Annotated in this window: 99 protein-coding genes and 3 pseudogenes (1 of these 102 only partly in view); 45 read left to right on the forward strand and 57 right to left on the reverse strand. The window is 64.3% G+C overall.

Annotated elements, in window-relative coordinates:
• Positions 1-282: 282 nt before the first annotated feature.
• Positions 283-761, forward strand: a pseudogene (locus HWY30_RS09760) (integrase core domain-containing protein); the annotation flags it as partial.
• Here HWY30_RS09760 and HWY30_RS09765 read toward each other — a convergent pair.
• Positions 750-1,760, reverse strand: coding sequence for a LysR family transcriptional regulator (locus tag HWY30_RS09765; RefSeq protein WP_090806194.1), 1,011 nt, complete (start codon positions 1,758-1,760; stop codon positions 750-752). The pseudogene HWY30_RS09760 and the gene HWY30_RS09765 overlap by 12 nt on opposite strands.
• Before the next feature lie 199 nt (positions 1,761-1,959).
• Between HWY30_RS09765 and HWY30_RS41540 the strand changes: the two are divergent.
• The 3 genes and pseudogenes from HWY30_RS41540 (at position 1,960) to HWY30_RS09780 (ending at position 5,618) form a co-directional block, all read left to right on the forward strand.
• A pseudogene (locus HWY30_RS41540) lies at positions 1,960-3,584 on the forward strand (FUSC family protein).
• Between the two features lie 138 nt (positions 3,585-3,722).
• Entirely contained in the window at positions 3,723-3,941 is a 219-nt protein-coding gene (locus HWY30_RS09775) for a hypothetical protein (RefSeq protein ID WP_090806192.1), read from the forward strand.
• Between the two features lie 177 nt (positions 3,942-4,118).
• On the forward strand, positions 4,119-5,618 hold the full coding sequence (locus tag HWY30_RS09780; RefSeq protein ID WP_176078878.1) for an acetyl-CoA hydrolase/transferase family protein: 1,500 nt from the start codon (positions 4,119-4,121) through the stop codon (positions 5,616-5,618).
• Positions 5,619-5,722: 104 nt separating this feature from the next.
• Here the strand turns inward: HWY30_RS09780 and HWY30_RS09785 are convergent, their stop codons facing one another.
• From HWY30_RS09785 to HWY30_RS09795, 3 genes are all read right to left on the reverse strand, one after another.
• On the reverse strand, positions 5,723-5,977 hold the full coding sequence (locus HWY30_RS09785; RefSeq protein ID WP_090806189.1) for a GlsB/YeaQ/YmgE family stress response membrane protein: 255 nt from the start codon (positions 5,975-5,977) through the stop codon (positions 5,723-5,725).
• A gap of 162 nt (positions 5,978-6,139) precedes the next feature.
• Positions 6,140-6,847: an MgtC/SapB family protein gene (locus HWY30_RS09790; protein ID WP_090806188.1), complete on the reverse strand. Its 708-nt coding sequence runs from the start codon at positions 6,845-6,847 to the stop codon at positions 6,140-6,142.
• 474 nt (positions 6,848-7,321) lie between these two features.
• The gene (locus HWY30_RS09795; RefSeq protein ID WP_090806186.1) at positions 7,322-8,485 is read right to left on the reverse strand and encodes a metallophosphoesterase; all 1,164 of its coding nucleotides are present in this window, start codon (positions 8,483-8,485) and stop codon (positions 7,322-7,324) included.
• 400 nt (positions 8,486-8,885) lie between these two features.
• Here HWY30_RS09795 and HWY30_RS09800 point away from each other — a divergent pair, with 400 nt between their 5' ends.
• The gene (locus tag HWY30_RS09800; protein ID WP_090806184.1) at positions 8,886-9,233 is read left to right on the forward strand and encodes a hypothetical protein; all 348 of its coding nucleotides are present in this window, start codon (positions 8,886-8,888) and stop codon (positions 9,231-9,233) included.
• A 58-nt stretch (positions 9,234-9,291) separates the two neighbouring features.
• On the opposite strand, the gene HWY30_RS09805 is transcribed toward HWY30_RS09800, so the two are convergent.
• Entirely contained in the window at positions 9,292-9,876 is a 585-nt protein-coding gene (locus tag HWY30_RS09805) for a malonic semialdehyde reductase (RefSeq protein ID WP_090806181.1), read from the reverse strand.
• Positions 9,877-10,016: 140 nt separating this feature from the next.
• Between HWY30_RS09805 and HWY30_RS09810 the strand changes: the two genes are divergently transcribed.
• The 7 genes from HWY30_RS09810 to HWY30_RS09840 all read left to right on the forward strand — a co-directional run bounded on the left by HWY30_RS09810 (position 10,017) and on the right by HWY30_RS09840 (position 19,979).
• Positions 10,017-10,619, forward strand: a complete 603-nt coding sequence (locus HWY30_RS09810; RefSeq protein WP_090806179.1) for an alpha-ketoglutarate-dependent dioxygenase AlkB family protein — start codon at positions 10,017-10,019, stop codon at positions 10,617-10,619.
• Between the two features lie 181 nt (positions 10,620-10,800).
• Entirely contained in the window at positions 10,801-11,787 is a 987-nt protein-coding gene (locus tag HWY30_RS09815) for an ABC transporter substrate-binding protein (protein ID WP_090806177.1), read from the forward strand.
• A 253-nt stretch (positions 11,788-12,040) separates the two neighbouring features.
• The gene (locus HWY30_RS09820) at positions 12,041-13,675 is read left to right on the forward strand and encodes a sugar ABC transporter ATP-binding protein (protein WP_090806174.1); all 1,635 of its coding nucleotides are present in this window, start codon (positions 12,041-12,043) and stop codon (positions 13,673-13,675) included.
• Positions 13,672-14,715 carry an ABC transporter permease gene (locus HWY30_RS09825; RefSeq protein ID WP_090806172.1) on the forward strand — a complete coding sequence of 348 codons (1,044 nt, stop codon included), beginning with the start codon at positions 13,672-13,674 and terminating at the stop codon, positions 14,713-14,715. The genes HWY30_RS09820 and HWY30_RS09825 overlap by 4 nt, the downstream gene beginning before the upstream one ends.
• Entirely contained in the window at positions 14,712-15,809 is a 1,098-nt protein-coding gene (gene yjfF / locus HWY30_RS09830) for a galactofuranose ABC transporter, permease protein YjfF (protein ID WP_018420772.1), read from the forward strand. Before HWY30_RS09825 ends, yjfF begins: the two co-directional genes overlap by 4 nt.
• A gap of 423 nt (positions 15,810-16,232) precedes the next feature.
• On the forward strand, positions 16,233-17,180 hold the full coding sequence (locus HWY30_RS09835; protein WP_090806170.1) for a polyphosphate kinase 2 family protein: 948 nt from the start codon (positions 16,233-16,235) through the stop codon (positions 17,178-17,180).
• A 45-nt stretch (positions 17,181-17,225) separates the two neighbouring features.
• Positions 17,226-19,979, forward strand: coding sequence for an HAD-IC family P-type ATPase (locus tag HWY30_RS09840; RefSeq protein WP_090806168.1), 2,754 nt, complete (start codon positions 17,226-17,228; stop codon positions 19,977-19,979).
• Positions 19,980-19,999: 20 nt separating this feature from the next.
• Here the strand turns inward: HWY30_RS09840 and HWY30_RS09845 are convergent, their stop codons facing one another.
• On the reverse strand, positions 20,000-20,809 hold the full coding sequence (locus tag HWY30_RS09845) for a class I SAM-dependent methyltransferase (protein ID WP_090806167.1): 810 nt from the start codon (positions 20,807-20,809) through the stop codon (positions 20,000-20,002).
• Positions 20,810-21,353: 544 nt separating this feature from the next.
• On the opposite strand from HWY30_RS09845, the gene HWY30_RS09850 reads away from it, so the two are divergent.
• From HWY30_RS09850 to HWY30_RS09860, 3 genes are all read left to right on the forward strand, one after another.
• Positions 21,354-21,779 (forward strand): CopG family transcriptional regulator, encoded by a 426-nt coding sequence (locus HWY30_RS09850; RefSeq protein ID WP_018420777.1) that lies wholly within the window; start codon positions 21,354-21,356, stop codon positions 21,777-21,779.
• Between the two features lie 45 nt (positions 21,780-21,824).
• The gene (locus HWY30_RS09855; protein ID WP_090806165.1) at positions 21,825-22,922 is read left to right on the forward strand and encodes an extracellular catalytic domain type 1 short-chain-length polyhydroxyalkanoate depolymerase; all 1,098 of its coding nucleotides are present in this window, start codon (positions 21,825-21,827) and stop codon (positions 22,920-22,922) included.
• Positions 22,923-23,481: 559 nt separating this feature from the next.
• Entirely contained in the window at positions 23,482-23,778 is a 297-nt protein-coding gene (locus tag HWY30_RS09860) for a cation:proton antiporter domain-containing protein (protein ID WP_244144859.1), read from the forward strand.
• A gap of 69 nt (positions 23,779-23,847) precedes the next feature.
• On the opposite strand, the gene HWY30_RS09865 is transcribed toward HWY30_RS09860, so the two are convergent.
• The 15 genes from HWY30_RS09865 to HWY30_RS09935 form a co-directional block, all read right to left on the reverse strand.
• Positions 23,848-24,459 carry a universal stress protein gene (locus tag HWY30_RS09865; protein ID WP_425199365.1) on the reverse strand — a complete coding sequence of 204 codons (612 nt, stop codon included), beginning with the start codon at positions 24,457-24,459 and terminating at the stop codon, positions 23,848-23,850.
• Between the two features lies 1 nt (position 24,460).
• Entirely contained in the window at positions 24,461-25,174 is a 714-nt protein-coding gene (kdpE, locus tag HWY30_RS09870; RefSeq protein WP_090806163.1) for a two-component system response regulator KdpE, read from the reverse strand.
• Positions 25,171-27,999 carry a sensor histidine kinase gene (locus tag HWY30_RS09875; protein ID WP_090806161.1) on the reverse strand — a complete coding sequence of 943 codons (2,829 nt, stop codon included), beginning with the start codon at positions 27,997-27,999 and terminating at the stop codon, positions 25,171-25,173. Before HWY30_RS09875 ends, kdpE begins: the two co-directional genes overlap by 4 nt.
• 76 nt (positions 28,000-28,075) lie before the next feature.
• Positions 28,076-28,660, reverse strand: coding sequence for a potassium-transporting ATPase subunit KdpC (gene kdpC / locus HWY30_RS09880; RefSeq protein WP_090806159.1), 585 nt, complete (start codon positions 28,658-28,660; stop codon positions 28,076-28,078).
• Between the two features lie 19 nt (positions 28,661-28,679).
• A complete protein-coding gene (gene kdpB, locus HWY30_RS09885; protein WP_090810086.1) occupies positions 28,680-30,764 on the reverse strand; it encodes a potassium-transporting ATPase subunit KdpB in 2,085 nt (694 codons plus the stop codon).
• Positions 30,765-30,849: 85 nt separating this feature from the next.
• Complete coding sequence (gene kdpA, locus HWY30_RS09890) at positions 30,850-32,658, reverse strand: potassium-transporting ATPase subunit KdpA (protein ID WP_090806157.1); 1,809 nt, start codon at positions 32,656-32,658, stop codon at positions 30,850-30,852.
• On the reverse strand, positions 32,655-32,750 hold the full coding sequence (kdpF, locus tag HWY30_RS09895) for a K(+)-transporting ATPase subunit F (protein ID WP_090806156.1): 96 nt from the start codon (positions 32,748-32,750) through the stop codon (positions 32,655-32,657). Before kdpF ends, kdpA begins: the two co-directional genes overlap by 4 nt.
• Before the next feature lie 431 nt (positions 32,751-33,181).
• Positions 33,182-34,114, reverse strand: a complete 933-nt coding sequence (gene mdcH / locus HWY30_RS09900; protein ID WP_090806154.1) for a malonate decarboxylase subunit epsilon — start codon at positions 34,112-34,114, stop codon at positions 33,182-33,184.
• Complete coding sequence (locus HWY30_RS09905) at positions 34,114-34,812, reverse strand: malonate decarboxylase holo-ACP synthase (RefSeq protein ID WP_090810085.1); 699 nt, start codon at positions 34,810-34,812, stop codon at positions 34,114-34,116. Before HWY30_RS09905 ends, mdcH begins: the two co-directional genes overlap by 1 nt.
• Positions 34,812-35,633 (reverse strand): biotin-independent malonate decarboxylase subunit gamma, encoded by an 822-nt coding sequence (gene mdcE, locus HWY30_RS09910; protein ID WP_090806153.1) that lies wholly within the window; start codon positions 35,631-35,633, stop codon positions 34,812-34,814. Before mdcE ends, HWY30_RS09905 begins: the two co-directional genes overlap by 1 nt.
• On the reverse strand, positions 35,630-36,514 hold the full coding sequence (locus HWY30_RS09915; RefSeq protein ID WP_090806151.1) for a biotin-independent malonate decarboxylase subunit beta: 885 nt from the start codon (positions 36,512-36,514) through the stop codon (positions 35,630-35,632). The genes mdcE and HWY30_RS09915 overlap by 4 nt, the downstream gene beginning before the upstream one ends.
• Complete coding sequence (locus HWY30_RS09920; RefSeq protein WP_090806149.1) at positions 36,511-36,834, reverse strand: malonate decarboxylase subunit delta; 324 nt, start codon at positions 36,832-36,834, stop codon at positions 36,511-36,513. Before HWY30_RS09920 ends, HWY30_RS09915 begins: the two co-directional genes overlap by 4 nt.
• Positions 36,835-36,839: 5 nt before the next feature.
• The gene (locus tag HWY30_RS09925; protein ID WP_090810081.1) at positions 36,840-37,802 is read right to left on the reverse strand and encodes a triphosphoribosyl-dephospho-CoA synthase; all 963 of its coding nucleotides are present in this window, start codon (positions 37,800-37,802) and stop codon (positions 36,840-36,842) included.
• A 2-nt stretch (positions 37,803-37,804) separates the two neighbouring features.
• Positions 37,805-39,475 carry a malonate decarboxylase subunit alpha gene (mdcA, locus tag HWY30_RS09930; RefSeq protein WP_090810083.1) on the reverse strand — a complete coding sequence of 557 codons (1,671 nt, stop codon included), beginning with the start codon at positions 39,473-39,475 and terminating at the stop codon, positions 37,805-37,807.
• A 20-nt stretch (positions 39,476-39,495) separates the two neighbouring features.
• On the reverse strand, positions 39,496-40,266 hold the full coding sequence (locus HWY30_RS09935; RefSeq protein ID WP_090806147.1) for a GntR family transcriptional regulator: 771 nt from the start codon (positions 40,264-40,266) through the stop codon (positions 39,496-39,498).
• Between the two features lie 204 nt (positions 40,267-40,470).
• Here HWY30_RS09935 and HWY30_RS09940 point away from each other — a divergent pair, with 204 nt between their 5' ends.
• Complete coding sequence (locus tag HWY30_RS09940) at positions 40,471-41,769, forward strand: MFS transporter (RefSeq protein WP_176078874.1); 1,299 nt, start codon at positions 40,471-40,473, stop codon at positions 41,767-41,769.
• A 21-nt stretch (positions 41,770-41,790) separates the two neighbouring features.
• On the opposite strand, the gene HWY30_RS09945 is transcribed toward HWY30_RS09940, so the two are convergent.
• On the reverse strand, positions 41,791-42,723 hold the full coding sequence (locus tag HWY30_RS09945) for a DMT family transporter (protein WP_090806143.1): 933 nt from the start codon (positions 42,721-42,723) through the stop codon (positions 41,791-41,793).
• A 102-nt stretch (positions 42,724-42,825) separates the two neighbouring features.
• On the opposite strand from HWY30_RS09945, the gene HWY30_RS09950 reads away from it, so the two are divergent.
• Positions 42,826-43,683 (forward strand): LysR family transcriptional regulator, encoded by an 858-nt coding sequence (locus HWY30_RS09950; protein ID WP_090806141.1) that lies wholly within the window; start codon positions 42,826-42,828, stop codon positions 43,681-43,683.
• Between the two features lie 23 nt (positions 43,684-43,706).
• Here HWY30_RS09950 and HWY30_RS09955 read toward each other — a convergent pair whose 3' ends face one another.
• The 6 genes from HWY30_RS09955 to HWY30_RS09980 all read right to left on the reverse strand — a co-directional run bounded on the left by HWY30_RS09955 (position 43,707) and on the right by HWY30_RS09980 (position 51,671).
• On the reverse strand, positions 43,707-44,762 hold the full coding sequence (locus tag HWY30_RS09955) for an ABC transporter ATP-binding protein (RefSeq protein WP_090806139.1): 1,056 nt from the start codon (positions 44,760-44,762) through the stop codon (positions 43,707-43,709).
• Positions 44,763-44,812: 50 nt separating this feature from the next.
• Positions 44,813-46,417, reverse strand: a complete 1,605-nt coding sequence (locus HWY30_RS09960; RefSeq protein WP_090806137.1) for an ABC transporter permease — start codon at positions 46,415-46,417, stop codon at positions 44,813-44,815.
• The gene (locus tag HWY30_RS09965; RefSeq protein WP_090810079.1) at positions 46,418-47,449 is read right to left on the reverse strand and encodes an iron ABC transporter substrate-binding protein; all 1,032 of its coding nucleotides are present in this window, start codon (positions 47,447-47,449) and stop codon (positions 46,418-46,420) included.
• A gap of 71 nt (positions 47,450-47,520) precedes the next feature.
• Positions 47,521-48,834 carry an iron uptake transporter deferrochelatase/peroxidase subunit gene (gene efeB, locus HWY30_RS09970; protein ID WP_090806135.1) on the reverse strand — a complete coding sequence of 438 codons (1,314 nt, stop codon included), beginning with the start codon at positions 48,832-48,834 and terminating at the stop codon, positions 47,521-47,523.
• Positions 48,835-48,871: 37 nt separating this feature from the next.
• Positions 48,872-49,966, reverse strand: a complete 1,095-nt coding sequence (locus HWY30_RS09975) for an NHL repeat-containing protein (RefSeq protein ID WP_221307775.1) — start codon at positions 49,964-49,966, stop codon at positions 48,872-48,874.
• Positions 49,967-50,147: 181 nt separating this feature from the next.
• A complete protein-coding gene (locus HWY30_RS09980; RefSeq protein WP_090806130.1) occupies positions 50,148-51,671 on the reverse strand; it encodes a carbohydrate porin in 1,524 nt (507 codons plus the stop codon).
• Between the two features lie 329 nt (positions 51,672-52,000).
• Between HWY30_RS09980 and HWY30_RS09985 the strand changes: the two genes are divergently transcribed.
• The 4 genes from HWY30_RS09985 (at position 52,001) to hutC (HWY30_RS10000) (ending at position 55,208) form a co-directional block, all read left to right on the forward strand.
• The gene (locus HWY30_RS09985; protein ID WP_090806128.1) at positions 52,001-52,678 is read left to right on the forward strand and encodes a hypothetical protein; all 678 of its coding nucleotides are present in this window, start codon (positions 52,001-52,003) and stop codon (positions 52,676-52,678) included.
• Between the two features lie 91 nt (positions 52,679-52,769).
• Positions 52,770-53,606 (forward strand): arylamine N-acetyltransferase family protein, encoded by an 837-nt coding sequence (locus HWY30_RS09990; RefSeq protein ID WP_090806126.1) that lies wholly within the window; start codon positions 52,770-52,772, stop codon positions 53,604-53,606.
• A 23-nt stretch (positions 53,607-53,629) separates the two neighbouring features.
• Positions 53,630-54,310, forward strand: a complete 681-nt coding sequence (locus HWY30_RS09995; protein ID WP_090810077.1) for a methyltransferase family protein — start codon at positions 53,630-53,632, stop codon at positions 54,308-54,310.
• Between the two features lie 112 nt (positions 54,311-54,422).
• Positions 54,423-55,208, forward strand: coding sequence for a histidine utilization repressor (gene hutC / locus HWY30_RS10000; protein ID WP_176078875.1), 786 nt, complete (start codon positions 54,423-54,425; stop codon positions 55,206-55,208).
• A gap of 20 nt (positions 55,209-55,228) precedes the next feature.
• Here hutC (HWY30_RS10000) and hutC (HWY30_RS10005) read toward each other — a convergent pair whose 3' ends face one another.
• The 5 genes from hutC (HWY30_RS10005) to HWY30_RS10025 form a co-directional block, all read right to left on the reverse strand.
• Entirely contained in the window at positions 55,229-56,041 is an 813-nt protein-coding gene (hutC, locus tag HWY30_RS10005) for a histidine utilization repressor (RefSeq protein WP_090806123.1), read from the reverse strand.
• Entirely contained in the window at positions 56,038-56,925 is an 888-nt protein-coding gene (locus HWY30_RS10010) for an amino acid ABC transporter ATP-binding protein (RefSeq protein WP_090806121.1), read from the reverse strand. The genes hutC (HWY30_RS10005) and HWY30_RS10010 overlap by 4 nt, the downstream gene beginning before the upstream one ends.
• Before the next feature lie 13 nt (positions 56,926-56,938).
• Complete coding sequence (locus tag HWY30_RS10015; RefSeq protein WP_090806119.1) at positions 56,939-57,601, reverse strand: amino acid ABC transporter permease; 663 nt, start codon at positions 57,599-57,601, stop codon at positions 56,939-56,941.
• 28 nt (positions 57,602-57,629) lie between these two features.
• The gene (locus tag HWY30_RS10020; RefSeq protein ID WP_018420800.1) at positions 57,630-58,280 is read right to left on the reverse strand and encodes an amino acid ABC transporter permease; all 651 of its coding nucleotides are present in this window, start codon (positions 58,278-58,280) and stop codon (positions 57,630-57,632) included.
• A gap of 88 nt (positions 58,281-58,368) precedes the next feature.
• The gene (locus tag HWY30_RS10025) at positions 58,369-59,196 is read right to left on the reverse strand and encodes a transporter substrate-binding domain-containing protein (protein WP_090806118.1); all 828 of its coding nucleotides are present in this window, start codon (positions 59,194-59,196) and stop codon (positions 58,369-58,371) included.
• Between the two features lie 238 nt (positions 59,197-59,434).
• Here HWY30_RS10025 and HWY30_RS10030 point away from each other — a divergent pair, with 238 nt between their 5' ends.
• Together HWY30_RS10030 and HWY30_RS10035 are read left to right on the forward strand one after the other, a co-directional pair.
• Entirely contained in the window at positions 59,435-60,409 is a 975-nt protein-coding gene (locus HWY30_RS10030) for an isopenicillin N synthase family dioxygenase (protein WP_090806117.1), read from the forward strand.
• 11 nt (positions 60,410-60,420) lie between these two features.
• Positions 60,421-61,869 (forward strand): FAD-binding oxidoreductase, encoded by a 1,449-nt coding sequence (locus HWY30_RS10035; RefSeq protein ID WP_176078876.1) that lies wholly within the window; start codon positions 60,421-60,423, stop codon positions 61,867-61,869.
• A 227-nt stretch (positions 61,870-62,096) separates the two neighbouring features.
• Here HWY30_RS10035 and HWY30_RS10040 read toward each other — a convergent pair whose 3' ends face one another.
• A complete protein-coding gene (locus tag HWY30_RS10040; protein WP_090806115.1) occupies positions 62,097-65,513 on the reverse strand; it encodes an alpha/beta fold hydrolase in 3,417 nt (1,138 codons plus the stop codon).
• A 228-nt stretch (positions 65,514-65,741) separates the two neighbouring features.
• Positions 65,742-66,533, reverse strand: a complete 792-nt coding sequence (locus HWY30_RS10045) for a hypothetical protein (RefSeq protein WP_090806113.1) — start codon at positions 66,531-66,533, stop codon at positions 65,742-65,744.
• Positions 66,534-66,936: 403 nt separating this feature from the next.
• Between HWY30_RS10045 and HWY30_RS10050 the strand changes: the two genes are divergently transcribed.
• The gene (locus tag HWY30_RS10050; protein ID WP_090806110.1) at positions 66,937-68,829 is read left to right on the forward strand and encodes a hybrid sensor histidine kinase/response regulator; all 1,893 of its coding nucleotides are present in this window, start codon (positions 66,937-66,939) and stop codon (positions 68,827-68,829) included.
• 46 nt (positions 68,830-68,875) lie between these two features.
• On the opposite strand, the gene HWY30_RS10055 is transcribed toward HWY30_RS10050, so the two are convergent.
• The 4 genes from HWY30_RS10055 to HWY30_RS10070 form a co-directional block, all read right to left on the reverse strand.
• On the reverse strand, positions 68,876-69,643 hold the full coding sequence (locus tag HWY30_RS10055) for a response regulator transcription factor (RefSeq protein ID WP_090806108.1): 768 nt from the start codon (positions 69,641-69,643) through the stop codon (positions 68,876-68,878).
• 256 nt (positions 69,644-69,899) lie between these two features.
• A complete protein-coding gene (locus HWY30_RS10060; protein ID WP_090806107.1) occupies positions 69,900-70,097 on the reverse strand; it encodes a hypothetical protein in 198 nt (65 codons plus the stop codon).
• Entirely contained in the window at positions 70,072-71,076 is a 1,005-nt protein-coding gene (gene cydB / locus HWY30_RS10065; protein ID WP_090806105.1) for a cytochrome d ubiquinol oxidase subunit II, read from the reverse strand. The genes HWY30_RS10060 and cydB overlap by 26 nt, the downstream gene beginning before the upstream one ends.
• A gap of 24 nt (positions 71,077-71,100) precedes the next feature.
• Complete coding sequence (locus tag HWY30_RS10070) at positions 71,101-72,525, reverse strand: cytochrome ubiquinol oxidase subunit I (protein ID WP_090806103.1); 1,425 nt, start codon at positions 72,523-72,525, stop codon at positions 71,101-71,103.
• 179 nt (positions 72,526-72,704) lie between these two features.
• On the opposite strand from HWY30_RS10070, the gene HWY30_RS41030 reads away from it, so the two are divergent.
• From HWY30_RS41030 to HWY30_RS10085, 4 genes are all read left to right on the forward strand, one after another.
• Positions 72,705-72,998 carry a hypothetical protein gene (locus HWY30_RS41030; protein ID WP_143037195.1) on the forward strand — a complete coding sequence of 98 codons (294 nt, stop codon included), beginning with the start codon at positions 72,705-72,707 and terminating at the stop codon, positions 72,996-72,998.
• A gap of 149 nt (positions 72,999-73,147) precedes the next feature.
• Positions 73,148-73,969, forward strand: coding sequence for an alpha/beta fold hydrolase (locus tag HWY30_RS10075; protein WP_018420811.1), 822 nt, complete (start codon positions 73,148-73,150; stop codon positions 73,967-73,969).
• Between the two features lie 357 nt (positions 73,970-74,326).
• Positions 74,327-75,121, forward strand: a complete 795-nt coding sequence (locus HWY30_RS10080; RefSeq protein ID WP_090810075.1) for an NAD-dependent epimerase/dehydratase family protein — start codon at positions 74,327-74,329, stop codon at positions 75,119-75,121.
• A gap of 45 nt (positions 75,122-75,166) precedes the next feature.
• Positions 75,167-76,465, forward strand: coding sequence for an MFS transporter (locus HWY30_RS10085; protein WP_090806101.1), 1,299 nt, complete (start codon positions 75,167-75,169; stop codon positions 76,463-76,465).
• 315 nt (positions 76,466-76,780) lie between these two features.
• On the opposite strand, the gene HWY30_RS10090 is transcribed toward HWY30_RS10085, so the two are convergent.
• The 4 genes from HWY30_RS10090 to garL all read right to left on the reverse strand — a co-directional run bounded on the left by HWY30_RS10090 (position 76,781) and on the right by garL (position 80,067).
• Complete coding sequence (locus tag HWY30_RS10090; RefSeq protein WP_090806099.1) at positions 76,781-77,167, reverse strand: DUF7079 family protein; 387 nt, start codon at positions 77,165-77,167, stop codon at positions 76,781-76,783.
• A 61-nt stretch (positions 77,168-77,228) separates the two neighbouring features.
• Complete coding sequence (locus HWY30_RS10095; protein ID WP_143037194.1) at positions 77,229-78,083, reverse strand: hypothetical protein; 855 nt, start codon at positions 78,081-78,083, stop codon at positions 77,229-77,231.
• 257 nt (positions 78,084-78,340) lie between these two features.
• Positions 78,341-79,270, reverse strand: a complete 930-nt coding sequence (locus HWY30_RS10100) for a 2-hydroxy-3-oxopropionate reductase (RefSeq protein WP_279613278.1) — start codon at positions 79,268-79,270, stop codon at positions 78,341-78,343.
• Positions 79,267-80,067: a 2-dehydro-3-deoxyglucarate aldolase gene (garL, locus tag HWY30_RS10105; RefSeq protein WP_090806095.1), complete on the reverse strand. Its 801-nt coding sequence runs from the start codon at positions 80,065-80,067 to the stop codon at positions 79,267-79,269. Before garL ends, HWY30_RS10100 begins: the two co-directional genes overlap by 4 nt.
• Positions 80,068-80,299: 232 nt before the next feature.
• Here garL and HWY30_RS10110 point away from each other — a divergent pair, with 232 nt between their 5' ends.
• The gene (locus HWY30_RS10110; RefSeq protein ID WP_090806093.1) at positions 80,300-81,883 is read left to right on the forward strand and encodes an aldehyde dehydrogenase (NADP(+)); all 1,584 of its coding nucleotides are present in this window, start codon (positions 80,300-80,302) and stop codon (positions 81,881-81,883) included.
• A gap of 138 nt (positions 81,884-82,021) precedes the next feature.
• On the opposite strand, the gene HWY30_RS10115 is transcribed toward HWY30_RS10110, so the two are convergent.
• The 3 genes from HWY30_RS10115 to kdgD all read right to left on the reverse strand — a co-directional run bounded on the left by HWY30_RS10115 (position 82,022) and on the right by kdgD (position 85,453).
• Positions 82,022-82,765 carry a FadR/GntR family transcriptional regulator gene (locus HWY30_RS10115; RefSeq protein ID WP_090806091.1) on the reverse strand — a complete coding sequence of 248 codons (744 nt, stop codon included), beginning with the start codon at positions 82,763-82,765 and terminating at the stop codon, positions 82,022-82,024.
• A gap of 221 nt (positions 82,766-82,986) precedes the next feature.
• The gene (locus HWY30_RS10120; RefSeq protein WP_090806089.1) at positions 82,987-84,345 is read right to left on the reverse strand and encodes an MFS transporter; all 1,359 of its coding nucleotides are present in this window, start codon (positions 84,343-84,345) and stop codon (positions 82,987-82,989) included.
• 190 nt (positions 84,346-84,535) lie between these two features.
• Positions 84,536-85,453, reverse strand: coding sequence for a 5-dehydro-4-deoxyglucarate dehydratase (gene kdgD, locus HWY30_RS10125; protein WP_090806087.1), 918 nt, complete (start codon positions 85,451-85,453; stop codon positions 84,536-84,538).
• A 255-nt stretch (positions 85,454-85,708) separates the two neighbouring features.
• Here kdgD and garD point away from each other — a divergent pair, with 255 nt between their 5' ends.
• The 8 genes from garD to HWY30_RS10165 all read left to right on the forward strand — a co-directional run bounded on the left by garD (position 85,709) and on the right by HWY30_RS10165 (position 94,928).
• Positions 85,709-87,298, forward strand: a complete 1,590-nt coding sequence (gene garD / locus HWY30_RS10130) for a galactarate dehydratase (protein WP_090806085.1) — start codon at positions 85,709-85,711, stop codon at positions 87,296-87,298.
• Between the two features lie 100 nt (positions 87,299-87,398).
• Entirely contained in the window at positions 87,399-88,253 is an 855-nt protein-coding gene (locus HWY30_RS10135; protein ID WP_090806082.1) for an NAD-dependent epimerase/dehydratase family protein, read from the forward strand.
• Positions 88,250-89,179 carry an SMP-30/gluconolactonase/LRE family protein gene (locus tag HWY30_RS10140; RefSeq protein WP_090806080.1) on the forward strand — a complete coding sequence of 310 codons (930 nt, stop codon included), beginning with the start codon at positions 88,250-88,252 and terminating at the stop codon, positions 89,177-89,179. Before HWY30_RS10135 ends, HWY30_RS10140 begins: the two co-directional genes overlap by 4 nt.
• A 611-nt stretch (positions 89,180-89,790) precedes the next feature.
• On the forward strand, positions 89,791-90,783 hold the full coding sequence (locus HWY30_RS10145; protein WP_090806078.1) for a TRAP transporter substrate-binding protein: 993 nt from the start codon (positions 89,791-89,793) through the stop codon (positions 90,781-90,783).
• A 177-nt stretch (positions 90,784-90,960) separates the two neighbouring features.
• Positions 90,961-91,470, forward strand: coding sequence for a TRAP transporter small permease (locus HWY30_RS10150; protein WP_090810071.1), 510 nt, complete (start codon positions 90,961-90,963; stop codon positions 91,468-91,470).
• A 13-nt stretch (positions 91,471-91,483) separates the two neighbouring features.
• The gene (locus HWY30_RS10155) at positions 91,484-92,836 is read left to right on the forward strand and encodes a TRAP transporter large permease (RefSeq protein WP_090806076.1); all 1,353 of its coding nucleotides are present in this window, start codon (positions 91,484-91,486) and stop codon (positions 92,834-92,836) included.
• 77 nt (positions 92,837-92,913) lie between these two features.
• Positions 92,914-94,125 carry a porin gene (locus tag HWY30_RS10160; RefSeq protein ID WP_090806074.1) on the forward strand — a complete coding sequence of 404 codons (1,212 nt, stop codon included), beginning with the start codon at positions 92,914-92,916 and terminating at the stop codon, positions 94,123-94,125.
• A 248-nt stretch (positions 94,126-94,373) separates the two neighbouring features.
• A complete protein-coding gene (locus HWY30_RS10165; RefSeq protein WP_090810069.1) occupies positions 94,374-94,928 on the forward strand; it encodes a putative glycolipid-binding domain-containing protein in 555 nt (184 codons plus the stop codon).
• Here HWY30_RS10165 and HWY30_RS10170 read toward each other — a convergent pair.
• The 3 genes and pseudogenes from HWY30_RS10170 to HWY30_RS10180 all read right to left on the reverse strand — a co-directional run bounded on the left by HWY30_RS10170 (position 94,925) and on the right by HWY30_RS10180 (position 97,001).
• Positions 94,925-95,512 carry a GNAT family N-acetyltransferase gene (locus HWY30_RS10170; protein ID WP_090806072.1) on the reverse strand — a complete coding sequence of 196 codons (588 nt, stop codon included), beginning with the start codon at positions 95,510-95,512 and terminating at the stop codon, positions 94,925-94,927. The two genes, HWY30_RS10165 and HWY30_RS10170, sit on opposite strands and share 4 nt — an antisense overlap.
• A 76-nt stretch (positions 95,513-95,588) precedes the next feature.
• Positions 95,589-95,957, reverse strand: a pseudogene (locus HWY30_RS10175) (hypothetical protein); the annotation flags it as partial.
• Between the two features lie 156 nt (positions 95,958-96,113).
• Positions 96,114-97,001 (reverse strand): DMT family transporter, encoded by an 888-nt coding sequence (locus HWY30_RS10180; RefSeq protein WP_090806070.1) that lies wholly within the window; start codon positions 96,999-97,001, stop codon positions 96,114-96,116.
• A 111-nt stretch (positions 97,002-97,112) separates the two neighbouring features.
• Between HWY30_RS10180 and HWY30_RS10185 the strand changes: the two genes are divergently transcribed.
• A complete protein-coding gene (locus HWY30_RS10185) occupies positions 97,113-98,552 on the forward strand; it encodes an aminotransferase-like domain-containing protein (RefSeq protein WP_090806069.1) in 1,440 nt (479 codons plus the stop codon).
• Positions 98,553-98,596: 44 nt separating this feature from the next.
• On the opposite strand, the gene HWY30_RS10190 is transcribed toward HWY30_RS10185, so the two are convergent.
• The 3 genes from HWY30_RS10190 to HWY30_RS10200 form a co-directional block, all read right to left on the reverse strand.
• The gene (locus tag HWY30_RS10190) at positions 98,597-99,670 is read right to left on the reverse strand and encodes a TAXI family TRAP transporter solute-binding subunit (RefSeq protein ID WP_090806067.1); all 1,074 of its coding nucleotides are present in this window, start codon (positions 99,668-99,670) and stop codon (positions 98,597-98,599) included.
• 256 nt (positions 99,671-99,926) lie between these two features.
• A complete protein-coding gene (locus HWY30_RS10195) occupies positions 99,927-101,117 on the reverse strand; it encodes a hypothetical protein (protein ID WP_090806065.1) in 1,191 nt (396 codons plus the stop codon).
• A 431-nt stretch (positions 101,118-101,548) separates the two neighbouring features.
• On the reverse strand, positions 101,549-103,060 hold the full coding sequence (locus tag HWY30_RS10200) for an MDR family MFS transporter (protein WP_090806063.1): 1,512 nt from the start codon (positions 103,058-103,060) through the stop codon (positions 101,549-101,551).
• A 75-nt stretch (positions 103,061-103,135) separates the two neighbouring features.
• On the opposite strand from HWY30_RS10200, the gene HWY30_RS10205 reads away from it, so the two are divergent.
• Entirely contained in the window at positions 103,136-103,948 is an 813-nt protein-coding gene (locus HWY30_RS10205; RefSeq protein WP_090806061.1) for a TetR/AcrR family transcriptional regulator, read from the forward strand.
• Between the two features lie 48 nt (positions 103,949-103,996).
• Here HWY30_RS10205 and HWY30_RS10210 read toward each other — a convergent pair whose 3' ends face one another.
• Both HWY30_RS10210 and HWY30_RS10215 read right to left on the reverse strand, forming a co-directional pair.
• On the reverse strand, positions 103,997-104,728 hold the full coding sequence (locus HWY30_RS10210; RefSeq protein ID WP_090806059.1) for a ribonuclease activity regulator RraA: 732 nt from the start codon (positions 104,726-104,728) through the stop codon (positions 103,997-103,999).
• A 103-nt stretch (positions 104,729-104,831) separates the two neighbouring features.
• Positions 104,832-105,137 carry a hypothetical protein gene (locus tag HWY30_RS10215; RefSeq protein ID WP_143037193.1) on the reverse strand — a complete coding sequence of 102 codons (306 nt, stop codon included), beginning with the start codon at positions 105,135-105,137 and terminating at the stop codon, positions 104,832-104,834.
• A gap of 106 nt (positions 105,138-105,243) precedes the next feature.
• Between HWY30_RS10215 and HWY30_RS10220 the strand changes: the two genes are divergently transcribed.
• On the forward strand, positions 105,244-105,768 hold the full coding sequence (locus HWY30_RS10220) for a response regulator (protein WP_090806057.1): 525 nt from the start codon (positions 105,244-105,246) through the stop codon (positions 105,766-105,768).
• 155 nt (positions 105,769-105,923) lie between these two features.
• On the opposite strand, the gene HWY30_RS10225 is transcribed toward HWY30_RS10220, so the two are convergent.
• A complete protein-coding gene (locus tag HWY30_RS10225) occupies positions 105,924-106,523 on the reverse strand; it encodes a Fur family transcriptional regulator (protein ID WP_090806056.1) in 600 nt (199 codons plus the stop codon).
• Positions 106,524-106,783: 260 nt separating this feature from the next.
• Between HWY30_RS10225 and HWY30_RS10230 the strand changes: the two genes are divergently transcribed.
• Positions 106,784-108,025, forward strand: a complete 1,242-nt coding sequence (locus HWY30_RS10230) for a TrkH family potassium uptake protein (RefSeq protein ID WP_244144860.1) — start codon at positions 106,784-106,786, stop codon at positions 108,023-108,025.
• Positions 108,015-108,710 carry a potassium channel family protein gene (locus tag HWY30_RS10235; RefSeq protein ID WP_244144861.1) on the forward strand — a complete coding sequence of 232 codons (696 nt, stop codon included), beginning with the start codon at positions 108,015-108,017 and terminating at the stop codon, positions 108,708-108,710. Before HWY30_RS10230 ends, HWY30_RS10235 begins: the two co-directional genes overlap by 11 nt.
• A 26-nt stretch (positions 108,711-108,736) precedes the next feature.
• On the opposite strand, the gene HWY30_RS10240 is transcribed toward HWY30_RS10235, so the two are convergent.
• Positions 108,737-109,363: a glutathione S-transferase family protein gene (locus HWY30_RS10240; RefSeq protein WP_090806050.1), complete on the reverse strand. Its 627-nt coding sequence runs from the start codon at positions 109,361-109,363 to the stop codon at positions 108,737-108,739.
• Between the two features lie 182 nt (positions 109,364-109,545).
• Here HWY30_RS10240 and HWY30_RS10245 point away from each other — a divergent pair, with 182 nt between their 5' ends.
• Positions 109,546-111,213 carry an ATP-binding domain-containing protein gene (locus HWY30_RS10245; RefSeq protein ID WP_090806048.1) on the forward strand — a complete coding sequence of 556 codons (1,668 nt, stop codon included), beginning with the start codon at positions 109,546-109,548 and terminating at the stop codon, positions 111,211-111,213.
• Positions 111,214-111,253: 40 nt separating this feature from the next.
• On the opposite strand, the gene HWY30_RS10250 is transcribed toward HWY30_RS10245, so the two are convergent.
• Positions 111,254-112,201 carry a phosphoribosyltransferase gene (locus HWY30_RS10250; RefSeq protein WP_090806046.1) on the reverse strand — a complete coding sequence of 316 codons (948 nt, stop codon included), beginning with the start codon at positions 112,199-112,201 and terminating at the stop codon, positions 111,254-111,256.
• Positions 112,202-112,471: 270 nt separating this feature from the next.
• Here HWY30_RS10250 and HWY30_RS10255 point away from each other — a divergent pair, with 270 nt between their 5' ends.
• On the forward strand, positions 112,472-113,041 hold the full coding sequence (locus tag HWY30_RS10255) for a putative pterin-binding protein (RefSeq protein ID WP_090806044.1): 570 nt from the start codon (positions 112,472-112,474) through the stop codon (positions 113,039-113,041).
• On the forward strand, positions 113,011-113,712 hold the 5' end (the start) of the coding sequence (locus tag HWY30_RS10260) for an ATP-binding response regulator (protein ID WP_090806042.1). The gene runs 1,146 nt beyond the window's last position; 702 of the gene's 1,848 nt are visible here — the first part of the coding sequence; it begins with the start codon at positions 113,011-113,013; its stop codon lies off the right edge, out of view. Before HWY30_RS10255 ends, HWY30_RS10260 begins: the two co-directional genes overlap by 31 nt.

Below are 113,712 nucleotides of genomic sequence, written 5' to 3' on the forward strand. Positions count from 1 at the left end.
CATCGACGAACTGTTGCCCTGGAACGTGGCCACGAAGCTGCCTCGGCAGTCTGGCCCATCGGCGTCTGCTGACACGTAACCCGATTCCCGATCATGCCTCACGCGGGCGCCGCGTTGCGGACGGCCGTCGCGAGGTGCTTACCCCGTACCCGGCGGAATTTCGGGCGCAAATGGTCGGGCTGCTGAAGGCCGGACGCAGGCGGGAGGAACTGGAAAAGGAGTTCGAGCCGACTGCACAGACCATCTACAACTGGGTGGCGCAGGCTGATCGCAACACAGATGTTCCGGTGCGACGATGGCACGCCGTTGCGCGTAACGTTCGCACTCGACTGCTGCGATCGGAGAGGCGATTGGCTGGGCGGCGGGGACCGGCGGGCATAGCGGTGATGTAGTGCGCAACGCGATGCTGGCCGCCGTCGCGCAGCAATTCGGCACCGGGCAGGTCGCGCCGTCCATCGAATGGTTGACGGACAACGGCTCGACTTATGTCGACCACCGCACTCGCAGCTTCGCTCGCGAATTGGCCCTGGAGCCATTGACAACGCCGGCACGTTCTCCGCAGAGCAATGGCATGGTCGAATCGTTCGTGAAGATCATGAAGCGACAATTACGTCGCCTGTATGGACGAGCCTGGCGCGCCAGCGGCGCTCTCGAGTCTGGCTGTTGCATTTGAACACTACAATGAGCGCCATCCGCACAAAGCCCTGGAATACCGCTCGCCGCATGAGTTCAGGCGTGCTGCCGCGACTTCATTGACCTAACGGTGTCCGCGTGTCCTGAGTTGCAGGGGCAACTCCAACCAGCTGCACTGGGTCATCTCCGCCCCCCGGTTGCCCGACCTCAGCAAGCAATGCTTCGTCGCGCGCAATCACCTTCGGCAGATGCAAGCGCAAGAATTCGACCCACGTGCGCGTCTTTGCATCGATGAATTTGCGCGACGGATAGAGCGCATAAACAGTCGTCTTTTGCAGCGTATATTCCGGCAACACGCGCACCAGCGTGCCATCGCGCAACCCGGAAATGGCCGCGTAGAGCGGCACCATGCCGATACCCATGCCTTCGCGGATCGCCACGATCAATGATTCGGCGATGTTCACATGCACGGGGCCGTCGACTTCCATCAACTCACTGCCGTTCGGGCCGTCGAGCGTCCATTCATGTGGCGGGAACGCCGGCGTATGCAGGATCAGACATTCGTGATGCGCAAGGTCAGCCGGTTCTTGCGGCGCGCCGTGCGCCCGCGCGTAGGCCGGCGATGCGCACAGGATGCTGAACGTCGTCCCCAGCGGAAACGATACGAGGTCCGAATTCGGCAGCGTCGATGCGCCGATCACGGCCACGTCGGCGCTGCCCTCGAACAGATCGGGCATGCGCTGCGATAGCGTCAACTCGACGGTCACATCAGGATAAAGCTCGCGGTAACGCGAAATGGCTGGCAGGACGTAGTGCTGGCCGATGCTCGCAAAGCTATGCATGCGCAGTGCGCCGGTTGGTCGCTCGTGTGCGCAACTGGCTTCTTCTTCCGCAACATCGACATCCGCGAGGATCTGCTGCGATCGTTTCAGATAGCGCTCGCCGGCGGTGGTCAGCGCAAGCCGACGCGTCGAGCGATTCAGCAGGCGCGTGCGCAGATGTGCTTCAAGCTCCGAGACCGCGCGAGACATCGCGCCGGTCGTTGAATTGAGCGATTGCGCAGCCGCGGTGAAGCTACCGGCTTCAACCACGCGCACAAACACTCGCATATTTTGTAGCGTGTCCATCAAACCTTCTGTTTCATGATCAAGGTCATATTTTCCGTCAGTCTCAGAACACTATTGTTGTCCGTTCTGGAACAGATGTTCTGCACCCATCGGCTTAATGTACACATCGCGGACTCCTACAATCGGCGCCTCGCCTGCCGGTGTCGGCCATTCTGTCCGGAGGCTCTCTCAGCGACCACGTAGGGTGCACTGTTTTCAGATGAAACCCGATCATGCGATCGAACCGTCGGCGGATTTCTTCGGTCCGCGCGGCGTCATGCGGCGACGCCTCAGCCGAGCCAAACTCAATCGCGCCGTGCGCGACTGGGCCAGCAGCGACGGTCTGAGCTGGCTGCATCTGCTGAAGACGGTCACCGCCGGTCTGCTGGCGCTGGGCATCGCGATGCTGCTCGATCTGCCGCAGCCGCGCATTGCGATGACCACTGTCTTTGTGTTGATGCAACCGTTCAGCGGCATGGTGCTCGCGAAGAGCTTCTACCGGATTCTCGGAACGGCAGTAGGGACCGTGGCCGCGCTCGTGCTCGGCGGGCTGTTCGTTCAGCAGCCCGAACTGTACATGCTCGGCATGATCGTGTGGGTGAGCGCCTGTATTGCTGCGGCGGTCAGGTATCGGCATTTCAGATGGTACGGTTTTGTGCTCGCGGGTTACACCGCCGCGCTGATCGGCATTCCAAACGTGACGACGCCTCAGGGACTGTTCCTCGCCGCACTCACGCGTGCCGCCGAAGTGGCGCTCGGCATCGTGTGTTCGAGCGCGGTCAGCGCGTTGCTGCTACCCCAGCGCTCGATCCTTGCGCTGCGACGTAACCTTCAGATCAGGTACGCGAATTTTACTGCGTATGCTGTCGACGTGCTCGCACGCGGGCTCGAGCGCAATCAGTTCGAACGACGTTTCGCGGATTTCGTCGACGAAATCGCTGGCTTCGAAGCAACCCGCACGTTCGTCGCATTCGAAGATCCGGCGATGCGCTCGCGCAGTGCGCATCTGGCGCGTCTGAATAGCGAATTCATGGCGACACAGCGCGGCTGGCGCGCAACCGTTTGAGCAACTGATTCAGCGCATGCAGACGCGCGCACGCATCCTCGATGGTTTCCCGCTGCTTTGCGCGCTACTCGCGCCGGTGCTCGCGCTCGGCGCATTCATCGCGCCGCGGCGCGGCTGGGCTTGGCATCGGCTTTTCGGTGTTCTTCTGTCTGCTGGCCGGGCCGGACAACGTCGTCAGCTACGTGCCCGATCTGCTGATCAACAACGGCATCGCGCTCACCGCGTCGATGCTGCTCGCAGCGGTTGTTTTCGCGGTGGTCTTTCCCGCCGATATGCGCTGGCTCATCGACCGGATCATGGGCGACCTGCGAGCGCAAACGGTGTCGGCATGCAAGGACGCGCTGCCGGGTCTGAACCAACGATTCCAGTCGGGCACGCATGATCTGACTTCGCAACTGCGCGTGCTGTTGACGCACCGTTCACGACGACGGCGCGACGCACTTCGCTGGATGCTCGCGACGATCGAAGTAGGTCACGCCGTCATCGATCTGCGCAACGAAGCCGCACGCGCCGATTATGCCGACCCCCTTCAGCCGCGTTGGCGCAGCGTGATCGAACACACGTGCGACGATCTTGCCCGGCTCTTCGAACGCCCAGGTCCACGTTCGCTCGAACGCGCACTCGTCGCCGTGCGCTCGGCCACCTGGCTCGCGCAAGACATGCTGCAGGCAGTGCACCCCGAGCGCACCCGGCATCACGATCTGCAACGTATCTTGAGCTGTCTGCACTTCATTCGCAGCGCGTTGCTCGACAAGGACGCGCCCTTCAATCGTCGCTGAGCAATGCTGCGTGGATCTTTCTGCCAGATGGAAAGATCCCTTCCGGGCGGCCCCGTTTATTCGCGTAGGTGGCGGTCATATAGTTTCGTCACTGCCTCGCAGTATTCGTCGCAGTAGTCGTAAGTCCTGGAGAACGAGATGAAAGTGTTGAAGATGGTCCTGATTGCCTGTTCTTTGTCCACCGCTGCCGCCGCGTATGCACAGACGGCGCCGGCCGCGCCGGAGCAGCAGGTTGCGCAAGCGGATGGCCAGCGCACCGATAAGGTTGCCCCGCGCAAGCATGTGGAAGCGCCGAAAGCGAAAGCTGATGAATGTGTCGGTCCGATGAGCTTCTGCAACATCTACTTCGGCAGCTAAGTCCGGCTGCCTCACGCGCAACACCTGTCGCGGATCCTATCGCGCGACCCAACACCTGCTCGCGACGCCGTCCGATCGAGACGCCGCGGCGGGTGCGGCAACCGCCTATTGAGCGAAGCACACCGCAGACGTGCACACCGGTAGACGGAGCTGGCGACTATGGAGAGACTCCCTTTCATGTACGAAGACCGAATTCGCTGCGCCGCGCTACGCGGAAAAATCACCACGGCCGCCGACGCGGCGCTTCTGATTCACGACGGCATGCGGGTTGGCGCAAGCGGCTTCACGCGCGCGGGCGACGCGAAGGCCGTGCCGGTCGCGCTCGCCGAGCGTGCGCGCCGGCTGGGCGAGCCGCTGCGCATCACGTTGATGACAGGCGCCTCGCTCGGTCATGACGTTGACCGCATGCTGACCGAAGCGCGGGTGCTCGCGCGCCGTCTGCCGTTTCAGGTAGACAAGACGCTGCGCGACGCCATCAATCGCGGCGAAGTGATGTTCGTCGATCAGCATCTGTCCGAGACCGTCGAGATGCTGCGCGCGAACCAGCTCGGCAAGCTCGATGTCGCGATCATCGAAGCCGCCGCGATCACGGAGAGCGGCGGTATCGTGCCGACGACGTCGGTCGGCAATTCGGCGAGCTTCGCGATTCTCGCGGACAAGGTCATCGTCGAGATCAATCTTGCGCAGCCGCTCGGGCTCGAAGGCTTGCACGACATCTGGATCCCGGGGCGCCGGCCGCATCGTGAGCCGCTGCCGATCGTGCGCGCGCAGGATCGCGTCGGCACACCCGCTATCGAGATTGCGCCCGAGAAAATCGCGGCGATCGTGATGACGGACATGGCCGACAGCCCGTCCACGGTCTTGCCCGCGGATCGGGAAACCGCGTTGATCGCCGGTTATTTGATCGAATTTTTCCAGCATGAAGTCACGCGTGGCCGCATGCCGAAGCAGTTGCCGCCGCTGCAGGCGGGCATCGGTACGATCGCCAACGCGGTGTTGGCAGGATTCGTCGATTCGCCTTTCGAGGTGTTCGAAATTTATTCGGAAGTCCTGCAGGATTCGACGTTCGATCTGATGGACGCTGGTAAGGTCGCGTTCGCGTCCGGTGCGTCGATCACGTTGTCGGCCGCGCGGCAGGCGCAGGTATTTGGCGATATCGAGCGCTATCGCGACCGGCTCGTGCTGCGTCCGCAGGAAGTCAGCAACCATCCCGAGGTGATTCGGCGGCTCGGTCTGATCGCGCTCAATACCGCGCTCGAATTCGATATCTACGGCAACGTCAATTCGACGCATGTCGGCGGCACGCATATGATGAACGGCATCGGCGGCTCGGGCGACTTTGCGCGCAATGCGTCGTGCGCGGTGTTCGCGAGCAAGTCGACCGCGAAGGACGGCCGCATTTCGAGCATCGTGCCGATGGTGCCGCATTGCGATCACAACGAACACGACGTCGACGTCGTCGTCACCGAGCAGGGTCTCGCCGATCTGCGCGGCCTCGCGCCGCGCGAACGCGCGACGCTGATCATCGAGCATTGCGTGCATCCGCGGTATCGCGAGCTGTTGCGCGACTACTACCGCGATGCGTCGCTCTGGGGAGGGCAGACGCCGCATTGCCTCGATCAGGCGTTTGCATGGCATACGCGGCTGCGCGATACGGGGTCGATGCTGCCGGCCTGATTCTGCGGCGGCCACAACCGCGGCGATAAAAGCAGAAGCAACAGGCCATAAAAAAGCGCCAGCGATTCGAACCCGCTGGCGCTTGATGACGTCGGATGCCGTACTCAGGACCCTCGTCGCACGAGCCGGATAATAAACAGCAGAATGACCGCTCCGATCAACGCGGTGACGATCGAGCTGATCCAGCCGCCGCCAAGCGAGATATGCAGCACGCCGGCGAGCCACCCGCCGATGAACGCGCCGATGATCCCGACGATGATGTCGACGATCAGGCCGAAGCCGCCGCCCCTGACCAGCACACCCGCGAGCCAGCCCGCGATCGCGCCGATGATGATCCATGCGATGATGCCGTGTTCCATATTCGAGACTCCCTGGTTGAGTGTGAACAAATCACGGTGACAGAGCTTAGTCGAAGGTTATGGGACCGTCCACGTTCACGACGCGGAATTAACATTCTCTGAATCTGCTGCCAGCTAAGTGTAGACGATGCGCGCGAACAAAGGAGACTTACGCGCCGCGCTTCACTCGGGCGTCGGCTCCGCTTCCCGCGCGGTCCAACTGACGCTGGACACGCTCTTTTCCATGCTCAGGCGGCTCGCCATCTGTTCGAGCTTCGATTGATCCTTCGGATGCATCGTCAGCGTCGCCGTCACGCGAATGCGCGCCGGTTCGTCCTCGACATCCTCGCTCGTGAGGCTCTGGAACGACAGCGGCGCCGAGTACATCGAGTTGGAAATCGCGGCGCGAATGTTGATCTCGTCGGCTTCGCGGCAGACGATCGTCAGCACGTACTCGCGCACGAGGTCGGCGTTTGAAACCGGCGTCGAGTTGATCATCCGGCTCACTTCACGCAGCGCGGTGTTGGCCAGCAGCACGACCGCGGTGCCCGCGAGCGCCGGTCCGTAATGTCCCGCGCCGCTCAACACGCCGACGGCCGCCGAGCACCACAGCGTCGCCGCGGTGTTGATCCCCTGGATCGAGCCTTTGTCGCGCATGATGACGCCGCCGCCAAGAAAGCCGACGCCGGACACCACATAGGCGGCAATCTGCGTGACGCCGCTGACGCCGTTGCCGGTCAGCACGCCGAGCGTGACGAACAGGCACGCGCCGCTCGCCACGAGCGTGATCGTGCGCAGGCCGGCAGTGCGCTGGCGCATCTGTCGTTCGAGGCCAATCGCGACGCCGCAAGCAAAAGCGGTCAGAAGCCGCAGGAAGAATTCGAGTGTCATCGTTCAGAAAGGTTGGCGTGCGCGCTGCCGCAGGGTGAAGCCTAGGCGTGGGAACGTCAGGTCGTCTAGCTCGTGCACGCTAAGCGCATGAGGGTGGAACGAAATACGCGCGCACACGCGTGCAGCGGCGGGAAGCGTGCGGCATCGGCATGGCATCGAGCCACGCTGTTTCACCGACAGTACGCGAATGACAATGAAATGAGAGCGACGTGCGCCATCGAGCCCGAGGGCAGGACGGCGACAGGGACACCTGACGCGGAAATCCTGCCGCTCAGGCGAGCGGGCAAATCGATACTCGGCTGGTACAGCTGCTACTGTCCAAGATCGTGATTCCGGTTAAAAGAATTGCGGGAATTTTAGAGGGCGGCGTAAAGTTCAGTCAAGCCGCGATCGGCGGAGAGTGCGCATGTGGGTTTGCTACAGCCGTATCGTAGACAGGCCGTGATTAATTGCTCCGGACTGCGAATGTTGAGTTCAATCCGGTTCGCCCGGCACGAGTCTCAAGCGCGTGATTTCCGAAGGCGCACCGAGTCGTTTCGGCGGACCCCAATAGCCCGTACCGCGACTCGTATAAACCCAGAGTCCGTTCAGGCGCGCGAGGCCTGCCGTGAACGGCTGTTGCAGGCGCACAAAGAAATTCCACGGAAAGAACTGACCGCCGTGCGTATGACCCGACAACTGCAGCGTAAAGCCGGCCGCCGCGGCCGCTTCGGCCGAACGCGGCTGATGCGCGAGCAGCACCCTGATCAGCACGTCGCCCGGCGCGCCGGCGAGCGCCGCGACCGGGTCGCTGCGATGCGCGGGGTCGTGATGACCCGCCGAGTAATCGGTGACGCCGGCGATGACGGCGCGCGCGCCGTCATGGTCGACGATCACGTGTTCGTTCAGCAGCACCCGCAAGCCGAGCCGGCGGAATTCGGCGATCCACGAGTTCGCTCCGGAGTAGTACTCGTGATTGCCGGTCACGAGAAACGCACCGTGCCGCGCGGCGAGCCGCGACAGCGGCTGCGTATGCCGGCTCAGCTGCGGCACGCTGCCGTCGACGACGTCGCCCGTCACCGCGATCAGATCCGGCTTGAGCCGGTTCACCGCGTCGACGATCGCATCGACATAGCGGCCCTTGATCGTCGGGCCGACGTGGATGTCACTGATCTGCACGATCGTGAAGCCGTCGAGCGCGGCGGGCAGATCGTCGATCGGCACGTCGATCGTGACGACGCGCGCGCGACGGCGCGCGTTGAACAGGCCGATCAGCGTCGACAGCAGCGCGAGCAGCGGCACCGCCGCCGCCGAGCCGGTGCGCCAATGCGCGATCGTGAGCGTGTTCGGCCAGATCGCGTCGATCGTCAGCAGCGACGCCAGCACGAGGTCGCGCGCGAACGTCAGTACCAGCAGCGACGAGAAGAAGCCCATCGCGAGCAGGCCCACCCACGCGAGCCGGTCGCCGAGCGGCTGGCGCTTGAAGCCGCGCGCCATCATGCCGACCGGGATCAGGAAGATCGACAGCACGAGCCACAGCGCGCACAGCCCGCGGCCGGCCGCGGTGATCGGCATGTCGGGAATCAGGCGCAAGCCGACGTAGATATGCAGCAGGATGCCAATCAGGATGATGCGGACAAGAAACGATGAACGTCGCATAAAGAGGATCAGGGTGGGAAGGAGGCCAAAGGGCCGGCATCAGCGACAGCGCGGCGGCGATCGGTTAACGAACGCGGCGAATCATTCTACCGACATGTTCGGTCCCTTGCCGTAGCCGCAAAATTCGTGCTCCCGCACCGCACGACACGCCGGCCCCGAAGCCGCCGGGACGCGCCACGAAAAGTGTTCGCCGGGGCAGGCGCATTCCGTGCTCAGCACATACTTACAGGGCCGCGCGCCACGCATTCAATGCCTATGCAAGCGAATTAAATGGGCTTTGAATTGTATTCATGCGTGGAGTATGCTTGAAACAAGCCAGCTTGTTGCCGGGGCAGCGTAGGGCGCTTCGGCCATGACTGGTTCTGTCGCCGGGAAAGATCGGGCGGGGGGGAGGCACATCATGAAGCTGCTCAAATCGGGCCACCTGTGGCATCACGCGCACGACGTGCATCATGTTCATCATGAGCATCATGTCGGGCACGAGGGCAGCCACGTGATGCTGCCGCTCGTCGGTATCTCGTTGATGGCGATTGCGCTTTACGTCGGCGTACGCAACATCGATTTCTCCGAACTCGGCAAAAGCGCGCTGTTCGACGTCGTGATGGTGTGCGTCGCGCTTGGCATCGCGGGCCTGTTCGGTGCGGTCGGCGCGTGGCTGCGCTCGAATGGCGACGAAGCCGAAGAGGGCTTCTGCTTCATCGGTGCGCTGATCGGCACGGTGGTCTTTTATATCGCGGTGCTGACCTGACGCGATCCGATCCAGCGCGTGGCGCGCACCCGCAGCGCCATCCATCATCAACGCCCCGTCACACTATGCGCGCCGCTTCGTCGAACGAAAAACGCGGGCTGCGTGCAAACAGCTTTGACGGATCGCCGTGGCCAAGATTGATCAGGAAGTTCGACTTCAGCGTCGTGCCCGCAAAAAACGCTTCGTCGACCTTGGCCTGATCGAAGCCCGACATCGGCCCAGTGTCGAGACCGAGCGCACGCGCCGCGAGAATCAGATACCCGCCTTGCAGCGTCGAATTGCGGAACGCCGTGTCCGCGATCAACCGCTCGTTGCCGACGAACCAGCTGCGCGCATCCGCATGGGGAAACAGTTTCGGCAGATACTCGTAGAAGGCCATGTCCATGGCGACGATCACCGTGACGGGCGCGGCCATCGTTTTCTCGAGATTGCCAGCCGACAACGCCGGGCGCAGTTTCTCCTTGCCCTCCGGCGTCCTGACGAACACGAAGCGGCCCGGACTCGAATTGGCCGAGGTCGGGCCGAGCAGTACGAGCTCCATCAGCTCGCGCAGCACGGCGTCGTCGATCGGCTTGTTCTGCCAGCCATTGTGCGTACGCGCGTCGCGAAAGAGCTGCGCGAGCGCCTGATCCGAAAGTGTCATGGAAGTGGTCCGTGCGAAAGAACAGAGGGCACGCGCAGAGCCGCGTCGAATGAAAGAGCAACGCGCGTGAATCAGCGGGTGAGCCGGTGTCGCCATAATAGTCAGGGTTTTGACTCGTCCGCTTGCATCCAGACATTCCGATGAGCACCGATTTATTCAACGACCTGCCGACGCCCGACGTCGACTGGTATCCAGACTGGCTCGCAGCGGCCGACGCCGAACGCCTGCTGGCCCGACTGATCGACGAAGTGCAATGGCGCCAGGACATGATGGGCACCCCCGCCGGCCGTGTTGCACTGCCGCGTCTGACCGCCTGGCAGGGCGAGCCGGACGCGGTGTACGTGTACTCGGGCATCCGCAACGTGCCGCAAGCATGGACGCCCGCCGTCGCCGAACTGAAGGCGGCCGTCGAGGCGACCAGCGGCGCGCGTTTTAACAGCGTGCTGCTGAATCGTTACCGCAGTGGCGCCGACAGCATGGGCTGGCACGCGGACCGCGAGCCCGAACTCGGCAAGCAACCGGTGATCGCGTCGGTGAGCCTCGGCGTCGCGCGCAGGTTCGATCTGCAGCACAACCGCAGCGGCGTCGTGCAATCGTTCTCGCTGAAGGGCGGCAGCCTGCTCGTGATGAAAGGCGACACCCAGGCGCAGTGGCGTCATCGGGTGCCGAAGGAGCCGCGCGTGAGCGGCGAGCGCATCAATCTGACGTTTCGCTGGGTCACTCCGAGAATGACGCCGACCTGAGGCAGCGAGCGGCAATGCTCTGATCGGCGCGCCATACCAAAACTGATATCGAGGGCGCGAATCATATGATTGGACGGTTAACGCCTCGCACAGTACGCTACATCACGATCCATGCGCCGTGAGGGCCACGAGGGCCGGGCAGACCGCTGGGTCGTCTACACAACAACGATTGGAGACTGTCATGGCGAATACACGACGTGCCGCGTGTCGCGCTCTGGGCGCGCTTGCGCTTTGCGCGAGTCTCGGAGCGCTGACGCTGGCCACGCCCGGCGCGCATGCCGAGGACAAGAAAATTACGCTCGGTTTTGCGCAGGTCGGTGCGGAAAGCGCATGGCGCACCGCGAATACCGAATCGGTGAAGTCGGCGGCGACGGAGGCCGGCATCAACCTCAAATTCTCCGACGCGCAGCAGAAGCAGGAAAACCAGATCAAGGCGATCCGCTCGTATATCGCGCAGAAGGTCGACGTGATCGCGTTCTCGCCGGTCGTCGAATCGGGCTGGGAACCGGTGCTGCTCGAAGCCAAGGCCGCGAAGATTCCGGTGATCCTGACCGACCGCAACATCGACGTGAAGGACACGTCGCTGTACGTGACGATGATCGGCTCGGACTTCCTCGAAGAAGGACGGCGCGGCGGCCACTGGCTCGCGGATCACTACAAGGACGATAAAGGTCCGGTCAACATCGCCGAGCTGCAAGGCACGGTCGGCTCCGCGCCGGCCAACGACCGCCACGCGGGTCTGATCGAAGTGATCAAGAGCGATCCGAAGTTCAAGATCATCGCGTCGCAAAGCGGCGACTTCACGCTCGCCGGCGGCAAGCAGGTGATGGAAGCGTTCATCAAGACCTACGGCAACAAGATCAACGTCGTCTATGCTCATAACGACGACATGGCGCTCGGCGCGATCCAGGCGATGGAAGAAGCCGGCATGCATCCGGGCAAGGACGTCGTGGTGGTTTCGTTCGACGCAACCAAGGGCGGCTTCCAGGCGATGGCCGCCGGCAAGATGAACGTCGACGTCGAGTGCAGCCCGCTGCTCGGACCGCAGCTGATGTCGGCGGTGAAAGACGTGGTGGCTGGCAAGCCGCTGCCGAAGCGCATCCTGACTCAGGAGACTGTCTTCCCGATGAGCGTGGCCGCGCAAACTCTGCCGTCGCGTAAGTACTGACGCGGCGCGCAACGTCGCCGCGGCAGCGCTCGCGCGAGCGCCGCGGCGTGTGCGGTGTTCAGGTGCCGGGGCCAACGGGCTCACGGCGCGAAGGAGATGTGCAGTACGGACACATCGAACAGGTTTCTCCAGTGGTGCCTGACCGCCCGGGCTGCTTTCTTCTGCAGCGGGCGGTCTCTTTTCAGGAGCATGCGCCCGCCGGAGCATGTCACTGGGGCCTGCCGAACCATGCATAGCCGATCGAGCGAGGTCCATGACCCATTCCGCTACCGAACCGAATCAGCCGGACCAGCCGCGGCGCGGCACGCCGCCGGGCGCGCCAAGCCAACAGAATGACATGAGCGCGCGCGAACCGATTCTGGCGACCTCCGGCGTCAGCAAGACATTTCCGGGCGTGAAGGCGTTGCAACACGTCGACTTCCGCCTGTTTCCCGGCGAGGTCCATACGCTGATGGGCCAGAACGGCGCCGGCAAATCCACCTTGATCAACGTGCTCACCGGCGTGCTCGCACCCGATGCCGGCACGATCCGCCTCGGCGGCGAGGTGGTCGCGTTCGCGTCGCCGCAGGAAGCCGAGGCGGCCGGCGTGCGCACGCTGTACCAGGAAGTGAACCTGTGCCCGAATCTGTCGGTGGCGGAGAACATCTTCGCGGGCCGGCAGCCGCGCCGCTTCGGCGCGATCGACTGGCCCGACATCAAGCGGCGCGCGCAGGAAGCGCTCGCGCGCCTCGACGTGTCGCTCGACGTCACGCGCTCGCTCGACGCCTATCCGATCGCCGTGCAGCAGATGGTCGCGATCGCGCGAGCGTTGTCCGTCGATGCGCGCGTGCTGATTCTCGACGAACCGACTTCGAGCCTCGACGACAGCGAAGTCGCGCAGCTATTCAAAATACTTCGACATCTCAAGCGATCGGGCATTGCGATCCTGTTCGTCACGCATTTCATCGAGCAGACTTATGCGATCTCCGATCGCATCACGGTGATGCGCAACGGCGAGCGCGAAGGCGAATATCTCGCGCGCGATCTGTCCGCGGATCAGCTGGTCGCGAAGATGGTCGGCCACGAGCGCATGAGCGCGCGTCTGCGCGAAGCGGCGCACGACGGACAGGCCGCCGACGATCAGGAGGTCGCGCAAGAGCACACGGAAGCAACGGCCACGCAGCCGTTCATCGAGCTGCGCGGCGTCGGCCGTCGCGGCACCTTGCAGCCGATCGATCTCGAGATGCAGGCCGGCAAGATTCTCGGCCTCGCGGGTCTGCTCGGCTCGGGCCGCACCGAAACCGCGCGGCTTCTGTTCGGCGCGGATCGCGCGGACAGCGGCACGATCCTCGTCGAAGGGCGCGCCGTGCGGCTGCGCACGCCGCACGACGCGGTGCGCCACGGCATCGGCTATTGCGCGGAAGACCGCAAGAAGGAAGGCATCGTCGCCGAACTGTCGATCCGCGAAAACATCATGCTCGCGTTGCAGGCGCGGCGCGGCTGGTGGCGCAAGATCAGCCGGCAACGCGCGCGCGAGCTCGCCGATATGTGGATCGAGCGGCTCGGCATCAAGGCGTCCGACGCCGAGCAGCCGATCGCGCTGCTGTCCGGCGGCAACCAGCAGAAGGCGCTGCTCGCGCGCTGGCTCGCAACCGATCCCAAACTGCTGATCCTCGACGAGCCGACCCGCGGCATCGACGTCGCCGCGAAGTTCGACATCATGGACCGGCTGCTCGCGCTGTGCGCGAACGGCCTGTCCATCCTGTTCATCTCGTCGGAGATCAGCGAGGTGCTGCGCGTGAGCCATCGCGTCGCGGTGCTGCGCGATCGCCGCAAGATCGCCGAGGTGGCCGGTAAGGCATCGAACGAGGACAACATCTACCGACTCATCGCAGGGAGCGGCGAATGAAGCTATCGAACTGGTTCGCGCGCGACGGGGTGGAGCGTCCGCTGCTGTGGCCATGCGTGACGCTCGTGTTGCTGGGCGGACTGAACCTGCTGGCCAATCCGCATTTTCTCGCGCTGCGCACGCTCGACGGCCACCTGTTCGGCGCGCCGATCGACATCCTGAATCGCGCGGCGCCGCTCGTGCTGGTCGCGATCGGCATGACGCTCGTGATTGCGACACGCGGCATCGATATTTCGGTCGGCGCGGTGGTCGCGATCGCGGGCGCCGCGGCCGCGACGATACTCGCGACCCAGGCCGTGCCGAGCGGTGCGCTGATCGCGCAGGCGCTGCTGGCCGCGCTCGTCGTCGGCATCCTGAGCGGCATGTGGAACGGGCTGCTCGTCGCGTTCGTCGGCATGCAGCCGATCATCGCGACGCTGATTCTGATGGTCGCGGGCCGTGGCATCGCGCAACTGCTGACCGCCGGGCAGATCATCCCGATCGGCGCGCCCGGCTATCTGTTCGTCGGTGGCGGCTACTGGCTCGGCGTGCCGTGCTCGGTATGGATCGCGACCGTAGCCGTGCTGGCGACGGCCGCCCTGGTGGAGGGCACGGCGCTCGGCCTGTTCATTCGCGCGATCGGCGTGAACCCGGTTGCGACGCGGCTCGTCGGCTTGCGCTCGAAGGCGATCGTGTTCGCGGTGTACGGCTTCTCGGGCTTGACCGCGGCGCTGGCCGGCATCCTGATCAGCTCGAACGTGCGTAGCGCGGACGGCAACAACGCGGGCTTGCTGCTCGAACTCGACGCGATTCTCGCCGTGACGCTCGGCGGCACGTCGCTGCTCGGCGGCCGCTTCAGTTTCGCGGGCACGGTGCTCGGCGCGCTGATCATCCAGACGCTCACGTACACCACGTATTCGATCGGCGTGCCGCCGGAAGCGACGCTCGTCGTGAAGGCGGCCGTCGTGCTCGCGGTCAGCGTAATCCAGTCGCCGGCGGCACGCGCGCTCGCGGTGTCGTTCGGCGCGTCGCTCGTCAAATCGCGCGGGGTGGCACGATGACGCGCGTTCTCGAAGCACTCGCCCGCGTGGTCGATCCGCGCACGCTGCCGATCGCGGTGACGGTCCTGCTGTTCTGCGCGCTGTTCGGCTTTGGTTCGGTGATGTACACCGGTTTCTTCGCGTGGCAGGTGTTGCTCGATCTGCTCGTCGACAACGCGTTCCTGCTGATCGTCGCGATCGGCATGACGTTCGTGATCGTGTCGGGCGGCATCGATCTGTCGGTGGGCTCGATCGTCGCGCTGACGACGATCGTCGAAGCCGTGCTGTCCGAGCACATGCATGTGTCGGTGTGGCTCATCATTCCGATCGTGCTGTTGATGGGCACGGTGTTCGGCGCGGTGCAGGGCGCGCTGATTCACTACTTCCGCCTGCAGGCGTTCATCGTGACGCTGGCGGGGATGTTCTTCGCGCGTGGCCTGTGCTTTCTGATCACGACGCAGTCGATCACGATCACCGATCCGACGTTCAAGGCGATCTCCGCGTTTCGTCTCAGCGTCGGCGTCGGTTCGGTATCGGCGAACGTGCTGATCGCGGCCGTGACGCTCGCGGCCGCGATCTATGTCGCCCATTTCACGCGCTTCGGACGCAACGTGTATGCGGTCGGCGGCAATCCGCGCTCGGCGCTGCTGATGGGCCTGCCGGTCGCGCGCACGCGGGTCGGCGTGTATGCGCTGAGCGGCTTCTGTTCGGCGCTCGGCGGCGCGGTGTTCACGTTCTACGTGCTGTCGGGCTATGGGCTGCAAGGGCAGGGCATGGAACTCGATGCGATTGCGGCCACGGTGATCGGCGGCACGCTGCTGACGGGCGGCGTCGGTTATGTGGTCGGCTCGCTGTTCGGCGTCGGCATTCTGGGCACGATCCAGACGCTGATTACGTTCGACGGCACGCTCAGTTCGTGGTGGACGCGCATCGTGATCGGCGCGCTGCTGTGCGCGTTCTGCTTGCTGCAGCGATTGATCGAGCGGCACGCAAAATCGGTGCGTCGGCCCGGCGGCACCAATGCGGTCACGACGACGGGGCATGGGCACGGGCGTGACGAGACGTCGACGACGGCGTCGTCGGATTCGCAGGTGTTGGGGCGGGCGCCGGGCTAGCGCGCGGTCTTCCAGTCGCTTCGAACCACGGCGGCGCGGCGCAAGCCGCGCCGCGTTCACGTTAGTCCGCGCGGCCGCTGCCGAGCGTCCAGCTCATGCCGTTCCCACCGGCATAGACCGCGAGCTCGGCGCATTCGCGGATTTGCGCGTCGCCGGCAGGTGCATGCCGCGCTTGAGCGCTGCAATCGTCAGCGCACTGAGCAGCAGACCCGCAATCACATCGGCGAGATAGTGACCGCCTTGCGTCGGCGTCGACAGGATCAGTGTGTTTCCCGTCGTTACGCGGGTGCGCAGCGTCGTTGCCGATGAGCACGTTTTCGTTTGCGTGACCTATTATCAGAAAGAGTTGTGAACAGTACGACTGCGGTTGCGATGCAATCCGCGAATCGTGCAACTGAATGCAGATGCCGTGGAGAAAGAGCGATGGTTCGCATGGAAATACTCGACGCGCTGCGGGCATACACCGATCCGTTCCGCGTCACGAGCGGCAAAGATTTCTTCCTGAAGGATTTCGATCCCGGCGAGACGGTGGGACTCAGAATGCATAAGGAAGAGGCGCAGCAACTACTCCAGCGCGGGTCGAAATGGCTCGCGATGGAGCAGGAGATCCTCTACGCGCAGGATTCCTGGTCCGTGCTGCTGGTGTTCCAGGCCATGGACGCCGCGGGAAAGGATGGGACGATCAAGCATGTGATGTCGCGCGTCAATCCGCAGGGCTGCGATGTCATCTCGTTCAAGCAGCCGTCGGATGAGGAGCTCTCCCACGACTTCCTTTGGCGCTATTCCAGGAAAGTGCCCGAGCGCGGGCACATCGGCATTTTCAACCGCTCGTACTATGAAGAGGTGCTGGTGGTGCGCGTGCATCAGCATCTGCTCCATGCGCAGAAGATCCCACCGGCACGGGTCGGCAACAACATATGGGACGAGCGGCTCGCCGACATCGCGCGCTTCGAGGACTATCTGACGCGCCAGGGCGTGGTCATTCTCAAGTTCTATCTGAACCTGTCGTACGGGGAGCAGAAGAGGCGATTCATGGATCGCCTCGACAATCCCGACAAGCACTGGAAGTTTTCCGCAGCCGACGTTCGCGAGCGTCGCTACTGGAACGACTATATGCACGCCTATGAAGAGGCGATCCGCGCGACGGCCTCCGAAGCGGCTCCGTGGTTCGTCGTGCCCGCCGACAACAAACCTTTCACGCGCCTCATCGTCGCGGCCGCGATCGTCGAGGCCGTCGAGAAGCTCGACCTCGAATATCCGAAAGCCACGCAAGAGCAGATGAAGGATCTCGCCGCCGCGAGGGAGGAGCTCGACGCTGAAGCGGTGGACGCGACGAGACCCGATCAACCCGGGGACGATCCAGACCATTGAGAGCGGCCCCCTGACCCGAAATCACTGGAACCGGGAGACACGAGGATGAGCTCAGTTGAGAGTGCGACGCCGTGGCATGCGATGCCGGCCGGTGATATCGAACGGCAGTTCAACGTCGATCCCGCGCAGGGCCTCGATGCAACGGAAGCGACCGGGCGGCTGTCCACCTATGGGCCGAACCGCCTCCCGCAGGGCAAGAAGAGGGGGCCGGTCGTACGCTTCCTGATGCAGCTCCACAACGTTCTGATCTACGTGCTGCTCGCGGCCGGTTTCGTCAAGTTGATGCTGGGCCTGTGGCTCGATGGCTCGGTCATTCTGGCCGTCGTCATCCTCAACTCGCTGCTCGGCTTCCTGCAGGAAGGACGCGCCGAGAAGGCGCTCGACTCGATTCGCAACATGCTGTCCGCGGAAGCGCGCGTGATGCGTGGCGGAGCGGTTCGCTTGATCCCCGCCGAGGAACTCGTGCCCGGTGACATCGTGCTACTGGAATCGGGCGACAAAATCCCGGCGGACATGCGTCTCGTCGACGCCAGGAACCTGCGCACGGAAGAAGCGGCTCTTACGGGGGAATCCCTCCCGGCCGAGAAGGGCACCGCGCCGGTACCCGCCAAAGCCACGGTCGGCGACCGCGAGAACATGGCGTTCTGCGGCACGATGGTCTTGTCGGGGCGGGCAACCGGCGTCGTGGTGACGACCGGGAGCCAGACGGAACTCGGCCGGATCAACCAGATGCTCGCCGAGGTTAGCGCGCTCGAGACGCCGCTGCTGCGCCAGATCAAGAAGTTCGGCTACGTCATCACGGCAGTGATCGCGGTTGTCAGCGTGCTGCTCTTCTCCTGGGGGCACTGGCTCGGACACATGACTTTCGTCGAGCTGTTCCAGGCCATCGTGGGGATTGCGGTATCGGTCATCCCGGAAGGCCTGCCGGCGCTCATCACCATCACGCTCGCCATCGGCGTACAGCGCATGGCCCAGCGCAACGCCATTATTCGCCGCCTGCCGGCGGTCGAAACACTGGGCGCCGTCTCGCGCATCTGCTCGGATAAAACGGGCACGCTGACCCTGATGGAGATGATGGTGACCTCCGTCGTAACGGCCGAAGCGGCCTATGCCGTTACGGGCGACGGCTACGCCAGCCAAGGAGAGGTCAGCGCCGATGGCAAGCCGCTCGGCGCCGCGCCGGACGTGCTCAAGCTGATGGGCCGCGTGTCGCTGTTGTGCAACGACGCCGAGCTCTTCGAGGAAGACGGCAAATGGAAAGTGGAGGGTGACCCGACCGAGGGCGCGCTCTATCCGTTCGCTTCCAAGCTGGGCATGGACCGTGCCGCCGAGACGGCCGCCGCGCCGAGGATCGACGCGATCCCCTTCGAGTCCGAGCACAAGTTCATGGCGACGCTGAACCGTTCGACGGACGGCGAGATGCTGCTGGTCAAAGGCGCGCCGGAGGTGATCCTCGACCACTGCGACCGGCAGCAGACGGCGCAAGGCCCGGCGCCCCTCGATCGCGAGTACTTCGCGAGGGAGGGCGACCGGCTCGCTGCGCAAGGTGAGCGCGTGCTCGGGCTCGCGTGGCTGTCGGACCCGGGCCTGCGTACGGGCGGCCTCGGGCCGCAGGACCTGCCGCGTACCCTCGTACTGCTCGGCCTCGTGGGCCTGATGGACCCGCCGCGCAAAGAGGCGATCGACGCCGTGCGCGAATGCCACGGCGGCGGCATTCGCGTGACGATGATTACGGGCGACCACAAGATCACGGCGGCGGCAATCGCAAGAATGCTGGGCATCGGCGACGGCAAGACCGCCGTGTCGGGCACCGAGATCGAGGCGATGAACGATGCGGCGCTGCAGGAATGCGTGCGCGGCGTCGACGTGTTCGCGCGCGCGAGTCCCGAGCACAAGCTGCGGCTCGTCAAGGCGATCCAGGCGAATCGGCAGATCGTCGCGATGACGGGCGACGGCGTCAACGATGCGCCGGCGCTCAAGAAAGCCGACATCGGTGTCGCGATGGGGATCAAGGGCACCGAGGTGACGAAGGAGGCGGCGGGCATGATCCTCGCCGACGACAATTTCGCGTCGATCTCCGCGGCGGTGAAGGAAGGGCGCACGGTCTACAACAACATCGAGAAAGCGATGCTGTTCATGCTGCCGACCAATGTCGCGCAAGGCGCGGTGATCGCGGTGGCGATCCTGTTCGCCTTCACGCTGCCGATCACGGCGCCGCAGATCCTGTGGGTCAACATGGTTACTTCCGTCGCGCTCGGCCTGACCATTTCGTTCGAGCCGCACGAGGCAGACGTGATGCGCCGCTCGCCACGCGCAATCGACCGGCCGATCGTCACGCGCTTCGGCATCTGGCGCATCTTGTTCGTCGGCGCGGCGCTCGTGATCTATACGCTGTCCACCTTCTTCTGGATGAAGTCGCAAGGGGCGTCGGATCAGATGGCGCGCACGGCCGCGGTCAACGCCATTACGCTGGGCCAGGTGTTCTATCTGCTCAACATCCGGTATCTGCTCGATTCGTCGCTGTCCGTGCGCGCCCATACAGGCAATCGCTATCTCTGGTACGGAATAGCCGGCGTCGTGGTCTTGCAGCTTCTGTTCACCTATACGTTCCCGTTCCATGCCGTTTTCCACACTGAGGCTCTGCCCTTGTTGGCGTGGGGGTGGCTCGTCGGTGGTGGCGTCCTGTTTTTCCTCGTGGTGGAGATCGAGAAGCTCGTTTTCCGGCTCACCCCTGCATTGAGAGGATTTGTGACGTCGCAACAGGAGGGCGCGGCCTTGCCCAATGATCCCGCGAGGTAGGCCGCCTTGGCGGCCGCCTGCTACATCTCATGCACGCGGCGGAGGATGAAAAACAGGTTAGCCGAGACTGCATTCACGATCGGTATCCGCTCGAAAGGCCGGTTCAGCTTCATGCCGATATTGGCCAGGGCGTTGAGCGCTCCGCCGCCCTTTATGCCTTTTGCGAAGGTGGGAAAGACCTGGTGATAGCCGCATTCTTCCAGTACGAATCCCGACCGGAGAAACAGGCGCTTCGCGTCGCTGAGACTGTACAGCCGATTATGGCCCGTGTACTTCTTCATGACTCTGCACGCGTTTTCGGTCACCGATAAGCGGTTAGGTAAAAATGTGATTATCAGCAAACCGTCGTTTTTCAGCACGCGCCATAGCTCATCGAGGCTCTTTTGCTCGCGGGCAACGTGCTCGAGTACACCGCTTCCGATCACCACATCGAATTGATTGTCTTCGTAGGGCAGCAGAAATTCATGATCGAGCGATGCGAAAGATAACCCGGCGTACTCATGGAATTCCGCGAATTGCCCATCCTTGCAGATGTCGCAGCCATATATATCGATGTCATGGTAGAGCGTGCGAAGCATGCACGAATCTGGCGCGTGCCGGCATCCCCAGTCGAGCACTTTCATGCCACGCTTGATATACGGTGCGTAAATTTCGAACGCGCGCACGTGGCGATCGAGGCTCGCGTTGTTGGCAATGACCGATTGCACATAGTCCCGGTATTCACCATCGCTACGATGTGCAATGTAGTCCTCGCAAAGCTTGGCATAAGTCGCCTTGACCTGCTGCAATTCATTGCTCGGGATCGTTTCAGTGTCGATGGGTTTATGCATATCTCCCTCATGGCGGTGCGAACGATACGACGAATTTCAGGCTCTACCGGGCCAGTATGCTGGTAATCCTTGGTCCATGTTGAGCTCTGCGCAATCCGTTTCCGCAGTACCGGCTTTCGCTGCCCGAGTGACATCGGGGTTGAGAGGTTCGCGGGATGTTGACTACTCCGATTTTGAGCGCTAATGGACTGCGCTTGGCGAGACCTGCGGCAGCAACTACCTCGATAAAGCCGCGATAGTGAACGGTTCAAGTTTTGAAGGATAGCAGTTGAATTTGTCAAAACTGGTCGGGGAACCTCTCCATTTCGCGCCTTATTCTGATGGTTTTGCGCCTTGACGCTCATCCGTTGTGTTCGAGCGAACATCAGTGCCAGCCTCCCGTTGCCCGGCCGTCTTATTCAGCGTTAACCGGCGATAGCGCTCTATCTAGCCCCACGACCAGCGATGCGGCGACCCAGAAGGCGTCTCGACCCCAAATTTTTATGTTGCGGCGCATCTAAAACCATCCTATAACCATCCACATGGATGGTGCAAGGATGGTGCGATGAAGAAACCCGCGGTATTGGACACCCCCCGCTCGAAAGGCGGCGACTCGGAAAAAATCACGATCAACCTCGGACCGGTCGACCTCGGGCAGATCGACCTGCTGGTTGAAGAAGGCTTCTATGCGAACCGGACCGACCTGATCCGAACGGCGATTCGCAACCAGCTCGCGCTACATGCGCGGGTCGTCCAGGAAACGGTTGCGCGTCGTTCGCTCGTGCTCGGGCTGCAGCATTTCTCCAGGCAGGATCTCGAGGCGATTCGAGCCGCGCGCGAGCGTCTCAACATTCAGGTCCTGGGATTGGCCAGCATTGCCGCCGATGTCTCCCCGGAACTCGCGCTCGCGACTATCGAAAGCGTCGTGGTGCTGGGAGCCTTTCATGCTTCGCCCGCAGTCAAGACGGCGCTTGCCGGCAGAATCCACTAGCCGCGCGAGGCCCACCCCCTCAACACCGGTAATCGGACAAATGTGATGAAACTCAACGAAGGCTTTCTGAACTCAATGCACGAAGCGATGACTTTGCTGCGTACCCGCGGCGTTGCCGAAGCGACAGAAGCGATACAACGCGCACTGCGAGGGGAAAGCGTCGGTGCAGTGAACGAAACTGCGTCGCGGGACAAGATGCCAGAGCCCGTTGTCTTCCCGTTTGCAAAGACAAAGGAAGCGACCGCGCACAAGGCGCGAGAAGACTGCCTTGACGTGGAGGAACGAGGACATTTCATCACGCTTGCGTATGCGAATGCCGCCGGTCGCCGTCAATATCGGCTGTATGTGCCGGCGGGTGGCGCCGGCGAGCCGCTGCCACTGATTGTGATGCTGCACGGCTGCACGCAGGACGCCGACGATTTCGCAGCAGGCACGCAGATGAACGCGCTTGCCGAGCGGCATGGATGTCTCGTAGCTTATCCGGTGCAACCGCAGCAGGCGAATCCGTCGAAGTGCTGGAACTGGTTCAAACCTGACGATCAGCATCGCGAGCGCGGCGAGCCGTCGCTGATCGCAGGCATCACGCGCGAAATCATCTCGGCCCACAACGTCGATCCTGCGCGCGTGTACGTCGCGGGGATGTCCGCGGGGGGCGCGATGGCGGCGATCATGATCGCCGAGTATCCCGAACTGTATGCCGCGGTCGGCGTGCATTCCGGTCTTCCGGCACGGTGCGCGCACAATTTACCCTCCGCGCTCGCGGCGATGAAAGGCGGCAAGCACCCCCGAAACGCACGGCGCGTGCAAGGCGATACAGACTTGTCACCGAGACGGCCCATGATCGTCTTTCATGGTGACGCGGATGCCACCGTTCACGTAGCGAATGCCACGCGGCTCGTGCAGAGGTTCGACGCACGGCCGGACGCCGGCAGCGAACGGCGTCGGGTCGACGCGGGCCGACGCGCCTGTACCGTCTCGCGGCTGGTTTCCGGCGACGGTATCGACGCCGAGTTGTGGACCATTCATGGCGCAGGGCACGCTTGGGCCGGCGGCAATGCACGAGGCAGTTATACGGACGCTACTGGTCCGGATGCGAGTGCCGAAATGCTGCGCTTCTTTCTTGATCATCCGCAACGACAATAGTGCAGGCCTCTCTTATGGTTACTATGATTGCGACGGAGTGGCGTCCGCTGTGCATGTAGAGCAAGTCCGCTTGCTCAACTGCATATAAAGGCTGCCCGATGAATCACTTCCGGTGAGAATCCTGGGCGGCAGGTCGGCGAAGCCGGATTTGCGCCGCAATCAACGTACGGCGGGTTGCCATTCAATTGGAGACATCCACGCGTGCTCGTCCATCGTCAACAACGGGTCGCGTGTCGCCGATCGCGGCCTTGCGAAGTTCGAGCGATGTGTGCCGATTGCATGAGGCAGTCATCGGCCATGAACGGCCGGTCGGCGAGGACGCCCGAAAGCGTTCAGTCAACTGCGCTTTCGACCCGCCGCCGACTGTTCGACAACGCAGATAGTTTGACCGTCCTCCGCATTCGGTGGGCGAGGGTCCGGGACGCTGAAATCGCTGGCATCGGGAGCGTGACTCGCCCTCACATTGCAGTTGCGTAGACCGATCGGTGGAGAACGGCAGCTACTTGTCCCGCAATGGCGCAACTGACGTCAATGAGCAGCGCGCAGGGAATACGACACCGTGTGGCTATCGATCGGGATCGCCATCATGGTCGTGATGCTGGGGCGTGCCGTGGCTGTGTCCCCGTGTTGCATGCTCTTCTCGCGCTCGTCGCTGCAGATCGAGGTGCGGCATCAACATATCCTGTTCTGGGGCGGGCTACGCGGTGCCTTGGCCTTGGCGCTCGCGATGGGATTGCCGCCCGGACTACCACGGCGCGAAGAAATCATTACTGTGTGTTTTGCCGTGGTTGCTTTTTCAATCTTCGTTCAGGGCGCCACGATGACGCCGCTACTAAGGCGATTGGGTGTCGTTTAAAGATGCGGGGCCTCAAAAGTTTCATGCACGCCTGCTTTTCATCCTCATCGTTGCGCTCACGCATGCAGTCTAGTGAACCATGGTTACCGGTCTGGTAGTCACGCGCCATAACCCGGCGAGCATGGTCAGTCTGCGAAAGAAACCGAAATGGCTGGCGTCGATCACGACGACATCCGGTTGAGTCTTTGCAGCATAGGCGGCAATGGCTCTTGCGCCGTGCCCGAACACCCGCTTCCATTTGTACGGAACGCCTGCATCCTCAAGGACTGAGCATGTCTGGATCAGCGCGTCGAGCATTATGTGCTTCTCATGGCGACGCAGTGCGCTGCGCGAGTGAAACGCTGCCGCACGCCCTTCGTCAATAGGCTCAAGCACTTCAAGCAGTTCGACTTCGGACACGCAGTGTTCCAGATACAGAAATGCGGCGTGTCGGGCAGCCTGTACGGCACCGCCGCTATCGACTACGGGGATCAGCAACCGTAACATTGAGCGCTCCGATTTCGGCCAGCAGACCGACTTTGACACTTCCATTTCAGCACAGAGCGTGTCAATGCGTTGCAAAACTATACGCAGGACATGTAAAAATCCCGTCAACGCGACGTCTCGAACGCGGTGCAAACATGACGGCAGCACTTCTGAGCGCAATTTCCCACTGAATCGGCGCTTCAGTGCGGATTGCATGCTACTGCCCCTGATAGTCGTTCGCTCCGACCAGTCTGTAGCCTACGCCAGTCTCCGTGATGATGTACTCTGGTTGCGCCGGATCACGTTCGAGTTTCTGGCGCAGGTGCCCCATGTAGACTCGCAAATAGTGGTCGTTATCAGCGTGCGTTTGGCCCCACACCTCCTGAAGTAGCTGTCGATGCGTCAGCACCCATCCTGCGCGTGACACAAGCGCCGACAGTAGCCGGTATTCGATCGGGGTAAGATGGACGATCTGGCTGTCGCGCGTTACCCTCCGTTCAGCAAGATCGATCGTGACAGCGCCGAAATGCACTTTGGTCGACCCCGTCCTGCCGCCGCAGGTTCGCCGCCGCAGGTGGGCGCGGATTCGCGCAGTCAGTTCCGGCAATCCGAACGGCTTGGTCAGGTAGTCATCGGCCCCGGCGTCGAGCGCCGCGACCTTATGCTCCTCCCGGGTTCGCGCCGTTAGCACGAGCACCGGCACAGTGGACCAGCTACGCAGTTCCCGAATCACGTCAATGCCGTCCATATCCGGCAAACCAAGATCGACGATGACGAGATCAGGCCGCCGTGTTGCGGCCTGCGCCAGCCCTTGCTCCCCTGTTTCGGCATCAAAGACCCTCATGCCATCCGCTTCCAGTGCCGTGTGAACGAAACGACGGATGTGCTTGTCGTCTTCAATCAGAACAACGGTGACCGTCGGCTCGCTCATGGTTTTGCCGGATCGACGGCCGGTGCCGGGAAGGCGCCCCCTGTTGACGCCGCCTGCTCTCCATCGTCGGGCCATAGCTCTGCGGGTGGCGCTTCGGCCGGCGGGGTCTCATCGGCGGGCAGCATGAACCAGAAGCGCGCGCCAATGATCTTACCCATTGTGCCGGTACGATTCTCGGCCCCGATCCTGCCGCCATGCGCCTCGACAATGGCACGGCAGATCGCGAGGCCAAGACCTATCCCGGCCTTCGCCGATTCTTTCTCGCCGCGCGTGAACTTGTCGAACACGCGCGTCTCCATGCCCGGCGGCAGGCCGGGCCCGCTATCGTCGACGCAGACCTTCACATATTTCCGGCCGCCATCATGGGCCGGCGTGGCATCGATCGTGAGCGGCGTCCCCGGTGGCGTGTACTTCGCCGCGTTCTCGAAGAGATTCACAAAGAGCCGCTCCATCAGCACCGCATCAAGCTGCAGCAGTGGCAGATCAGGCGGTACATGCACCCGGACCGGGCGCCCGGCGAGCGTACGCCGGCAAGCGCCGAGGGCCGCGCCGACGACCTCCTCGAGCATCGACCATTGCCGGTTCAGGCGCACGCCACCCGCTTCGAGGCGTGCCATGTCGAGCAGGTTCGTGACAAGACCATTCATCCTGAGCGCCTCCTCGTGGATTGCGTCGACGACTTCGCTGGTCGTTCTCGCAGGCACACCGCTTTTGTCCTGTTCGGCAAGCATCGACGCGAATCCGACGATTGCGGTCAGTGGCGTGCGCAGGTCGTGTGAGATCGCCGACAGCAGGGAGTTGCGCAGTCGTTCGGACTCCATGTTGATGAGCGCGTCCTGCGCGATTTCCACGTAGTGAACGCGTTCGAGCGCCAGCGCAATCTGGGCGGCGAACGCATCGAGCATCCGCTGCTGCTCTGGACTCGCCAGATCCGAAGTCTGCTCCGATATCATCGCGAGCACGCCGCGCGTACGCATCGGTGCCCTTAGCGGCAGGTACAGCGCGTCCGTGGCGGGCAGCGTATCCGTGCCACGTCCGGCAGGTTTTTGCTGGTCATACACCCATTGACCGATATCGAGGTCGAGCGCTTGTGCGTCCAGCATGACAGCAGGGTTAGGCTCTTCGACTTTCTGCCAGATCTTCTCTGCGCTGTCCGGCAGCAGGATCGCGACGCGCGCGTGAAACACTTCGCCGACGTGCCGCGTACCGATCTCGATGATCTGCCCGGTCGTCAGCGCCGCGCCCAGTTCACGTGACATGGCGTACATTGCACTGGTGCGCCGTTCGCGCATGGTCGCGATGTGCGCCTGACGGCGCAGGCTCGACGTCAGATGACTGATTGTCAAGGAAGTCAGCAGCATCACGAAGAAGGTCAGCACGTATTGCGTGTCCGAAACCGCGAATGTCATCTGCGGCGGTACGAAGAAGAAATCGAACGCCGCCACGCTGAGGAACGACAGCAGCACGCCCGGCCCGCGCCCGAGTCGCGCGGCCGCGAAGATCACGCCGAGCAGATACAGCATCACCAGGTTCGCCAGAGCGATATGGTGGAGAAAGGCTGACGCAACGACTGTGATTCCTCCGCAGATTGCCAGGGCGTAAAAATAGCTTTGCGGCTTCAAGCGCCCGCCGCCTCCGGGCGCCACAGCAAAGCTCGGAGCACCGGTTCGCATATTCCGGCCCTCACGCTCCGGGGCCGCGCTCATCAGCGTGACGTCGATGTCGCGCGCGTTCTGCACGAGCTGCTCGCCGACCGGCGGCACGATCAGCCGCTGCCAGCGTCCCCGCGCTGACGCGCCGGCAACCAACCTGGACACATTGCGCATGCGGGCGTAAGCAACGAGCGTTTGTGCGGCGTCAGTCCCGTCGAGCGTGGCAGTTTCGGCACCGAGTTCGGCGGCGAGCTTCAACGCATCGAGCGTTCGTTTGCGCAAGTCGTCCGGCATGCGCTGCAGTTTCGGCGTCTCGACATACACGGCTATCCAGTCGGCCTTGATGCTCGTGGCGAGTCGCGAAGCGGCGCGCACCAGCACTGGCGCTTCCGGCCCCGGTCCGACGCACACAATGAGCCGCTCGCGTGCCTGCCAGATACGCTCAATAGACTGGTCGGCGCGATACTCACGCATCTGCGCATCGACGCGATCCGCGGTACGGCGCAGCGCCAGTTCGCGCAGCGCAATCAGGTTGCCCTTGCGAAAGAAGTTACGCACGGCATGCTCGGCCTGCTGGGGCAGGTAGACCTTACCGTCTCGCATCCGGTCGAGCAGCTCTTCGGCGGGCAGGTCGACTAGTGTGACCTCGTCGGCGCCATCGAACACCCGCTCGGGGACAGTTTCCCAGACCCGGATACCCGTGATCTGACCGACAATATCATTGAGACTTTCGAGATGCTGGACGTTGACCGTCGTGTAGACGTCGATGCCCGCGTCGAGGAGTTCGTGGACGTCTTGCCAGCGCTTCAGGTGCCGCGCGCCCTGCACGTTCGAGTGCGCGAGCTCGTCGACGAGGATGAGCTTTGGCCTGCGGGCGAGCGCGGCGTCGATGTCGAACTCGGAGAGCTGGTGGCCGCGATATTCGTGGCGCGCGAGCGGCAGTATCTCGAGACCATCCAGCAGCGCGATGGTTTCCTTGCGGCCATGGGTCTCGATGATCCCGACAACCACATCGGCGCCTTCTTCCTGCTGCCGCCGGGCGGCCTGCAGCATCGCAAACGTCTTCCCCACGCCCGCTGACGCGCCAAAGAAGACCTTCAGGCGGCCACGCTGCTGTTTCTCTTTATCCCGCTGGATCCTATCCAGAAGTTCGTCTGGGTCGGGGCGGTCCATCGAGTGTCTCCCATAAACGGCCGGCGGCAGACGTCAGACCCGCCCACCTTCCCGCCAGACGCACGTTGGCAGCACATCATCCGTGCATGGGTTTGAGGTCGTCGAGCGCGAGGTTGAGCTTCAGCACATTGACGCGCGCTTCGCCAAAAATGCCGAACTGCCGCCCGGACGTAGAGCGGGCAACCAGCTCGGTGACCTGGTCGGTCGTCAGCCCGCGGGCCTTGGCAACGCGTGCGGTCTGATAGGCCGCCGCAGCGGGACTGATCTCGGGATCGAGACCGCTGGCTGAGGACGTCACAAGATCCACCGGTACCGGTTGTGACATGTCGGTGCCCGCTGCCTTCAAGGCATCGATGCGACCTTTGATTTCGTCAGCGAGTGCGGGGTTGGTCGGACCAAGGTTCGAGCCGCCCGAGTTTTGCGCGTTGTAAGGGTTCGGTGTGGTCGCCGACAGGCGTCCCCAGAAATAGTACGGTGCGTCGAACTGCTGGCCGATCAAGGCGGAGCCCACTGCCTTGCCGTTGTGCTCAATCAGGCTGCCGCTCGCCTGGTGTGGAAACGCCATATGTCCGATGGCCGTCACAGCAATCGGATAAATGCCCCCCGCGATCACGGTCAGTACGACGAACAGCACAAGTACGGGGCGAATCAGGTTTTTCATGATGTTTGCGCTCCTTGTGTCAAACCCAGCCAAACGCGGACATGATCATGTCGATCAGCTTGATGAACGGAAACGGGAGCAGAATTCCGCCGAGCCCATAGACCAGCAGGTTGCGGCGCAACAGTGCGGCAGCCCCCAGCGGTCGGTACTTCACGCCCTTGAGCGCAAGCGGGATCAGCGCTACGATGATCAGCGCATTGAAGATCACTGCCGACAGGATTGCGGAGGCCGGCGAACTCAGATGCATCACGTCGAGCACCCGCAACTGCGGATAGGTCGTCGCGAACGCCGCCGGGATGATCGCGAAATACTTCGCGACGTCGTTGGCAATCGAGAATGTCGTGAGCGACCCGCGCGTCATCAGCATCTGCTTGCCGATCTCGACAATCTCGATCAGTTTCGTCGGGTTGGAGTCGAGGTCGACCATGTTGCCGGCTTCCTTAGCCGCCTGCGTGCCCGTATTCATGGCCACCGCGACGTCGGCCTGCGCGAGTGCGGGGGCATCATTGGTGCCGTCGCCGGTCATCGCGACGAGGCGTCCTTCACCCTGATGCGTGCGGATGATCGTGAGCTTCGCCTCCGGCGTGGCTTCGGCGAGGAAATCGTCGACGCCCGCTTCGGCCGCGATCGCCGCGGCGGTCAGCCGGTTGTCGCCGGTGATCATGATGGTCTTGATGCCCATCTGGCGCAGTTCGGCGAAACGTTCCTTGATGCCGCCCTTGACGATGTCCTTCAGCTCGATCACACCCAGCACGCGCGCTACGTCGCCGTGTTTTTCCGCCACCACGAGCGGTGTGCTGCCACGTCGCGCGACATCCGTCACGGCGCTCTCGACCTCGGATGCAAACTGCCCGCCGTGCATTTCGACGTAGTGCTTGATCGCTTCTGCCGCGCCCTTGCGGATCTCGCGGCCCGGCGTCCCGGAGGAAGTCCCCTTGGGGGACAGGTCGACGCCGCTCATCCGCGACTGCGCGCTGAACGCGAGGAAGGTCGCGTGCAAGGAGCTCATATCGCGCTCGCGGATGTTGAAACGCTGCTTCGCGAGCACAGTGATGCTGCGGCCTTCCGGCGTCTCGTCGGCAAGCGACGACAGCTGTGCGCCGTCGGCGAGCGCTTCCTCCGTGACACCCGGTGCCGGTATGAAGGCCGAGGCCTGACGGTTGCCGAGCGTAATCGTGCCGGTCTTGTCGAGCAGCAGCACGTCTACGTCGCCGGCGGCTTCAACAGCACGGCCCGAGGTCGCGATCACGTTCGCCTGCATCATGCGGCTCATGCCCGCAACACCGATCGCCGACAGCAGGCCGCCGATCGTCGTTGGAATCAGGCACACGAGCAGGGCAACGAGCGCGGTGATCGTCACGACGTGGCCGGCTTTTGCCACTTCGACGGAGAACATCGAGAACGGCAGCAGCGTGGCGGTAGCGAACAGCAGAACCAGCGTCAGCGCGACCAACAGGATCGTCAGTGCAATTTCGTTCGGCGTCTTCTGACGCTTCGCGCCTTCGACCATCGCGATCATGCGGTCAAGGAACGCTTCACCCGGGTTCACACTGACGCGTACGACGATCCAGTCCGACAGCACGCGCGTGCCACCCGTCACCGATGAAAAGTCGCCGCCCGACTCGCGGATCACCGGTGCGGATTCGCCGGTGATCGCCGATTCGTCGACCGACGCCACCCCTTCGATCACTTCGCCGTCGGCCGGGATCACGTCACCTGTCTCGACCAGCACGACGTCGCCGCGGCGCAGATCGTTCGCGGCCATGATGCGGATCGGCGCTTTCGGATGCGGCTCCTGCAGTTTCTTTGCCACCACGTTATGTTTGGCGCTGCGCAGCGACGCGGCCTGGGCCTTCGAACGGCCTTCGGCCAGCGCTTCGGCAAAGTTCGCAAAGAGCACCGTGAACCACAGCCACAGCGCGATCGCGAGGATGAACCCCGCAGGCGCCTCGGCCTGGCCGGCGAGCGCAGCAAACCACAGGATCGTCGTCAGGAGGCTGCCGACGTAGACGCAGAACATCACCGGGTTGCGCAGCTGGGTTCGCGGCGTGAGTTTCCTGAAGGAGTCCACGATTGCCGGGCGAACCAGCGTCGGATCGAACATCGACCCGGCCGCGGTGCGCGCCTGACCGATATTGCCCGGCTGATGGACAGGCGGTTGGGTATGGGTAGTCATGCTGTCCTCGAAATCAGTGAGCCGAGATCATCATCAGGTGTTCGACGACCGGGCCGAGCGCGAGCGCGGGCACATAGGTCAACGCACCGACCAGTACCACGGTGCCGAGCAGCAGCACGACGAACAGCGGACCATGCGTGGGCAGCGTACCGGCGGTAACGGCAATGCGCTTCTTGCCCGCGAGCGAACCGGCGATGGCAAGCACCGGAACAATCGATCCAAAGCGCCCGAACCACATCGCGATCGCGAGCGTCACGTTGTAGAAGGGCGTATTGACCGACAGGCCGGCGAATGCGCTGCCGTTGTTGTTCGCGGCCGAGCTGTACGCATAGAGGATTTCAGAGAACCCGTGCGGACCGGGGTTGGCGATTCCAGCCACACCCGCTGCCGTCAGCACACCAACCGACGCGCCTAACAGTACGAGTAATGGCGTGAGCAGCACGGCAATCGACACCATCTTCATCTCGTACGACTCGATTTTCTTGCCGACGTACTCGGGCGTGCGGCCGATCATGAGCCCGGCGACGAATACCGCGAGCAACGCGAACACAAGCATCCCGTATAGCCCGGAGCCCACACCGCCGAAGATCACTTCGCCAAGTTCAATCAGCAGTAGCGGGACCATGCCACCGATCGGCGTGAGCGAATCGTGCATGTTATTGACCGCGCCGCATGAAGCCGACGTCGTCGCAACGGTGAAGATCCCCGACTGCGCGATGCCGAAGCGCGTCTCCTTGCCTTCCATGTTGCCGCCCGGCTGCAAGGCGGACGCGGTTTGATCCACATGCAGCGAGGCAAGCAGCGGATTGCCGCCCTGCTCGGAGGAAATCTCCACCCAGCAGGCGGCCGCGAAGGCGATCGTCATCGCGGCGAGGATGGCGTATCCCTGGCGCTGGTCGCCTACCATCCGGCCGAACACAAGGCACAACGCCGCAGGAATGACGAGCATCGCGATCATCTGCACGAAGTTCGCGAACGGCGTTGGGTTTTCATACGGGTGCGCGGAGTTGGCGTTAAAGAAGCCGCCCCCATTGGTGCCCAGCATCTTGATCGCTTCCTGCGATGCGGTGGGCCCCATGGCGATGGTCTGCCTGTCGGCCTTGTTGTCGACCATGACCGGATTGCCCTTCGCATCCTTCACCGGGTTGCCCTGGGCATCGGTCTTGGGCGTCTGGTAGGTCGTGACCTGCAGCGTGGCGACGTCCTTGTATGACTCGAAGTTCTGGATCGCACCCTGGCTGATGAATACGAGCGCGATGACCGTCGCGAGCGGCGCGAGGATGTAAAGCGTGATGCGCGTGAGGTCGACCCAGAAGTTGCCGATGGTTTTCGTCGTATGGCGTGCAAAGCCGCGGATCAGTGCTACGACGACGGCAATACCGGTGGCGGCCGAAAAAAAGTTCTGAACGGCTAACGCGGCCATCTGCGTCAGGTAGCTGACGGTCGACTCCGGCGTGTAATCCTGCCAGTTCGTATTGGTCACAAAGCTGATGGCCGTATTGAATGCAGCGTCGGCGGTCATCGGGCCGAAACCCTGCGGGTTTGCCGGCAGCCATTGCTGGAGGCGCAGGAATCCGTACACGGCCAGCGCGCCGAGCGCATTGAAAACGATCAAGGCGAGGGCATAGTGCGTCCATGCCATTTCGGCTTCGGGATTGACGCCAGCGAGCTTGTATAACACCGCCTCCAGCGGCCTTCCGATACGCCGCACGACGACGGACGAGCCGTCAAGCACGCTGGTCATGTAGCGGCCAAGCGGAATCGCGAGCGCTATCAGCACGACGATATAAAGTCCTGTCTGGAACAGGTTATTGGCGTTCATTCGAGGGCCTCCGCTCGCAGCAGGGCGTACACGAGGTAGACAAACAGTAAGAGCGTCGACACTGCGGCGAGCCACGTCATCCAGGAAGTCATGGACGGCCTCCGGGGGCGCGGCGGAGCTTGTCGCAGCCGACCGCAAGCGCTGTGACCAGCCCCCCGAATGCGGCGATGGCGATGAGGTAAACCAGATCCATGACGATGCCCTCCCATGACGGATCTTTCCAAGATCAAGCCTATGAAAGAGGGCGTAAACGCCGTGGTAAGACCACGTGCTGGGGTATAAAAAATATGTAAACGGGACCCGGTTCTCGCCTCGAAGGAACACCAGTCAAGGCGATCTGCGCGATGCGCGTCCTCCCCGGGTTCGGCGTCAGCCGTTTGCGCAGATCCGGACTGCGTCAGGCGCAGGCAGCTCTTTTCTCCGGGCGCGCCGAAGCAGCATGGACCAGACGCGACCTTTGTCTGTCTGAGGCTGCCGGAATGATTCTTCTGAGCAGAGTTCGCACACCGCAAAGCACACCCCGTCAGCCACGCTCCAACCGCCTGCGTACCGTCCCCACCAACCTGTCAAACGGCAATGTACTCGCAGCCAGCGCACTGACCTCAGAAAAATTCTCTCTCACGATATCTGTCAACACCTGCCCCGGCGGCGCCTCGACCAGCACCTGCGCGCCCATTTCCTGCATCACGGTCAGCGCATCGAACCAGCGCACGGTGTAACGCATATTGGTCGCAAGATCCTCGCGAATCGCATCGGCCGTATATAACGGGCGTCCGCCGCGATTGCCGATATAAACACCGCGCGGTCTTTCAACATGCAATGTGCGCGAGTACGCCAGCAGTTCGTCGCTCGCACGCGCGAGCAATTCGCAATGCGAGGGCACGCTGACCGCGAGCCGCGTGGCCTTGCGCGCGCCGGCCGCGAGCGCGCGTTCGATGAACCCGTCGAGCGCATCGTCCGCGCCGGCCATCACGATCTGGCGCGGTGCATTGACGTTGCCGATATACACGCGTTGCCGTTGCTCCGCGGCCTGCTGTGCAACGAGCGTTTCCGCCTGCTGCTCGCTCAAGCCGGAGACGGCCGCGAGACCATAGCCCGCCGGATAAGCGGTTTCCATCAGCTCGGCGCGTCGCTGCACCATCTTCAGCGCGTCGCGGAACGCCACCGCGCCACAACTGACCGCCGCCGCATACGCGCCGATCGACAGTCCCGCGCTGATCTCCGCCGCCAATCCTTCATCGGCGAGCGCGCGCATGATCGCGACGCCCGCGACGGTCAAGCCCAGTTGCACCGCGACCGTCGAATCGAAAGCGTCGGCTGAGTCGAGCGTCAGCACGTCGATGCCAAGTGTGTCGGAGGCTTCAGCGAGCGTGTCCTGTACCGCGCGATGCTGCGGCAGTCGATGCAGAAAGCCTTCGCTCTGCGCACCCTGGCCGGGGAACAGAAGCGCGAGCATCAGGCAATGCCATGGTGAGCAACCGCCGCCCACGGATCGGCGATCAAGCGGGGGCCGCTCGCATCGCGGGCAAGCACGCGCGCCTTGCCCGCGGCCCATTCCGCGAGCGCCACGCCACCCGCGGGTGTTTCGAGTTGCGCATCGATGCGGATACCGATATGCGCCGCGAGCGTTTGCAGTTGCTCCAGCAAAGCACTCGCGACATTCAGCGCCAGCGGTTGCGGCACGCGGATCAACAGATCGAGGTCGCTCGTTTCGTTGACAGTCGGCACGTGCGTCGCCAGTTCAAAGCCGGTGCTGCCAATAGGTCCCCAAGCGAATCCACCAAGCGGACCGCCCGAATCACGTTGCAACGAAAGCAGTGCAACGAACGAGGGCAATGCATCACGTCCAGCATCGGCTTGCGTTTGCGCGAGCGATTCCGGCGGCACGGCACCGACGATATCGTCCGCATGCACCCATGTGCCGTAGCGTTGCGCTCGCTTCGCACCGCGTACGCCGATCGCGACGAAACCATCAGCGGCGAGCGCGCGTCGGACGACCGCATACGGCGCGCGTTCGAACGCGTCGCGAACCCACGCCGGTTCGTCATCGGGCAAGTCCAGCCGCCGCAAGCGCAGCAGATCATGCGGCCGCCACCGCGCGTCGCACGACGTGGCGTGCACGGTGGAGAAGGGCGCAGCCGCACACACGCGCATCACACGGCATCCCATTGTTCGGCAAGACGCCGCCGCACCTCGATCGACGCCGCGCGAGTCTGCCGCGCCGCCGCCGATTCCAGCCGACGCGCGAGCGTACGATCCCCCTCGCGCGCGCTGCGAATCTGCTCGACCAGCACCGTGCGCACGCGCTCGATCTGTGCCGCGTCGGGCGCGTCCGCGTCGATGCCTTCGATCAACTGATCGAGCAGCCCCAGCTTCGCGAACGACGCCATCGAATACGACATCGGCACGATCGTGTCGCCGAGTTCGTCGAGTTCTTCGACCGTGCGGCGCGTGACGCGCGCGGCCGCTTCCTTGCCCATCGCGTGGACCATCGTGCCGGGCGCATCGAGCGCGACGATGCGGTTCGCCTGATAGCCGTGCGCGAGGAACGCGCCGGACATCGCCGGACCGACGATCAGCGCGATCACCGGATGGCCGGCGTCGCGCGCGCTCGCATAGGCGTCGACGGCGGCCGCGCAGGCGAGGTGGATGCCGAGCATTTCTTCGCGATAGCCGTACGCCTGGCTCTTCACGTCGACGATCGCGACGATCGGGCGGCGCGTGCCGGCGTCCACACCCGTATCCGCTTCGATCGCTTCACGCACCGCGCGCGCGAGTTGCCAGCCTTGTTCGAGCCCGACCACGTTGGTGGTCGCGCGCGGAAAACGGTTCGCGGGATCGGGCACGACCGTGATGAAGCGCGCGGTGTCGCCGCCGAGCGGCGCATCGCCGCTCCAGACGGGCGCCGCGCTCGACGGTTCACCGGCAAGTGCATTGAACCAGCGCGCGCCGCGCGTGAGTGTCGTGTCGTTCATGCCTGCTCCTTGTTCGACGCATCGCGCCCTTGCGGGTTGTACACATCACGCAGCGTCTCGGGCGTGACGCTGGCCGGATCGATCCGCGCGAGCCTCTGCAAGAACGTGTCGACCTGCTCGCTGCGATGCGTGGCCGGCACGCCTTGCGCGAACGCGGCGCGCACGGCGGAGCGCACGGCCTCGGCATCGTCGTCGACGAGTGTGTCGGCGAGCGCGCTCGCCACGCGCTGCTCGCCGCCGATCAGTTGCCATACGCGACGGCGATCGCTCGCATCGAGTTCTTCGATACCGGCTTCCTGCTCGATCACTTCAGGTCCGTTCATGCCGAGCCGTCCCTGCTTCGTCACGATCAGATACGAGCACAGCGCGGCCGCGAGCGACATGCCGCCAAAGCAGCCGACCATGCCCGCGATCACGCCGACCACCGGCACGCGCCGGCGCAGCGCGACGATCGCCGCCTGAATCTCGGCGATGACCGCAAGCCCAAGGTTCGCTTCCTGCAACCGCACGCCGCCGGTCTCGAACAGCACGACCGGGCGCACGAGCTTGCCACGCTCGCAGTCGCGTAGCGCCATCTCGAGCGCCGCGGCGATCTTGCTGCCCGACACTTCGCCGATGCTGCCGCCCTGGAACGCCGATTCGATCGCGGCGACCACGGCCGGTTCGCCGTCGATCGTGCCGCGCGCGATTACGCAACCGTCGTCGGCCTGGCAGACGATGCCCTGCAAGGGCAGCCACGGCGACCCGATGCGATCGAACGGTCCGAGCAGTTCGCGGAAGCTGCCCGCGTCGAGCAGCGAGCGGGCGCGCTCGCGCGCGGGCAGTTCGATGAAGCTTTCGCGCAGCAGCGGCGCGCTATGTACGCTGGCGCTCGTGCTCATACGCTGTCTCCTTCCTCGGCCGCTTCGACCGCTTCGGCGAGCCGCAACGCGACCACGCCCGGCGTCGCGCCGAAGTCGTTGATCTCGATGTGCGCGGCGCCGTCGTAGCGCGTGAAGAAGCGGTCGAGCACGCTCTTCCAGATGTGGCTATAGCCGTCGACACTGGTGCGCACCACCACGTGCGCGGCGAGCGCCGCACCGCCTGGATCGGCGGCGGCAGGCGACAGCAGCACTTCCAGATCGCCCGAGCCGACCACGCCGACGTGCGCGCGGTTCGTGACGGCGCGTTGCGCCGGATAGTCGAAGGTCAGATGTTCCATGAGGCTCAGCTCCGGCTGGCGTCGCGATGCGCCAGCATGTCGAGAAAGAGGGTGGCGGCGAGCAGATCGGCCGCGCCGCCCGGCGATGCGTTCAGCGACAGCAGTTCGCGTTCGAGCGCGTCGAGCGCGACGCGGCCCGCGGCTGTCGAACTGCCGCCCGCGTCGAGCACGCGCCGCGCGCCGCGCTGCCCCGCATGCAAGCCCGCGAGTCCCGCGCGATGCAGCAGGCAGGTATCGTCGAGCGTGCTCATGATCGCGAGCAGCGCATCGATGCGCGCGGCGTTTTCGTCGAGGCCGCGTGCGCGGGCCGCGTGCAATGCCGGCAGACCCACGTCGAGCGCGTGCGGAAAGCCGTCCTGCGCTTCGCGCCGCGCACCACCGACCTGATAGCGTCGACGCGCGCGTTCGCCGTGGCTATCGGACGAAGCGGCGAAGCGGTCCGGGAAGCAGGCGATCTGCGCGGCCAGCGTGCAGATGCGCGAGGTATCGACACGGTTGGGACCGCCAGGTCTGTGCGCACGCATGGAGGAACTCGAAGCCGTTTCGAGCGCCACGCCCGCAACCAGCAAGCCGATGATCCAGATCGCGCCGCGATGCGCATTGCTCCCTCCCGTCGCCTGCATCATCTCCTGTTCGCCCGCGCGGCCGATCTGCGCGAGCTCGGCGCGCAGCAGCGCCGAGGGTTCGCCGCGGCGGCGCGCCGTGCGCGCCAGCGCCGCGAAGGTCGGTTCGAGCGCGTGCGCGGAGCGCCGCATGATCGCGAGATCGAGGTCGCGATGCGCGCCGCTGCCGCGCCGGTCGACGAGCGCGGGCTTCGGCGTGAGCTCCGCCTCGTCGATCAGCGCGGTGATCGCGTCGCGCGCGAGTCGGGCGTCGGAAAACGGCGCGACCGGCGAGGTGCCGCACGCATCGCGCAGGACTGAAGCGAGCGGCGCGTCCAACCGTTCAAGAACAGCAGCGGACGCCATCGTCACCAGCTCCGGAAGCGCGCGGGCGGCGCGTACAGTCCGCCCGACCACGTGACCAGATCGTCGATGCTGCGCGCCGCGAGCAGCGAACGCTTCGCGTCGCCGCGCCGGATGCCGAGATCTTCCGGATACGCGACGATGCCGCGCCGGCGCAATTCCGCGGTTTTCTCGGGCTTCGCGCGCAGACCGATCGGCGTGACACCGGCCACCGCCGCGACCGCCGCGCGCCGCTCGTCGATGCCTTCGGCCTTGTGCAGATGCGCGATGCCTTCCTCGGTGACCACATGGCTCACGTCGTCGCCGTAGATCATCACCGGCGCGATCGGCATGCCGTTTTTCGCGCCGACCGCGACCGCGTCGAGTTCATCGACGAAGGTCGGCTCGCCGCCTTTCTTGTACGTTTCCGCGAGTTGCACGACGAGCTTCTGGCCACGCGACACCGCGCCGTCGCCCTTCAACAGCTTCAGCCACGCCTCGCTCGAATGACGCCGGCCGCGCGGATCGTGGCCCATGTTCGGCGCGCCGCCAAAACCGGCGAGCCGTCCGCGCGTGACCGTCGACGAATTCGCGTCCGCATCGATCTGCAGCGTCGAGCCGATGAACAGATCGACGCCGTATTGCCCGGCCAACTGACACAGCACGCGGTTCGAGCGCAGGCTGCCGTCGTTGCCGGTGAAGAACACATCGGGGCGAGCCTCGATATACGCCTCCATGCCGACCTCGCTGCCGAAGCAATGGATGCTGTCGACCCAACCCGATTCGATCGCGGGGATCATCGTCGGGTGCGGATTGAGTGTCCAGTTGCGGCAGATCCTGCCCTTGAGACCGAGCGATTCGCCGTAGGTGGGCAGCAGCAGTTCGATCGCCGCGGTATCGAAGCCGATGCCGTGATTCAGCGACGTGACGCCATACGGCTCGTAGATGCCGCGGATCACCATCATCGCGGTCAGCACCTGCAAGTCGCCGATATGACGCGGATCGCGCGTGAACAGCGGCTCGACCGCGAACGGCCGGTCCGCCTGCACGACCACGTCGACCCACGAGCCCGGAATGTCGACGCGCGGCAATTCGTCGACGATCTCGTTGACCTGCACGATCACGATGCCGTGACGGAACGCGGCGGCCTCGGCGATCGTCGGCGTGTCCTCGGTATTCGGGCCGGTGTACAGATTGCCGTGACGGTCGGCCTTGTCCGCGCACAGCAGTGCAACGTGCGGCGTCAGGTCGACGAACATGCGCGCATACAGCTCGACATACGTATAGATCGCGCCGATTTCGAGCTGGCCGTCTTCGAGCAGTTGCGCGACGCGCAGACTCTGCGGCCCCGCGAACGAGAAATCGACCTTGTGCGCGATGCCGCGCTCGAACAGCGTCAAGTGCTCAGGACGACTGATGCTCGAAATCAGCAGATGCAGGTCGTGCAGCTTGTGCGGATCGACCGTGGCGAGCGAGCGCGACAGGAAGTCGGCCTGCTTCTGGTTGTCGCCTTCGAGCGCGACGCGCTCGCCGGGCTGGATCAGCGTTTCGAGCGCATCGACGATGCGGTGCGTGGGCAGCACGCCGTCTTCGAGCCACGGCGCGATGGCCGCGAGGCGGCGATTCTTTTCGTCGCGCCGGGTCGTCCACGAGCGGGTAGTGGACCGCGATGCGGCGGCTTCGGCGGGGTGTTTCATCGGCTCGGTCATCGGTTCGATCAGCTCCCGGTGGTGACGCGCGGGCGTCGGCCGCGCGGCTTCGGTTGATGCGCAAGCGCTTCTTCGCGCGCGCGTTCGGTCAGGAAACGATGCAGAAGCTCGCCGGTGCCGAGCAGATGCGCGACCACCAGCGACTGCGCGGTCGCGATATCGCGGCGCTCGACGGCATCGAGCAGCGCGGCGTGCTCACTGTCGGACTCACCCTTGTACGACGGCAAGCCGAACTTCAGGCGCAGATAGCGTTCGCCGCGCCGGTGCAGCAAGCCGATCATGTCCTCGAGCTGCGGCCGGCCGGCGGGCGCGTAGAGACACATATGGAACGCGGCATTGCGCGTGACGTATAGCGACGGATCCTCTTCGCGCTCGGCGGCGCGGCACAAGTCCGCGGCTTCGCGCAGCGTCGCGGCGGTGTGATGCGGAATCGCAAGGCCGAGCGCGAGACTTTCGAGCGCCGAGCGGATCTCGTAGATCTCGCGCGCTTCGTTGGCGGACAGCGGCGCGACGCTCGCGCCTTTATGGACCGCCGCGCGTGCCCAGCCCTCGCTTTCGAGCTGGCGCAGCGCCTCCCGCACGGGAATCGCACTGACCAGGAAATGCCGGGCAATCGCGTCCTGGCGCAGCGGAGCGCCAGGCGCGAGCGTGCCGTCGACGATCGCCGCGCGCAGCGCCTCAGCAATCATGTGCGAGGTGCTTTCGCGCGGCGCGGCGGCCGGAAGAAACGAACCGGACATAGCCGCCTCCAGGGGAAAACCTTCAGTTGCGTCGGTCATGATATCAAATATTATATATGAAAAGACGCGCATTTCAGCGTGGGCAAACCCGGAAGTCTTGAACCACATCCAGGCAGGTGCTCGCGCCGTCCTCTGAATGAGTTGTACGAGGACATCGCCGATCAATCAACGTCGTCGAGCCATCTCCAAGCGCGCCCGTCCCTTTCTTCGTTACGTTCAACTATCGTAGGCCGGAGGAGCATGATGAATACAGTGACCGACCGACGAGCGGTCGCGCGTCAGCGCACACCGCTCAATCGTTCGCAGATCGCAGGGTTCTGGGGAGCGTGGGCCGGCTGGACGCTCGACGGCATGGACTCGTTCATTTACGCGCTGGTGCTCACGCCCGCGCTGACCGAGCTGTTGCCGCGTTCGGGCTTCGCGGCGACGCCGTCGAATGTCGGCCTCGCGGGATCGATCCTGTTCGCGCTGTTTCTGGTCGGTTGGGGACTGTCGTTCATCTGGGGACCGCTCGCCGATCGCTTCGGCCGCACCAAGGTGCTCGCCGCCACCATCTTCACGTTCGCGATTTTCACCGGGCTCGCCGCGACCTCGACCAATGTGTGGCAGCTCGGTATTTTTCGCTTCATCGCGGGCGTCGGGATCGGCGGGGAATGGGCGCTGGCGGGCACCTACGTTGCCGAGGCCTGGCCGGAGGATCGTCGCAAAATGGGCGCCGGTTATCTGCAGACCGGCTACTACGCGGGCTTCTTTCTCGCGGCTGCGCTCAATTACACGGTCGGCGTGCATTTCGGCTGGCGCGCGATGTTCCTGACCGGCGCGGTACCGGTCGTCGTTGCGATTCTGATTCTGCTGCGCGTGAAGGAGCCGGAGAAGTGGCAGAAAGCCGACGCAAAGACGGTGCGCGTGAAGCCGTTGCGCGAGATCATGGGGCCGGCTTACCGGCGTCGCACATGGGTCGCGTGCATTCTGCTGACGATCGCGATCATCGGGCTGTGGGCGGGCGCCGTCTACGAGCCGTCCGCGGTGATCCAACTGGCGGCGCGCGCCGGCATGTCCAAGGGCGATTCGATTCGCACCGCGTCGCTCGCGACCGGCTTGCTGTCGATCGGCACGATCCTCGGTTGTCTCGCGCTGCCGCCTCTGGCCGAGCGCATCGGCCGCAAGATGACGCTCGCGGTGTACTTCGCGGGGATGGCGGTGTCGATCGCGGCGAGCTTCGGTTGGGCGTTCTATCTGCCGAACGGGCTCGCGCCGTTCATCGCGTGGCTGTTCGTGCTGGGCTTTTTCGGCGGCAACTTCGCGTTGTTCAGCCTGTGGCTGCCCGAGCAGTTCGAAACCCGTGTACGCGCGACGGCGTTTGCGTTCTGCACGTCGTTTGGACGCTTCGTCGGCGCCGGCGTCAACTTTCTGCTCGGCGCGGCGGTGCTGCATATGCAGACGCTCGGCGTGCCGATCGCGTTGACCGCGCTCGTGTTCGTGCTCGGCCTGTTCGTGATTCCGTTCGCGCCGGAGACGAAGGGCGAGACGCTGCCGCAGTAAGAACCGGGCGGGCGGCGCGCTTTACTTCGCGTGACTGCGTGCCCGCCCACCCGGATGGAGCAGCGTCAGCAACGGCCAGCCCAGATTGACGCCGAGACTCGCGGCGACGATCAGCGCCATGCCCGCCAGTTGCGAGAGCGATAGCGCACGGCCATACACGAGCGCATCCACGACGATCGCGGTCAGCGGATAAACGAACAACAGCACCGCGATCACTGGCGTGCTGAGCCTGGGCAGCGCGCCGTAAATCAGCACATACGACAATCCCGTGTGCAGTACGCCCATGCCGATCAGCCAGAACCACTGCATCGGACCGATATGCGTGAGCGTCAAAGGCGCGATGAGCGGCGCGATCAGCGGCAGACAGATCACGCCGACCGCGCATTGCGTGAGCGTCAGCAGATGCGGGCGCATTTCGCCGAGGCTCTTCGCGATCAGCGTGACGCTCGCATACAGCAGCGAGCCGAGCAGCGCTTCGCTCAAGCCGATCAGATAGCTGCTGTGGCCTTGCAGGTTTCCGGCCGCGATCACGCCCGACGCGAGCACGAGCCCGACGAACGCCGTCGCGATCCAGCCGAGCCGGTCCGCGCCGAGCCGCTCGTTAAAGAGCGCCGCGCCGATCAGCACGACCCAGAACGGCTGCACATGAAACACGACGGTCGCGACCGCGATGCTGGTGCGATGAATCGCATCGAAAAAGCCGACCCATTGCGTGACCATCAGCACGCCGGAAATCAGCGCGAGCGCGACCGTGCGGCGCGTGAACTGCGCGCGCGTGAAAAAGCCCTTCCACGCGCAATAGGCGGCGAGCGAGAGAAAGCCGAACAGGCAGCGGAAGAACACGAGCGTCAGCGCATCGAGCCGCGCCTCCTCGACGAAAACGCCGATCGTGCCCATCAGCAGGCCGCCGCTCGCCAGCGTGATCGCGCCTTGTTGACGTGAGGTGAGGGACATGCGCAACGACTCCGAAACATGATGCCTGCGAGTATTGCGCCGCTTGCGACCTGTTCACAAACGAATTAAATTGAGCAATTCCATAAGCCAGGTTGATAAATCGTGAACCCTGAATTCGACGTCGATCTGTTGCGCAGCTTCGTCGCGGTCGTGGAGGCGGGCAGCTTCACGAAGGCGGCGGCGAGCGTGCATCGCTCGCAGGCGGCGGTCAGCATGCAGATCAAGCGGCTCGAAACGATGCTCGGCACGACGCTGTTCGCACGCAACACGCGCAACCTGTCGCTGACGCGGCCCGGCAGTACGCTGCTCGAATACGCGCGGCGCGCGCTTGCGTTGCAGGAGGAGGCGTGGTCGGCGATCGTGCGGCCCGAGGTGACCGGGCGGGTGGTGCTCGGCGCGCCGGACGACTATGTGTCGTCGCTGCTATCGCCGGTGTTGCGGCGTTTCGCGACGCTGTATCCGCGCGTCGAGATCGAGATCGTCTGCGCGCAGAGCACGGCACTCGCGCCGATGCTCGCGGACAACAAGATCGACCTCGCATTCGTCACGCGCGACCGCAGGATGCGCGGCGAGTTCGTGCGCAGCGAACCGATGGTGTGGGTGGGGGCGTCGGTCGATACGCCGGTGCTGAAGGCCTCGCCGTTGCCGGTAGGGTTGTACGAGCCGGGCTGCGTCGCGCGCCAGCACACGCTGGCTGCGCTGGATGGCGCGCGCATCCGTTATCGCGCGGCGTTCAGCAGCGCGAGTCTGATGGGGCTCGTCGCGACCGTGGATGCCGGTTTGTCGGTGATTGCGCTGACGCGGTGCAGCGTGCCGCCGCGGCTCGCGATACTCGGCGACGCGCAAGGCCTGCCGAGAATCGCGCCGCTCGAAATCGTGGTCGCGCGCAGCGCGAAATCGGATCGGCCGACCTGCGATTATCTGGCGCAGCAGATGGTGCAGGATCTGTCGCTGCGGTAGCCGAGCGTGCCAGCCTTAGCCGTTCAGGCACGCGAATAGGCGGTCACTTCACCCTCGACCGCGAGCCGCACGCGCTCACCCGGACGCGGGCACAGATAACCGGGCACGCGCGCGCGCACCATCGCCCGCGTCGCGGACTGCAATTGCAGCGCGACGCTTGCGTCCTGCCCCTGGAAGATCACGTCAGTGACGAGCGCGTCGTGCTCGGCGCCTGTGCGCGCGGTTTCATCGGCGCGCAGCAGGCGGATCTGCTCGGGACGCACCATCACGTCGACCGCACCGTGGCCGACGGGCGCGACCAGTGCGAGTTCGCCGAGCTCGCAACTCGCGCGATCCTGTTGCGCGATGCCCGGCAACAAGACCGCCTCGCCAATGAACGACGCAAGCTCGCGCGTCACCGGCCGGCGGTATAGCACTTCGGGCGTCGCGGTCTGGATCAGCCTCCCATTCCACAGCACCGCGACCTCATGCCCGAGCGACAACGCCTCGGACTGATCGTGCGTGACCAGCACGGCAGTCGCGCCGGCCGCGGCCAGCGCACTTGCGACCGCCAGGCGCGTTTCGACGCGCAGCGCGGCGTCGAGCGAGGAGAACGGCTCGTCGAGCATGATCAGCGTCGGCGCGGGTGCGAGCGCACGGGCGAGCGCGACACGTTGCTGTTGACCGCCCGACAGTTGCTGCGGCGCGCGTTCGCCAAAATACGCGGGCAGGCCGACCAACTCCAGCAACTCAGCGACGCGATGGCGCGCGCGGCGCTGCGTGCGTGGCAGACCGAACACGATGTTGTCCGCGACCGACAGATGCGGAAACAGCGCGCCTTCCTGCGGCACGTAGCCGATGCGGCGTTGCTCCGACGGTACGTGCAGGTTGTCGCCGACGACGCGCCGGCCATCGATCTCGACGCTGCCGCCGTCCGCGCGCTCGAAGCCGCACAACAGGCGCAGCAGTGTGGTCTTGCCGCTGCCCGAGGGCCCAAGCAGCGCGAGCAGCGTGCCGCGCTCGACCGAGAGATCGAGGCCGTGCAGCACCGGGTGACCGTCGAACGATTTCTGCAGTCCGCGGATACGAAGTTCGCTCATGAAAATCCGAAGTAGTCGAACAAAAGCAGCGATGAAAAAGCCGGCGCGTGTCAGCCGCGCTCGCCGAGCAGCGCCGAGCGGCCGAGCAGCGCGAACAGCAGCCCCGACGCGCACAGCGAGATGCCGGTCAGCAGCGCCGCATACGGCGCGGCAGCGGCGAACGCCATCGTCGACGTGTCGGCCCACACCTGGGTCGCCAGCGTTTGCGTGTCGAGCGGCGACAGCAGCAGCGTCGCGTTCAGTTCGGTGACGACCGAGATGAACACCATCGCCGCGGCAGCGCCGAGCCCGGGGCCCGCGAGCGGCAGCACGACGCGCACGAGCGTCTGCGTCCAGTCAAGGCCGAGCGCGCGCGCGGTTTCCTCGAGGCGCGGCTGCGCCTGCATGAATGCCGCGCGCACGCTGACGAGCGCGACCGGCATGAACAGGATCGCGTAGGCGACGATCAGCAGCGTCGCGCTTTGATAGAGCGGCTGCAGCGCATGCACGGCGAGCGAGACGATCGCGAGCGCAATCACGAGCCCCGGCACGCCCTGCGCGAGAAACACGGTGCGCTCGAACAGCGTCGCGAAACGCGTCGGATAACGCACCAGCAGAAACGCGAGCGGCACCACGAGCAACGTGGTCAGCGCGGCGGCCGCGAGGCCGAAACCCAGCGACGAACACGTCGCGTTCCACAGCAGTTCGGGCGATACGTCGGCCGGCGTCACGGCGGCCGCGCCCGGCTGCGTGAGCCAGAAGCCGATCATGCCGAGCGGTACGCCGAGCGTCGCAAGCGTCAGCAGCGCAAAGCCCGCGACGACGAGCCAGCGCCACCCGCCGAGCTCGTAGCGCAACACCGCGCGGCGCGTGCCGCGATCGACGCGCTCATAGCGCGCTGCACCGCGCACGCGAAACTCGAACGCAAGCACGACGAGGCAGATCACGATCAGCAGACACGCGAGCAGCGATGCACCGCCGCCGTCGAAGCTGGTGCGATATTCCGCGTAGATCTGCGTGGTGAACGTATGAAAGCGCAGCAGCGTGAACGCGCCGAATTCCGATAGCACGCCGAGCGCGACGAGCAGCATGCCGCCCAGCAGCGCCGGCCGCAGTTGCGGCAGCACGACGCGCGCGAAACTCGTCCAGCGGTTGCAGCCGAGTGCGCGCGCGCTTTCTTCGAGTGCCGGGTCCATGCCGCGCAGCGCGGCGGCGACCGGCAGATAGACGAGCGGAAAATACGCGCAGGTCAAGACCAGCAACGCGCCGTTGAAGTCCTGCAAGTCCTCGCTCAAGGACACCCACGCATAGCTCGAAATGAAGGCCGGCATCGCGAGCGGCGCGGCGCACAGCACGGCCCACGCGCGCCGTCCGGGAAGATGCGTGCGCTCGACGAACCACGCGGCGGCCGTGCCGATCACCGCGCAAACGAGGGTAGTCGTGACGGTGATCAACACCGTATTGACGAGCAGCTCGCCGACGAGGGGCCGCCAGATCAGATCGAGCGCGTCGCCGATGCCGAAGCTCGCCGCGCGCCAGAACGTAAACGCAATCGGCAGCAGCACCAGCGAAGCGCTGAGTGCTGCCGCCGCAAAAAGGCTGCGCGGCGCGCGCGTCCGGCCGCGCGCCGGGGCTGGGGGGACAGCCGGCGGACCGGCTGACAGTGCTTCGCTCATTTACAGCAGGCCTGCCTGACGTAGCAGCTTGCCGGCCTGGCTATCGTCGCCGAGCTGCTGGATCGTCAGCGTGGGCGGAGTCAGTTCGGCAAACGGCTTGAGGATCGGGTCCGGCGCGACACCCGCGTGCAGCGGATATTCGAACATCACGTGGCTGTTGGCCATCAGCTGCTGTGCGCGTTCGCTGACCAGATAGGCGAGAAACTTCTGCGCGCCGTCCGCGTTGTGCGCGGACTTCAGCACGCCCGCGCCCGATACGTTGACGAGCGCACCGGCGTCGCCGTGGCCGAAGTGATAGATCGCGCTGCGGGTTTTCGCATCGCCGATTTCCGCATGCAGACGCGCCCAGTAGTAGTTGTTGATCAGACCGGCCGCGACCCCGCCGCGATTGACCGCGGCGACCACGCCTTCGTCATCGTCGAAGATCTGCGAGTTGGCTTTGAGACCCTTCAGCCACGCGAGCGTCTGCTCTTCACCCTTCAGGGCCAGCACCGCGCTAACGAGAGGCAGGAAGTCGGCGTCGCTCGGCGCGATGCCGACCTTGCCTTTCCATTCAGGCTTCGCGAGGTCGAGCACCGATTGCGGCAGTTGCGATGGCTGCAGCTTCGTCGTGTTGTATGCGAGCACGCTCTCGCGCGCGGTCACGGCGACCCATACACCGCTTGGCGAATTGAAACGTGCCGGCACCGCGCGGAGCGTTGCTTCGTCGACCTTCGCGAGCAGACCCTTTTCCTCGAGCAGCATCAGCTCCGGCGAGTTCTCCGTGAAGTACACGTCGGCGGGCGAGGCCGCGCCTTCCGCGACGATCTGCGCGGCGAGCGCCGGGCCTTCGCCGTTGCGCACTTTCACCGAGATGCCCGACTGCTTTTCGAAGTCCTTCGCGAGCAGATTGACGACCTGCTCGTGCTGCGCGTTGTACAGCGTGATCGACGCCGAGTGAGCCGCCGACGGCATCGTCGCGAGCGCGGTGAGCGACAGCGCGGCCATGCTGCCGAGCGCGCGCAGACGGGTGGCAAACCAGGAATGAGCCATGTTGCAGAAGTCCGTTTTGATTGTGTTGAGTGAGCCAGGCGCTGCACGCCCGGCGTGCTTCATTTGCTGCATCACGTCTCGAACAGCCCCGCGCCGACATACGAACCCGGCTTCGCGCCCGGCGGCACGACGAAAATCGCGCTGCCGACGTGAGTCGTGAACTGGTTCATCATGTCGAACTTCGCGAGCCGGTCGTTGATCGGGATGAAGCCGGTGCGCGGGTCGCTCTGGTGCGCGATGAAAATCAGCCCCGCGTCGTACTCGGTTTCCTGGCGCCACGGCGGCCAGCGCTCGATATAGAAGTTCGTGCCTTCGTTGTACGAATACGAGCGGCGCAGAATCTGCACGCCGTTGTTGCTCGCCGGATTCGACAGACGCACGTGCGAGTTCTCGGGGATCACCGGGTTGCCGTCCTTGTCCTCGGCCTTCAGATCCACCGCGTCGAATTCATGCTTGCTGCCGATCGGCGCGCCGCTGTACTTATGGCGGCCGAACACCTGTTCCTGGAAACCGAGCTCGGTGTTGTCCCAGTGTTCGAGCGTGATGCGGATGCGGCGCACGACCGTGTAGGTGCCGCCTTCCATCCACGGCGCGTCGTCGGTGGCGCGAGCCCACACGAACTGGTTCATCAGCTCAGGCTTCGCGGTCGACGGATTGTTGGTGCCGTCCTTGAAGCCCATCAGGTTGCGCGGCGTCTGAGCGCGCGGACCGGACAGAAAACCGGCCTGGCCCCAGCGCATCGCGGCGACGCCGTAGGCACGGCGCGTCAGTTGGCGTACCGCGTGAAACGCAACCTGCGCGTCGTTCGCGCACGCCTGGATGAACAGGTCGCCGCCGGTCTTCTCCTTGATCAGTTGATCGCCGTTGAAGCGCGGCAAATCGACGAGCGCGGCGGGGCGGCGCGACGCGAGCCCGTAGCGGTCCTTGCCGTCCTTCGTGAAGAGGCCGGGGCCGAAGCCGAACGTGACGGTCAGACCGTTCGGGCCGAGGCCCAGCACGTCGCCGGAATCGGGGGCGGCCCGGTCGCCGCCGTCGTCGCCGGCGGGCAGCGCGAAGGCCGTGCCGCCTTGCGTCAGGCGCGCGGCTGCTTCGGTCCACGTGCGCAGCAGGGCGATCACTTCGTCGCGCTTGTCGGTGGTCAGATCGAGCGCGGCGACGTAGGTGTGGCTCTGCTGCGGCGTGACGATGCCGCCTTGATGCGGACCGTAGAACGGCTCGGCCGCGAACTGCGGATCGGCGTTCTGGGCGCTATGCGCGGGCGCCTTCGCGAGCGCGGGCGGCGAGGTCGCGAGGCCCGCGCCGAGACTCGCGCCGGCGGCGACCGCCGCGCCCCCCGCCTTCAGGAAGCCGCGTCGTGACGGCCGTGGGGGGTGATCGTTTGTCATGGTCAGTTCACCTTCTTGAAACCTGCGTGGGTGCCGCCTACTTCGCGAGCACCAGTGTGTTCACGTCGTCTTCGACGTAGTAGAAGCCGTCGCCTTCCGGCGTCATCGCGATACCGAACAGGTCGCCGTTGCCGGGGGGCGATTGCGCCTTGTCGGTATCGATCCAGCGTGCGTACAGCTGCTTGCCGGTCGCCGGATCGATCTCGACGACCTGGCCGTTCAACGCGTTGGTCACCAGCAGGTGGCCATTGGGCGCGGTGACCATCGCGAGCGGACGATGCAGCAGGCCGTCGGCGGTCAACTGGCGGCCGACGCCCGCGCTGCTGTCGCGCGTGAGCGGATCGTCGATCTCGGTGATGCGGTTGCCGATCGCGTCGGACACGTACAGCAGTTTCTGATCGGCCGACAGCGCGAGGCCGGTCGGCCCGACGAGGAACACGCCCTTGTCGGCCTGCGCGCCGAAGCCGCTGCCGATCACGGTTTCCTGCTTCACGACGGGCGGCTTGCCTGCCGGCACGTCGAGGTCGAGGCGCAGCACGGTGGCCTGCTTGAACACGGGCGGATTGCCTTGCGCGTCGCCGACGCCGAAGCCCGCGTTGCTGACGAACAGCGTTGCGCTCGTGCCGTTGTCGACGACCGCCATGTTGCCCCACGGATCGTTGATGTTCGGCGTCGAGATCGTCGACGCGATCTTGCCTTGCGGGTCGATCACGATCAGGCAGCCAGCGCCCTTGGTGCCGGTCGTGCCGTCGTTGCTCGGCGTGCTGCCGACGATCACCCAGCCCGACTTCAGCATCGTCATCGCGGTCGACAGGCCGATGCCGCCCGGGCATTCCTTCAGATCGCGCGGCACGGTCGCGAACACCGTCATCTGTCTGGTGTCCGGGTGATAGTTGATGATCGTGCTGCCGGTGCCCTGCAGGTTCGTCGAGTTGTTGAAGTTGCCGACCAGCACGTCGCCTTTCTTCACGGTGCCCGCGCTGACCGGCGCGACCACGAGCGCGTACGGATTCTGGTCGCCGTTATCCGGCACGGTGTTGATCAGCGTCGTGTGATGCTTGATCGTTTCAAGGAAGCCTTGCGGCTCAGCCTGCGCGCTGGCGGCCATCGTGAGAGCGGCGGCGCCGGCCATCGCGGCGAGCAGGGCTCGCGCGGCGCGCGCCGCAAGCTTGCGCGTGAGTTGATTCACGATTGGGCCTCCGTGCGGGTGCACAAAGCGGGAGTGGCGGTGACGATAGAAAGCATGGGAAGTGCTGGTCCGGTTGCGTGGGGTGGCATGTGCTTGCGAGGATGAAAGCGCGCGGCGGGCGGCGTCAGAAGTTGATATTGGTCCGCATACCGACGACGAAGGTGTTGCGCAGCGGCTGCGTCGGGTCGTTCGGGTTCTGGCCCGCACCGGCGTTGAACGTGTATTGCGCGTCGGCCTGCAACTGCCACCACGGATTGACCTGGTACTGGTAGGTCGCCTCGAGCGTGGTTTCGCTGGTGCGCACGCCGTAGGGGCTGCCGTTGAATGCCAGGAAGTCCTTGTCGAGTCCGTTCACGTGACTGCCGACCTTGATGTAGGTCAGCGCGAGACCGGCGCTGTCGTTGTCACGGCCCTTGAACGGCGCCTTCAGCACGACGCCGAGGTTGGCCGCGACTTGCACGAGGTTGCGGTCGCCCGGCGCGCCCATCACGCGCGCGAACACGCCGAGACTGCGTGGTTCGTCGGAGTCGGGGCGCCACACCATCTGATCGGCGACCGCATAGAAGCTGTAGTTGCCGCTGTGATTCGCGGGAATGCCGGTCGACGCCGGATTCGCGAGCGACAGCCCCATGTTGTCGTAGCGCTGATCGGCGAACTTGTTGGTGTTGTACCAGACGCCGAGCTTGTAGGTGCCCGGCAGACCGCCGCCGCCCATGCCGACCATTTCGCCTTCGGCCGGCTGGTTGATCGAGTACTGCAACTCGCCGATCCACAACGCGCCGTTATGCAGGTTGAAGTTCGTGCCGCTCATGTTGTCCGGGTCGTTGCCGAGCGGGTCGCCCGAATACACGCCGGCAAGCGCGGTCAACGAAGGGGTGATCTGGCCGCGCACGCGCACGCCGAGACCCGCGAGCGGATAGGCGGGACCGCCCGACGGCATGTCGTACGAGGGCAGCGCGGGCCAGCCGAACATCGTGTTGAGGAACAGGGCCGCATACGTGCTCGTGATGAATTCCTGGTCGAGACTCTGCTGACCGATCTTCACGTCCACGCGTTTGTTCAGGAACGACTGCTGATACCAGAGCTCCCACAGACGCGTCGCGTCGTCGGCCTCGATGCCGCTCGCGGTATTCAACGTGCCGAGCTTGTTCGCGCTCAGGTTCGCGCCGTGAATTTGCAGTGCGCTGACGTTGAAGAGGCCGCCCGGCAGGCCGAACGCCTTTTGCGTATCCATCTGCAAGGTCGCGGTGGTCAGGCCGTCGTAGTCGACGCCGCGCGCGAGACCGCCGCGCAGATTGGCCAGCACTTCGCTGGTTTCGGTCAGCGTGAAGGTCATGCCGTACTTGCCGAGCCACGGACGCAGGCCGCCCATGTCGCCGAGCAATTGCTGGCGGTTCCAGAGGCCCGTCCACTGGTCGGTTTGCGTCGCCTGAATGTTCAGGTCGGCCTCGGGCGCTTCCGGGTTCGCATCGGGATTGGCTTCGGCCAGCGCCGCATGGCCGGTCAACGAGGCACACGCGAAGGCCGTGCACAGTGCGACGCGCCGCATCGAAGGCAAACGCGTACGATGAGTTGCGCCGGGACCTGCGCAAGCGTCGCAAACCGGACGCGCATTGGCACGCGATCCATTGAGTTGGGCGAACTTCATCGAAATCCTTATGAGTGTTGTTTCGATCGATGTGATCAATCTGCGACTGCCTGGCGCGACATCGCGTGTTGTCCCAGGCTGCCAAAGCGGCTGATGGCGTGATCGTACGCAGGCGTATTGCGGCAGTCAACACAAATGAGAACGATTCGCAACAATATTACTGGCATGTAATTCCCGGATTTACGGACTGCGTCTAAACTTTATGAGGACGTAAACAGATATTCATTGGCGCGTAATGAAAATGTATTGATGTAGTCAGGCCGAACGTGCGAAACGGCGAGGTGTCGAAGCGCACGAGTCACCCCGAAAGTCAAAGTAAGGAGGTAGAGATGGGCAAGCGCATTCTTCTGGTTTCGTTGCTGGTGAGTGGTGGTCTGTTGCTGGGCGGCGCAGCGCACGCGCAGTTGAATCTGAAGCAGTTCGGCATCGGCGGGGGCGGCGATAGCGCGGCGGGCGCCGGGGCGTCGTCGGGCGGCGTGTCGCAGTTGCTGCAGAGTTACGTGGGCGCGAACCAGCAGGTGCTGAGCGGACAGTCGAGCCTCGCGTCGGCGATGGGCATGACGAGTGCCGCCGGCCAGGCGCAGCAGGCGGCGGGGCTGCTCAGCGGCGGCACGCCGTCGGTCAGTCAGTTGACGCAGGTCGGCAGCACCCAGCAGTCGCTGTCGCAGAAGCTGACCGATGCGTTCGCGAATCATGCAAGTGGCGGCGCGTCTGCGACGCCGGTCAACAAGGAAGCGTTCACGCAGGGTCTGTCGTCGCTCGGCAAGGGTGTGAGCCAGTATTCGAGCTTGCAGTCGGGGCTCGGCAGCCTCGGTCAGATGAGTCCGTCGTCGCTGCTGCAATCGGGCCTCAACCCGCAGACCGCGCAAAGCGCTTCGTATATCGCGCAATCGGCGCCGGGGCAGTTGCAGTCGCTGATGTCGACGCTGAGCTCGGCCGTGCAGTTCGCATCGAGCCACGGCATCACGGTGCCGTCGATCGCGACGTCGGCGTTGAAGGGCTTGTAGGCGCGTTTTCGCTTCGTCCCGCGCGCGGTCGAGTCAGCGCCGAAAGCCGCTATGACCGCGTCGAACCCGCAACCCAACCGGAATTCCGCCGATGTCCCACACCATCAATCTGGAAAGCTACTTCGCCCGGATCGGCTATCAGGGCCCGCGCGCCGCCACGCTCGACGTGCTGCGGGCGATTCACCGGCTCCATCCCGCCGCGATCCCGTTCGAGAACCTGAACCCGTTGACGCGCCGGCCCGTCAGGCTCGAGCTCGAAGCCGTCGAACGCAAGCTCGTGACCGAAAAGCGCGGTGGCTACTGCTTCGAGCAGAACATTCTGTTCGCGAACGTGCTGATGCAACTCGGCTTCCGGGTCACGCCGATGCTTGCGCGCGTCGTGTGGGGCCGCGACCCCGGCACGATCTCGCCGCGCACGCATATGGTGCTGCGCGTCGATATCGACGGCGACGCATGGATCGCCGACGTCGGCTTCGGCGCCGTGACGCTGACCGCGCCGCTGCGGCTGACCGCCGGCCTCGCGCAGCCGATTCCGCTCGGCACGTTCCGTCTCGCCGACGCGGGGCGCGACACCGTCTATCTCGAGGTGCTGGCGCCGGACGAGAGCTGGACCCGCGTTTATCACGTCGATCTGCGCGCAGTCGAGTGGATCGACTACGAAACCTCGAACTGGTACACGTCGACGTCACCGGATTCGAAGTTCGTTCATAACCTGCTGGCGTGCCGCGTGTTGCCCGAACTGCACCTCGCGCTATTCAACGATCAGTTCAACGAGCGCGACGCACGAGGGCGGATCGTCAACGAACGGCGCCTCGCGAGCGCCGCCGAACTCGCCGACTGTCTGCGTGAGCGTTTCGGCTTGAATCTGGAGGACATCGATATCGCCGACGTGTTCGAGCGCGTGCGCACGCGCGATGAGGCCGCATGAGCCGACCGCTCGAGGGAGCCGCGATGGTCGCACGTCTGATCCTGCAATCGCTGGCGTGGCTGGTTTTCATGGGCGTGCTGCTGTTCGGCGCGGCCGGCACGCTCGCGTGGCCGGCAGCGTGGTGGTATCTGTTCGAGCTGGCGGTATTGAGTCTGTGGCTCGGCTTGTGGCTCGCGCGTCATGATCCCGCGCTGCTCGCGGAGCGGCTCGCGCCGTTCGTGCAGGCGCAGCAGAGCCGCTGGGATCGTGTGTTCATGGCCGCGATCGGGGCCGCGTGGTGCGGCTGGCTGATCCTGATGGGTTTCGACGCGATGCGGTTTCGCTGGTCCGCGCCGCTGCCGTCGTGGCTCATGGGCCTCGGCGCGTTGTGCGTGTTCCTGTGCATCTTCACGTGCCGGTTCGTGTTTCGCGCGAACAGCTATGCCGCACCGGTGGTCAAGATTCAGTCGAGTCGCGGGCACAAGGTCGCCGACACCGGGCCCTACGCGTACGTCCGTCATCCGATGTACGCGGCCGCGCTGGTGTTCTTCGTCGGCACGCCGCTGATGCTCGGCTCGTGGTGGGGGCTCGTGGCGCTGCCCGTGATGGGGTACGGGATGGGCTGGCGCGCGGTGCGCGAGGAGCGGCTGCTCGCCGGGCAGCTCGACGGCTACACCCAATACATGGCTCGTGTGCGTTACCGTTTCGTGCCGTTTATCTGGTAGCGCGTTCCAGCCGTCTCCCCACCGTCGAACCGGGTAAGATTGGACCCGGCCGTCGGAGAACCGGCCACGGTGTACCTCATGTACCACCGGCGAACCACCGATGAGGTTTGGAGTGAAAACAACGACACAGGCGCGTATAGCGCCCGCCGCACAGGCCGAGCAGAAACAGCATTCCGCCGAACGCGATCGCGATCGCGACACGCCGGTCAAGGCGATGCCGGCCTACGAGCAGATCAAACGCTACGTGCTTCAGCGCATCAGCGAAGGCGCATGGAAGCCGGGCGGGCTGATCCCTTCCGAAACGGAACTGGTCAAGGAGTTCGGCGTCGCGCGCATGACGGTGTCGCGCGCGCTGCGCGAGCTGACCGCCGAGCGCGTGCTCACGCGCGTGCAAGGCTCGGGCACCTTCGTCGCGCCGCAGCGGTATGAATCGACGGTGCTGGAGATCCGCAATATCGCCGATGAAATCGCCGCGCGCGGTCATCGTCATTCGGCGCGCGTGCTGACGCTCGAACCGAGCGACGACGCCGACGCGCTCGAAGCGCTCGGTCTCGCGAACGGTCCCGCGTTTCATTCGTGCATCGTGCACAGCGAGGAGGGCGAGCCGATCCAGTACGAGGACCGCTTCGTCAATCCGAAGGTGTTCCCTGAATATCTACAGCAGGACTTCTCGGTCGAAACGCCGAATCACTACATGGTGCGGCTCGCGCCCGTGCAGCGCGCCGAGTTTCGCATCTACGCGCAAAAGCCCGACGCCCATGTGCGGCGTCATCTGATGATGGATATCGGCGAGCCGTGTCTGCTGCTGTGCCGGCGCACGTGGGTCGGCGAGAACGTCGCGACGTCGGTGCGGCTATGGCATCCGGCGTCGCGTTTTCATCTGGCGGGGACCGTCTAGTACGGTTTCTGAAGCGCGCGTTATCCCTGGCGCTGCGAGGTCTTCGGCGAAAAGCGGCAGCCGAGCCGGTAGCGCGAACCCGGATGCACGAAACGCGCGAACGTCACGGCGACGCCGCCCGTCCATGTGCGGCGCGTCAGCGTCAGGCACGGTTCTTCGGCGTGAATTTCGAGCAGCTCTGCTTCGGCAGGCGTCGGCAGCGCCGCGTCGACCACGTGTTCGAGATCGTGCATCGGCACGACCGTCAGCAGATACTCGGACGGCTTCAGCGCCGAGAAATCGTGCTGCAGAAAATCCGGCGCGATGGCCGGATTCACGTAGCGATCTTCGAGCTGCACCGGCAGACCGTTCTCGCGATGCACGCAGATCACGTGAAACACCGAAGCGCCCGGCGCCAGCCCCAAGGCGTTCGACACCGTGACCGACGCGGTCTCGCGCTGCAACAGCACCATATCGCAGCGATAAGCGTGGCCGCGCGAGCGGATCTCGTCGCCGATATGGGCGATCATCAATAGCGTGGACTGCGGTTTGTTCGGCGCGACGAAAGTACCGACGCCCGATAGGCGCGTGACGAGCCCCGCGTCGGCGAGTTCGCGCAGCGCGCGGTTGACCGTCATGCGCGAGACGCCGAGCGTCGCGACGAGGTCGAGCTCCGAAGGCAGACGGTCGCCCGCCTGGCGTTCGCCCGAGCCGATGATCTGGCGAACGTGCTGTTTGACCTGCTCGTAGCGCGCGGCCGGCGCTTCGTCGCTGCCGCGCGCGATTTTGGCCGCGGCGCTGGCCACGCTGGCGGACGATTTGCCATGAGGCTTGTTGCGAACGGTGGCGCTCATAGGGGCGGGGTGTCGTCGGGGCCGCGCGTCCAGAACGCATTGCGGTCGAAGTAGTTTTGCAGAAACTGCCGCAGACGCGGCTGCGCGGCATCGTGAAACACGTCGCGCGGTTTGCCCTGCACGGCGATGCGGCCTTGATCGATGAACACGACCTTGTCGGCGACCTGCGCGGCAAAGCCCATTTCGTGCGTGACCACGGCCATCGTCATGCCGTCGCGCGCGAGCTGCTTCATCACCTGCAGCACCTCGCCGACCAGCTCCGGATCGAGCGCCGAGGTCGGTTCGTCGAACAGCATGATGTGCGGCTCCATCGCGAGTGCGCGCGCAATCGCGACGCGTTGCTGTTGACCGCCCGACAGTTTCGCCGGATACGCGTCGCCCTTGTGCGAGAGGCCGACCGTCTCCAGCATCGCGCTCGCGCGGCGGCGCGCTTCGCCGTGCGACAGGCGCCGCACGCGCAGCAGCGCTTCCATCACGTTGCCGAGCGCGGTCATGTGCGGCCACAGGTTGAACTGCTGGAACACCATGCCGACGTTGCGGCGCACGCGGTTGATCTCGCCCTGCGAGGCGCGCACGCGTTTGCCGTTGCGCTCGGCATAGCCGAGCAGTTCGCCTTCGATGCGCACGTCGCCGTGATCGTAGGTTTCGAGCGCGGCGAGGCAGCGCAGCAGCGTGCTCTTGCCCGAGCCCGACGGCCCGATGACGCAGACCACTTCCGAGCGCGCGATCTCGAGATCGACGCCACGCAGCACCTCGACATCGCCGAAGCGTTTGCGCAGATCGCGCACCTCGATCAGCGGCGCGACATTCGATGCGTTCGCCGTTGCGCTGGCGGACGGCGCGGAAGATTGCGCGGGGGAGGACATGTCGGCGATGGCGTTCATAGGTGTTCCGGAATCATGCCATGAAGCGTGCGAGGCGGGCTTCGGCCCACATGCCCGCGCGCGAGGTCAGCTCGACTAGAGCGAGATAGCACACGCACAGCACCAGCAGGGTTTCGACGAAAGCGAAGGTGGCCGAGCCGATGCCGGTCAGCACGAACGTCAGTTCGGGCACCGTGACGATCGACAGCACTGCCGTTTCCTTGCTCAACACGATGATCAGATTGGTCAGCGCGGGCACGATCAGCACCAGCATCTGCGGCGCCTGGATGCGTACGATGGCCTGCCAGCGCGTCAGTCCGAGACACGCCGCCGCTTCGAGATGGCCTTTGGGCACCGACTGGAAGCCGGAGCGGAACGCCTCGGCGAAATACGCGCTGCCGTAGAGACCGAGGCCGACGATGCCGGCCGTCATCGGTTCGAGCGTGAGGCCGATGGACGGGCCAGCGTAGTACAGCAGAAACAGCTGCACGAGAAACGGCGTGCCGCGCAGCAGCTCGATGTAGACACGCAACATGGCGCGCAGCCAGCGTCCGCAGAACAGTTGCAGCACCGCGATCAGGAAGCCGATCACGAGCCCGATCGCGACGCCCGCGACCCAGCTGGCGAGCGTCGTCGCGAGGCCGGCGGCGATCGGCTGCAGGTTGTGCGTGATGACGGTCGGGTCGAACGTTTGCATGGCGAGGTTCGCTTAAACGTGAGTCGATTCAGGCGTGCTGCAAACGGTGTTCGGCCGCATGCGCGACCAGCGCGAGCGAACCGCAGATCACGAAGTAGATGAGCCCGGCCGCGACATAAGCTTCGAGCGGCCGGTAAGTGCTCGCGGCGATGTTCTGCGCGGTGCGCGTCAACTCGGCGACGCCGACCACCGAGATCAGCGAAGAAGCCTTGATCAGCAGCACCATTTCGTTGACGAGCGACGGCAGCGTCAAACGGAATGCTTGCGGCACCAGAATGCGCCGCAGCGTATCGAGCGGGGAAAGCCCGAGCATGCGCGCGGCTTCGAGATGTCCGGGCGGAATGCTCAGAAAACCGCCGCGCAGAATTTCGGCGATATACGACGCGGAGCACAGCGACACCGTGCTGATCGCGGCGACGATCGGCGACACGTTGATGCCGGCGAACGGCAACAGGTAGTACACGAGCAGCAGCTGCACGAGCATCGGCACGCCGCGAAAGAAGAACACGTAGGCGCCGCCCGCGAGGCGCGCGGCGCGATGCTGCGACAGCCGCGCGGTGCACACGCCGATGCCGACGAAGAATCCGATCACGAGCCCCGTCAGCGAAATGCCGACGGTGGCGAGCGCCGCATGCAGCAGCAGCGGCAGGCCCTGAACGAAGACGGTCGTGTTGAACATGGGTCGCGGCCGATGGAAGGGGAAGGGCGACGCGCGCCGCGCTACGGCGAAACGATTGCACGTCGCGGGACGCCCACGTTGAAGACGCTCAGTAGTTCGGCGTGGGCATCGTGGACGGCATCTCCATCGCGACACCGAACCACTTTTTCTGCAACGCGGCGAGGCGGCCATCCTTCTGCATCTTCACGAGCGCTGCGTTGAACGCGTCGGCGAGCGGTTTGCTGTCGGCGTCCTTACGCAATGCATACGCGAAGTACACCTTCGCGCCGAACGGCGGCTGCACGACCGCGAACATCTCGGGGCGCTGCTTCGCGACATACGCGATGTTGGTCATCGAGTTCGCTGCCGCGGCGATGCGGCCCGCCGCGAGGTCCGCGTAAGCCTGATTGTTGTCGACGTACTCGCGGATTTCAGGCTGCTTCGGCAGCGTGGCCGCGTAGCTCTTCAGCTGGTCCAGCTGCGCGGTGCCTTTGCCGGCGCCGACCGTCTTGCCCGCGATATCCGACGATTGCTTGATCGACGCATCGTTCGCGCGCTTGAGCAGCGCGTCGGTCGCATCGGCGACGGGCAGCGTGTACGTGTAGCGTTCCATGCGCGCCTTCGTGACCGTCAGCGGGCCACCGACCATATCGAATTTGCCCGCTTCGAGACCGGGCAGCACGCTCGGCCACGGCAGATCGATGAAGCGCACCTTCACGCCGATTTCCTTGCCGATCTGCGCGAACAGCTCCTTGTTGAAGCCGGCTTGCTGACCGTTCTCGAGAAAGTCGAATGGCGCGAACTGCATTTCGGTGCCGACCACCAGTTCGCCGGCTTTCTTCACTTTGGCGAGCTGGTCTTCGGCGTGCGCGGCGACGCTTGCCGCGCACAGCGCCAGCATGACCAGACGACATTTCCAGCCTGCAAGGATACGCATGGGATTCTCCGGGGGCGAATTGGTGTTGGGTCGCCGGCGTGTCGAAGTCTTCGTTAGGACCCGCCGCGCCGGCGGCGCGATGCGGGCCTCGCTGGGCAGTATATACCGCGTTTCCGGCGAAAAATAAATGCTCGCTTGAGTAGAGAAAAGCCCTGATATCGAGGCGTGCGAAGCAACTTGCGGCGCTGCTTTTGGCGGTATATACCACTGCAATACCGATCCTCGAAGGAGCCGCGCGATGGCCGTGACCCGCATTCCGATCATCGATGTCGCCGGCGTGCGCGCGGGCGATCAGCAGGCGCTCCGACGCGTCGCGAAGGAAATTCATGAAGCCTGTACGACGATCGGTTTTTTCTACATCGTCAATCACCGCGTGCCGCAAGCGAAGATCGATGCCGCCGCGCAGGCCGCGCGCACTTTCTTCGCGTTTCCGGTCGACACGAAACGACGCGCGGCGGTCAATCATCGGCATCGCGGCTTCAATGCGCTTGGCGACGCGACGATGTATCAGGCGAAGCGGCCCGATTACAAGGAGTTCTTCAGCATCGGCCTCGAACTGCCGGAAGACGATCCCGACGTGCTGGCGGGCCAGGCACTACGCGGGCCGAACAATTGGCCGGACTTCATGCCCGGGTTGCGGCCGGTGCTGTATGACTATTACGAGGCGGTCGGCGCGTGCGGGGCCGATCTGCTGCGCGCGGTCGCGGTGAGTCTCGGCATCGAAGAAAATTTCTTCGCGCCGCGCTACACGAAGCGCATGCAGCGCACGCAAATGGTCTACTATCCGCCGCAGCCGCCACAGTCGGACGAAGATCAGTTCGGCGTCGCGCCGCACACCGACTACGGCTGCATCACATTGCTGTGGCAGGATCAGGTGGGCGGCCTGCAGGTGCGCGAAATCGCCAACGATACGTGGGTCGAGGCGCCGCCCGTCGAAGGCAGCTTCGTCGTGAACGTCGGCGATCTGCTCGCACGCTGGACCAACGACCGCTTCCGCTCGACGCTGCATCGCGTGATCAATGCATCGGGGCGCGAGCGCTATTCGATCGCGACGTTCTACGATCCGACCTACGGCGCGCTCGTCGATCCGCGTGAGCTCGGCGCGAGCGACGCGCAAAGCAAATATCAGCCGGTCGCCGCGGGCGACTATATCCTCGGCCGCATCAACGATTCGATGGGCTACCGCAAGAAACTCGCCGCTACCGCACAGTAAGGACCTCCTGCATGACAGAACCGAGCATCACCGACGACAAGACGACCCAGACCGCAACCCCAACCGCAACCGCAACCGCACCGCTCGCGACGACGCTCGAGGCCTTGCGCGCCGCGCTCGGCGTCGACGCGGTGCGCGTCGGCGAACAGATCGGCGAACGCGCGCTGACGGACTGGACGCGCCACGAGCCGACGCGTCCGGCGGCGCTGCTGATGCCGCGCACGACCGACGAAGTATCGCGTGCGCTCGCGATCTGCCACGCCGCGCATCAGCCGGTGGTACCGCAAGGCGGTATGACCGGACTCGCGGGCGGCGCGATCGCGCGCGCCAACGATATCGCGTTGTCGCTGGAACGCCTGAGCGGCGTCGAAGAGCTCGACGCGGCGTCGGCCACACTGACCGTACGTGCCGGCACCACGTTACAGGCCGCGCAGGAAGCCGCCGAAGCAGCGGGCTTCGAACTCGCGCTCGACCTCGGCGCGCGCGGCTCATGCCAGATCGGCGGCAATCTCGCGACCAACGCGGGCGGCAATCGCGTGATCCAGTCCGGCACCGCGCGCGACCAGGTGCTCGGGCTCGAAGTGGTACTCGCCAATGGCGACGTGCTCAGTTCGCTCGGCAAGATGGTCAAGAACAACACCGGCTATGACCTGAAGCACTGGTTCATCGGTTCGGAGGGCACGCTCGGCGTGATCACGCGCGCGGTGCTGCGGCTGCATCCGCGACGTGCGGCGCGCCATACGGCGCTCGTCGCGCTCGACGATTACGATGCCGCGGTGAGCCTGTTGCGCCGTCTCGCGACGCGCTTCGGCAACGACATCGGCGCGTTCGAGATCATGTGGCCGGACTTCTACGATTTCGGCGTGAAGCTGACCGGCGCTCGCTCGCCGTTCGACGCCGCGCATCCGCTCTATGCGCTGATCGAACACGCGGGCTTCGATGCCGACGACGCTGGGGAACGTTTCGCCCAGGCGCTGACCGATGCGCTGCAAGCGGGCGCGCTGCGCGACGCGGTGATCGCGCAATCGGTCGCCGATGCGCGCGCGCTATGGGCGATCCGCGAGTGCACCGCGGAGTTTCCGCTCAAGCTCGATCCGATCAACTTCGACGTGAGTCTGCCGATCGGCGAGATCGGCACGTTCGTCGACCGTTGCCGCGCGGCGCTCGATCAGCGCTGGCCCGGCAACCGATCGTATTTTTTCGGGCATATCGGCGATTCGAATCTGCATCTGACCGTGGATGGCCATTCGATTCCGGGCGTCGATCATCACGCGGTCTATGCGTTCGTCTACGAGATGCTGAGGCCGTTGCGCGGGTCGGTATCGGCGGAGCATGGCATCGGTTCGCTGAAGCGCGAGTTCCTGCCGATTTCGCGCTCACCGGCCGAGCTTGCCGCGATGGTCGCGATCAAGCGTGCGCTCGATCCGCACGGCATTTTGAATCCGGGCAAGCTGTTCTGAGTTTCGATGAGAAGCAAATCAACGACTTCTCCCTCCCGTGCAAGTCCGCCATATTTTCACGATCAGCACATAAAGAACGATCGCCACAATCAGATCTATGGCCGTCATTGCGGCGATGTAAAGCAGTTCATAATCGGCCACTTCGACACGCCGGCTTCTATCAAAATCTCTTGTTTTATGCCTGGCTTTATTGTCCGAATGCGTGGCGCATCGGCAATGCAGCCGTGTCAATGCGCGTTCAGATAGCCGACGATCAACGGATAAACATCGACCGCCGCGTTCTTGCCGAAGATGCAGTCGATATGCCCATACCCTGGAATCAGATGCCGCTCGTACGGCTGCTCGGGGAAGCGCTCGCGCAGCAGGTCGTAAGTGCGCGCGGTGCTGACCGGCAGATAGGTTTCGTTCTTCTCGCCGTGAATGAAGCCGATCGGCAAACGCATGCCCTCGAGTCCTTTCATGCCGTCCGCGCCGGTCAGATACACGTCGTCGCCGCGCGCATCGACGACCTGGCCCGCGCGCACCATCGTGGCCAGATGCTGGAACACGGCCATGTCGTGAATGCCGAACAGTTCCTGCAGGTTCGCATGCAGCGCCTCGTTCAGCTTGTCGTGCTCGTAGAGCAGGCCATACAGGAACGTCGCGCGATGACAGATCGGATTGCCGCAGCCCTCGCCGTGATCGAGCGGATAGAGACGCAGCGCTTCGTCGAACAGGTTCGCGGGCCACGAATCTTCCTGCGTATAGGCGGTGAGGTCGCGTATGCGCAGATGCTGCATCAGGTCGGGAATATGCAAGCCGGCCTTGATCCGTTGCAACGTGCCCGGCACCGGATGCGCGGACACCTGCGAAATCACCGCCGAGCGCACGCCGTCGAGTCCATGGAGAAGCGACATGCTGAGCGCGAGGCCGCCCAGGCAGTGGCCGAGTACCTGAATGTTCGGCGCGCCGGTCACTTCGCGAATCTTCGCGACGGCGGCGGGAATGTCTTCGCGCGCGACTTTGTCGACGTTGGTCGGCACGAGCACGCTCGGCAGTTCGATGCTGACGCGCAGATCGACGAGCCACACGTCGTAGCCCGACGCGTACAGATATTCGACGAGGTTGGTCGGTATCAGGTCGGTCGAGAAGATGCGGCTCGATACGCCCGAGCCGTGGATCAGCAGGATCGGCTTCGCGGCTTTGCCCGCGGCCGGATCGCAGTAGCGCGTGAGCTTGAGCCGCGTGCGGTCGGGTGTGTCGAAGTACGTGACCTGCGGCGCCGGCGCGCGCAGCGTGCGTTTCGCGCGCGGCGGTATGTATGGATCGTAGAACTGCAGCGGCGCGGCCACGCCGCCGTATTCGGTGAACAGCACGCCCGCGAAGAACTTGCCGAACTTCAGCGTCCATTCGAGGCGCGTCTTCAGGTCGGGCGCGTGGGTGACTTCGAGCGTGCGCTGCTGCTTCAGGAAGTTTTCGGGCGTGATGATCAGCGTCGCGGTGCCGACGACGGGCGCATCGTCCTGCGCCGCGGCGCGGATCTCCGCATACAGCGTGTTGGTCTGCTCCCACAGGTTGATCGGCGACGTGCGCGTGATGATCTTCTTGCCGGTCAGATACCAGGCGTTGCCTTCGACCGCGTCGAGCGTCATCCGGTAGTTCATGTTGCGTTCGTCGACGTCGGATGCGTCGACGACGAACAGGTTGAACGTGCCGTCGCTGATCGTCAGCGGTTGGGCGGACAGGGCGGGGCAGGTCAGTGTGCCGGCGGTGCGCGCGAGGTGATTCGGGTTGCTCAGCATGTCGGCGAGATCGTCGGACTCGACCGTCAGCGTGAATTCGATCGGGCTCTTCGCGGCTTCGCCCGCCACGCTGGGCGTGTAGGTGCCGACCATCGTCTCGGTGAAGCGCAGGCCGATCTTCTGTGCGGGCGGCGCGGCGGCGGTGCCCTTCGAGATGTAGTCGATCGACCAGTCGTGCGCTTTGGCCAGCAGCGCGCAATTGCGCTCTGCGAGCGCGGAGATGGTCAGGAGCGGATTGACGCCGAGCGACATCGGCATCACCGCGCCGTCCATCACGTAGAGGCCGTCGTGCACCGCGACGCCGACCGTGCCGCTGAACACGCGGCCCAGATGATCGACCACGCCATGTGCGGCGTCCTCGCCCATGCCGCAGCCGCCGAGCGGATGCACGGTGACGGTGCGCCGGCCGGCGATCTTCGTCGAAATCGGGTTGCGCAGATATTTGCCGCCGAGCGGCTTGGTCGCCTCGATCAGCACGTTCTCGATGCTCTGGAAGATCGGCTGGCGTCCCGCGTTTTTCCATTCGATGCGCGCACGGCCTTTGTCGCCGACCGTGATGCGGCCGCTTTCGTCGTCGTGCGCCATCACGAGGTAGCTTTGCGTGTGATTCATCGCACCGTGGTACGGGCCGCGGATCAGGCTTTCGAGCGCACGCGCGTCATAACGCATGCGCTGGAGCAGCGACGGGGCCCCAGCCGCATCCACGCCTTCGAGCGGCGCGAGCGCGCCGAGCATGCCGACGAGCGCCTCGCCGACCGCACCGGCCAGCGAGCCTTCCTCGATCACATAGCCGTCCTTGACGTTTTTCTCGTCGGCGCGATTGTCGATCAGGCCGGTGATGGTCGGCCCGACCGGCGGAATCTGCCCCGGCTTGTGCTCGCCCCAGCCGACGCCGTTGATCGTGTCGCTGGTGTTGTATGCGAAGGCGAGCACGTCGCCGTTGCCGGTGAAATGCTGGCCGAGCATCTCCGACGTGCTCAAGCCCGCGTCGCGCGAGCGCAGCAGCAGCGCGGTCGAGCCGATCGTGCCCGCCGCGACGATGACGATATCGGCCAGCACGAACAGATCGGGCGCGTCGTAGCTTTCGCGGCCGAGCTTCACGAGCTGGAAGTTGACCTTCCATTGCTGCGTGTCGGGATCGCGCAGCACCGAATGCACGGCCGTGCCGGTGAAAATCTGCGCGCCGTGGGCGACCGCGTCGGGCAGATAGTTCATGTGGGTCGAATTCTTCGCGTCGTAGTTGCAACCGGAGTTGCAATCGCCGCAACCGACGCAGCGCTGCTGCTCGACGCCCGCCGCGTTCGGACCGTCCTTGAACGTGACCGTGATCGGCGGACGGCTGAAGCGGTCGGCCATGCCGAGCGCCTGCGCCGATTTTTCGAGCGCCTGCAGCTTCGGCAGCGGCGGGAAGTCGTCGGGCACCGGCGACGGGGACAGCATTTTCCAGGCGAGCGCATAGCCGTCATCGCGTCCGGCTTGGTCGGCGCGCAGCGCGGCCGGCCAGCGCGGGTCGTCCCACAGGCGCGGATCGGCTTCCAGCGCTACGTTCGCATTGATCAGAGACGTCCCGCCGAGCCCACAGCCCACCACCGCGTTGACGTCTTCGTTCACGTGCACTTCGATCAGCGCGAGCGGCGAACCGATCTGCGCCTCGGCCGTGTTGTACTGGATCTGCTCGACGCCCTGCACGGGCGTGCGCGGATACTCGCCGGCCATGAATTCGCGGCCGCGCTCGAGCACGCACACGCGACGGCCCGCGCGCGCCATGCGGCTCGCGGCGATCGCGCCGCCGTAGCCCGAGCCGATCACGACCACCTCGTAATGCCGTTGCAGCGCCGTCGGCGCGCTCGATAAGCGGTTCATCAGGACCACCTCGTCTGGAATCGGATGCGGGGAACGGAAGCTCGACTTCGGAACAAAGACGGCGTGCTGCGGGAGCTTTTTTATCGTAGGCGGAATATCGGCGCAAAAAAAGCGCGCCGTGGAGGGCGCGCCGAAGTCGTAGCGTGCGAGGTTCAGGGCGGCACGACCGGCCGTACGGGCATGCGCACTTATCGCGCTTCTTATGTGGCCTGTTGGTTATCCGAACTATTACGCGGCCACTTCATGGAATTCGCTATCGCTCGATTCCGCCGCGAGCAGATTCAGCGCAACCAGAATCGCCGCGCGATTGTCGATGTCGATCTCGATGCCGAGCGCGTCGGTGAGCCAGCGGCCGAGCTTGGTGTTGGAAAATTCCTCGGCGCCGGCCGTCTTTTTCATGGTGACGCCGAGTTTGACGGCGCGATAGTGATAAGAGGGCACCCGATGCCGAGCCGCGACCGCCGAAAGCCCGCCTTTGCATTCGGAGCACCAGCCGAGGCTGCCGGCCAGCACGATCCGCTCGGGTTCGTCGAGCCCTTCGATGAACTCGCGTGCCGCGCGCCGCACGCGCTGTTCGTCGAGGCCGTATTGCAGCAGCACGCTTTCCACCGGGTCTTCGAGCGCGTGCGCGTGCAGATCGATTTCCTGCGCGACGCCCTCGGTCTCCATCGACACATTGCGCTGATGGCACGCGCTGCGCAGGCAGTCGATCAGATAGCGGCGGAAATACGCGCATACCGCGTAGCTGTTGGACGGTGCGCTGTCGGCGCGCGCGTTCGTTTCGGTGTGGCCGGGCGCGAGGCGCAACACCTTCGCGTAGATGAACTGAGCGACCAGTTCTTCCTTGTCCTCGCCGAGCGCCTGCAATTCGAGCGGGTGGTAGGTCCGCAACGCGCGCTTGACCAGTTCGACCATCGACACCATTTCGTCCGCTGAGAGCCGGGTGCGCCTGCGCCATAGATCGGGGAGGATCGCGTCGTCGAGTTGGCGGGCGAACTCGTAGCTCGGGACTGCGCCCATGGAAAACCTCCGTCGGTTGGCAGGGAGCGCGGCGAGCCGCGGCGCGTGGGCCGCGAGTCGAGGGAAGGTGGCTGAAATGCCGCGCTGAAACGTGAATGCAGTATGGTTCGCGGCGAGGCCGTCGCCTATATGGATTAAGTGTTAGCCGATGGGTAAACTGCCGGGTAAACCTTCTGATGGATTGCTGACGATTCGTCTGAAGAGCGCGCATTCGCCGTAGAATAGACCGCGCGGGCGGCGCGTTCGGTCGCCCGATTCGACCCGCGGTTGCCACGAAGTGCCGGAGCGCCGCCGCTTCGTCAGTGTTTCGTCTCAACGAAGTTGCCATGCCCGCGCGATAAAGCTGCGTGGGATCGGCGTAAGCGCTAAAGCGCTCACGCCGATCGACAGAGGAGACCGCCCCATGCGGGCCGACCCGATCCAGCGTGCCATCGACGAAGACCTCGTGCGCGTGCTCTACGCGCAGGATCCGATCGCGTTCTTTTCGCACTGGTTTTCGATCGCGGTGCTGGTGGCGATCTACTGGCCGCATGTGCCGGCCCCGCCGCTGTTTATCGCGTGCTTCGTTTTTTATGCGCTCGCCAATTGCGCGGGCCTGGCGCTGTGGATTTGCAATCGCCGTTATCCGCAGCTCGTCTCGCCGCGCGACTGGATCTATCTGCACGCGCTGCGCGGCGTGCTCCTCTATAGCGGGCCGGGCTTCGCGGTGTGGTTCGCGTTCCAGAGTCCGCAAACCGATCTGCCGTTATTGCATACCGTACTGCTGGTGACGCTCGCGGCCGGCGTGTTCATGTCGAATGGATTCGATCTCCTCAATTTTTCGACCTCGATTCCGTTTCTGCTGCTGCCGTCGATCGTGCTGCATTTCGGCTCGCATACGTTCGATCGCACGATTCTCGCGATCGTGCTCGCGTTCTTCTTCTGCGCGATCAACGTCTACGCGATGAGCTATCGCAAGCTGTTTCGCCAGGTCGTGCAGGCGCGTGTCGATCAGCAATACCTCGCGGAATCGCTGGCCGCGCAAAAGCGCGTCGCCGAAGAAGCGAGTCTCGCGAAGACGCGCTTTTTCGCGGCGGCAAGCCACGATCTGCGTCAGCCGCTGCATGCGATCGGCCTGCTTGCGGCATCTCTGAACGATCCGGCGGCGACGCCCGCGCAGCACGCGAAGACGGCCGGGCACATCGTCTATAACGTCGAGGCGCTCAATCAGCTGTTCAACCAGGTGCTCGATCTCGCGCGGCTCGAAAGCGGCGTGACCCAGGTGATCCGGTTGCACTTCCGGCTCTCCGAGCTGTTCGACCGGGTCGGTAGCCAGTATCGTCCGCAGGCCGCGGCGAAGGGGCTCGCGCTGCGCATCGCGCCTACGACGATGGTCGTCTACGACGATCCGGTGCTGCTCGAACGCGTGTTGAGCAATCTGCTGTCGAACGCGGTGCGTTATACGGAGCAAGGCGCGATCTGGCTCGGCTTGCGGCGCGCGGGGCGACAGAAGGGCGGCTATATCGAGGTCCGCGATTCGGGCGTCGGCATTGCGCCGCAAGAGCACGAGCGGATTTTCGAGGAGTTTTACCAGGTCGAGAATCCGCAGCGCGACGCGCGTCAGGGGCATGGGCTCGGGCTGCCGACCGTCAGGCGGCTCGTCGGCCTGCTCGGCGGCGAGTTGCAACTGCGCTCGGCGCCGGGGCGCGGCTCGGTGTTCCGCTTTGCGGTGCAGGCGGGTGACGCGAGCGGCATCGTCGCGAGTCTGAACGATTCGGTCGCGGGCGGCCCGGCGGCGCAGGGGCGGCGCGTGCTGTGCATCGACGACGAGCCGTCGATACTCGAAGGCCTCGCGAGTCTGCTCGAGCGCTGGGGCTGCGACGTGCGCGGCGCGCGCGACGAAGCCGGCGCGCTCGCCGCGCTCGCGGACGGCTTCGTGCCCGACGCGGTGCTGTGCGACTACCAGCTCGCCAATCACCGCACCGGCGCGCAGGCGCTGAGCGCGATACGGGGCGTGCTTGCGCGGGAGGGGCACGGCAATGTGGTGACGCTGCTGATCACCGGCGATATGGCGTCGGCGGAGCTGACGGCGCTCGCGTTGCAGGGGATTCCGGTGCTGCACAAGCCGGTGACGCCGGCGCGCTTGCGGCGCACGCTGGAAATGCTGTGGCAGCAGGCGGAGCTCGATCAGGGGCGGCCGGCGGGTGCGGTGGTGTTGGGGGGCGGAGCGGCGGACGACCCAGCGCCGTCGCCCGCCGCGGCCGGCTCGCCGCAAGCCGAAGCGGGCTCAGGCGCGCAAAGCGAAACGCAGCCTTAGAGGCTGGAAACCAAGACGGGTTGGGCTTGCGGCGCAGCACAAAGCGCTACAACGTCTTCCCGGCCTCCAGCCATCCATTGATTACGGCGATCGCCGTCGACCGGTTATGCACACCAAGCGCCCGAAAGATCACCGACAGATGCACCTTCACCGTGCCTTCGGCGACGCCGAGATCGCGCGCGATCATCTTGTTGGTCCAGCCGCGATGCACGAGCCGCATGATGTCCTGCTGACGTGGTGACAGGTTCTCCAGCAGATGCTGCTGATGCGGCTGCAGCGACGGTACGTGCGTGACCGGTTCGAGCTGCGGGACGGTGCCGGGGCCCGGCCCGCGGACGGCTTGCGCGGCGGCGCCCTGGGCCGGCACACGTGCCGATCCATCCGCATCGGTGCCCGCCCGCGTCTCGCGCGAGCCGAGCAGACTCAGCGCCTCCATCGGCACATAGGCACCGCCGGACAGCACCAGTTCGATCGCCTTCAGCATCACGCTGGCGGGCTGGCGCTTGGGGACGAAGCCGAGCGCGCCGGCCGCGAGCACCGCGCGCATCTCGTCGGGCGATTCCTCCGCGGACAGCACCACGACCGGCAGCGCCGGATTCGCCTTCAGCAGCGTTTCGAGCGACCTCGCGCCGCTCATGCCCGGCATATGCAGATCGACGATCGCCAGATCGTGATTCGCGTCGGGGCGCGCGGCGGTCGCAAGGGTTTCCCAACTGTCGGCTTCGTCGAACTGGGCGTCGGGATCGAAGCCGCGCAGCATGCCTTTGACGCCTTGCCGGATCAGTTCATGGTCGTCGGCTACAAGAAACTTCATGATGTCTCCGCGAGTCGAGCCTGTCCGTTGAGGGCTGCCGCCGTTGCACATGCCGCAGTTGCAGGCTGCGCAGTTGCGCTGCGACGCGCGTGGCCGGCTGCCGGCATCGTTCGATGCGCTTCGTGATGTTAAGGCAGGTCTCCCGCGCATAGGTTCCGGCTTGCTACGTAGACGAGCCGCGCGCCCCGTTTTTGAAGCGCTGACGCGCACGATCCGGAAGGTTATGCCCGCCGGATCGACACGGGTTCGCGCGCCGCTATCTGACCGCGAACAGCGTCGCATTCATGAGAAGCCTGAAGGCGAAGCCGAGCGACATCGCCGCGGTCACGCCGAAACACCATAGCGCGATGAACCAGAGCCAGCCCGGCAGTTTGCGGCTGGGCGTCGCGGCAGTGGCGGTGGGAGCCGACGCACTGGCACCCCGCGTTTCAGTGATAGTGATGTTGGTCGCCATGGCGCACCTTGCCTCGAAAGACCCAGTAACCCATCGTCGTATAGGCGACGATGATCGGCAGGATCACCGCCGCGCCGGCCAGCGTGAACGTCTGGCTCGAGCGTGGCGCGGCGGCTTCCCATAGCGTGATGCTCGACGGAATCGCATACGGCCACAGACTCACGAGCAGCCCGAGATAGCCGAGCAGCACGAGCGCCAGCGCGAGCACGAACGGCGTGTTGTGATGGCGCGCGCGCACCGCGCGATGCATGAAAAACGCGCAGATCGCGACGAGGAACGGCACCGGCAGCAGACGGTAGAAGATCCCGTCATGGAACCAGCGTTGCGCGATGCCCGCATCCATCAGCGGTGTCCACAGGCTCACGAGCGCGATGAAGCCGAGCAGCACCAGCGTCAGCGGCCAGACCACGCGATGCAGCCGTCGCTGCAGATCGCCCTCGGTCTTCGCGACGAGCCAGCAGCAGCCGAGCAGCGCGTAGGTCGCGACGAGTCCGAGGCCCGTCAGCAGGCTGAACGGCGTGAGCCAGCCGAACGCGTCGCCGGCATAGGCGCCATCGGCGACCGGAATGCCTTGCAGGAACGCGCCGAGCACGATGCCCTGGAAGAACGCCGCGCCCGCCGAGCCGCCGATGAACGCGAGATCCCACAGATGCTTCGTGCGACGCGACTTCGCGCGGATCTCGAACGACACGCCGCGAAAGATCAGGCACACGAGCATGAACACGAGCGGCAGATAGAGCGCCGACAGCACGGTCGCGTAGACGACCGGAAACACCGCGAACAGCGCGGCGCCGCCGAGCACGAGCCAGGTTTCGTTGCCGTCCCACACCGGCGCGACCGTGTTCATCATCAGGTCGCGTTCCTTTTCGTCGGGGAAGAACGGAAAGACGATGCCGATGCCGAGGTCGAAGCCGTCCAGCACCACGTACATGAAAACGCCCAGCGCGATGATCGCGGCCCATACGACGGTTACGTCCATTTTTTCTTTCTCTCGAAGCGTAGGTTAGACGGCGTCGATCATCTGATCGGCGGCGGACAGCGGGCGGCGCGCGGTCTGCGCGGGCGTCGGCCGCGGCAGGCCGTGGGACATGTCGTTCGCCTTGCCGCCAGGCAGCGCGGGACCGGAGCGCATCAGCTTCAGCATGTAGTAGATGCCGGTGCCGAACACGAGGAAGTAGACGGCCACGAACGTCATCAGCGACAGACCGACCTGCTGCGTGGTCAGCGGCGACACCGCCTGCGACGTGCGCATCACGCCGTACACGACCCACGGTTGACGGCCCGCTTCGGTGGTGACCCAGCCGGCCAGCAGCGTGATGAAGCCGCTCGGCCCCATCGCGACGCACAGCCGCTGGAACCACTTCGCTTCGAACAGGCGCCCGCGCCGGCGCAACACCCAGGCCGCGATCGACATCGCGATCATCAGCACGCCGAGGCCGGCCATGATGCGGAAGCTCCAGAACACGACGGTCGAATCCGGCCGGTCCTGCGGCGGAAATTCCTTCAGACCGCGGATTTCGCCGTCCCAGCTATGCGTGAGGATCAGGCTGCCGAGGTGCGGCACCGACACCGCGTAGCGCGTGGTCTCCGCCTTCATGTCGGGGATGCCGAACAGGTTCAGCGCGGTGCCGCCTTTTTCGGTATCCCACAAGCCTTCGATCGCCGCGATCTTCGCCGGCTGATACTTGCGCGTATTGAGGCCGTGCTGATCGCCGACGAACGCCTGGATCGGCGTGAGGATCAACAGCAGCCACAGCGCCATCGAGAACATCTTCTTGACGGCGGGATCGCGCCGGCCGCGCAGCAGATGCCACGCGCCGACCGCCGCGACCACCAGCCCCGCGACGATGAACGCCGCGAGCGCCATATGCGCGAGCCGGTAGGGGAACGACGGATTGAAGATGATCTTGAACCAGTCGAGCGGCACGACATGACCGTCGACGACCTCGAAGCCCTGCGGCGTCTGCATCCAGCTATTGGACGCGAGAATCCAGAAGGTCGAGATCAGCGTGCCGATCGCGACCATCAGCGTTGCGCCGAAGTGCGCCCGCGGACTCACGCGCTGCCAGCCGAACAGCATGATGCCGAGGAAGCCCGCTTCGAGAAAGAATGCGGTCATCACCTCGTACATCAGCAGCGGACCGGTGATCGGCCCGGCGAAACTCGAGAAGCCCGACCAGTTGGTGCCGAACTGATAGCTCATCACGACGCCGGAGACGACGCCCATGCCGAAGGCCACCGCGAAGATCTTCGACCAGAACAGACAAAGATCTTTGTAGTAGGCCTTGCCGGTTTTCAGCCAACGCCATTCGAGAACGGCGATGAAACTGGCGAGACCGATGCTGAGCGCGGGGAAAACGATGTGAAAAGAAACGGTGAACGCGAACTGAATGCGCGCGAGATCGAATGCCGATAGTGCGGAGTTCATGATCCTGTTGTGCGTGATGGCCGCGTGAGCAGACTTACGCGCGTCGACCGATGTCGGTGCGCACTGCGCTGGGCAGATGGCGCAAGAGTAGGGGATCGAAACAAAAAGTGTTGCGATGCGATGTGCGTCAAAAAACCGCCTTGTTTTATGCGAAATACGCTTATCGATGAGGCAAGCCGTTGTTGAATATCAAGTTTCTTTTGGCGGTTGATACGTGGCCGTGTGTGCCTCGTCGCGTGAGCTGCGTCAATCGACCGCGCTGCAGCAATGCGTTTCGCGCAGCCTTGCGCGGCAAGGTCGCAGGCGGTGTCTGTCGCCAGCCGACAATCGATCCATCCAAACCGACTTCGTCGGTGGGCGTGCTGGTCAGGCGATTTTTTTACTTCTACGATGCACGCTGCCGCGTGGCCGTTTCAGCTTTTTCTCTTCAGTATTCGTTGCGCATTATCCGTTCGCCATTCGTTTGGCGTTGATGTTATTTCGCGGCGGAATTTCTCAATAGTCATGACTCATAGCCGCATTCGCACGGCGTTCTGTCATGCGTCGCGCGCATGCTTCGTGAGCAGCTTGCGCTTCATCCACCTGCCGGCGACGGCAGACTTCATCGACAAGGAGTCAGCAGATGAGCACGATCAGGACGAAAGACGGTACCTCGATTTTCTACAAGGACTGGGGCCATGGCCGCCCGGTCGTGTTTTCGCACGGCTGGCCGCTGACCGCCGATGCGTGGGATGCGCAGATGCTGTTTCTCGGCAGCAAGGGCTTTCGCGTGATCGCGCACGACCGGCGCGGTCACGGCCGCTCGGAGCAGCCGTGGGACGGCAACGAGATGGACACCTACGCCGACGATCTCGCCGCGCTGATCGAACATCTCGATCTGCAGGACGCGACGCTGGTCGGCCATTCGACAGGCGGTGGCGAAGTTGCGCATTACATCGGCCGGCATGGCACGGGGCGCGTCGCGAAGGCTGTGCTGATCGGCGCGGTGCCGCCGCTGATGCTGAAGACCGCCGATAATCCGCTCGGCCTGCCGATCGACGTGTTCGACGGCATCCGCAAGGGCGTCGCGGACGATCGCTCGCAGTTCTTCAAGGATCTGGCCGTGCCGTTCTACGGCTACAACCGGGAGGGCGCGAAGGTGTCGCAGGGCGTGATCGATTCATTCTGGCGCCAGGGCATGGCCGGTTCGATCAAGGGGCTATATGACTGCATCGAGCAGTTCTCCGAAGTCGACTACACCGAAGATCTGAAGAAGATCGACGTGCCGACCCTGGTGCTGCACGGCGACGACGACCAGATCGTGCCGATCGACGCAGCCGGCCGACGCACCGCGGAGATCGTCAAGAACGCAACGCTGAAGGTTTATCCGGGCGGCCAGCACGGCATGTGCACGGTGGAGGCCGACAAGGTCAATGCCGATCTGCTCGAATTCATCGGCGCCTGAGCGAACGTAACGATGTGATCTGTTGAGGGCGCGGGCGGCATACGGACTCCGCTCGCGTCGGACGCCACGCGCCCGCTGGCGTCGGGTAAATCCACTCCTGGAACAAAAATTCACTTAGGTTATACGATGTCGCACGAATGCGATGTTCCTATGCCTTTGTTTTTTAAAGAGGTACGAAACTGCCGCGCAATAATTTAAGGGTAAATGCGGAGTTGAAATCCGCTTGTGCATCGTTGATAGTACGTTATCGTACAACTTGAGTGTGTTATGCGACGCGCGCAGCGCGATTCGCCGGCCGCTCAGATCCTCTGTCTGTTCTCTGAAGACCTCGCGCGCGGCGCAGTAAAAGGAACCCCTATGAAGAAGATTGCCCTGAGTGGCGCCGGCGGTCAGCTCGGCTCCGTGGTACGTGCTGAATTCGTCGCGCGTGGCGTGCCGTTGCGCTCGGCCGCGGGCTCCAAAGTCCTGACGCCGCTCGTCGACGGCGAAGACGTGATGAACGGCGACCTGCGCGATCCGGCGGTGGTCGACCGTCTGCTGAACGGCGTGGACGTGCTGATCCATTTCGCCGGCACGAGCGTCGAGCGTCCGCTGCCCGAGATCATCGAGAACAACCTGCGCGGCCTCGTCGAAGTCTACGAAGGCGCGCGCCGCAACGGCGTGAAGCGCATCGTGTTCGCGAGCTCGAACCACGCGATCGGCATGTATCCGGTTACCGAGCATCTGAGCCTCGACTGCGAACTGCGCCCGGACGGCTTCTACGGCCTGTCGAAGGTGTGGGGCGAAGCGCTCGCGCGCATGTACTGGGACAAGCACGGCATCGAAAGCGTGTGCGTGCGGATCGGCAGCTGCCTCGAGCGTCCGACCGAGCAGCGCCATCTGAGCACCTGGTTCGGCCACAAGGACCTGATGCATTTCCTCGAGCGCTGCATCGAAGCGGAAGACGTCGGCTTCCTGACCATCTGGGGCGTGTCGGCCAATACGCGCAGCTGGTGGGACAACAGCGGCGCCGCGCGTCTTGGCTACGAGCCGAAGCAGAACGCCGAGGACTACGCGCAAGACATCCTGTCGCGCCCGAATCCGCTCGATGAGCTGTGCCAGCGCTACCAGGGCGGTAGCTTCGTCGGCATCGACCATTCGCGCAAGGCTTGAGTCCCGTTCGGCTTGACGGGCAATGCATCACGAGGAGTAGCAGCAATGAAGATCAAGGGTATTCGCTGGTGGATGGTCGCGCTGGTCGCGGCCGGCCTGATCATCAACTATCTGGCGCGTAACACGTTGTCGGTTGCGGCTCCGACGATGATGAAGGAGCTGAACATCACGACCGAGCAGTATTCGCACGTGGTCGTGGCGTGGCAGCTCTGCTATGCGTTCATGCAGCCGGTCGCCGGTTTCGTGCTCGACACGATCGGCACCAAGGTCGGCTTCGCGGTGTTCGCGCTGGCGTGGTCGGTGGCTTGCGCGGCGGCGGCATGGGCGACGGGCTGGCGCAGCCTCGCAGTGTTCCGCGGTATCCTGGGTCTCGCCGAATCGGCCGGGATTCCGGCTGGCGTGAAGGCGACCAGCGAGTGGTTCCCGGCGAAAGAGCGTTCGGTTGCGATCGGCTGGTTCAACATTGGCTCGTCGATTGGCGCGGTGCTTGCGCCGCCGCTCGTCGTGTGGGCACTGTTTCACGGCCGCTGGCAACTCGCGTTCGTGATCGTCGGCGTGGCGGGTATCGTATGGAGCGTGCTGTGGATGACCATCTACAAGCATCCGCGCAACCAGAAGCTGCTGGCCAACGCGGAGCGCGAGTACATTCTGAGCGGCCAGGAAGCGAAGCATCACGATGACATCAACGCGCCGAAGCGCAACTGGCGCGCGATGCTGGCGAGCCGCGATTTCTGGGCGATCGGTATTCCGCGAATTCTGTCCGAGCCGGCCTGGCAAACGTTCAACGCGTGGATTCCGTTGTACATGATGACCGAGCGTCACATGAACCTGAAGGAAGTCGCGATGTTCGCGTGGATGCCGTTCCTCGCCGCCGACATCGGCTGCGTGCTCGGCGGTTATCTGAGCCCGCTGTTCCACAAGTACGCGAAGGTGTCGCTGTTCACGTCGCGCAAGATGGTGTTCGTGGTCGGTGCGCTGTTCATGATCGGGCCGGCGTGTGTCGGTCTCGTCGAGAGCCCGTACATGGCGGTGGCGCTGCTGTGCGTCGGCGGCTTCGCGCACCAGACGTTGTCGGGCGCACTGTACGCGATCACCTCGGACATGTTCGGCAAGCACGAGGTCGCGACCGCGACGGGCATGGGCGGCATGGCTGGATATCTGGGCGCCGCGGCGTTCACCGCGCTGTTCGGTGTGCTCGTCACGCAGATCGGCTATAGCCCGCTGTTCGTCGTGCTGGCGGTGTTCGATCTGATCGCCGCGGTCGTGGTCTGCCTGATGGCCAGGAGTTCGGAAAAGATGCCGGAGCCGAAGTGGGCGTCGGCCGGTGCGGTGACGGCGAAGTAATGTGAAGTGCGGTTGGCTTTAGTGGGCCGATGTGGTGAAAGAAGCGGCGCCCATGAGTGGGCGCCGTTTTTTTATTTGCGGGTTTGAGGCGGTCGACTGGATGCTGGTGTTGTGGCGCGAGCATCGCGACAAACTACTCGCTGAGAAGCCTCTTTAATTCGTCAAGAAATGAAGCCGTCGTGTAGCCCATAATTCCGGACCAAAATCCTGCCCATTGTTGTAGTTGCTTGCATTCGAAACGGGTCGTGTTTGCAATCGGCGTGTTCTCCTGGCAGGCTCGGATCGACAGCCCTTCTTGTCCGCTCTTTGACCCAGTTAGCTCGCGGAGACTGAGATCAGCGTTGCTTTGACCTTTTCCCAATCCCTAGCAACGGGCTCCATCGTCCATTGTCGCCATCTGCGCCGCAAGATGACCGGCAGGCGCGGGCGGTTGGATTGTTTCTCAAGGTGACTCAGGACGATGTCCCGCACCGCCTCAGGGCTCCACCCGCTCCATTCGCCGGCCACGAGGAAATTTGGCAGGAACGCCGGCGCCACCTCGTCGCGCAGGATGTCTTCCAACTCCTGCAGCCCAAAACCTGAACACCGCAGTCTTTCCGCGACGTACCGGCAGGCAATCTCATCGAATTCCGCATCAAGGAAGAGTTCGGAGAGCGCAACCCACACCGGAAGGCGGCGTTCGACTTCATCGGGCTTCAACATGGGCGTCTGCAGTGAACGTGCTTGAGCATCGAATTGCTAATGTGCTTGAGTGACTGCCAGCTTATCGGCGCATCGTCGTCTGATAGACAGTACCGAATACGATGTCACTGCCGAAGGCGAAAAGTATGCCCCCGATGAGCGCCACCGCGCCCACGCAGACAGGTGCCGTTGCTGTACACACGCCGGTGGCAACCGCACCGGTACTGACGGCCCATCCACCCCATGCACCGGCTGCTGCTATTGTGCCTTGGCGGGCAATCTCGCGCGGCTTGTTCTCTGCCTTGTAGACTTCATAGACCCCGACGGCGACGGACACCAGAAGGAGGCGGCGACCCACCGTGCCAAGCTTTCGGGCGAGCGTACTGGCCGAAGTCCGGTCGGTGCCGGCACTTTGGACGATGCGCAGCCAGACAGCAGATTGCTCGGTCTCGGATAAGGCTGAAACCGGACGTTTGAAGAGTGCCTGCGCGTTCTTTTCGGCCAAACTGGCCAGCGAGGGGCTGGTCCTCTTGAGGTTCGTCACATATGCCCTGATCGTCGGACTCGTGCGCATACGAGTCAATTCGAGGATTTGCTGACGCATGGCATGAGCTTGTTCTGCCGCTTCGGCAACACTGAGGCCCCCGCTTCTGACCCGCTGCTGGAAATTGCCACTCATGGCTTGAATATCACGCAGGTATTGCGCTCGAACACGTTCGTCTCTGATGCATGTGGCGGCAAATTGGCTGGCGGTTCCCTGTAGCGCCGCCAGGGCTTCGTCAAGGGGCTGTGGTTGTGTTGAAATCATCGTTGTCTCCCACAAGAACCCCGCCAAAATAACGTCGACCACAGGGACAGGAAATGGGCGATGGATGATTCTTGTGTCCAATTGATCCGATGAGGTGCGAGTTTTTGACTGCATATCGCTCGTGGTCATGCGCTAGCCACTGGCTAACGCACGGCAGCAGACGGCAATCCGAGGAGACACGGGGCCGGGAGTCCATCGCTAAACACGATAAAGGGGTCGCGTTAGGCGGCGAAAGGCTCTACGGCCCGGAAGAGGGAGAAGGGGGAGAAGGCATCACGCGCAAACTACGTACGATGCCCAAGAATGCAAAGTGCAATCGAGCCGGCCATCAGTCACTTGAAGACCGACGGACAACCCGATCGCAACTATTTCGAACCTACGTCAAATCACGCGCTCTTCTGACCGATCTCGTGATTCGCGAGCACTTCGAGCGCGCGCACCATCGCCGAGTGGTCCCACGCCTTGCCGCCGTGCGCGACGCACGCGTTGAACAGCGCCTGGCAGGTGGCGGTGTTCGGCAGCGACACGCCGAGCGCCTGCGCGGTCGACAGCGCGAGGTTCAGGTCCTTCTGGTGCAGTTCGATGCGGAAGCCCGGATCGAACGTGCGCCTGGTCATGCGCTCGCCGTGCACTTCGAGAATGCGCGACGATGCGAAGCCGCCCATCAGCGCCTCGCGCACGCGCGCCGCATCGACACCCGCCTTCGACGCGAGCAGCAGCGCTTCGCCGACCGCCTCGATGGTCGCCGCGACGATCACCTGGTTGGCGACCTTGCACACCTGGCCCGCGCCGACCGAGCCGATCAGCGTGACGTTCTTGCCCATCATGTCGAACAGGGGCTTCACGCTGTCGAACGTGGCCTGTTCGCCCCCGACCATGATGGTCAGCGAGCCGGCCTTCGCGCCGACTTCGCCACCGGACACCGGCGCGTCGAGATAATCGGCACCGGATTCGCGCACGCGCGCCGCGAAATCGCGGGTCGCCATCGGCGAGATCGAGCTCATGTCGACGACCGTCTGGCCGGCGCGCAGCGCGCTCGCGAGGCCGTTCTCGCCGAACAGCACGCGTTCGACGTCCGGCGTGTCAGGCACCATGATGAAGATCACGTCCGCGTTGGCGGCGACCGCGGCGGGGTTGTCGCATGCGAGGGCGCCGGCCTGCGTGAGCTCGGCGGGCACGCCGCTACGCGTAAAGGCGGCGAGCGACACGCCGTTTTTCAGAAGGTTGGCGGCCATGGGCTTGCCCATGATGCCGAGTCCGATAAAGCCTGCTTTTTGCATGGAATGCTCCGAAGATGTCGTGGCGGCCGCGTTCAAGCCTCGCCCGCCGGTTTCTGCATGAAGTGTTTCTGTGCCGCCTGCGCGGCGCCCTTGAGCAACCCGAGATCCGCGCAGACCGCGACGACGCGCGCGCCCATCGACAGATACCGTTCCGCGTCGGCCTGCAGCGGCGCGAGAATGCCGCTCGACTTGCCGGCCGCCTGCGCGCACGCGAACACATGCGCGATCGCCTGCTGCACGTCCGGATGGCTCGCATTGCCGAGGTGGCCATACGACGCCGCGAGGTCGGACGGACCGATGAAGACCGCGTCGATGCCGTCCACCGCGAGGATGCCGTCGATATTCTGGACCGCCTTGCGGCTTTCGATCTGCGCGATCACGCAGACGTTGTCGTTGGCGATCGCGAAGTAGTCGGACACGGTGCCGTAGCGATTGCCGCGATGGCCGACCGATACGCCGCGAATGCCCTGCGGCGGATAGCGTGTCGACGCGACCGCGCGGGCGGCGTCGTCGGCGCTGTCGACGAAGGGCACGAGGAAGTTCGAGAAGCCGCTGTCGAGAAAACGTTTGATCACGACGCTGTCGTTGGCCGGTGGTCGGACGACCGGTGCGCTGCCGCTGTCCTTGAGCGCCATCAACTGCGGGATCAGCGTGAGCACGTCGTTGGGCGCGTGTTCGGCGTCCAGCAGCATCCAGTCGAAGCCGACCGTGCCCAGCAGTTCAGTGGCGATCGGGCTGGCGAGCGACGCCCAGCAGCCGATCTGGGTTTTTCCCTCGCGCACCGCGCGCCGGAAGCGGTTGGGCAAGGATTCGTAAGGCGTGACGGCGGGCATGCGGTGTCTCCTCGAACTGCGATGGATCGGGAAAAGCTGCGACAATGCTAAACCGCGAAATGCGAGTTATAAGTCGTCGTATGACTGGCTACAGATTAGCACCGCACGGCCCGGTTGTAATGGGCGAGTATACCCGTATGCGCCTGTCAGACAAGCGTTTCGGGTTGCATAGGGACCCCGCGATGTTGTAGGATGACCTATATCTTTAGCCTTCATTAAAGGAAAGTCAAAAATGCCTATTACCGGCGAAATGCTGATCGGTCGCAAAGCCGTGCGCGGCGAAGAAAAACCGCTGCGCGCGTTCAATCCTGCCACGGGTTCCGAGATTGCCGAGCCGGTGTTCGGCAGCGGCACCGTCGAGAACGTCGAGCAGGCCTGCGCGCTCGCGCAACAGGCGTTCGACGCCTACCGTCAACTGCCGCTCGCAGTGCGCGCCGAGTTCCTGGACCGTATCGCTGACGGCATCACCGCGCTCGGCGACGAGCTGATCGAGCGCGCGCAGGCTGAATCGGGACTGCCGAAGGCGCGTCTGGAAGGCGAGCGCGGCCGCACCACCGGCCAGTTGAAGCTGTTCGCGCAGACCGTGCGCGCGGGCCAGTGGCTCAACGCTACGCTCGATTCGCCGCTGCCGGAGCGCAAGCCGCTGCCGCGCTCGGATCTGCGCATGCAGAAGATCGCGCTCGGTCCGGTCGCGGTGTTCGGCGCGAGCAACTTCCCGCTCGCGTTCTCGGTAGCGGGTGGCGACACCGCCGCGGCGCTGGCTGCTGGCTGCCCGGTCGTCGTGAAGGCGCATCGCGCTCACCTCGGCACGTCGGAGCTGGTCGGTCGCGTGATCCAGCGCGTCGCGCAGGAAATGGATCTGCCCGAAGGCGTGTTCTCGATGATCGTCGGCGCGGGTAACTCGGTCGGCGAGGCACTGGTTGCGCACCCGGCCATCAAGGCGGTCGGCTTCACCGGTTCGCGCGCGGGCGGCACTTCGCTGATGCGCGTCGCGGCGGCACGTCCGGAGCCGATCCCGGTGTACGCGGAAATGAGCAGCATCAACCCGGTGTTCCTGCTGCCCAGCGCTCTTGCGGCACGCGGCGACGGCATCGCGCGCGGTTTCGTCGACTCGCTCGTGCTCGGCGCGGGCCAGTTCTGCACCAATCCGGGCCTCGCCATCGCGATCGACAGCGACGCGCTGAAGGGCTTCGTCGCGACGGCATCGGAAGCGCTCGCGGCGAAGCCGGCGCAGACCATGCTGACCTCGGGCATTCACGCCGCGTATGAGGACGGCGAAGGCAAGCTGGCCGCGACGAAGGGCGTCGAAGTCGTGGCACGCGGCGTCGCCGCGACCGGCCCGACCCAGGCTTGCGCGGCGCTGTTCGTGACCGACGCGCAGACGTTCCTCGCGAACCCGGCGCTCGAAGACGAAGTATTCGGCCCGGTGTCGACGATCATCCGCTGCAAGGACGAGCAGGAAATGCTGAAGGTCGCCGAACACTTCGCGGGCCAGCTGACCGCGACGCTGCAGATGGACAGCGCCGACGTGGCGGCTGCCAAGAAGCTGGTGCCGATTCTCGAGCGCAAGGCCGGCCGGATTCTGGTCAACGGCTTCCCGACCGGTGTCGAAGTGTGCCACGCGATGGTCCACGGCGGCCCGTTCCCGGCAACGTCGGATGGTCGAGCGACCTCGGTCGGCACCACGTCGATCGACCGCTTCCTACGCCCGGTTTGCTACCAGGACTTCCCGGCCGAGCTGCTGCCGGAAACGCTGGCTGACGGCAATCCGCTCGAACTGTGGCGTCGTCGCGATGGGGAACTCACGCGCGGTTAATCGCGTGACGCCGTCCTGAACGGATGCGCGCCCGGGCCGGCCGGGCGCGGATCGAAGTGAGGGGCGGACGCAATCGCAAGATAAAAAAATGGCCGGGAGATTCCCGGCCATTTTTTTCGCCCGCGAGCTTCGTGAGAATCAGCTGTTCGCTTCGCTCACTTCATTCGCGCGACGCAGCCGCTCGCGGCTATTCGACAGATGCATGCGCATCGCCGCGCGTGCGCCTTCGGCGTCGTGCCGGCTGATCGCCTCGAGGATGCTTTCATGCTCGAGGTTCACGAGCGACAGATACGCATCAGGATCGGCGCGCGCGATGCCGGCCGAGTCGAGCCGGTTGCGCGGAATCAGCGCGCTGCCCATTTGCGACAGGATGTCGACGAAATAGCGGTTGCCGGTTGCGCGTGCGACCGAGATGTGGAACTGCAGGTCGGCCTGCACGCTGTCGAGCCCGTTGTGGCGCGTGGCCTCGATCGCGTCGAGCGCGGTGCGCATGCGCGCGAGGTCGTCCGGTTTCGCGCGTTGCGCGGCGAGACCGGCGCATTCGGTTTCGAGGCTGATGCGCAGCTCCAGAATGCACAGCACGTCGCGCAGCGTGGTGGCGGGCACCATGTCGATGCCGAGCTTTTCGCGTTGCGGCTCGAGCACGAAGCTGCCGATACCGTGCCGCGTCTCGATGACCTTGCCTGCCTGCAGGCGCGAGATCGCCTCGCGAATCACCGTGCGGCTCACGCTGAGTGTGCTCATCAGCTGCGATTCGGTGGGGAGTTTGTCGCCCGGCTTCAGCAAGTTGGCCGCGATCTGCTCGGTGACGTAGTTGACGACGAACTCGGCAAGATTGCGAGCGCGTCGTGGCGGTGCCGCGGATGCTAGTGGTGTAGCCATCGAAAACGCTCCTTGTTTGAAAGATCGCTGGGAATCGTGCATTTTTATTATATCGTTGTCTGACGACTGATTATAGAAGGCCGGATCGTTTCCGGCGCAAATGTCACGCATATCGGCGCAGGCCCGAAGTTCGGCGCCTCGGCGCGGATAGATCGCGCGAGGCGCCGGGTCGGTCGGCCGGAAGTACGATAACCGCGACGATAACCAAGCCTATAACGGGCTCACGCCGGGCGCAACTCGACCCGCCGGATGTCCTTGACGATCACCAGATAGCTGATCACGGTCAGCAGCGCGTTCGCGCCGACGAACACCAGCGCGCCATTGAACGAGCCCGTGCGCGCGACGAGATAACCGATCACGATCGGCGTCACGATGCCGGCGATGTTGCCGAACATGTTGAAGATCCCGCCGGACAAGCCGAGCGCTTCCTTCGGCGACGTATCGGCGACGACCGCCCAGCCGAGCGCGCCGATGCCCTTGCCGAAGAACGCGAGCGACATCAGCGCGACGACGACCCAGTCGGTCGACACGTAGTTGCAGCCGATGATGCACGTCGACAGCAGCATGCCGCCGACGATCGGCACCTTTCGCGCGACGGTCAGCGAACAGCCGCGGCGGATCATTCCGTCCGACAGCACGCCGCCGAGCACCCCGCCGAGAAAGCCGCAGATCGCCGGCAGCGAGGCCACGAGGCCCGCATGCAGGATCGTCATGCCGCGCGCCTGCACGAGGTAGATCGGAAACCACGTCAGGAAGAAGTAGGTCAGCACGTTGATGCAGTACTGCGCGAGATAGACGCCGAGCAGCATGCGGTTGCTGAGCAACTGACGCACGAGCGTCCAGCCGCCGGCTTTCGAAACATCGTCCGGGTGCGTCTTGCGCGCACCGCTGACGAGGCCGCCGCCTTGCTCGATGTACTCGAGCTCGGCGCGCGACACGCGCGGATGGTCGGCGGGATTCTTCATGACCTTCAGCCACGTCAGCGCGAGCAGCAGCCCGGCCACGCCCAGTACGACGTAGACCATTTCCCACCCGAACGCGTGCGTGAGCCACGCCATCAGCGGCGTGAACACGACCGCGGCGAAGTATTGCGCGGCGTTGAAGATCGCCGACGCGGTGCCGCGCTCGTTGGTCGGGAACCAGCTCGCGACGACCTTCGCGTTCGCCGGGAACGCCGGCGACTCGGCCGCGCCCATCACGAAGCGCAGCGCAAACAGGCCGGTAATCGCCGCACCGGCGCTGCCGAGCAGGCCGACCGAGCTCTGCAGCAGCGTGAATAGCGACCACGAGAAGATGCTCGCCGCGTACACGCGGCGCGCGCCGAAACGGTCGAGCAGCCAGCCGGCCGGCAGTTGCGACAGCACGTAAGCCCAGCTGAATGCGGAAAAGATATAGCCCATGCGGATCGCGTCGAGGCTGAACGCGGTGCGCATTGCGGAACCGGTGACGGACAGCGTCGCGCGGTCGGCGTAGTTGAGGGTGGTGATCACAAAGATCAGCAGCAGGATCCCGTAGCGGACCTTGGTGCGTGCCGCGCTAGCAGCGGCGTCGGTGGAACTGGCCGAGCGGCTCAAGTCCATGGGTCATCTCCTGTATTGTCGGGCGAGGTGTAGTCTGCACACCGGGCGGCCCGCAGACCACCTGCCTGTCGGGCAAACACACGAACGCCCGGCGACGTTGCTGTGCCGGGCGTTCGCCACGCGGCCGTCTAGGCGGCCCTCATCGATGAGGCTCGCGAGCTACTTCGCTCGAAGCCCTGACGCCGGTGCCTTACTGCGGTCCGAGCTTCTTGATCAGCGCGTCGAGCTGCTCCATTTCTTCCGGCGTCAGATCGGTCAGCGGTGCGCGCACCGGACCTGCGTCGTGGCCGACCAGCTTCGCGCCAGCCTTGACGATGCTGACCGCGTAGCCGGCACGGCGGTTGCGGATCTTCAGGTACGGCAGGAAGAATTCGTCGATCAGCTTGCCGACCGTCGCGTGGTCGTCAGCGGCGATCGCGCGATAGAAGTCCATCGCGGTCTTCGGAATGAAGTTGAATACCGCCGACGAGTACACCGGCACGCCCAGCGCCTTGTAGGCGGCAGCGTAGACTTCCGCGGTCGGCAGGCCGCCGAGGTACGAGAAGCGCTCGCCGAGGCGGCGGCGGATCGTCACCATGTTTTCGATCTCGCCCACGCCGTCCTTGAAGCCGATCAGGTTCGGGCAACGGTCTGCCAGACGTTCGAGCATGTCGGCGTTGAGCTTCGAGTTCGCGCGGTTGTAGATGATCATGCCCATGCCCGGAACAGCCTTGCAGACCTCTTCGGCGTGCTCGGCGATACCGTCCTGGCTTGCTTCGGTCAGGTAGTGCGGCATCAGCAGGATGCCGTGCGCGCCGAGGCGCTGCGCTTCCTTCGCGTAGGCGATCGCCACGCGGGTCGGGCCGCCGGCGCCGGCGAGGATCGGTACCTTGCCCTTGCAGACCTCGACCGCGGTCTTGACTACTTGCGTGTAGTCGTCTTGCGTCAGCGAGAAGAATTCGCCCGTGCCGCCGGCGACGAACAGCGCCGATGCGCCGTACGGAGCGAGCCATTCGAGACGCTCTGCGTAGGTGTCGGCGCGGAAGTCGCCTTTAGCGTCGAAGTCGGTGACGGGGAAGGACAGGAGGCCTTCCGAAACGATCTGCTTGAGTTCCTGCGGTGTCGTCATGATCAAAGTATCCAGGCGTCGAATTGGGTCGTTGTTGATTCCAACCAGTACAACGGACGTCGTACTAGTAGAAAATCTTTGGAAATCAGATTTCTTATACGTCATCGTACAACAACAAATCCGGTAACTCAACGGGGTTTTCACGGCATAATTCACGCTATAGGGTAAATACGGAACATCCAGGCGAAACTTCACGTTGTAGGATGACGTATGATTTCTGGCGAAGCAGGCCTATCACGCCTCAAGGATCGATCAATGGAACAAACTCCGCTCTACATCCGCGTTCATCCCAATGACAATGTCGCGATCGTCGTCAACGACGGCGGTCTGGGCGAGGGCGCGGTATTTGCCGATGGCCTCAGGCTGCGCGAGCGTGTGCCGCAGGGCCACAAGGTCGCGGTGGCCGATCTCGCCGAGGGCGACGAGGTCATCCGCTATAACGTCGTGATCGGTTATGCGCTGAAGCCGCTGCCGAAGGGCAGCTGGATCAACGAACACGTGATCCGCATGCCGAGCCCGCCGGGACTCGAAGACCTGCCGATCGCCACCACCAAAGCGCCGGACATGCCGCCGCTCGAAGGCTATACGTTCGAGGGCTACCGTAACTCGGACGGCTCGGTGGGCACGCGCAACATCCTCGCGATCACGACCACCGTGCAGTGCGTCGCCGACGTCGTGCAACACGCGGTCACGCGCATCAAGGCCGAGCTGCTGCCGAAATACCCGAATGTCGACGATGTCGTCAGCCTCGGTCACACCTACGGCTGCGGCGTCGCGATCGACGCGCCCGACGCGATGGTGCCGATCCGCACCGTGCGCAACATCGCGCTGAACCCGAACTTCGGCGGCGAAGTGATGATGGTGAGCCTCGGCTGCGAGAAGCTGCAGCCCGAGCGTCTGATGCCGCCGGGAACGATTCCGATCGCGGCGGCGGCGGTCGTCGACGACGTCGCGGACATCGGTGATGTCGCGCTAGACCAGAACGGCGACGTCGTGGTGTTGCAGGACGAATCGCACGTCGGCTTCCAGTCGATGATCACGTCGATCATGAGGATGGCCGAAGGGCATCTGAAGCGCCTGAACAACCGCCGTCGCGAAACCTGTCCGGCGTCGGATCTGGTGATCGGCGTGCAGTGCGGCGGTAGCGACGCGTTCTCGGGCCTGACCGCGAACCCGGCCGTCGGATTCGCAACGGACCTGCTGGTGCGCGCCGGCGCGACCGTGATGTTCTCGGAAGTCACCGAAGTGCGCGACGGCGTCGATCAACTGACCGCGCGCGCGGCCAATGCGGACGTCGCACAGGCGATCATCCGCGAGATGCAGTGGTACGACGATTACCTGAAGCGCGGCGGCGCGGACCGCAGCGCGAACACGACGCCCGGCAACAAAAAGGGCGGCCTCTCGAACATCGTCGAAAAGGCGATGGGCTCGATCATCAAGTCGGGCAACTCGGCGATCTCCGGCGTGCTGTCGCCGGGTGAGAAGGTCAATCAGAAGGGCCTGATCTACGCGGCCACGCCGGCCAGCGACTTCATCTGCGGCACGCTGCAGGTCGCCTCGGGCATCACGCTGCACGTGTTCACGACCGGCCGCGGCACGCCGTACAGCCTCGCCGAAGTACCGGTCATCAAGGTCGCGACGCGTTCGGACCTCGCGCGTCGCTGGCACGATCTGATGGACATCAACGCCGGCACGATCGCGACCGGCCAGTCCAGCATCGAGGAGGTGGGCTGGGAACTGTTCCGCCTGATGCTCGAAGTCGCGAGCGGCCGCAAGGAAACCTGCGCGGAGAAGCTCGGACTGCACAATGCGTTGACGCTGTTCAACCCGGCGCCGGTGACCTGAGCAGGCACCGTGCTCCGTCAATACTCAGGCGAGCGCCGGTCCAGCCGGCGCTCGCTTTTCCGTTCAGAAGACCCGATCGCAATCACAACATCCAAGAGACATGACCGATTTGAACGTTGACCGCTCCGCGGCAAAGAAACCCTTCCGCCGTCTGCTGCTCACGGGCGCCGCGGGCAACCTCGGCAAGCAACTGCGTCCCGCGCTCGCGCAATGGGCCGACATCGTGCGCGTGTCCGATATCGCTGCGCTCGGCGAAGTCGCCGCGCACGAGGAAGCGGCCGTCGTCAATCTCGCCGATGAAGCAGCCGTGCACGCGCTGCTCGAAGGCGTGGACGCGGTGGTGCATCTCGGCGGCATCTCCGTCGAAGCGCCGTTCGAAGACCTGCTCGAAGCGAACATCCGCGGCCTCTACAACGTGTACTCGTCGGCGCAAAAGCATGGCGTGAAGCGCATCATCTACGCGAGCTCGAATCACGCGGTGGGTTTCCATCCGGTGACGTCGGTTATCGATACCGAAGTGCCGCTGCGTCCGGACGGCATGTACGGCGTGACGAAGTGTTTCGGCGAATCGTTGTCGCGCTACTACTTCGACCGCTTCGGTCTCGAGACCGTGTGTTTGCGGATCGGCTCGTCGTTCGAGCAGCCGAAGACCGCGCGCATGCTCATCACGTATCTGAGCTACCGCGATTTCATCGAGCTCGTGCGCTGCTCGCTGTTCACGAACCGCGTCGGTCACGCGATCGTCTACGGCGTGTCGAATAACCGCATCTCGTGGGTCGACAACACGAACGCCGCGTTTCTCGGCTACCGTCCGCAAGACAGCTCGGCGCAGTTCGAACACCTGTTCCCACCGAGCGCCCCCGACACGCGCTTCGATGACCCGACCCAGCTGTACCAGGGCGGCCCGTTCGTGCTAGCCGGTCCGATGGAGCCGAAGCGGGAGCCTAAGCAATGAGCGCGAATCCGCAAGTGGAGCGCTTCGAAGCGGCCGGTCGGTTGCCCGCGGCCACCGGTGAAAGCCCGGTCTGGCGCGCGGCCGAGCAGGCGCTGTACTGGGTCGACATTCCGGCGAAAAAGATCGTGCGCGGTTCGCTCGCGACGGGCCAGCGCAGCGAATGGCTGCTGCCGGAGCAGGTTGCCTGCATCGCGTTCGATCACGCCGGCACCGTGCTCGCCGGCTGCGAGACCGGGTTGTTCGCGCTCACGCTCGCGGACGCGTCGAAAGCGGCGAGCGGCGAGCCGCTGACAGCGTCGCTGCGCAAGCTCGCGGCGCCTGAATTCCCGCACGGCGGAATGCGTTTCAACGACGGCCGCTGCGACCGGCAAGGGCGTTTCTGGGCCGGCACGATGGTGATGGACATGGCCGCGGCGATCCCGGGCGGCGCGCTGTACCGCTTCGACGAGAAGGGCGTGCTGTCAGCGCCGGTCGTCGCTTCGCTGATCACGCAGAACGGCCTGGGCTGGTCGCCGGACGGCACGACGATGTATCTGTCCGACTCGCATCCGCTGCGCCGGCTGATCTGGGCTTTCGACTACGACGTCGACAGCGGTGAGCCGCGCAACCGCCGCGTGTTCGCCGACCTGCATCACTATTCGGGCCGTCCGGACGGCGCGGCGGTCGATGCCGACGGCTGCTACTGGATCTGCGCGAACGACGCCGGTCTGCTGCTGCGGTTTACGCCGCAGGGCAAGCTTGACCGGCAGGTTCCGGTGCCGGCCATCAAGCCTGCCATGTGCGCGTTCGGCGGCCGCGATCTCGATACGCTGTTCGTCACCTCGATTCGTCCCGCCAACGGCGCGAGCGAGCACGACGGCCACGTGTTCGCGCTGCGGCCCGGCGTGAGCGGGCTGCCTGAACCAGAATTCGCAGGGCAACTGTAACGTTGCTTGCATGAAGCATGCGCCGGGACGAAGTTTTTCTCCCGGCGTTTTCATTTTTCAGGACCAATCGTGTGGCCCTTTATTTGTCACTCGTCGTACAACGTGTTGTGTGAAGACCACGCCGCCACGTATTTCTTCAGCAAAAATACCACAGCTCCGCAGACTGTACCGATTCCGTCCCCATCCAATGCCGGACGGCGCGGGACCTTGTGACATGCCACGCCGGTCATCCGTACCGGCGCTTTTCTTGATGCGGGTAAATACCGTCTGTACAAGATAAAACCCCTTTTATAGACTTCGTATGTTGTCGTACAACATATAAGCCCAAACAAATGGCTTTCTGTGTTGGTGTGACAGTGCAATTCGGTGGGTTTCAAGGCATTCGTGCCGCCGCGGTCGATGCGGCATGCATGTCCGAAGCCGGCCGGCGTGATTGAAGTAAGTAGTCGAGTTGTCGACTGGAGTGCTGGGTCAACTGTGCCGGGGAAGTCGCACAGCCAGTACGGCCAACGCCCGCACCTGCGAAGGCAGTGAGCGTGAAGCCGGAGACGCGTCAAAACCATGTCACATCCGCTGTTGCTGGGATGGTCTATTTTTCAAGGAATGTCACGATGAACAAGAAGTTTGCCTCTTCCCATGTTTCGATGATCGTCGCGGCCGCGGCGTTGGCGTTCAGCACGATGTCGGCTGAAGCGCGCGTGTTCCGCGTCGCCGATGTGCACGGCGACACCTTCCCGACCAACATGGCCGTGAAGTACATGGGCGAGGAGATCAGCAAGGCGACCGGCGGCAAGGACTCCGTGAAGGTGTTCGGCAACAGCGCGCTCGGTTCGGAAAACGACACGATCGACCAGGTCCGTATCGGCGCGCTCGACATGGCCCGTGCCAACGGTGCTGCGTTCAACGAAATCGTGCCGGAATCGATGATCCCGTCGCTGCCGTTCCTGTTCCGCGACGTCGACCATTTCCGCAAGGTCATGTACGGTCCGGAAGGCCAGAAGATCCTCGACGCCTTCACCGCGAAGGGCATGATCGCACTGACGTTCTACGAGAGTGGCGCACGCTCGATGTACGCGAAGAAGGCGATCAAATCGCCGGCTGACATGAAGGGGCTGAAGGTCCGCGTGCAGCCGTCCGACCTGATGGTCGACGAAATCAAGGCAATGGGCGGCACGCCGACCCCGATGCCGTTCTCGGAGGTCTATACGGGCCTGAAGACCGGCCTCGTCGACGGCGCCGAAAACAACCTGCCGTCGTACGAAGAAACCAAGCACTTCGAAGTCGCTCAGATCTACTCGGAAACCCAGCATTCGATGACGCCGGAAGTGCTGGTGTTCTCGAAGAAGGTGTGGGACACGCTGTCGCCGCAAGAGCAGCAGATCATCAAGAAGGCCGCGGCCGACTCGGTGCCTTACTACGAGAAGCTGTGGACCGCGCGCGAAGCCGACGCACAGAAGGCCGTCACGAAGGGTGGCGCAACGGTCATCGCGGCTTCGCAGATCGACCGCGCGGCTTTCGTGAAGGTGATGCAGCCTGTGTGGGCGAAGTACGAAAAGACCCCGCAAATGAAGCAGATCGTCGACGAGATCGAAGCAATCAAGTAAGTCACGCGTCCCGGACGCAATCAGCAATAGCAACGCTTGTCGCAACAGCGGCGTGAATGGTCCCGCGAGGAAACTCGCGAGACCTTCCGCCGCGCGATTTCGCGCGCGCGTGCGGATCGTGTCGCATCGGGACGGCTGAATCTCAAGCATAGGTCGGTCGTAAGCAAGGACAGGGTCATGAGTTTCCTGAAACGCCCAAATGATTTTCTTTTTCGCGTGCTGCTGGTCGTGGCGTCGCTTAGCCTCGCCGTGCTTTGCCTGCTCGTGATTTATAGCGTGGTGATGCGCTACGTGTTTAGCGACGCGCCCGATTTCGTTGAGCCCATCGCATTGCTGCTGGTGATCCTGATCGCGATGTTCGGCGCCGCGCTGAAGGTTCGCGAGGGCGGTCACATCGGACTCGACTCGCTCGTCAAGAAATTGCCCGAGAAAGGCCAGGTGATCGCGAAAGGGATTCAGCACCTGTGTCTGGTCGCTTTCGCGGTGGCGGTTTTCGTCGGTTGCCTCGAGATGGCGCAAACCACGATGGGCGACCGCATCCCGATCATCGGCGTGCCGGAAGGCGTGCGCTACTGCATCCCGATCTTCGCGAGTGTGTGCATCGCGTTGTTCTCGATCGAGCATCTGCTCGAGCTCTTCGCGGGGAAACGGGAAGAGCCGGCGCTCGAACTCTCCGCCACGGAATAAAAGTAGAACCATCATGGAACTTGCCCTTCTTACCGCCAGTTTTCTCATCTTCCTCTTCCTCGGGGTTCCGGTTTCATTCGCGTTGGGCCTGTCCTGCGTTCTGACGTACCTGTTCGAAGGCTTGCCGACCGCGACCGCGATGCAGTCGATGATCTCGGGCATGAACGGTTTCTCGTTCCTCGCGGTCCCGTTCTTCATCTTCTCCGGCGAGCTGATGCTCCACGGCGGCATCGCTGACCGGATCCTGCGTTTCGCGCAGGCCACGGTCGGCCATTTCCGTGGTGGCCTCGGCATGGCCAACGTGGTCGCCTGTACGCTGTTCGGCGGCGTGTCGGGCTCGCCGACCGCGGATACGTCGGCCATGGGCGGCGTCGTGATCCCGCTGATGAAGCGCGAAGGTTATAGCGCCGCATACGCGGTCAACGTGACCACGCACTCGTCGCTCGCCGGCGCGCTGATGCCGACGTCGACCAACATGATCATCTACGCGTTCGCCGCGCAAGGCGTGAGCGGCGTGCTGAACGGCAAGCAGATGAGCGGCGTGTCGATCGGCGATCTGCTGTTCTCGGGTCTATTGCCGGTGCTGTGGGTGATGGGCCTCGTGCTGATCGCCGCTTACTGGCAGGCCGTCAAGTTCGGCTATCCGCGCCGTCCCGACGGTTCGACCGAACTGCAGCGTTTCCCGGGCTGGATGGCGGTGCTGCGCACGTTCGTCGGCGCGGTGCCGGGTCTGATGGTCATCGCGATCATTCTGTTCTGCGTGGCGCGCGGTATCGCCACCGCGACGGAGGCGGCCGCAATCGCCGTGGGTTATTCGCTGATATTGACCATCGTCGTGTATCGCTCGCTGTCGATGAAGAAGCTCGGCCATGCGCTCGGCAAGGCCGCGAAAACGACCGGCGTGGTGCTGCTGCTGATCGGTGTGTCGAACATGCTGCGCTACCAGATGGCCTATCTGGAGATCCCGGAGGCGATCGAGCGCATGCTCGACGGCGCGACCTCGCTGCCGTGGCTGATGTTGTTGTACATCAACGTGATTCAGGTGTTCCTCGGTACGTTCGTCGACATGGCGGCGCACATCCTGATCACAACCCCGCTGTTCCTGCCGATGGCCATGCACAACGGGGTGGGCCCGGTTCAGTTCGGCATCATGATTCTGCTGAACTGCGCATTGGGTCTCGTGCATCCGCCGATTGGCTCGGTGCAGTTCATTGGTTGCGCAATTGGCAATGTGTCGATAGGGGAAACTACTAAGGTGGCTTGGCCGTATTACCTCGCTATCTTCTCGGCCATCAATATTGTCACCTATGTCCCGTGGTTCTCGACCTGGTTGCCGAGCATCATCAACGGCCATCCGGTGTTCTGATCCAAATAAAACGTCTTACCCACACTCAGCGGCGCTCGCATAGGCCGCATTAGAAAGTTTTTAACAGAGGAGTAAAAATGAAAAAGACTCTCTTAGCTTCGGCCTTGGGGTTGGTCGCCCTGGGCGCACATGCGCAAAGCAGCGTGACGCTTTACGGTATCGTCGATACGGGCCTGGGTTGGCAGAACAGCTCGGCGTCGCTGACCACGGCGGCGAAACCGCAGACCGTCGCTGGCAACTCGCAAGTCAAGATGATCAACGGCATCTGGGCAGGCAGCCGTTTCGGTTTGAAGGGCTCGGAAGATCTGGGTGGCGGCACGAAGACGATTTTCCAGTTGGAAGAAGGCTTTAACAGCGCAACTGGCGCGCAAAGTGTGTCGGGTCTGGCATTCAACCGCCAGGCATGGGTCGGTCTGACGAACGCTCAGTTCGGTACGGTCACGGCAGGCCGCGGGTACACCTCGTACTACACGCTGCTCTCGCCGTATAGCCCGACCACGTGGCTGACCGGTGCATACGGTGCGCATCCGGGTGATATCGACTCGCTGGATACGACGTTCCGGGTGAACAACCAACTGGTTTATACGTCGCCGAGCTTTGCCGGTCTGACGGTTAGCGGTTCGTACGCACTGGGCGGCAACGCGGGCAGCTTCGCAGCCGGCCAAACCTGGAGCGTTGCGGCACAGTACCTGAACGGCCCGATCGGTCTCGCGGCAGGTATCCAGCGCATTGACAACGCGGCGACCGTTGGCACCCCCGCGTGGAATTCCACGGCGTCGAACAACGGCGCTCAGCCGTCCGTCTCGGCAATCAACAACGGCTTCCAGACCGCAGCGAAGCAGCAGCGCATTGCGGTGACGGGTGGTTACGCGTTCAACTCGCAGTGGGACGTTTCGTTCGCATACTCGAACGTTCAATACGCTGCGGGCCAGGCTTCGCTGTTCCACGACACGCAGATCTGGAATACCGGTGGCGCAGTGCTGCACTGGAAGCCGATCTCGGTGCTGGACCTGGCCGCTGGCTATAGCTACACCCGTGCAACGTCGTCGAACGGCATTCAGAGCACGGCTAGCTACAGCCAGTTCAACCTGTCGCAGTACTACTCGCTGTCCAAGCGCACCGGCCTGTACGCACTCGAAGCGTATCAGCGCGCTAGCGGCCAGACGCTGTCGGGCAACGGCAAGTCCATCATCAACGCAGTGGCAAGCATCGGTGACGGCCAGAACGGTTCGCCGTCCTCGTCGCGCAGCCAGACCGCGGTTGGCGTGGGTATCATCCACAAGTTCTAAACAGTTACTGAATACGTGGCGGCGCGTTGTTTTGCCGCCACATCGACGCGTTTTTTTCGCGTCGTCAGTCTCGCAAAGCTGCGCACATTACGTGCGCAGCTTTTTTTTGGATGCTTCATTTTGATGCATCGCAGGCGCTGGTCTCGCCAGCGGTGCCAGATCTGGGTTGGGATTGCCTCGCGCGCGGGCTTTCGCGTTACGATGAGAGCCCGGCGCGCTTTCCTGCGCCGTTTGGCGAGGAGACGCCGATGCGTGAATTACGATGGGCTTCGGAAGAGGGCGACGGCATCGAACATCTGGTATTCGATGCGCGCGACGATGGCTTCGCCGTTGAAAGCGTCGTGGTCGGGCAGCGCTACGGCAAGGCGTACGGGCTGCATTACGCGGTGCGCTGCGACGCGCGCTGGCGCACGCGCTACGCGCGGCTGAAGGTCGTCGGCGGCGGCGAGCTGGAGCTGCATGGCGATGGCGACGGCCACTGGCACGACGGGCACGGCCTCGCGCTCAGCGCGATCGAAGGCTGTATCGACATCGATATCGCGGCGACGCCGTACACCAATACGTTGCCGATCCGTCGGCTGCAACTGGCGCAAGGCGAACGTCAACCGATCGAAGTCGCGTATATCTCGACGCCGGACTTGCAGGTCACGCGCGCCGAGCAGGCCTACACGTGCATCGAGTTGAATGGCGAGTACCGCTACGAAGGCATTTTTCGCGAGTTCACCGCCAATTTGCGCGTGGATAGCGATGGTCTCGTGATCGACTATCCGACCTTGTTCACGCGTTTGCCGCGCGTGCGTTAGGTTTTGCGTTCGGCGTCGCCCGCTGCGTTTGAATCGTCGTCGGGCCCAGTCGATGCGCCGCGGCCGAGCGGGCGTTGCATCAGCGTCGTGTCGAGCCAGCGGCCGTGCTTGTAGCCCACAGCCTTCAACGTGCCGGTCAGCTCGAAGCCGAGTTGCGCGTGCAACGACAGTGAGCCGCCGCTGCCGCCATCGGCGATCACCGCGATCATCTGACGCCACGGTCCGGTCTCGCAACGTTCGATCAGCGCCTGCAGCAGCACGCGTCCGATGCCGCGTCCGCGATACGCGTCGTTGACGTAGATCGAGTCTTCGATCGTGTTGCGATAGGCGGCGCGCGGGCGATACGGCGTCGCATAGCAATAGCCGGCCACGTCGCCGTCGATCTCCGCGACCATATATGGCAGTCCGTGGCTGCGCACGCTTGCGAGCCGCGCGCGCAGATCGTCGACGGACGGCGGGGTTTCTTCGAACGACGCTACACCGGTCAGCACGTGATGCGCGTAGATCGCCTGGATCGCGGGGAGGTCGGCTTCGCTGGCGTCGCGGATCAGCGGGGCGTCGAGCGGAGGGCGGGGTGAACTCATGCGGGGTCCTGTCGTGGCGGGCGCAGTTTGGCGGAAGTCTTCACTATGCCTGTCGCCGGGGCGGATTTGAAGCGGGTCAAAGATCGAATTGATCGAACTCGCTCTGCAGCTCGCGATTACGCGCCACGCGTTCGTCGATAGCCGGTCCACGCCGTTCGACGACCGCCGAGTTCAGCGAATCGACGTAGGAACCCGACATGCCGTCCGAATAGAACACGCGCGGGCGGATGTATTCGAGATAGCTGTAGAACGCGTTGCTGATGCCGCGCGTCGATTGGATGCCGAGGATGTAGACCGCATCGGCGTTCGCCATGCGCTCGGCGGCGCGCGCGAAGGCCGGCGAGCGCGCGAGTTCATACACGCGCCGGATCGCGCCGATCTCGAATTCGAGCGATTGGGCGAGCGCGGCGTCGCGCGGCGATGAGCCGTCAGCGACGCTCGGTTCATGAAGCTCACCGGTTTGCGCGCAGTCGCTCGGGCCACGGCGGAACGCGGCGCGGGGCGCCGGTTGTGCCAATCTGCGAAATGATGACAGATCGATCCACGGCTCGCGCAATTCGATCCTGAAAAAGTCTGTTCGCCGTGCGACGGTCGAGCCGCGTCAGGCCGGGCGCCGCACCGGCGCGGCGCGTGAAAAATGCCGTGCGCCAGCCACGCAGGCGACCACGATCACGGTGACGATGATCATCGATGGCGGTACCTGCTCGTGCAGCAGCACGCCGGCGAGCAGCAGCCCGAAAAACGGCTGCAGCAGCTGCAGTTGGCCGACCGCCGCGATGCCGCCGAGCGCGAGCCCGCGATACCAGAACACGAAGCCGATCAGCATGCTGAACAGCGACACGTACGCGAGTCCCCACAGCGCGGCGGCGCCGACACCGTCGAACGACACGGGCCGCGTCCACCATGCGAGCGGCAGCATCAACGGCAGCGACAGCACGAGCGCCCACGAAATCACCTGCCAGCCGCCGAGATGACGCGACAACCGCGCGCCTTCCGCGTAGCCCAGCCCGCACACGACGATCGCCGCGAGCATCAGCGCGTCGCCGAGCGGCGAGGCGTCGATGCCGTGACGCAGCGCGAACGCGGCCACCGCCGCGCTGCCGAGCGCCGAGAACAGCCAGAACGCCGGCTGCGGCCGCTCGCCGCCGCGCAACACGGCGAAGATCGCGGTGGCGAGCGGCAGCAGGCCGATGAACACGACCGCATGCGCGGCGCTCACATGACGCAGCGCGAGCGCGGTCAGCAAAGGAAAGCCGACCACGACGCCGAGCGCGACCACGACGAGCGGCAGCAGATCGCGCCGCTCCGGGCGCGTCTCGCGGAACACCAGCAACAGCAGCAGTCCAAGGATGCCCGCGATCGTCGCGCGCGCCACGGTCAGAAACACCGGATCGAGGCCCTGCACGGCAAGCCGCGTGGCCGGCAGCGAGCCGCTGAAAATCAGCACGCCCGCGAAACCGCTGAGCCAGCCGTTGGTGGTTTTGTCCATGGCAAACGTCCCTGCGCTGAAAGAGTCTCATGATGCGCGCCGCGGCCGTAAACGTTAAGCTACAGATCAGTACAGTTTGTCCAAACTGTACCGAACATGGGAGCAGTACAGATGGCGGAAAGCGAGAACAACGAGACGGTGCCGGGCACGCGTGTCGGCCTCGTGATGAACAATCTGCGGGAGCGTATCGCGAGCCGCTCGCTGATGCCGGGCGCCCGCGTGCCATCGATCCGCGCGATGACCGACACGCTCGGCGTGTCCAAGTCGACCGTGGTGGAAGGCTACGACCGTCTCGTTGCGGAAGGGGTGATCATCGCGCGGCGCGGCTCGGGCTTCTTCGTGTCGGGCCATGCGCCGCCGCTCGCGCTCGCCGATCTCGGGCCGCGGCTCGATCGCGAGGTCGATCCGCTGTGGCTCACGCGGCAGTCGCTGGAGACCGGCTCGAAAGCGCTGAAGCCCGGCTGCGGCTGGATGCCGGCTTCGTGGTTGCCGGAAGATGGCGTGCGGCGCGCGCTGCGCGCGGTTGCCCGTGATCCGCAATCGCTGCTCGCGGATTACGCGAGCCCGGCGGGCTTGCCCGCGCTGCGTCAGCAGCTTGCGTGGCGGCTTTCCGCGCACGGGGTCGATGCGCCGCCCGAGCAGATCCTGCTGACCGACGGCGGCACCCATGCGCTCGATCTCGTGTGCCGCTTCCTGCTCGAACCCGGCGACACGGTGCTGATCGACGATCCTTGCTATTTCAATTTTCAGGCGTTGTTGCGCGCGCATCGCGTGCGGATCGCGAGCGTGCCGTACACGCCGCAGGGACCGGATCTCGCGGCGTTCGAGCGCGTTCTGGTCGAGCAGCGTCCGCGGCTCTACGTGACGAACTCGGCGATCCACAATCCGACCGGCGCGACGCTCGCGCCGGCCGTCGCGCACCGGCTGCTGAAGCTCGCCGGCGAGCACGATCTGCTGATCGTCGAGGACGACATCTTCGCGGACTTCGAAGACGAAGCCGCGCCGCGCCTTGCCGCATTCGACGGCCTAGCGCGCGTCGTGTCGATCGGCAGCTTTTCGAAGACGCTGTCGGCGGCGGTGCGCTGCGGCTATATTGCGGCACGCGCCGAATGGGTCGAGCCGTTGATCGATCTGAAGCTCGCGACATCGTTCGGCAATGGTCAGCTCGCGGCGAGCGTCGTGCATCGGATGCTCGTCGACGGTACTTATCGGCGTCATCTCGAGGCGATGCGCGCGAAGCTGGCCGATGCGATGGGAGAGACGATCAGGCGTCTCGGCTATGCGGGCCTCGATATCTGGACACGGCCGCGCGCGGGCCTGTTCGTGTGGGCGCGCTTGCCCGGGGCGCTCGATGCCGCCGACATCGCCCGTCATGCGCTGACGGCGGGCGTCGTGTTCGCGCCGGGCAACGTGTTCAGCGCGTCGCAAGCGGCGGCGGGCTTTCTGCGTTTCAACGTGTCGCAATGCAATCGCCCGAAGGTGTACGAGGCATTGCAACGGGCGATGCAAGCGTGCACGGTGTCGGCCGGCGCGGGGCGCGAGCGGGTCTGAGACGAACTCAGGCGAAGCAGGCGTTCGCGGTCCCCGCTACAGCGTTATTTGCACAGCAGAAGCATCCGTTCTTCTTCCGAGCAAGGCGTGTGCGGTTTCGGCGCAGGTTGCGCGGCCGCCGCGCTCATCGCCGCGCTGCGGTTCGCGAGACACGCGCGCAGATGCTTCTCGACCGGAGTGTAGTACTTCCACCCACGAACGAGCGTCGGCAATTCGAGCTTCACCTGTTTCCATTTCGGATGGCCATGCTCCTGCAGATTGTCGAAGTTCGCGCACAACGAGTCGGCGAAATGATTCAGATTGCTGACTGTGTCGCGCAAGCCGTAATCGTAGGTGACCAGAAACGCTTTGACGGTCAGACCCGGCACGTCTTCCTTCAGCCAGCCTGGGTAGCTGCTTTGGTGGATCGTAGTCGGAAAGTAGGTCTGCTTCGCGCGGTTCGTCTCCGGCGCGTTGGGATCGACGGGCAACAGACGCAACTGTGACAGCAGGTCGGGTTTCATGTCGTTGAACAGCTTCGCCGGCTGCCCGACCACGATGATCGCGACATCGATCTTCTTCACGATCAGCGCGGCGAGCGCGTCCTCGTTGCTCAGATGCACGACGTTCTGCTCCGGAATCGGCTGGCCGAACATCAGGCGGTAGAGCGTCGTCGCCGACTGCGCGGTGCCGCTGCCTAGCAGGCCGACGCTGATGGTCTTGTCCTTGATGTCGGCGAGCGTTTTCAGCGGCGAATCCGCCCGTACGACGACGTTAATTTCCTCGTCGTAGAGCGGCATGATCAGTCGCAGCGGCCGGATCGTCGTGCCCGCATCGGGGTTGCCCGAGTTGGCCATGTCGATGAACGCCTGGTACACGTCGGACTGCACGAGCGCTAGCTTCACGCCGGGCTCGAAACGCATGCGCTGCACGTTTTCGGCCGAGCCTTTCGACGCCACCACTTCGAGGTCGATGCCAACCGGCTGGGCCACCCATTTCGACAGGTCATTGCCGATCTGGATATATGTGCCGCGCTCCGGCCCGGTGACGATCTTGTAGTGCGCCGGTTCCGCGCCGGCCAGCGAACATACGACCAGTACCACCAGGCCCAGCCAGCCCGCGAGAAGTCTCTTCAGCATGATCTTTCTACCTATCGGTCAGGTTGATCCCGCTTCACGCGTGGCGCGTGGAAGCACCAGTGATCCGGTTGCCCTGTCATGTTCAAACTGCTGCCAGGGTCGCTCCGTCTGTTTCCGCTCAGAGGACGCACGATAATGTGCGAATCGGCACAGACGGCGGCCATTTGATCTGGTATGCGAAGCAATGTTTTTGCGCGACGGCGCAGCAGTTTGCGTCTCCGGGACCCGGTTCGGACCGTTGCGTCGCGCGTGAGCGCTAGTTGCTCCGCGGCGTCGCGGTTCTCACGACGCCGACGTTCGTTGCAGTCACGACCGGTTCGCCGTGCGCTTGCATGCCGACGGGCAGCGGTGCCTGCGTTTGCGCTTGCGCGAGCGGCGCGCCCGGCGCGGCATCCGTCGTCGCCGCATGCGGCGGAGTCAGCGGCGTCCAGCCGGTCTCGCGAATGACGCGCTCGAGGATCACTTTCGCCGCGTCGTTGCCGCTGTCGATCGCGAGCGCCTCGTTCGCGTGCTGACGCGCGCACGGCCACGACTGCTGCGCGACGCAGGCCTGCGCGGCCTGTAGCGCAGTATCGCGACGCTGGACGAGCGGCCGCATCTGATCGGCCAGACCCTGCGCGTCGCTGTTTCCGGGTTGTAACGTTTGCGCGGCGGCGAGAGCGGCTTGGGCGGCGGACAGATCGTTCGCGCGGAACGCTGTCTTCGCGACCTGCAATGCTTGTCCGGCGTCGTGGAATTGCGGCGCGGGCCGCATGGGCGTCGCGGCCATCGGCGGCGCGGCAGGCGGCGCGGCTGGTGTCGCTGGAATGACAGGAGCCGCGGGCACGACGGGCGCGGGCTTCGCCGCCAGTGCGGTCACGGGCGGTGGCGCAGGCTTGGCCGCGGCCGGCGGGTGCATGGTCTGTGCTTGAGCAATCACCGGGGCGGACACAAGCGGCGCGATCATGCCGGTCGTTGTTCTGGCATCCGGCGTAATCTGCTCCACGCCTTGATCCTCCGATTCGCCGCCGTCGCTGAATAGCGTATAAGCGACATACGTCAGGCCGATTGCGACAACCGCGCCGATCACGTACAGCACGCGCCAAATCGTCTGCGCAGTGTTGGGCGGCGCATACATCGGATCTTCGTAAGGTGGGATAGTGGTGTCGGTCGACACGAGCGCCGTGTGCATGACCGGCCCGGTCTGCAACAGGGGTTCGGACGCCATCGCGGCAGCGGCGATGGCGGGCTCGTCCCGTCTGCCGAGTTCGTCGTCGAAACGGGGCAGGGGCTTGTGCGTGGCGCTCGCACGGCTGCCTGGAATACCGGTGCGGATGTGCGGATCGTCCTGGTCGAACGGATGCGCAGCGCCACAGTAGGGGCAGGCGTCGACTTGTCGGTACAGTGCGCCACCGCAGCGTTTGCAGGGCGTGGGGAAACTTTGGCCGGTTGCTGTCTGGGTGGACATGCCGTGGACCCACCTTTGGAAAACGATGCCGTAAAGGCATGCTTCGGATCGTGTAGAGGCAGGAGCCTTGTCCGCGGAATCACGATCCACATGCGCCGGAAGTCGTGGAGACGTAGGCAGCGGCCGCGTTTCCACGGGTTCCAATATGTGGCGTTTCACGGGGAACGTCAACGCGGTTGGCCCCTGGATTGTGTGCGCTACCGCTCATTTCGAGGTATGAAGAAACCCTGGCCATACATTCGAAACGAGTGTATGTGTTTGTTGTTTCACGACAAATGGAAGGTACCCGGAAGCATCGCGCTGCATGAAGCGAGCGCGACAAAAAAACAACGAGGCCGACGCGTCGTGCGTGCGGCCTCGTGATCGACCTGCTATCTGGCGCCTGCCGGTACGCGTTTGCATCAGCTTCCCGATCAGGCGTCGAAGTACGCTCAGTGCTTGCGCAACGGATGATCCTTCAGCAGCCATGCGAGCAGGAAGGCGAGCACCACGACGCATGCGGCCGACAGATACACCGTGTGCAACGCACCCGCGAACGCATGCAGATAGTCGTTGCGCAATGCTTCGGGCAGCTGATGAATCGCTGCGGGACCCAATGCCTGCGGAAGTTCGGTGTCGGGCGGGATCAGCTTTTCGAGGCGTCCGGCGAGGCCGTTCGAGAACACCGCGCCGAAACCGGCCACGCCGATCGAGCCGCCGATCGAGCGAAACAGCGTGACGCCCGACGTCGCCACACCCATATGCTTGAACTCTACGGTGTTCTGGACCGCGAGGACCAGCACCTGCATCACCATGCCGAGGCCGCAGCCGAGCAGACCCATGTACAGATACATCACATGAATCGGCGTATCGATCTGCAGGCGCGCGAGCAGCAGCATCGCCACGGAGACGAGGAACGTGCCCATGATCGGGAACAGCCGGTACTTGCCGATCTTGCTGATCACGCGGCCCGTCACCATCGACAGGATGAACAGGCCGCCCATCATCGGCAGCATCTGCATGCCGGCTTGCGTCGGCGTCGAGCCCTTCACGACCTGCAGATAGAGCGGAATGAACGTCACGGAGCCGAACAGCGATACGCCGATGATGAAGCTCACGAGGCTGCTGATCAGAAACGTGCGCTGTTTGAACAGTCCGAGCGGCATGATCGGTTCGACCGCGCTGCGTTCTTCGTGAATGAATCCCCAGATCGCTGCGAGGCCCATGCCGAGCGTGAACCACAGTTGCGGCGACGACCACGGCAGGATCGTGCCGCCCTGACTCGTGAACAGGATGATGCAGGTCAGCGCGCCGGCGAGAAACGCGGCACCCATGTAATCGATCGTGTGCTTCACGTGGCGCACGTGCGGCTTGAACACCGCGCCGATCACGATGAGCGACACGATGCCGAGCGGCAGGTTGATGTAGAAGATCCAGCGCCACGTCAGACGCTCGACCAGAAAGCCGCCGAGCAGCGGACCGATGACGGTGGCAAGACCGAAGATGCCGCCGAACACGCCCTGGTAGCGGCCACGCTCAGCGGGCGGAATCACGTCGGCGATCGCCGCCATCGTCACGACGAGCAGGCCGCCGCCGCCGAGCCCTTGCAGCGCGCGCAGCACGATCAGCTGGCTCATGTTCTGCGCGATGCCACACAGCGCCGAGCCGACGAGAAAGATGACGATCGCCGTCTGCAGCACGATCTTGCGGCCGAACAGATCGCCGAACTTGCCGTACAGCGGCACGACGATGGTCGAACTGAGCAGGTAGGCGGTCACGACCCACGACAGGTTATTGAGCCCGCCCAGTTCGCCGACGATGGTCGGGAGCGCGGTCGAGACAATCGTCTGGTCCAGGGCGGCGAGCAGCATGACCAGCAGCAGCGCCGGAAACAGCAGCCGGATCGGCGGATGCTCGGCCGCGGGCGCGGGGTCGACTGACAGGGTCGTAGCGGGTTGTTCCATGGCGGCAACGCGTTGAAATTAATTAACTGAGAGATTAATATATGTGACATCGCCTCTCACGTCAAATTCAATGCAATGACAAGGATCTCGCCTGACGACGCCGCGGCGCACAATGCCGTGGCAGATACGGGGCCGCCCGCGCGAATTGCCGCGAAAGAGCGCGACGCGTCGAAGCCCAAACTCACGGCAGCGCCAACGGATATTCATGCCGCGAATATCGGCAGCAGCGCACCGGCTGGATCGGCCGCCCGCCGCCCCGGCCGGCCGTCGGGCGCCGCGCGCGGTCCCGCGCAGCGTGCGCGCTTGCTCGACGCCGCGCTGACGCTGTTCGCGAGGCAGGGCATCGTCGAGACATCGCTGGGTGAGATCGCCCGCGAGGCCGGCGTCACGCCCGCGATGGTGCACTACTACTTCAAGACGCGCGATCAACTGCTCGACGTGCTGATCGACGAGTGTTTCGTACCGTTGCGCGCGAGCCTCGGGCTGCCGTTTCAGGAGAATCCCGACGATCCGGTCGCGGCAATCACGCAACTCACGGAGCGGCTCGTGCAGATCGCGAGCGACAACCCGTGGTTCGCGTCGCTGTGGGTGCGCGAAGTGATCAGCGACGGCGGGCTGCTGCGCCAGCGCATGCATGAGCGCTTTGGTTTCGCGCATCAGAAGGCGTCGCTGCTGGCGATCGCGCGCTGGCAGAAGGAGGGGCGCCTGAATGCATCGCTCGAACCCGCGCTCGTGTTCGTCACGCTGCTCGGCATGACGATTCTGCCGCTTGCCACCTCGAAGCTGTGGCGCAACGATCCGTTGCGCCACAGTATCGGCGGCGCGGAGATTGCGCGGCACGCGGTGGCGTTGCTGGTGCAGGGCATCGGGCCCGGCAAGGGCGATTGAACTGGCGCCCGGTGTGGCGCACCGGTCGCCGCGTCCTTTGAAAAGGCCCTAGCTTTTGCGATTTTTCTTCCACTCGTCGAACGCCGCCTTCGTCTCGTCGTTCGGCGGATAGGTGCCGGGCAGCGCGGCGCCGGCACGAATCCTCTCGGTGAGAAACGCCTCGAGCTGTTCCTGTCCGGCGGCGGCTTGCGCGACGTCGTCGGCCATCTTCAGCGGAATTACCACAACTCCATCCGCATCGCCGACGATCACGTCGCCCGGAAACACCGCGACTCCACCACAGCCGATCGGCACGTTGATATCGACCGCATGATGGCGGATCAGATTGGGCGGCGCGCTCGCGCCGGCGCAAAACACCGGCATGTCGAGCGCGGCGATCGTCGCGCTGTCGCGCACCGGGCCGTCGGACACCATCCCGGCAACACCGCGCACCTGCAAACGAAGCGACAGAATCGAACCGAACGACGCGCTGCCGCGCTCGCCGCGGCAATCCTGCACGAGCACGTGGCCCGGCGCAATGGTCTCGACGCATTTGCGTTGCGCGTACTCAGGGTCCGCGAATAGTTCCAGTACGTCGATGTCTTCGCGCGATGGGATGTTGCGCAGCGTGAACGCCGGCCCGACCAGATTCGCGCCGCGCCGCGGACCGAGCGGCGCGACGCCCTGCATGAAGGTGTTGCGCAGACCGCGCTTGAATAGCTGCGTGGTCAGCGTGGCGGTGCTGACGTGACGAAGGATGTCGAGCGTCGCGGCGGAAAGCGCGGGCGATGTGGCGGACATGGTGTCGGTTGACCTCGGGTTGAGATGAGGGGGCATCGGTAGGCGCGCATGGGCGCCCACGATGATAGCGCCGCGACACCACCGGTTAGCAGGCCAGCGCCGTTCATCGCGCGACATCGGCAACCGCGACCGAGCCCTTCTTTACGTGACGCGAACCGCTGCAATGAGGCACGCGACGTGCTTGCAGTGTCGTCGGATGCGAGCGACGCAAAACGAACGGCAGCGCCGCGTTGTGCAAACAATACGAAGGGCAGAATCGATACCGGGCGGCGAAGGCCGTACGAACGGGGTTCGTACGAACCGCGCCGGAATATCGGGTGCCGGCGATCGGCGAGCCGCGGAAAAACTGCGGACACTGAGCAGCTAAATCGCGGTGTGCGTCGAGCGCCGTTTTTTCATCGACGTGCAATTTTGGCGCGTTACCGTGCGCAAGCGTTGTACTCGGGAAGATGTGGCGCAATGTTTTACAAGCGCGGACCTGTCTGCAACTCGGCGTGCGAAATCGGGTCGGAATCATGGACAGCAACACCGTGGCCGCGCGAATCGGCGGCAACCAGCAAAGTGAAATACAAAGTGAAACCTCCGCCCCCTCGGACGGCCTAACCGGTTTTTCAGAGCAACAACATACGATGAACGCAGCAATGAGGCTCGATCAGGCCACGATCGTGCTGGTGGAGGACGACCCGGACAGCCGGGAATCGTTGACCTTGTTACTCGAGGCGGAAGGCGCGAAGGTTTGCGCGGTCGCCGATGCGGAAGAGGGCGTCGTCGCGGCGATGCGGTTGCTTCCCGACGCGGTCGTCTGCGACCTCGACTTGCCGGCCATGGATGGCTTCTATCTGATCCAGCGGCTGCGCGACCACGAGATTTGCGGCGGTCATTCCCCCTCGGTGGCAGTGGCGCTCACCGGCCATACCGACGACGCATACCGCCTGCGCAGCATCGGCGAAGGCTTCCAGCATTTCATGACCAAGCCCGCGTTACCCGAAGCGCTCGTGACGCTGCTGCACGACGCGATCGACGCCCGCGCGGCGGGTTGATCGACGCTTCGCAGCTTCGCAGCGGCTCTCGTGGGAGCGGGTTTTAGACAGAGCAGGCCGGCGCGCGGCGGGGGATGTCGTTTCTCGAAGCAGCGCACGGCCATCGACGCTTGGCAGCGCGTCACACAGCGTTGCGCACCCAATGTGGCGCGCCGCTATTTCGCCGCGGCCACCAGCGCGGCCGTGCTGGCCGCTTTGGCCGCCTGACAGGCGGCACACAATCCCTTCAATTCGATTTCGTCGCTCGCGAGCCGATAGCCCGCCTCCTCGATCTGCGCGACGAGGGCCTGACGCAGCTTCGGTTGATGCAATTCGGTGACGCTGCCACATTGCTGGCATACGACGAGAATGCCGTGCTGGCATTGCGTCAGATCATGGCAGACCGTGAACGCATTGATCGATTCGATCCGATGCACGAGCCCCACCGACAGTAAAAAATCCAACGCGCGATAGACGGTCGGCGGCGCCGAGCCGGCGTGGATCTGGCGCATTTCGTCGAGCAGCGAATAGGCCTTGGTCGCGCGTCCCGAGTTCAGCAGCAGTTCGAGCACCTTGCGCCGGATCGGCGTGAGTTTTTCGCCGCGTTCGCGGCAATATTCCTCGGCGAGTGCGAGAGCCGCTTCCTGCGACGGGCCATGTGCGTGCGACGGCTCGTGCACATCGTGATGCGCTCGATGATCGTGTGCATAGGCGGCGGGGGCGGCAGGTGTGGGAGCGACCGAACGGCCGGTCGCGGCGGGCTTGGCGGTTTTCATGCGTCGATTATAGAGGCAGGGGGATGCAAGTGCCGCGCCGGTCGAAGCGTCGAGAGAATCGGGATTGCCCAGATTTGGCTTACAACTGACAACAAACGAAAAATAGGGTCTTTACTGGCAAAAAATGCCTATTCTTTGTCAGTCAGTCTCTGAATGTGTTTGATGGGATCTCGATGAGACAACTGCTTCACCCATCGCGGGCAGTAGCCTTAGCTTTTCTCTTTGCGATTGCCGCAGGGACGCTCCTTTTGAGGTTGCCCTTGTCGCAGGCCAAAGGTGAGGCAGCGCCGTGGCTGAGCGCTTTTTTTACCGCTACCTCCGCGGTCTGCGTGACTGGACTCGTCGTTGTCGATACGGGCACCTACTGGTCAAGCTTTGGACAGTGGGTCATCCTCGGCCTGTTTCAGATTGGCGGTTTCGGCATGATGACCGCAGCCACCTTGCTGGGACTCATGGTCAACCGGTCCTTGCCGCTGCGAGCGAAGCTGATCACCCAGGTCGAGACGCACACGCTCCGTCTCGGGGACATCGGCAGCGTGGCGCGCCTGGTGCTCGTCGTGACGCTCGTCACTCAACTGACCACGGCACTCTGGCTGACGGTCAGGCTTCATCTCGGGTACAACATCCAATGGGGCGAGGCCGCATGGAGTGGATGGTTCCATGCGGTCTCCGCGTTCAACAACGCGGGCTTTTCAATTCACCCGGACAGTCTGATGCGCTATGCCGCCGACGCGTCGATGCTGGTACCGGTGATGGTCGCGATTGTCGTCGGCGGAATCGGGTTTCCGGTTCTGTACGATCTGCGGGAAAAACTTCGGGGTGCCCGTCGGCTTTCATTGCACACCAGGCTCACTTTAGTGGTCACGGGGGTGCTGCTGCTCGGCGGATTTCTTGCGTTGCTGCTGTTCGAATGGACCAATCCGCAAACCCTGGGTCCGATGCCGTTCGGAGAGAAGCTCCTTTCGGCAGCGTTCGCCTCGGTATCCGCGCGCACGGCGGGTTTCAACTCGCTCGACATCGGCGCAATGCGTCATGACAGTTGGGCCCTGCATTTCTTCCTGATGTTCGTTGGCGGGGGCAGCGCGGGGACGGCAGGGGGTGTCAAGATCGGCACCATCGCCATTCTGGCCTTGCTGGTGATCGCAGAGATCCGCGGGCGTGGCGATATCGAAGCGTTTGGGCGCCGTGTCAGCGTGTCGGCGCAGCGGCAAGCGATTACCGTGGTGGCGCTGGGTGGCGTGATGATCACGCTCGGCACACTGATCATTTTGCACATCACCGATTTTCCTACCGATCAGGTCATCTTCGAAGTTGTTTCGGCGTTCAGTACGGTCGGTCTGTCAACGGGTATCACGGGTGATTTGCCTGCGCCGGCACAGTTCGTGATCATCACGCTGATGTACGTCGGCCGGGTTGGAACCATTACCTTTGCGACGTCGTTAATGCTGGTTGAGCGGCGTGCGCAATATAGCTATCCGGAGGAGCATCCAATTGTTGGCTGACCTGTTCAAGATTTCGCTCTCTTTTTCGAAAGGCGACAGTGTGGTCGTCATCGGTTTGGGGCGGTTCGGCTGTGCCGTGGCCCAGTCGCTGCTTCGGCTTGGCCATGACGTGATGGGAATCGACCGGGACGAGCAGCAGGTGCAGTTATGGGCGGACCGCTTGACGCATGCCGTCCAGGCCGATTCGACCAACGTGAATACCCTGCGCCAATTGGGTGTTGCGGACTTCCCTCATGCGATCGTGGGCATTGGAAGCGACCTTTCGGCGAGCCTGATGACCTTGATGGCCCTAACGGAACTTCAGATCAAGGACATCTGGCTGAAGGCGGTGACCGCGGAACACGGCCAGATTGCCCAGCGCATCGGCGCGCATCACGTGGTTTATCCGGAAGCGGAAATGGGTGAACGGATCGCTCACCTGATCGCAGGCCGAATCGTGGACTACATTGAATTCGGCGAAGGATTTGCCGTCGCCACGATTCATGCCCCGGCGCCGACACACAACCGTCCGCTTGCAGATTGCGGCGTTCTGGAGGCGTTCGGTGTCATGGTCATGGCCGTCAGGCGCGCTGGCGAAGAGTTCCAGCACGCGGGGCCTGACACGGTTGTTGTGCCGGGGGATCTGCTGATCGTGTCGGGCCCCGCGAGCAAGGTTGAAGAGTTTGCAGGTCGCGCGCATACCTGAACTGTTTCAGCCGACCCGCGCCATGCTCAGGTCAACGGGAAATCCACATACTTCTTGAACCCGGAACGCGTCGTGAGACGCGAATACCAGCGCTCCAGATTCGGCAGCGGCGGCCGCTGCAAACCGTCGAGGCCGAACCAGCGCTTCGCGTACGCGCCGATCACGATATCGGCGAGCGTGAACTTGTCGCCTTCGAGAAAGAAGCGGCCCTGCAGATGCGTGTCGAGCAGGCGCCACAGGACGGTGACCGCCTTCGCGTCGGCGGCGAGTTTGGCGGCGTCGCGCTCGGCCTCGGGCGTGCGCACGAGGGCCCAGAACACGGGACGTTCCACTGGCTGCAGCGTCGACAGCGACCAGTCCAGCCAGCGGTCGATGCTCGCGCGCAGTTTCGGGCCGGCCGGATACAGCAGGCTCGATTCGCCGTATTGCATCGCCAGATAGCGCAGGATCGAGTTGGATTCCCACAGCACGAAGTCGTCGTCGACCAGCGTCGGGATCTTGCCGGTCGGGTTCATCGCGAGATAGGCGGGTTCGTTGTTGCGGCCGAATTGCAGGCCCGCGTCGATGCGATCGAATGGCAGCACGAGTTCGTCGCAGCACCACAAGACCTTCTGGACGTTGACCGAATTGGCGCGTCCCCAGATCGTAATCATCCGGTAAATCCTTTTCTCTTACGGTTGGCAAGCCGCGCGGCATGCGCGGCGTTCAGCCAGTAACGATACACGATGTGCGCGCCTTTGCGCGACGGGCCGCCCGGCCGACATTGCGTTGCGTACAATGACCGCACTCCGGATTGCCCGCTGAAAACACGCATCCCAACTCATTGAGGCATCGCATGGCCCGCATTGTTCCCGACGACTGGAAGAGCCTCGAAGCGACCGGCGCGGCGGCGCGCGAACGTGAAACGCTCGCGCTGCTCGAAAAGGCACTGCCCGCCGACTACACCGTCTACCACGGCGTGCATTGGACGCGCCTGAACCAGAACTTCTCCGTGTTCGGCGAGGCCGATTTCGTGATCGTGAGTCCCGCCGGGCGCCTGCTGATCATCGAGCAGAAGACCGGCTTTCTGCGCGAAACGCCGAAGGGGCTCGTCAAGGTGTATCTGCAAACCGAGCGAAACGTCGCGATCGCGCTCGCGCATACGATCGAGAGTCTGCACCGGCGTTTTACCGCGGCGTTCGGCGCGGGCGCCTATTTCATCGAGGAACTGCTGTACTGTCCCGATCACATCGTCAAGGATGCGGCGATCGCCGGCGTGAATCCCGCGCGCATCGTCGACGCTACGCGGCGCGAGCGTCTCGCGGCGATCGTCCGCGAAGCGCTGCCGGCCGATGAACCGCGGCTTCCCTGCGCGGCGAAAATCCACCACTTTCTCGCCGACGAACTCGCGTTGACGCCCGACACGAGCGCGCTCGTCGGGCAGGCGGGCACGCTCGTCACGCGCCTTTCGGGCGGACTTGCGACATGGGCCCGGCGGCTCGAATTCGCGCCGTTCCGTTTGCGCGTGATTGGCACGGCGGGCTCCGGCAAGACGCAACTCGCGGTGCAGGTGATGAAGGACGCGGTCGCGCGCGGCGAGCGGCCGTTGTACGTGTGCTTCAACCGGCCGCTCGCCGATCACATCGCGCGGGTCGCGCCGCCGGAGGCAAAAGTCGCGAACTATCACCAGCTTTGCGACTGGATCGCGCGCGACGCGGGCCGCGCGCCCGATTTCCGGTCGGCGCAGGTGTTCGATCAACTGGAGGCCGTATTCGCCGACACGCCGATCGAACCGCGCTGGCAATTCGACGTACTGATCGTCGACGAAGGGCAGGATTTCCAGCAGCCATGGGTTGCCGCGCTCGAGCGGCTGCTGCGGCCGGGCGCCGCGTGGTGGTGGCTCGAAGACCCACTGCAGAATCTGTACATGCGTGAGCCGGTCTCGTTGCCCGGCTGGACCACGCTGAGAGAAACCACCAATTACCGCAGTCCTCGCGACATCCTCGATTATCTGCGCGACGTGCTGGGCGCGCCGGTGCCGCTGGCCGCGGCACTTACGTCGGGCAGTCCGTTCGACGGCTCCGAGGTTTCGGTGTCGGTCTACGACGAAGCGCAGGGCGCCGAAAGCAGTATCGACGCAACCAAGCGCGCCATCACGCAAGCGCTATCGCTCGGTTTTCGCAAGCAGGACATCGCGGTGCTGTCGTTCCGCGGCCGCGAGGGCTCGGCGATGAGCGCGCTCGATCAGCTCGGTCCGCATCGGCTGCGCAGTTTCACCGGCAAATACGATCTGTTCGGCAACCCGGAGTATCGTGAAGGCGACGTGCTGTTCGAGTCGATCTACCGCTTCAAGGGGCAGGCGGCGCCGTGCGTGATCTTCACCGAGATCGACTTCGACGCGTTCGACGAACGCAGCGCGCGCAAGCTGTTCGTCGGCGCGACGCGCGCGACGATGAAGCTGATCGTCGTCGCGTCGCAGCGGGCCGCGCGGCATTTGCAGTTGCGCGAGGCGAAGGACAGGTAGCGGCGGTGTTCGGGCGCTGCGCCCACAAGGAACGTTGCGCTCAACTCCACGCCCTTGCGCTCACCAAAATCCCCGTGCGCGTCAGCGCATCCCACCAGATCACGCGCAGCAGCGGCGCTTGCTGCGCGATCAGCAGCGCCTGCACCGGATCGCTTTCGACGAAGTGCGTGACACCCGCGCGCAGCGCCGCGCTCGCCTTGTGCGCGGCCGCGCCGGCGGGGCTGTCGTCGTGCCGGCCGGGCGTGCGCATCGCCAACTGCATGTGAGCGAAGCCGTGTCGCGCGAGCCAGGCTTCGGTGCGCGCGCGATCCATCTCCGGGCGGCCCGTGATGATCGTGCGCACCTGCTGCAGGTCGATGCCGGGCAGCACCTCGAACGGCAGCAGCGCGTCGCGCTCGGCGAGCGCGGCGGCGAGGTCCTCATCGTAGCGCGCGAGTGGTACGTCGGGCAGCAGGATGCCGTCGAGGTCGATCGCGTAGGCCGCGTACTCGTGGTCGTTGGCCGTCGCGGGCGCGGCGCCGGCTTCGACGCGCGCCCAGTCGTCGCGGTAGCGCTCGGTGTACGCCTGGCGCTCCCATGGAAAGAGGGCGAAGTAGCCGCGCGCATCGATCGCGTAGTCGGGCTGTGCGCGGCTCAGATCATCGACCGCGGCGGTCAGGGTTTTGACTTCGAGCCCGTGCGCCTGCAGAAACGCGATGCAATCGACGAGCGTAAAACCGCGTCCCGCGATGTCCTCGCACAACAGCACTTTCGATCCGGCGGGCGGGACCGGCAGCGTCGAATCCCATGCGACCGCGCGCGTCTGGCGATCGTAGCGCAGGAACGCGACCGGCGCGCCGACCGCGTGCGACACCATCAGCGCGAGCGGCGCGCCGCCGCGCAGAATCCCGAGCGCCATCGAGAAACGCTCGGCGAGCAACGCGGGTTGCAGCGATTCGATCCAGTGATCGAGCTGTTCGTACGTCAGAGGCAGGACCGGCTTGTTCATGACTATCGAGGCGCCGCGTGGCGCGATGGAAGGCAATGGTCCGCGGGGATGCACGCGCGGCGCGCGCTGACGCACTGGCGCGACATCGCGGGTCCCCGTTTTTGAGTCAGCGCATTTTGGCGATATTATGCATGCGGGTCAAAGGTCGCGTGTCGGGGTGGCACGCGTTTGACGGCACGGCACGGCGCAGCACTTCGCGTGGCATGAGATCGGCTGACCGTGGCGCCGCCCGCGGTCCGGCGAATCAACGAAATCGGATAAAAAAAGCAAATGGCCAATCTGATTGCAACGCTGCGCAACGCAGCCAGCGGAACCGGTGGGCCCTGGCGGATGCGCTGGCTGACGGGGCTGGCGGCACTGATCGTCGGGCTTTCCGTCTGTTGCGCGCATGCGCAGCCGGGCGCGCGGCAGTCGCCGGCGCTGGCGCTCGACGTGCAGGGCAAGATCGCCAATACCAACGACGCCGCGCATCGCACCTATCACTTCAACGAGGCTCAACTGCTCGCGCTGCCCGTGCATACGATCACGACCTCGACCACCTGGACGCCGCGCTCGACGTTCACCGGGCCCAGGCTCGCCGACATCCTGAAGGCCGTCGGCGCGCACGGCACCCAGATCGAACTCCACACGTTCGACGACTACACCTACACCGTGCCGGTGTCGGACTGCGAACGCTACGGCGTGATCGTCGCGTACAGCATGAACGGCCAGCGCCTGAAACTCAGCGACTTCGGGCCACTGTTTCTGATCTATCCGCGCGACGCTTTTCCAGATGAACTGACTGGCGCGGTCGGCGACTCGAAATTCGTATGGCAGATCAAGGCCCTCATCGTCAAATAGCGCGCCGTCCGTGGCGGCGCGTGTTGAACGTGCTGATCTGGCTGATGGCGCTCGCGGCGCCCGCCGGCGCGATCGGCTATCTGCTCTATGCGAACCTGTTGAACCCGCGCGCGACCGAGCAGCTGACCGGTACCTACGACGGTTTCTACTGGGACGCCGCGCAACTGCAGATCGCGTACGCGCGCTTCGAGAACCAGCTGCTGCTGTATCAGTCCGGTGCCGACGACGATTATCAGCAGTTGCAGTTGCGCTTCCAGCTGCTGCAATCGAAGCTGCGCGTGATGGCCGGCTCGACGCATCGGCTCTCCGCGCAGCTCGCTCTGTTGCAACGGCAGCTCGACGAAATCAAGACGCTCGAGACTGTGCTCGACGACATCCAGCCCGAGATCGAGGTACTGCAGCGCGACCGTGCGCGTGCCGCGCGGATCGACGCGCAGCTGCGCCAGCACTGGAGCGAGGTCAACGATCTCGCGCTGTCGCGCCGTTTCGCGGACGTCGCCGACCGCGAGGCGATGAACCGCGATTTCATCGACAAGCGCCGCATCCTGTTCGCGGGCGGTCTGGTGCTGCTATTGCTGTCGGCGGCGGCGACGCTGCTGCTCGTGCTCAACGGCCGGCGCCGCACGCGGCTGATGCGCCAGCAGCGCGCGGCGCTGGAAGCCGAGCATCAG

Origin of the sequence: Paraburkholderia tuberum STM678, from assembly GCF_902833905.1 — a bacterium.
GTDB lineage: Bacteria > Pseudomonadota > Gammaproteobacteria > Burkholderiales > Burkholderiaceae > Paraburkholderia > Paraburkholderia tuberum.

Excerpts from the sequence above, each read along its gene's own strand:
- HWY30_RS10110 (WP_090806093.1), top strand. The coding sequence starts at position 80,300 with ATGCCTATTACCGGCGAAATGCTGATCGGTCGCAAAGCCGTGCGCGGC.
- HWY30_RS10170 (WP_090806072.1), bottom strand. The coding sequence starts at position 95,512 with ATGAGTTCACCCCGCCCTCCGCTCGACGCCCCGCTGATCCGCGACGCC.
- kdpE (WP_090806163.1), bottom strand. The coding sequence starts at position 25,174 with ATGAGCGAGCCGACGGTCACCGTTGTTCTGATTGAAGACGACAAGCAC.
- HWY30_RS09855 (WP_090806165.1), top strand. The coding sequence starts at position 21,825 with ATGAAACTCAACGAAGGCTTTCTGAACTCAATGCACGAAGCGATGACT.
- HWY30_RS10055 (WP_090806108.1), bottom strand. The coding sequence starts at position 69,643 with ATGAAGTTTCTTGTAGCCGACGACCATGAACTGATCCGGCAAGGCGTC.
- HWY30_RS09980 (WP_090806130.1), bottom strand. The coding sequence starts at position 51,671 with ATGAAGTTCGCCCAACTCAATGGATCGCGTGCCAATGCGCGTCCGGTT.
- HWY30_RS09865 (WP_425199365.1), bottom strand. The coding sequence starts at position 24,459 with ATGCAATCCGCACTGAAGCGCCGATTCAGTGGGAAATTGCGCTCAGAA.
- HWY30_RS10145 (WP_090806078.1), top strand. The coding sequence starts at position 89,791 with ATGAACAAGAAGTTTGCCTCTTCCCATGTTTCGATGATCGTCGCGGCC.
- HWY30_RS10135 (WP_090806082.1), top strand. The coding sequence starts at position 87,399 with ATGACCGATTTGAACGTTGACCGCTCCGCGGCAAAGAAACCCTTCCGC.
- HWY30_RS09820 (WP_090806174.1), top strand. The coding sequence starts at position 12,041 with ATGACCCATTCCGCTACCGAACCGAATCAGCCGGACCAGCCGCGGCGC.
- HWY30_RS10180 (WP_090806070.1), bottom strand. The coding sequence starts at position 97,001 with ATGGACAAAACCACCAACGGCTGGCTCAGCGGTTTCGCGGGCGTGCTG.
- HWY30_RS10210 (WP_090806059.1), bottom strand. The coding sequence starts at position 104,728 with ATGTCCGCCACATCGCCCGCGCTTTCCGCCGCGACGCTCGACATCCTT.
- HWY30_RS09790 (WP_090806188.1), bottom strand. The coding sequence starts at position 6,847 with ATGACACTCGAATTCTTCCTGCGGCTTCTGACCGCTTTTGCTTGCGGC.
- HWY30_RS09940 (WP_176078874.1), top strand. The coding sequence starts at position 40,471 with ATGAATACAGTGACCGACCGACGAGCGGTCGCGCGTCAGCGCACACCG.
- yjfF (WP_018420772.1), top strand. The coding sequence starts at position 14,712 with ATGACGCGCGTTCTCGAAGCACTCGCCCGCGTGGTCGATCCGCGCACG.
- HWY30_RS09835 (WP_090806170.1), top strand. The coding sequence starts at position 16,233 with ATGGTTCGCATGGAAATACTCGACGCGCTGCGGGCATACACCGATCCG.
- HWY30_RS10080 (WP_090810075.1), top strand. The coding sequence starts at position 74,327 with ATGAAGAAGATTGCCCTGAGTGGCGCCGGCGGTCAGCTCGGCTCCGTG.
- efeB (WP_090806135.1), bottom strand. The coding sequence starts at position 48,834 with ATGACAAACGATCACCCCCCACGGCCGTCACGACGCGGCTTCCTGAAG.
- garL (WP_090806095.1), bottom strand. The coding sequence starts at position 80,067 with ATGCCCGCCGTCACGCCTTACGAATCCTTGCCCAACCGCTTCCGGCGC.
- mdcH (WP_090806154.1), bottom strand. The coding sequence starts at position 34,114 with ATGCTCGCGCTTCTGTTCCCCGGCCAGGGTGCGCAGAGCGAAGGCTTT.
- HWY30_RS10015 (WP_090806119.1), bottom strand. The coding sequence starts at position 57,601 with ATGCAAACGTTCGACCCGACCGTCATCACGCACAACCTGCAGCCGATC.
- mdcE (WP_090806153.1), bottom strand. The coding sequence starts at position 35,633 with ATGAACGACACGACACTCACGCGCGGCGCGCGCTGGTTCAATGCACTT.
- HWY30_RS10190 (WP_090806067.1), bottom strand. The coding sequence starts at position 99,670 with ATGCTGAAGAGACTTCTCGCGGGCTGGCTGGGCCTGGTGGTACTGGTC.
- HWY30_RS10240 (WP_090806050.1), bottom strand. The coding sequence starts at position 109,363 with ATGATTACGATCTGGGGACGCGCCAATTCGGTCAACGTCCAGAAGGTC.
- HWY30_RS10155 (WP_090806076.1), top strand. The coding sequence starts at position 91,484 with ATGGAACTTGCCCTTCTTACCGCCAGTTTTCTCATCTTCCTCTTCCTC.
- HWY30_RS10085 (WP_090806101.1), top strand. The coding sequence starts at position 75,167 with ATGAAGATCAAGGGTATTCGCTGGTGGATGGTCGCGCTGGTCGCGGCC.
- HWY30_RS10140 (WP_090806080.1), top strand. The coding sequence starts at position 88,250 with ATGAGCGCGAATCCGCAAGTGGAGCGCTTCGAAGCGGCCGGTCGGTTG.
- cydB (WP_090806105.1), bottom strand. The coding sequence starts at position 71,076 with ATGGACGTAACCGTCGTATGGGCCGCGATCATCGCGCTGGGCGTTTTC.
- HWY30_RS10030 (WP_090806117.1), top strand. The coding sequence starts at position 59,435 with ATGGCCGTGACCCGCATTCCGATCATCGATGTCGCCGGCGTGCGCGCG.
- HWY30_RS10165 (WP_090810069.1), top strand. The coding sequence starts at position 94,374 with ATGCGTGAATTACGATGGGCTTCGGAAGAGGGCGACGGCATCGAACAT.
- HWY30_RS09975 (WP_221307775.1), bottom strand. The coding sequence starts at position 49,966 with ATGGCCGGCGCCGCCGCTCTCACGATGGCCGCCAGCGCGCAGGCTGAG.
- mdcA (WP_090810083.1), bottom strand. The coding sequence starts at position 39,475 with ATGAAACACCCCGCCGAAGCCGCCGCATCGCGGTCCACTACCCGCTCG.
- HWY30_RS10045 (WP_090806113.1), bottom strand. The coding sequence starts at position 66,533 with ATGGGCGCAGTCCCGAGCTACGAGTTCGCCCGCCAACTCGACGACGCG.
- HWY30_RS09765 (WP_090806194.1), bottom strand. The coding sequence starts at position 1,760 with ATGGACACGCTACAAAATATGCGAGTGTTTGTGCGCGTGGTTGAAGCC.
- hutC (WP_090806123.1), bottom strand. The coding sequence starts at position 56,041 with ATGAGCGCCACCGTTCGCAACAAGCCTCATGGCAAATCGTCCGCCAGC.
- HWY30_RS09925 (WP_090810081.1), bottom strand. The coding sequence starts at position 37,802 with ATGGCGTCCGCTGCTGTTCTTGAACGGTTGGACGCGCCGCTCGCTTCA.
- HWY30_RS09955 (WP_090806139.1), bottom strand. The coding sequence starts at position 44,762 with ATGAGCGAACTTCGTATCCGCGGACTGCAGAAATCGTTCGACGGTCAC.
- HWY30_RS09805 (WP_090806181.1), bottom strand. The coding sequence starts at position 9,876 with ATGACACTTTCGGATCAGGCGCTCGCGCAGCTCTTTCGCGACGCGCGT.
- HWY30_RS09915 (WP_090806151.1), bottom strand. The coding sequence starts at position 36,514 with ATGAGCACGAGCGCCAGCGTACATAGCGCGCCGCTGCTGCGCGAAAGC.
- HWY30_RS10150 (WP_090810071.1), top strand. The coding sequence starts at position 90,961 with ATGAGTTTCCTGAAACGCCCAAATGATTTTCTTTTTCGCGTGCTGCTG.
- garD (WP_090806085.1), top strand. The coding sequence starts at position 85,709 with ATGGAACAAACTCCGCTCTACATCCGCGTTCATCCCAATGACAATGTC.
- HWY30_RS09850 (WP_018420777.1), top strand. The coding sequence starts at position 21,354 with ATGAAGAAACCCGCGGTATTGGACACCCCCCGCTCGAAAGGCGGCGAC.
- HWY30_RS09945 (WP_090806143.1), bottom strand. The coding sequence starts at position 42,723 with ATGTCCCTCACCTCACGTCAACAAGGCGCGATCACGCTGGCGAGCGGC.
- HWY30_RS09800 (WP_090806184.1), top strand. The coding sequence starts at position 8,886 with ATGAAGCTGCTCAAATCGGGCCACCTGTGGCATCACGCGCACGACGTG.
- HWY30_RS09810 (WP_090806179.1), top strand. The coding sequence starts at position 10,017 with ATGAGCACCGATTTATTCAACGACCTGCCGACGCCCGACGTCGACTGG.
- HWY30_RS09905 (WP_090810085.1), bottom strand. The coding sequence starts at position 34,812 with ATGCGCGTGTGTGCGGCTGCGCCCTTCTCCACCGTGCACGCCACGTCG.
- kdpA (WP_090806157.1), bottom strand. The coding sequence starts at position 32,658 with ATGAACGCCAATAACCTGTTCCAGACAGGACTTTATATCGTCGTGCTG.
- HWY30_RS09920 (WP_090806149.1), bottom strand. The coding sequence starts at position 36,834 with ATGGAACATCTGACCTTCGACTATCCGGCGCAACGCGCCGTCACGAAC.
- kdgD (WP_090806087.1), bottom strand. The coding sequence starts at position 85,453 with ATGACGACACCGCAGGAACTCAAGCAGATCGTTTCGGAAGGCCTCCTG.
- HWY30_RS09785 (WP_090806189.1), bottom strand. The coding sequence starts at position 5,977 with ATGGAACACGGCATCATCGCATGGATCATCATCGGCGCGATCGCGGGC.
- HWY30_RS10205 (WP_090806061.1), top strand. The coding sequence starts at position 103,136 with ATGACAAGGATCTCGCCTGACGACGCCGCGGCGCACAATGCCGTGGCA.
- HWY30_RS09995 (WP_090810077.1), top strand. The coding sequence starts at position 53,630 with ATGGTCGCACGTCTGATCCTGCAATCGCTGGCGTGGCTGGTTTTCATG.
- HWY30_RS09990 (WP_090806126.1), top strand. The coding sequence starts at position 52,770 with ATGTCCCACACCATCAATCTGGAAAGCTACTTCGCCCGGATCGGCTAT.
- HWY30_RS09935 (WP_090806147.1), bottom strand. The coding sequence starts at position 40,266 with ATGACCGACGCAACTGAAGGTTTTCCCCTGGAGGCGGCTATGTCCGGT.
- HWY30_RS10160 (WP_090806074.1), top strand. The coding sequence starts at position 92,914 with ATGAAAAAGACTCTCTTAGCTTCGGCCTTGGGGTTGGTCGCCCTGGGC.
- HWY30_RS10245 (WP_090806048.1), top strand. The coding sequence starts at position 109,546 with ATGGCCCGCATTGTTCCCGACGACTGGAAGAGCCTCGAAGCGACCGGC.
- HWY30_RS09795 (WP_090806186.1), bottom strand. The coding sequence starts at position 8,485 with ATGCGACGTTCATCGTTTCTTGTCCGCATCATCCTGATTGGCATCCTG.
- HWY30_RS10250 (WP_090806046.1), bottom strand. The coding sequence starts at position 112,201 with ATGAACAAGCCGGTCCTGCCTCTGACGTACGAACAGCTCGATCACTGG.
- HWY30_RS10060 (WP_090806107.1), bottom strand. The coding sequence starts at position 70,097 with ATGGCGACCAACATCACTATCACTGAAACGCGGGGTGCCAGTGCGTCG.
- kdpB (WP_090810086.1), bottom strand. The coding sequence starts at position 30,764 with ATGTTCGATCCGACGCTGGTTCGCCCGGCAATCGTGGACTCCTTCAGG.
- HWY30_RS09840 (WP_090806168.1), top strand. The coding sequence starts at position 17,226 with ATGAGCTCAGTTGAGAGTGCGACGCCGTGGCATGCGATGCCGGCCGGT.
- HWY30_RS10120 (WP_090806089.1), bottom strand. The coding sequence starts at position 84,345 with ATGGACTTGAGCCGCTCGGCCAGTTCCACCGACGCCGCTGCTAGCGCG.
- HWY30_RS09985 (WP_090806128.1), top strand. The coding sequence starts at position 52,001 with ATGGGCAAGCGCATTCTTCTGGTTTCGTTGCTGGTGAGTGGTGGTCTG.
- HWY30_RS10225 (WP_090806056.1), bottom strand. The coding sequence starts at position 106,523 with ATGAAAACCGCCAAGCCCGCCGCGACCGGCCGTTCGGTCGCTCCCACA.
- HWY30_RS10095 (WP_143037194.1), bottom strand. The coding sequence starts at position 78,083 with ATGACCACGAGCGATATGCAGTCAAAAACTCGCACCTCATCGGATCAA.
- HWY30_RS09815 (WP_090806177.1), top strand. The coding sequence starts at position 10,801 with ATGGCGAATACACGACGTGCCGCGTGTCGCGCTCTGGGCGCGCTTGCG.
- HWY30_RS09965 (WP_090810079.1), bottom strand. The coding sequence starts at position 47,449 with ATGGCTCATTCCTGGTTTGCCACCCGTCTGCGCGCGCTCGGCAGCATG.
- HWY30_RS09780 (WP_176078878.1), top strand. The coding sequence starts at position 4,119 with ATGTACGAAGACCGAATTCGCTGCGCCGCGCTACGCGGAAAAATCACC.
- HWY30_RS10090 (WP_090806099.1), bottom strand. The coding sequence starts at position 77,167 with ATGTTGAAGCCCGATGAAGTCGAACGCCGCCTTCCGGTGTGGGTTGCG.
- HWY30_RS10070 (WP_090806103.1), bottom strand. The coding sequence starts at position 72,525 with ATGAACTCCGCACTATCGGCATTCGATCTCGCGCGCATTCAGTTCGCG.
- HWY30_RS10185 (WP_090806069.1), top strand. The coding sequence starts at position 97,113 with ATGGCGGAAAGCGAGAACAACGAGACGGTGCCGGGCACGCGTGTCGGC.
- HWY30_RS10075 (WP_018420811.1), top strand. The coding sequence starts at position 73,148 with ATGAGCACGATCAGGACGAAAGACGGTACCTCGATTTTCTACAAGGAC.
- HWY30_RS10010 (WP_090806121.1), bottom strand. The coding sequence starts at position 56,925 with ATGAACGCCATCGCCGACATGTCCTCCCCCGCGCAATCTTCCGCGCCG.
- HWY30_RS09875 (WP_090806161.1), bottom strand. The coding sequence starts at position 27,999 with ATGGACCGCCCCGACCCAGACGAACTTCTGGATAGGATCCAGCGGGAT.
- HWY30_RS09960 (WP_090806137.1), bottom strand. The coding sequence starts at position 46,417 with ATGAGCGAAGCACTGTCAGCCGGTCCGCCGGCTGTCCCCCCAGCCCCG.
- kdpF (WP_090806156.1), bottom strand. The coding sequence starts at position 32,750 with ATGACTTCCTGGATGACGTGGCTCGCCGCAGTGTCGACGCTCTTACTG.
- HWY30_RS09825 (WP_090806172.1), top strand. The coding sequence starts at position 13,672 with ATGAAGCTATCGAACTGGTTCGCGCGCGACGGGGTGGAGCGTCCGCTG.
- HWY30_RS10040 (WP_090806115.1), bottom strand. The coding sequence starts at position 65,513 with ATGAACCGCTTATCGAGCGCGCCGACGGCGCTGCAACGGCATTACGAG.
- kdpC (WP_090806159.1), bottom strand. The coding sequence starts at position 28,660 with ATGAAAAACCTGATTCGCCCCGTACTTGTGCTGTTCGTCGTACTGACC.
- HWY30_RS10020 (WP_018420800.1), bottom strand. The coding sequence starts at position 58,280 with ATGTTCAACACGACCGTCTTCGTTCAGGGCCTGCCGCTGCTGCTGCAT.
- HWY30_RS10050 (WP_090806110.1), top strand. The coding sequence starts at position 66,937 with ATGCGGGCCGACCCGATCCAGCGTGCCATCGACGAAGACCTCGTGCGC.
- HWY30_RS10255 (WP_090806044.1), top strand. The coding sequence starts at position 112,472 with ATGGCCAATCTGATTGCAACGCTGCGCAACGCAGCCAGCGGAACCGGT.
- HWY30_RS10220 (WP_090806057.1), top strand. The coding sequence starts at position 105,244 with ATGGACAGCAACACCGTGGCCGCGCGAATCGGCGGCAACCAGCAAAGT.
- HWY30_RS10200 (WP_090806063.1), bottom strand. The coding sequence starts at position 103,060 with ATGGAACAACCCGCTACGACCCTGTCAGTCGACCCCGCGCCCGCGGCC.
- HWY30_RS10035 (WP_176078876.1), top strand. The coding sequence starts at position 60,421 with ATGACAGAACCGAGCATCACCGACGACAAGACGACCCAGACCGCAACC.
- HWY30_RS09775 (WP_090806192.1), top strand. The coding sequence starts at position 3,723 with ATGAAAGTGTTGAAGATGGTCCTGATTGCCTGTTCTTTGTCCACCGCT.
- HWY30_RS10025 (WP_090806118.1), bottom strand. The coding sequence starts at position 59,196 with ATGCGTATCCTTGCAGGCTGGAAATGTCGTCTGGTCATGCTGGCGCTG.
- HWY30_RS10195 (WP_090806065.1), bottom strand. The coding sequence starts at position 101,117 with ATGTCCACCCAGACAGCAACCGGCCAAAGTTTCCCCACGCCCTGCAAA.
- HWY30_RS09845 (WP_090806167.1), bottom strand. The coding sequence starts at position 20,809 with ATGCATAAACCCATCGACACTGAAACGATCCCGAGCAATGAATTGCAG.
- HWY30_RS10115 (WP_090806091.1), bottom strand. The coding sequence starts at position 82,765 with ATGGCTACACCACTAGCATCCGCGGCACCGCCACGACGCGCTCGCAAT.